This window comes from Streptomyces sp. LN549, assembly GCF_043203805.1.
Classification (GTDB): Bacteria; Actinomycetota; Actinomycetes; order Streptomycetales; family Streptomycetaceae; genus Streptomyces.
Window position 1 is genome coordinate 2,526,357 of the sequence record NZ_JAZHRI010000002.1, and the last position, 115,343, is coordinate 2,641,699.

The following is a 115,343-nucleotide window of genomic DNA, read 5'->3' on the forward strand; positions in this document are numbered from 1 at the left end:
GGGTCTGTCCTGCATCCGGGCGGCGCCCGCGGGGATCCGTGCGCAGGCCGGGGGACCCCTTTTCCGTACGTACGAAGGAGAACCGCCGTGCTCGTGCTGTTGCCGCCCTCCGAAGGAAAGGCCGCCTCGGGGCGCGGAGCACCCCTGAAGCCCGAGTCGCTCTCACTGCCCGGTCTGGCCGGGGCGCGGGCCGCCGTGCTGGACGGGCTGGTTGAGCTGTGCGCGGCGGACGAGGAGAAGGCCCGCGTGGTGCTGGGGCTCAGCGAGGGGCTGCGCGGCGAGGTCGCGAAGAACGTGGAGCTGCGGACCGCGGGTGCGCGTCCGGCCGGGGAGCTCTACACCGGGGTGCTGTACGACGCACTGGACCTGGCGTCCCTGGACGCGGCAGCCCGCCGCCGGGCCGGGAAGTCGCTGCTGGTCTTCTCCGGGCTGTGGGGCGCGGTGCGGGTGGGCGACCGGATTCCGCCGTACCGCTGCTCGATGGGGGTGAAGCTGCCGGGGCTCGGCGCTCTCGGGGCGTTCTGGCGCGACCCGATGGCGGAGGCCATGCCGGAGGCGGCCGGGGACGGGCTGGTGCTGGACCTGCGGTCGTCCGCGTACGCGGCGGCGTGGAAGCCGAAGGGCGCGGTGGCGGAACGCACGGCCAGCGTGCGGGTGCTGCACTCCCAGCTGGTGGACGGGGTGGAGAAGCGGTCGGTGGTCAGCCACTTCAACAAGGCGACCAAGGGCCGGATGGTCCGCGATCTGCTGCTGGCGGGGGCCGGGCCGAAGGATCCGGCGGAGCTGGTGACGGTCCTGCGGGACCTGGGGTACGTGGTGGAGGCCCACGCCCCCGCGCGGTCCGGGCGGACGTGGGAGCTCGATGTGGTGGTGACGGAGATCCACTGACCCGGGCACGGGAGCACCACAGGGCGCGTTGCATCATGTGCAACGTTCGTTGCGTACGGTGCGGTGCAAGGGGCAGGATGAGGGCATGACCTCCTCCGTACTGGACCTTGCCCCCGTCGTGCCCGTCGTCGTGCTGGAGGACGCCGCCGACGCGGTGCCGCTCGCCCGGGCCCTGGTCGCGGGCGGGCTTCCGGCGATCGAGGTGACGCTGCGGACCGCCGCCGCCCTCGACGCGATCAAGGCGATCGCGGCGGAGGTTCCGGACGCGGTGGTGGGCGCCGGCACGGTGATCTCGGCGCGGAACGTCTCCGACACCGTGGCCGCGGGCGCCCGGTTCCTGGTGAGCCCCGGCTGGACGGACGCGCTGCTGGACGCGATGAAGGCGTCGGGGGTGCCGTTCCTGCCGGGTGTCTCGACGACGTCCGAAGTGGTCGCGCTGCTGGAGCGCGGGGTCACCGAGATGAAGTTCTTCCCGGCCGAGGCGGCGGGCGGCACGGCCTATCTGAAGGCCCTGTCCGCCCCGCTCCCCCAGGCCAGGTTCTGCCCGACCGGCGGCATCTCGCTCGCCTCGGCACCCTCCTACCTGGCCCTGCCGAACGTCGGCTGCGTGGGCGGCAGTTGGATGGTCCCCGGCGACGCGGTGGCGGCCCGGGACTGGTCCCGGGTGGAGCGGCTGGCCGCCGAGGCGGCTGCGCTGCGCGGCTGAGCGGAGGGCGCCGCCCCGGAGCCCGGCGCCGGTCGGCGGCAATCCGTCGCGATTCGTATGCATGCTCCCCGGCAGCCGGGGCACGACACCTTGTAGGTACGTGACCCGGACTCCGGGATCCCCGGGCTCCGGCAGGCAATCCCCCGGCCTGCCGGAGCCGCCCCGGCCCCATCGGCCTCCCCCCGGCCGATGGGGCCGAGTGCTGTCCGGGCGGGACCAGGGCGCTGCTAGCGGAGGTGGGACGTGTCGTTCAGCAGCCGTACGGAGGCGTTGCCGTCCGTGTAGTAGGCCACGGCCGACACGGACGCAGCCGAGAGCTCCATCCGGAACAGCGACTCCTGCGGTGCGCCGAGTGCCAGCCGGACGAGGGTCTTGATGGGGGTGACGTGCGTGACCACGAGGACCGTGCGGCCGGCGTAACGGGTGACGAGGCGGTCGCGGGAGGCGGCGACGCGGCGGGCCACCTGGGCGAAGCTCTCGCCACCCCCCGTGGGGGCCGCCTTCGCGGAGGCGAGCCAGGCGTCCAGATCAGCGCCGTACCGCTCCTTGACCTCGCCGAACGTCAGCCCCTCCCAGTCACCGAAGTCCGTCTCGCGCAGCCCTTCCTCGATCCCGACCTCCAGACCAAGCCGGGCCGCCACCGCGGCGGCCGTCTCGCGGCAGCGACGCAGCGGGGAGCTGACGATCTCCTGCACCGTCCCACGGGCGGCGAAGGCGTCGGCGGCCCGCTCGGCCTGCCCGCGGCCGACGGCGGAGAGCTCGGGATCGGTGCCGCCGCTGCCGGAGAACCGCTTCTCGGGGGTGAGGGCGGTCTCGCCGTGGCGGAGCAGCACGAAGGTGGCGGGCGCGCCGAGGTCCGGGGCGACGCCCCAGCCGACCTGCGGGGTCGTCGTGGCGGCGGGAGCGGGCCGGTTCAGCGCCGCCCTGGCCCTCGCCGCACCGGCCGCCGCGTCACCGGGCGGTCCGGAGACCGGCGGCAGGGCGTCGGCCACCGAGGACCTCGGGGTGTCGAGGTCCGCTGTCGAGGACGACGGCTCCCACTGCTTGCCGCGCTTGCCCGCATCCATCGCCTCGTTGGCGAGCCGGTCCGCGTGCTTGTTCTTCTCGCGCGGGATCCACTCGTAGGTGACGAGGGACGCCGGCAGGATGCGCGCCGCCTCGGCCGCGAGCGGCTTCATGTCGGGGTGCTTGATCTTCCAGCGGCCCGACATCTGTTCCACGACCAGTTTGGAGTCCATCCGGACGTGCACCCGCGGCCCGCCCTCGGCCGAAGCGTCCGGCACCAGCGCCTTCGCGGCCCGGAGACCGGCGATGAGGCCCTTGTACTCGGCGACGTTGTTCGTCGCGACGCCGATGTACTCGGCGGCCTCGGCCAGGGTCTCCCCCGTCGCCGGGTCGATGACGACCGCGCCGTAACCGGCGGGCCCCGGGTTGCCCCGGGAGCCGCCGTCGGCCTCGACGACGAACTGGCGCGGCTGCGTCATTACAGGCCCGAGTCCGCGGTGCGGACGAGGATGCGGTGGCAGTTCTCGCAGCGCAGCACCGTGTCGGGGGATGCGGCCTTCACGTCGTTGACCTCGGTGATGTTGAGCTCGAGACGGCAGCCCTCGCAGCGGCGCTGGTAGAGGCGGGCGGCGCCCACCCCGCCCTGCTGGGAGCGGAGCTTGTCGTACAGCTTGAGCAGGTCCGCGGGAACGGAACCGGCGACGACCTCGCGCTCCTTGGTGACCGTCGCGGCCTCCGTGTCGAGCTCCTGGGTCGCGGTGTCCCGGCGGGCGGTGGCGTCGTCGACCTTGGCCTGCACGGCGGCGACCCGGTCGGTCAGCTCGGTGACCCGCTCCTGCGCGGACTCGCGGCGCTCCATGACCTCGAGGACGACGTCCTCCAGGTCGCCCTGGCGCTTGGCGAGCGAGACGATCTCGCGCTGCAGGCTCTCCAGGTCCTTGGGCGAGGTGACCGCGCCGGAGTCCAGGCGCTGCTGGTCGCGGGCGGCGCGCTGGCGCACCTGGTCGACGTCGTGCTCCGCCTTGGTCTGCTCGCGGGCGGTGTCGCTCTCCTCGGTCGTCGAGGCGACGAGGAGGTCACGGAGCTGGGCGAGGTCGGCCGTGAGCGACTCGATCTCGGCGTGCTCGGGCAGGGAGTTGCGCCGGTGCGCAAGCTGGGAGAGACGCTGGTCGAGGGCCTGGACGTCGAGGAGTCGGATCTGGTCGGCGGGCGCGGCGTTCAGTTGGGGGCTCCAGAAGAGTGGTGGGTGGTCCAGGGGTCGGTGACCTGCTTCGAGACATGGACCCGCAGGTCCCATCCGTGGCGGTCGGAAATCGCGTCGAGCTGTGCGGCGGCCTGCTCGCACCACGGCCACTCGGTGGCCCAGTGTGCGGCATCGACCAGGCCGAGCGACGAGTACTGGACGGCCTCGGAGGCCGGGTGGTGGCGCAGGTCCGCGGTGAGGAAGGCGTCCACGCCCGCGGCGCGCACCGCGTCGAAGAGGCTGTCGCCCGATCCGCCGCTCACCGCGACGGTCCGCACGAGGGACTCCGGGTCGCCCGCGAGGCGGATGCCCTGCGCGGTGGCGGGCAGCCGGGCGGCGGCCCGGGCGGCGAACGCGCCGAGGGTCTCGGGGTGGTCGAGCACGCAGATCCGGCCGAGGCCGCGGCGGCCGGCGGGGTCCGTGGGGTCCGGTACGAGGGGCCGCTCGACCCGCAGGTCGAGGGCGCCGGCCAGGGCGTCGGAGACGCCGGGGTCCGCGGAGTCCGCGTTGGTGTGGGCCACGTGCAGCGCGATGTCGTGCTTGATGAGGGTGTGCACGACGCGGCCCTTGAAGGTGCCGGCCGCGACCGTCGTCGTACCGCGCAGATAGAGCGGGTGGTGGGTGACGATCAGCTGGGCGCCGAGCTTCAGCGCCTCGTCGGCGATCTCCTGTACGGGGTCGACGGCGAAGAGCACCCGGTCGACCTCGGCGTCCGGGTCACCGCAGACGGTGCCGACCGCATCCCATCCTTCGGCCCGCCCGGGCGGCCACAGGGCGTCGAGCTCGGCGATGACTTCAGACAGACGGGGCACGAAGGAAAGGCTACCTGGCCTCCGTGCCCCGCATCCCATGGCCGGTCGGACCCGTGGCATCGGGCCACCGGACGGTCATGAATCGTTACGTCCCGGGGCCGCGCAGTGAACAGCTGCGCGGCGCCACGGGCCCTGGGTCGGGTCGTTACTTGACGAGGTCCGCGCGCAGGTCGTCGAGGACCAGGTTCGCGGCTGTGACGCCCAGGCCGAGGTACCAGGTCTCGTCGGAGACGTTCTTCGCCCGGCCCTCCTTGACGGCCTTCAGGTTCTTCCACAGCGGGTTGGCCTGAGTGGTGTCGCGCTTGGTGGCCTTCACGTCGCCGTACACGCCGGTGAAGATCCAGTCGGCGTCCGCCTCGTCGATCTTCTCCGGGCTGATCTCCGCGGCCAGCTCGTTGATCTGCTGGTTCTCGGGCCGCGGCAGGCCGGCGTCGTCGAGGATGGTGCCGATGAAGGAGGCCTTGGCGTAGAGGCGGATCTTGTCCGGCAGGTAGCGGACCATGGAGATGGTCGGCTTCTTCGGGCCGATGTCCTCGCCGAGCTTCTTCGCGTTCGCCTCGTAGGCGCCGAGCGCCGACTTCGCCTTGGCTGTCCTGTCCAGCGCCGCGGCGTTGAGGAGGTAGTTCTCCTTCCAGGTGAAGCCCGGGCGGATGGAGAACACGGTCGGTGCGATCTTGGACAGCTCGTCGTACTTGTCCGCGGCGCGCAGCTGGCTGCCGAGGATGAGGTCGGGCTTGAGTCCGGCGATCGCCTCAAGGTTGAGGTTGTTGATCGTGCCGACGTTCTTGGGGTCGCCCGCGTCCTTCTTCAGGTACGACGGGATCGCCGCGTCGCCCTCGGACGGGGCGTAGCCCACCGGCTTCACACCCAGCGAGACCACGTTGTCGAACTCGCCGACGTCGAGCACGACGACCCGCTTCGGGGCCGCCTTGAGCTCGGTCTTGCCCATGGCGTGCGTGACGGTACGGGGGAACGTGCCCGCCGGGGCGTCGGTGCCGTACTCCGCGGTCTTCTTCGCCGCGTCGCCGAAGTCCTTGCCGCCCGTCGCGACCGCGGCCTTCTTGTCGGCACCGGCCTCGGACTTGCCCGAGGCGCCGGAGCCGCCGCCGTCGCCCCCGCAGGCCGAGAGGGACAGGGCGGCCACTACGGCCAGGCCGACTGCGGCGGTGCCGCGGCGACGAAGGGACATCACTTGCTCCAGTCGAGGGTCACACAGGTAACTCTTAGGAATGCCTAACCTTAGGCACCCCTCACCTCCATGAGCACAACCGCCCCCGCCTTCTCAGGCGAATCCGGGCATCGCCACCCTTATGTGTGAAGTGACGTGGCTCGTGTTGTTCGGCAGGGAGTGCGAAAACTAGCTTCGGTTGCCGGAGGTGATGAGTCGATGACTGTCTGTGCCATCGAGGGCGGGACCGCTGAGGCGGCCGGAACCGGCGAGACGGTGGAGCCGGGGTCCGACGACCCGGAGGGGGCCGACGAGGCGCCGGACCCGGCCGGGAGCACAGCGGCCCTGCCGGAGCCGCTGGAGCCGGTCGGATCGGTCGCGTCGGTTACGTCGGGGGACCCGCCGGCGCCGGTCGCATCGGGCGAGCGGCTGGAGCCGGTCCCCGGCGAAACGGTCCTGCCCGCGTTCACGCTCACTGCCGACGGCGCCTACGCGGCACGGCTCACGGCCGCCCGCGGCGACGCCACCGGGACGGAAACGGGCAGCCAGGCCGCCTGGTACGCGGAGCGCTGGACGCTGGACGGCCCCGAGCCGTATGCCGTGGCGCTCCCGCTGGACCAGCCGGAGGAGGCCGACTCGCAGGTGCTGCCGCTCGCCGACGGCCGGGTGCTGATCCGGCGCCGGGTCGCCGACCGGCACGCCTTCTCGCTGCTCTACCCGACCGGGCCCGGCACCGGCGAACTCCCGCTGGGCGCCGTCGAATGCGCCGAACTGACCCTGCTGCCGCCTTCTCCGGACGGCGTCAGCGCCTACGCCCTGTCGGCCGGCACGTACTCCACCGGGCTCTGGCTGGTGGCGGGCGGCGCGTTCGGACCCGAACACATCGCGGACCTGCCGGGGCGCTGTTCCGGTGGGGTCTGGCTGGACCGGGCGGGCCGACTGCTGGCCCTGGACCGGGAACCGGCGGGCGGCGGTCCGGTGAAGGCGGTCGCGGTGGACCTCGGGCGCGGCGCCGAGATGACCCCGCTGCTCCAGATCGCACCGGACAGCAACGACCGGCTGCTGCTCGCCGATCCCGACAGCGGTCTGCTGCTGATCCGGTCCGACGCGCCGGGGCACGAGCGGCTCGGCTGGGGCGTACTGGGCAGCTGCCTGCCGGTGCGCTTCCCGGAGTGCCTGCGTCTGCCGGATGTCGCCGTGACGCCGTTCGCGGTGCAGCCGGGGCAGATGCTGATGCCGGAGAGCTGCGCGGTGGCCCTGCGGATCGACGGGGCCGCGGGCAGCTGGGCCGGGATCTGGCGCCCGTCGGGCCGTCGGCTGCACCACCTCGCCACGCCCGAGGGCTGGCTGGCCGGCAGCGGGGTCTGGTCGCGCGACGGCGTGCTCAAACTGCCGTACGCGAACGGGGACACGGCCTGCGCGGTGGCGCTCCTGACGGCCCCCGCCGACGTGCAGCCGACCGGGCATACGGCCCCGGCGGCCTGCACGGAAAGCGGTATGCAACCCTCCGCCGCCGTGGCGCCTCCTCCTGTGTGCAGACCCGTTCCACTGGGGCAGGCGCCTCTCGTGGGGCGTACGGCACCTGACTAGAGTTGGGCCGGGGATCTCACTCAATCGCGCACCGCGGTCGCCGACGGTGACCGTTCCCGGGCGGTGGTGCGAGGGCCCCGGAGACCAACACGCAAGCGATCACAACGGGGTGACTTCCCAGATGTCTGAGGCGCGATCCGACACGACCCAGACGCGTCCGCCGGGGGCGGACGCGCAACGGGCCGAAGCCGGTGGCTCCGGAAAGCACCGAGGGGGTGTGGCGACGGACGACACGGCAGCACGACCGCACGGCCGCCACCGCCGCCCCTCCGAAGGTGGCAGCAGGGCGGCCTGACCGCCGCCCAGGAAAACCAACGAGGGATACGAGGGAGGGGAGGGCCCCCGCAGCCGGCCGGCTGCGGGGGCCCTCCTCTGTCCCCGTACGAGGCGGGTTCAGCCGCGCTTGAGGCCGAGTACCTCCGCCGCCGCGAACGTCTCGTTCGGCGGCCGGTCCGCGTAGTACGGGGAGATCAGCTCGTCCAGCTCGTCGAAGGAGAACGTCTCCTTCGACGAGTCGAACTTCGCCGCCACCCTGGGACGTTCGACGATCGCGACCATTCCGCCGTGCACCACGAGCAGTTGCCCGTTGACCCTGGCGGCCGCCGGGGAGGCCAGATAGCCGACGAGCGGGGAGACGTGCTCGGGTGCGAGCGCGTCGAGCCGCCCGTCCTGCGGTTCCTGGAAGCCCGCGAAGACGTCCTCGGTCATCCGGGTCCGGGCGCGCGGGCAGATGGCGTTGGCGGTGACGCCGTACTTGGCGAGGGCCAGCGCGGTGGAGGTGGTCAGCCCGACGATGCCGCCCTTGGCCGCCGCGTAGTTGGGCTGGCCCGCCGAACCGGCCAGGAACGCCTCCGAGGAGGTGTTGACGATCCGGCCGTAGACCGGGCCGCCGGACTCCTTGGACCTCGACCGCCAGTGGGCCGCGGCGAAGTGCGTGGTGTTGAAGTGGCCCTTGAGGTGCACCCGCATGACCGAGTCCCACTCGTCCTCGGTCATCGAGAAGATCATCCGGTCGCGCAGGATGCCGGCGTTGTTGACCAGGATGTCGAGCTTGCCGTAGGTGCTGACGGCGAGCCCGACCAGCGCGCGGGCCTGCTCGTGGTCGGAGACGTCGCCGAGGTGGGCGACCGCCCGGCCGCCGGCCGCGCGGATCTCCTCGGCGACCTCCTCGGCCGGCGTGGCCGACGCCTCGCCCGAGCCGTCGCGGCCGGGCTGCCCGTAGTCGTTGACGACGACGGCCGCGCCGAGCCGCGCCAGTTCCAGCGCTTCGGCCCGTCCCAGGCCGCGGCCTGCACCGGTGACGATCGCGGACAGTCCGTCCAGGGGAAGTGACATCGGTTCTCGGGGTCCTCTCGGGAGGGGGCGGGCGGTGAGGTCGTCAGAGTTCGATGCAGGTGCGCAGCGACTCGCCGGTCCTCATCTGGTCGAGGGCGTCGTTGATGCCGTCGAGCCGCACCCGGTGAGTGATCATCGATTCGAGGTCGATGCGGCCGGCCCGCCAGAGCGCGATGGCCCGCTCGTAGGACCGGAGCACGTCCCCGCCTCCGTACATGGAGGGCAGGATCCGCTTCTCGTCGAAGAACAGCTCGAACATGTTGACCTGGAAGTTGTCGTCCATGGCGCCCGCGCCGACGATGCAGAGGGTGCCGCCGCGCCGGGTGTTCTCGTACGCGGTGCGGGCCGTGGCGGACTTGCCGACGACCTCGAAGACGTAGTCGAAGCCCTCGCCCGCGGTGATCCGCTGCTTGGCGTCGGCGAACTCGTCGGGCGAGACGGCCTCGGTCGCGCCGAACCGCAGCGCCGCCTCGCGCCGGGAGGCCACCGGGTCCACGGCGACGATCTGGGCGGCGCCCTGCACCCGGGCACCCTGGACGGTGGAGATGCCCACACCGCCGCAGCCGATCACGGCGACCGACGAACCGGCCTCCACCTGCGCGGTGTTGATGGCGGCGCCGAGGCCGGTGGTGACCCCGCAGCCGATCAGCGCGGCGATCTCGAACGGCACGTCGTCGGGGATCGGCACCGCGCAACCCGCGCCGACGACGACCTCCTCGGTGAAGGTGCCGGTCCCGGCGAACCCGAACACATCGCCGTCCGGGCGCTTGAAGTTGGGGGTGCCCGCGTTCATGAAACCGGCCAGGCAGAGGTGGGTCTGGCCGCGCTTGCAGGCCGGACAGGTGCCGCAGGCCGGCAGCCAGCAGACCAGCACCCGGTCCCCCGCGCTCAGCCCGGTCACCCCGTCGCCGACGTCGATGACCTCGCCGGCGCCCTCGTGGCCGGGGATGAAGGGGGCGGGCTGCGGCAGTACCCCGCTCATCGCGGAGATGTCGGAATGGCACAGCCCGGTGGCCCGGACGCGAAGCCTGACCTTTCCGGGGCCGAAGCCCACCGCCTCGACGTCGTCGAGTACTTCGAGTTTGTCCTGGCCTATCTCGTGCAGTACGGCTGCGCGCATGGTGCGGCTCCCCTCACGGGCCTGCGGTGCTTGTGGAGTGGGTTCGGATTCGGGTTCAGGAGTGCTCGACGAAGGTGTCGCCGAGGACCGTGGCGTTGTCCCGTTCCACGGCCTTCACCTCGACCCGCACCTCGTTCTGGGTGGTCCACATCTCGATGCGGAGGGTCTCGCCGGGGAAGACGACCCCGGTGAACCGGGTGCGGTAGGAGCGGATACGGGTCGCGTCACCGCCGAGCACCGTGTCGGTGACGGCCTTGAGCGTCATGCCGTAGGTGCACAGCCCGTGCAGGATCGGCCGGTCGAAGCCGGCCTTCGCGGCGAAGTCCGGGTCGGCGTGGAGCGGGTTCCAGTCCCCGGAGAGGCGGTACAGCAGCGCCTGGTCGGGGCGGACCGGCCGTTCCACGACGCGGTCGGGGGCGATGGCGGGACAGGCCGTCCGCTCGGACGGGCCGCGCTCGCCACCGAATCCGCCCTCGCCGCGCACGAAGATCTGGGAGTCGCTGGTCCACAGCGGGCCGTCGTCGTCGGCGGCCTCGGTACGCAGCACCAGCACGGCCGCCTTGACCTTGTCGTACACCGCGGCAACCTTCGACGTCGTCACGGCGCCGCCCTTCGCCGGGACAGGCCGGTGCACCCGGATGCTCTGCCCGCCGTGCAGGACGGCCGCGAGGTCGACGTCGACCCCGGGCGAGGAGAGGCCGCCGGCCATGGCCGTACCCGCGCCCGCGACCGTGGCGAAGGAGGGCAGCACCTGGAGCCGGGACTCCAGCGTGTAGCGCAGCTCGCCGGGGTCGACGGCGGGGTCCGCCAGGTCGGGGCGGGCGCCTGCGCCGATCCCGAGGTGGTAGAGCTGGACGTCCTTGTGGTCCCAGCTGATCCGGCTGGTCCGGGGTTCGGCAGCGAGAGCTTTTTCGGCATCAATGGGCATGGGGAAGCTGCTCCTCGACGGTGAAAGACCTCGGTGCGGCCGTCCGCACCGTCGGCCGCACCGAGGTCGTGCGGGGACCGGAGACCACGCCCGTTCTAGAACGCGTTCTAGCCGGTTGGCCCTATGTATAACGCAGCACACAGCACTTGGGAAGACTGCTGACGTCCCGTCAGATCTACTTTCCCGGAGCCCTTTCCCTCGGCCACGGGCGATGACATTTGTCATCGCCGAGTCCCTACATACCCCTCTGCCGCGACGGGTTCCGGCTCCGTAGCGTCGTATGCATGACGCAGACAACGGGGAACGGAGCCGCGGTGGTCCTCACCGGGGCGGTGAAGACCTTCGGCAGACCCGGACAGCGGGTGCGGGCCGTGGACGGGATCGGACTGACCGTCGAGCGGGGCGAGACCGTCGCCCTGCTCGGGCGCAACGGCGCGGGCAAGTCCACCGCGATCAGCCTGCTGCTCGGGCTGAACGAGCCGGACGCCGGCAGCGTGCGCGTGCTGGGCCGCACCCCCGAACAGGCCGTACGGGCGGGCCTGGTCGGGGCCATGCTCCAGGACGGGCGCCCCATCCAGCGGGTCACCGTCCGCGAACTGATCACGTTCGTCGCCTCCACCTACCCGAGGCCGCTGCCGGTCGCCGAGGCGCTGGACCTGGCGGGTGTCGCCGAGTACGCCAACCGGCGGATCGACAAGCTCTCCGGCGGCCAGATCCAGCGGGTCCGGTTCGCCGTGGCGCTGGCCGGAAATCCGGAACTGATCGTGCTGGACGAGCCGACCGCCGCCCTTGACGTGGAGGGGCGGCACGCGTTCTGGCAGTCCATGCGGGCCTATGCCCGGCGCGGCAACACCGTGCTCTTCTCCACCCACTATCTGGAGGAGGCCGACGAGAACGCCGACCGGATCGTCGTCATCGACCGCGGCCGGATCGTCGCGGACGGCAGCGGCGAGGCCATCAAGGCCGCGGCCGGCCACAGCCAGGTCTCCTTCGACCTGGGGGGCCGGTCCACCGAGGGCCTGGAGCTGCTGCCCGGTGTCGTGACCGTCGAGGTGACCGGCGACCGGGCGGTGCTGCACACCGACGACTCGGACACCACCGTCGTGGAGCTCGCCCGGCTCGGCATGGTCCGGGGCCTCCAGGTGTCCGTGGCCACGCTGGAGGCCGCTTTCCTCTCCCTCACCGCGCCGGCCGCCGGCGCCTCCCGGCCCGCGAAGGAGTCCGTCTGATGTACCAGTACATCGTGCTCGAAATCCGACGCACCCTGCGCGACGGCACCTTCCTGATCTTCGGCACCGGAATGCCGGTGATGATGTACCTGATCTTCACGAACATCGGCGGCGGTGACGGAGTCGACGGCTGGAAGACCGCCTCGATGGTCGGCATGGCCGCGTACGGCGCGCTGGGCTCCGCCATGTCGATCGGCACGGGCGTCGCCTCCGACAAGTCACTGGGCTGGCTCCAGCAGTTGCGGATCACCCCGCTCTCCCCCACGCACGCCGTCGTGGGCCGGGCGATCAGCGGTTCGGTGACCGTGCTGCCGACGATCCTGACGGTGCTGCTGGCCGGCGGTCTGGTCAACGGGGTACGGATGGCGGCCTGGCAGTGGGCCGTGCTGGTGCTGCTGCTGTGGGCCGGCGCCCTTCCCTTCACCCTGCTCGGAATCGGCAACGGCTACCGGCTCACGCCCCAGGGCACCGGAGTCGTCAACGTCGCCTGTCTGATGGCCTTCGGCGTCGTCGGCGGGCTGTGGTTCCCGCTGGAGCTCCTGCCCGGGTGGCTGCGCTCCCTCGGCAGGTTCACCCCCGCCAACCGGTTCGCCGACCTGGGATGGGCCACCACCGAAGGCCACGCACCCGGCGTCACCACCCTCGCCGTGCTCTGTGCGTGGCTGTTGCTGTTCGGTACGTACGCCGTGATCTCGTACCGTCGGTCCGCAAGGACCGTGTGACGGGAGTGAACATGCCAGGAAACGGAAGGCAAGCACGGAAGGAACGGCGCCGGCTCCGGAACGAGGGGCGCCGCCCCGGCCCGCCGGGACCGTACGCCCTGCTGCCCTGGCTGCTGATGGGCCTGGGCTCCTTCTCCAACCTGTTCCAGGGCGAGACCCCCAACCCGTGGATCGGCGGCCTCGGGCTGCTCGCCTTCAACTCCCTCTACATCTCGGTGGTGTTCCGCGGCTTCGTCAAGGAGAAGCGCGAGAGCCCGGTGTCGTACGTCCTGCTGGGCGCGATGGCCGCCATCACCTTCGGACTGGCGATCGGATACGGCGGCAGCTGGCTGCTCTTCTTCCCGCTGCTCTCGCTGGCGTGCGGCACCATCCTGCGCCACCGCTGGCTCGCCGCCGGGCTGCTCGGCCTCGCCGTGGCGGCCTGCCTGATCGCGGTGTGGCGCGACGACAGCACGTCGACACCGTGGACCCTGGGTTACGGGACGTTCATCTCGGGTGCGGTGACGGCCGCGATCCTCACGCTCTCGGAGACGGTGATGGAACTGCGCGCCACCCGGCAGGAACTGGCCCGTACCGCCGTCGAGAAGGAGCGGCTGCGCTTCTCCCGCGACCTGCACGACCTGCTGGGCCACACGCTCTCGGTGATCGTCGTCAAGTCGGAGGCGGCGCGCAGGCTCGCGCCGCATGACGTCGACGCCGCGCTCCTCCAGGTCGCCGACATCGAGTCCGTCGGCCGGCAGGCGCTCACCGAGATCCGCGAGGCGGTCACCGGCTACCGCGAGGGCAGCCTGGCCACCGAGCTCGACCGGGCCAGATCCGCGCTGACCGCCACCGGAATCCAACCGTCCGTCCGCCGCTCGGGCCCTCCGCTCGCACCCCAGACGGAGGCGTTGCTGGGCTGGGTGGTGCGGGAGTCCGTCACCAACATCGTCCGCCACTCCACCGCGACCACCTGCGCGTTCGTCGTCGAGGGCACCCCCGACCGGGTCCGCCTGACAGTCACCGACGACGGCCGGACCCCGGCGGCCCCGCCCACCCCGGGCATCGGCGGCACCGGCCTCAAGGGCCTCACCGAACGCCTCGCCACGGCCGGCGGCTCACTGGAGGCGGGCCCGGCACCGGCCGGCGGCTTCGTGGTCACGGCGGAACTCCCGGCGGACGCGCCACAGGGAACGGACGGCGAAACGGCCGTGGCACCGTAAGGGACCGGCCGGGACGAGTCAGGTCCGGGTGCCGAAGACGATCCTGGACGCGCGCCCAGGCACGGGACCGCCCCGCGGAGCCGACGGCAGGACGTCGACGAGGGCACCGTGGACCGCGGCGATATCACCCGGGCCGTAGTCCCTGATGTCCTGGGTCGCCCGAAGCAGCAACGCACCCCCTGCAACTTCCTCGGCCCGGAAGAATGCCTCCTGGACGCGGGGGTCGTTCGGTCCGCCGAGCTGTCGGCCCACATCCGGCGAACAGACGGTCACCCACGAATAGCCCCGCAGGAGGCGGTCCATCACCGGCAGGGTCTCGTCGTGGAAGAGCCCCGACTGATCCTCCAGCTCCGTACGGAACGTCACACCGTCGCCGTCGTCGGAGAGCGACCCGAACAACGGGGTGGTGCCGGCGTCCAGGCGGCGTCCGAGGAAGTCGAGCCACAACTCCTGTGCAGCCGCACCCGATACCGGATCCGCGAAGACCCGGCTGTCCCGACGGACCGTCATGGTGATCCACTCCGGCACCTCCACCTCACGGCGCAGGCTCACGGTCATCCACCTGTTGCCGGGAAATCCCTGACCGTCCAGGATCGACGCACGGATCTCCACGAAGGCAGGCACCTCGCGCAGGTCATTCAGGAGATCGGCCCATGTCTTCTTCGTCCAGGGCTGCACCTTCATGCGCGATTCGAATTCCACATACTTCGAAATCGTCACCCACAGTTCGCCGGGCTCGCCGTAGCGGACTCCTGCCTGCCGGAGAACACCGGCCCGCCCCTTCAGGTCCAGCCCGCAGGATAGGGGATCCAGTTCCTGCGTGGAAAGCGAAGCAAATGCATCGACGATCCACGCTTCGGCAACGGAACCGAACTCCTCGGAATCTTCCGGTACGCGTGAAGAAAGCATCAGCATGATCGAGTCGTTCAATGCAACACGCATAGCGGAACCGTCTTCCTTCACTGCGTCGAGGCGCCGACGATATCGCCCCGAGTGCGGTGCGTCGACCTAGCCCATGGCGCCGGGCGGGTGGTCAGGGAGTCGCCGCACCTCCGGTCGCCGCAGTCAGGACGAATCCGAAGATTCCGACCACGACATAACCCGTGGCCTTGGAAATGTCATCCGGCTCCAGGCATATGCAGTACGACCCGCCCGAGCTTCCCGAACCATTTCCTGCCGTCTTCCACGAGGTGTCGGGGTGAGCCGGCACCGGCTGGGCGTTCGGAGCCGGCTGAGGCACCCGGTTGGGAACGGGAACGGGCTCCCTGAGCGGCGGCTTCGGCCTGGTCGGTTTCACCTTGGACGCCCGGTACAGCTCGATCCCGTCGTCCTTGAGGGACGAGCGCACCGTAATGAGTTCGGTCGCGTTGGCCTGGTTGAGACCGGACACCGGACTCGGGAGCTTGAAGCCTCTGACCACGACCCGGGTATCGCCCTTCGCCCGGAGCTGCTTCGTCAGCTGCTTGATGTAGTTGGCCAGTTGCTCGCGTCCCTCCTCCTCCGCCTTGCCGCCGCCGTGCTTGACCTCCCAGACGTAGACCTTGTCCTCACCCCACATGATGAGGTCGGCGTATCCGTCGTTCTTCTTCTTCTTGTTCCTCGTCTTGTACGACCCGCCCACGATCCTGTTCCGCTTGGCATCCGTGGTGACCTTGTACTTGTTGCCCGACAGGAACGACCAGACGCGCAGGTAGACGGCCCGCAGCATGACGGCCGTGTCATGCCTGTTCGTCCAGAAGGAACCCCAGTTGAAAGGCGAGCTTCCGCCGCTCAGGGGAGCAAGCTTGAGGCCGCTGGGGTCACTCTTACTGATGGGGCTGTTGTTGCTGTACGCGTACCCGTTGATCTGGAGCGGGTCGGTCAGATCGATGATGGGATCCGCCGAGAGGAAACGGCCGGTGGCCTGGTCGTACTCGCGCGCCCCGAGATGAGTCAGGCCGGTGGCGGTGTCGTCCACGCCCACGCCGAGATAGCCGCGTTTGTTGGGCCACGTCGACGGCTGGGGGCCGCGGGCTTCGCCATACGGCTTGAACGCCCGGCGGGTGACCGTCTGCGTGCCACCGAGTTCGACCACCGTGGTGGCCGTGTTGAGCTGGTCGGTGATGAGCGCGTGAAGCTGGTGGCCCGTGGTGGCTCCACCGGTTGTACTGCGGACCACGGTCGGTGCGCCGGCCTGGGCGTAGGACCGGGAGGACTTGACTATCTTCCCGCTCGCGTCGGTGGTGAGCTCGGTCTCGTCCAGGTAGAGGGTCGAGCCGGAGGGGCCGCGCTCGAGGATGCGGTTGCCCTCGGCGTCGTAGACGTATTCGGTGTTCTGCGCGATGGCCCAGTTCTGGGCGGGGCCGCCGTTGCACTCGGAGGTACGGAGGTCGGTCCCGGCTGCGGCCGAGGAGTCCGGAACGGCCATGCACAGGCCGCTCACCGTGTGCCGCAAGGAGGCGTCGGCCCGGCGCTCCCAGTTCTGGGAGGCATCGGTGGTGCAGGTGGCCATCTTGATGGACGAGCCGTCTGCGCCGGGAACGGCGCATTTGCCTCCCGCAGACCTCAGCCGGTCCCCGTCCAGCTTCCAGCTCTGGCCGTCCCCGTCGAGGCACTTCTCGATCTGGACGATGGCACCGTCCGCCGTACTGCCGCCCTCCACGTCCAGGCACAGGCCGCTGACGGAGCTGGTCACGGCTCCGTACTCGGGTGCGCTGACCTCCGCGACCCTGTTCTCGCCGGTCCAGGTGAGGTGTTGCGTCGTTTCGGAGAGGTCGCGGAGCGTGGTGTTGCCGACCGCGTCGTACTCGTACGAACTGCCCTGGCCCGAGGGGGACGAACTGACGTAGGAGAGTGTGTGCGGCTGGGCAATCGTGGAGGGGGAGGTGCCGTTGCCGGTCACCGTACGGCCGTAGCCGTAGGTGAAGGTCACGTTCTTGGTGGCGTCGGCGACGTTGTACTCCGTCAGCGTCGCCCGGTTGCCGGCCACGTCGAAGGTGAAGGACTGCCGATAGGCGGTGGCCCCCGTGGTGGGGACCGTGCCCGACGCCGGGCCTGCCGCCTTGAGTGACGCGGTCAGGGCCGCGTCGGGGCTGGAGGTGTCGGCCGTGGCGTCCGCTGCGTTGGCCACCGGTCCCGAGGAGGGCAGACCGTCACCGCGGTATCCCCACGACACCTGGTTGTCGGAGCGGCAGCCCGTGCCCGCGCCGTCCGGGACGACACCGGACGACCAGGCGTGGACGAGTTCACCCAGCTTGTCGTAGGTGTAGCACTGGGTGTCCCAGGTGGACGTACCCGCGTCGGTGAGCTTGCGGGCGTTCGATGTGATGGTGCCCGAGGCGTCGTAGGAGTAGTAGCTGTCCGCAATCCGGTTGGAGTTGGCGGTCTCGCGGTCGGCGACCGTGCGCTGGAGTCGACCGGTGTGCTGATCGACGAAGTTGGTGGTCCACAGCCGGTGGGGCTGCGGGCCGCTCACCGTGCGCAGCACCTCACCGAACGGGGAGTACGTGGCGTCGGAGGTGTACCAGGACGCGCCGGACGTGGATTCCGGCAGGCCGTCGGCGTCGTAGCGGGTGACGACCTTCTCGGCGGCCAGACCGCCCTTGGCGGGGAGGGTGACGGAAAGGGGCTTCCCCGTTGGCGTGTAGGTGTAGGCGTAGGCATACGTGCCCGACAGTCCCGCTGTCTTCGTGTTCGACGGGATGACCGTCTCCCGGCCGGTGGGCTGGTAGTCGGCGTTGTATCCGGTGACCCGGTTGATGTAGTCCCCGGAGGGGGTGTGCCGGATCGAGGCGGTCGGCTGGCCGAGCGCCCCGGGCAGGGTGTCGTACGTGAACTCCTTGGTCGGCGCAGCCGTTTGGGAGCCCTCCCTGACCGCGGTGACGCGGTCCAGCGTGTCGTACGAGGTGTAGGTGACGATGCCGCGCGCGTCCTCGTTGCTGATCTTGCGGTCGGCCTCGTCGTATCCGAACGTGGCCTCGCCCACGTCGGGGTCCTTGGAGGACGTGAGCCGGCCACGGGCGTCGTGGGCGTACGACCACTCGTTGCCCGCGGGGTCGGTGACCTTGATGCGGTTGCCGCGTGCGTCGTACTCGTACCGGGTGGCGCGCCATTCCTTTCCGGCGTCGCCCGCATCGGTGTAATGCAGTACCTCGACGACTCGTCCGAACACGTCCATGACGGACTGGGTGGTCGGGGCGGTGTCGCCGGGCGGGTCGGTGTAGACCCAGTCGTCCCCGTAGGACGTGGTGGTTCCGTAGGCGTACTCCGTACCGAAGTGGACGTCGGCCTGGACCGCTCGCTCCGTGCCGTCGAAACGGGTCCGGGTCAGGCTGGGTACGAGCGACTCGCTCTTGCGCTCGAAGAGCTCGGGCGTGGGGTCGCCTTCTGCGAGATAGCCGCCGGTCCTCTCCCAGGGAAGTCCGTGGTCGTTGTACTTGGTGTCGGTGACGATCCGGCCGGCTCCGTGCGCCTCGGACTGTGTCTGCACCTCGCGCATGAGGCCGTCGTAGATCGTGACCTGGTTGCTGTACGACCCGTCGTCCTTCAGGGTCCTCGTCCTGACGGCGGCCGGCCGGGTGGCGTCCGGGGTGGCCAGCGCGGTCTGGTAGACCATCTCCACGTCGGGGCGTGTGGTGCTGCCGGGCTTGAATCCCTTGACCAGCCGTCCGAGGTCGTCGTACTCGCTGCGGGTGACCTGGCCGTTGGCGTCCGTGACGGTCAGGGGAAGTTCACGGGCGGCGTCCAGCACCGTGGTCTCGGTGTGGCCCTTGGGGTTGATGGTCTTCAGCGAGGTGACCGCGCCACCGGAGTCGCCGGGAGTGTAGACGGTCTCGGTGACTCCGACGAGTCGCTCGGTGACCTTTCGCGGGCGCCCGAGCGGGTCGTAGGTCGTGGACACCGTGTTGTAGTGCCCCGTGCCTGCGGCGTCGTTCTCGTACACGGCGGTCACGAGGCCGGCGGTCGGCGTCTCACCGTAGGCAAGGCCGTCATAGGCCGTCCGGACCGAGGTGATGAGCTGGGTCGCGGGGACGGCGGCGTCGTATCCGGAGCACGGCGTCGCGGTGGTGCGCTCCTGCTTGGGCAGGCCGATGAGATGCGCGGCCGTGTGGTGCAGGTACTCGGTCCGTGAGCACTTCTGCTCGCTGAGCGTCTCACCGCCCGTACCGTTCGGCCGGACGACGGACATCTCGGCCTCGTACGTCAGCCCGTAGGTGCTGTCGACCTTGGCGGTCGTCCGCACCGACCTCCAGCCCTGGTCCAGATGCTGTACGGCGTCCGTCCGCGCCACCCACGTACGGTGCGCGAGCAGCGGGTCCATCGCGGTCCCGTCCTCCGCCTCCCGGGCCCGCGAGGCAGTCTGCGTGGACGCCGGGAACGTCAGTGCGCGCTTGAGGGGCTTGCCCTCGGAGTGCTCGTAGGTGATGGTCTCCGCGGTCATCCCGGCGTACTGCTCGGCGTCGTCGGCCACGAGCGTCGCGGTTCCGGTGGAGTCCTTGACCGCACCGCCCGCGCCACGGAAATAGCGCGTCACGGCATAGGACTGGGACTCGGGGTCCCAGCCATTGGCGGCGGCGGTGCTCTTGCTGCCCTTGGTGACGCCGACCTGCTGATAGCCGCGCCAGTCGCTGTACGTCCGCAGGGAGGGCCGGGTGAACTCGTCGTCGGACTTCGACCACGCGGGCGAGGTGTAGGTGTACGAGGTGACGACGGGACGTCCGTGCTTGGTGACCTTGTCGGTCTCGGTCACCGAGTCGACGACGTACTTGTTGAACCATGCTTTGGCCGGGGTCTCCTCGTCCCCGTCCGGGGACCAGCGCACGGGGTAGCAGGTGCCGTTGTTCTTCCCCTTGTCCTCGGCCGGGACCGCACCGCAGCCGCCGGTGTACTCGACCTCGATGTCGCCGCCGTTCTCGGTGGCGACGACGCCGATGCGGGGCCGGGTGAAGCCGGGACGTGGGTCGTTCTTCCCGTCCCGGACCAGGTTGGGGAGCTGTCTGTCCGCCAGGCGGGCCTTGAGCGGAGACCCCTGGCCCACGGTGTACGGCGCGAAGCTGACGCCCGCCTCGGACTGGACGCTGCCGGTGGACAGGGTGTCACCGGGGCCGTAGCCGGTGCGGGTGAGGGAGTTCAGCCACAGGCCGGGAGAGGTGTCGTACCAGTCCTTGGGGAACGACTGGCGCAGGGTGTACCGGTCGACCGGACCGAGACCGGTCTGCCCGGGGCGGGCCCCCTTGGTCGTGACCGTGTCGAGGCGCACCTGGCTCCAGAACGAGGGGAAGCCGGGGCAGAACTTCGAGGTCGACTTGCAGTTCAGGTTGCCGGGGGTGTCCCACCACAGGCGGTACGCCCCCGGGTCGGAGGTCTTGTCGAAGTTCGCCGCCGCGCACGCGGTCTCGGACTCCAGGCAGCGCTGTTTGACACCGAATTCGACCGTGGCGGACGGCTTCGTGAGGTCGGCGGTGCGCAGGCCGTACTCGATGGAGACCGGGTAGGCGAAGCGGTCGTACTGCTCGGGGGTCTTCCGCTTGTCGCGGACCGCGTAGTAGTTCGACTCCTGCTTCCAGTTGACGATCATGGCGTTGCCGTGGATGTCCACGACCTTGTCGAGGCTCCAGCGCCAGGCCTGCTGCTTGCCCGAACCGCAGCGGGAGTCGGCGAACGCCGTGGCGTGGCAGGGCTCGCCGGGATGGTTGCCGAAGACCGGGGCGGTGGAGACCGAGTTGGTGTCGGCGTGTCCTCCGCCGACGGCGTTCAGGCCGAAGTAGTACCGGGTCCCGTCGCGGTGGGTGACGATCCAGTGCTCGCCGTTGTTGTCGTCGTTGGTGGCTCCGGTCTTCAGCTCGACGAGGGAGCCGTCGTCGTGCTTCGGCCGGTAGACGGTGTCACTGACCCTGACCAGTTCGGTGGTGGTCCCGGCCAGGGACATCACCGCGTTGTCGGAGACCCAGCACAGGTCGTTGGTCTTGTCCTTCTTCGCGGTGTTGTTCGGGGTGCCGGAGCTCAGCTTCTTGCGGTCGTCCGCGCAGGTGCGGTACCGGCGCTCGATGTGGCCGGGGTCGTAGTCCCAGCCCTCGCCGATCCAGGACGCCTGCGGCGAGGAGACCGCGGTCCGCCCGTCCACGGACTGGGAGTTGTAGTCGAAGGAGATCTCCGGGGCCGGACCGGCCGGTGCGGGCGGAACGGTCAGGGGGTAGGACCACGTGAAAGCGCCCGAGGAGTTGCCGGCCGCCCATTTGCCGCTGGAGGCAAGGGGGGTCGCCTTGAAGGAACCCGTCGCACTCTCGCCCGAGTCCGTCACGCCCAGGACGGTCGCACTGCCCCCGGCCCCGGCTGCGGCAAGTGCGCGGAGGGCACCCGACTGGGCGGAGAGGCCCGGGACGCCGGTGACCGCGGCTTCGCCGTCCGCCGGGTCGGCGGCCGGGTCAACCGTGGCTGTCACCGTGCCGGTGGCCGGGTCGTTGAGTGTCGGCAGCTCCTCGTACTCCTGGCACTCCTCCAGCTCAGGAGTCGTCAGATAGCACGCGGGGAACTGCACGACCCTGAGCCTGGAGCCCCACTCGGCGCCGTACAGGTTCTTGAACCGGGCGTAGTCGACCTTGACCGATACCGGCGCCGTGCTCCCGGCCGGTGCCTCAAGCGTGAGCAACGCCCCGTCCACGCCCTCCGCGACGGTGGCGGCACGGTCCTTCACGGTGACCTGCCAGGTACCGGCCGGCGCGGTCTCGCCCTCCACCGGGCCGAGGCTCACCGGCACTCCGGCCACCGGCACCTCGGCGGCAACAGCCGCGCGTGCCGTGCCTGAAGGGAACGTGGCCGTCCCCGTCTTGCCCTCGGGTGCCGTCGCGGTCCCGGCCGGCGCCTCCACCAGATCGGCGGGCACATCGGTGCGCAGGCTGTCCAGGTCCTTGGAGTAGACCTTGCCCGGCATCAACTGCTCCTGGGCCAGGGCCTCCAGGGCCAGTTCCTCGCGGCCGTCCCTGGCGGGGTTCGGCGGAATGGCCAGGGCCGCCTGTGCCGACATCAGCGTCATGAGCAACGCAAGGCCGACGGAGGGCAGTCCGGCACGGCGCAGGCGTGCACCGACACGGCGTTGGCGGGTGTGCGACGACGCGGACACGTCTGATCCCCCCGGATCACTCAGAGCGGGACCAGGGTCGGACCGCATGGATGCCATTCACGAACAGCCGGATTCTGTGGGGAAGTTGTGAGAAATGGCCAGACCATTCAGCGATCAAGTGACAAGCATCACGCGATACTTCGGGAGAAACATCCACATGCTGATCAGGAACCCCTTCGCTGCCTTTTATCAGCACGCAACCGCGCGCACAGGACAAAGAAGCGATGCAGGACACTCGCCACCGCCAGGGCAAAATCACTCGCGATATCTGCCTGTTTGTCAGGAGATCTACTGCCCCGATTCCGCGTGGTGGCCCCGTCGGCAGCCGGTGCACCCGTCAGATCCCTCCTTCGTCCCGCATGGGTGCAGAACCTTCGCTTCGGGTTCACAGCGTGACGACAGCCGGTGCATAGGTCATGATCTGGTCGCCCGTCGTCCGTGCTCGATTCGTATGCCGGGTTTTCCAGTACTCCGGTCGGCAGCTCGCCGTTCACCGGTGCCGAGGGGGAGGGGAACCCGTCCATGTCGCAGCGCCGTTATCGAGACAGACTGCCGGGCAGGCGGTCCGTCGTCATGGTCTGCGCGGCAGCTGTCGCCGCGTCGGGCCTGACCTGGGCCGGCTTCGGGCTGAACGACCCCGCCGACGAGGGCGGACGAACAAACCGGGCCGCCGGAAAGTCCGCCCTCACCGAGGAACAGGCACGCGGCCTGGCACGGGACTCCGGCAAGAACGTCGAGATCACCGATCTGCGCACCGCGACGTCCAGCACCTTCGCCCAGCCCGACGGCCTGATGGCCAAGCGGCTGTACGCCACGTCGGTATGGGCGAAGTCCGGCGGTGCATGGAAGGCGATCGACCGGAATCTGCACCGCACGAAGGACGGGTGGGAGCCGAAGGTCACCAACACCCGCATCGTCTTTTCCCCGGGAACGTCCGCGGGCAAAGACCGCGCGTCCAGAACTGCCCCCCGCCGCCTGCCCCTGCTGCCGGCCCACCCGCCCGCCGCCGAGCCCGTCGTCAGCCCGCTGGCAACACTCGTCACCGGTGACCACGAGGTCAGGCTCAGCTGGCCCGGAGCGATCCCCACCCCGGTCGTCGTCGGTAACCAGATCCTGTACCCGGAGATCCTCCCGGGCGCCGACCTGGTGCTGACCGCGGACGACGACGGCTTCGCGCAGCTTCTGGTGGTCAAGGACCGCACTGCCGCAGCCGACCCTCGCGTGAAGCAGCTGTCCTACGGCCTGTCCTCACCCGATCTGACGTTCCGTCTCGATCCGCGGTCGAAGATCGTCACAGCGGAGAACTCTTTCGGCGACGAGGTCGCCGAGTCACCCTCGCCCCTGATGTGGGACAACGCCGGACACCCGGCCGTCACCGACGGGCAGGTCGGCGCGAGTGACCAGCCGACCGCGCCGGTGACGCTCGCGCCGGAACCGACAGCCCCGGAGACCGGCGGTCCCGCGCTGATCGACGACGGCGCGGTCGATTCCGATGAACAGACCGACCCGGAGGGCGAGATCCTGCCGTCCGCCGGCGACGAGGTCCTGCCGGCGGAGTCCGAATCCCCTCTGCCCACGGCACCGGCCGAACCGACCCCCGGTCCGACCCAGCCGGGCAGCGCCGCCACGCTCTCCCTGCCGGGCCTCGCCGGGCCCTCCCCCGATTCCCACGGCGCCCTGGTGGATGCCGACCTCGCCGGGTCGAACTGGGTTCTGACGCCCGACCAGGAGATGCTGGAGGACCCGGCGACCGTCTTCCCGGTCTTCATCGACCCATCGGTCAAGAAGCACGTGCAGAACTGGACCACCGCCTACAAGAAGCACCCCAAATCCACCTTCTACAACGGGAAGGGCTTCAACAAGAGCGGTACCCACGAGGCCCGCGTCGGGTTCGAGTCGGACACCTGGGGCACCTCGCGTTCCTTCTTCAACATCGATTTCGACAAGACCCTCAAAGGCACTCAGATCTCCAGCGCGAAGCTGACGCTGCTGGAGACGTACTCCTGGTCCTGTCAGGCCCGGCCGATGAGCGTGCATCTGACCAGCGAGATCGGCTCGAAGACCAACTGGAACAACGCACCGAAGCTGAACGACGGGAACAAGATCCAGGCACGCAGCTTCGCCCACGGATACAAGTCCGGCTGCCGCGACGCGTACGAGGCGTTCAATGTCCGGTCGGCCGCGCAGAAGGCCGCCGACAAGGGCTGGGACACCATCACGTTCGGTCTCCGGGCCACCGACGAGAACTCCCGGTACTCCTGGAAGAAGTTCACCGCCAACGGTGATCACGCGCCGGTGTTGGAACTCGTCTACAACCGGCGCCCCGAGGCCCCGACCGCCCTCGACCTCAGCCCTGACTCCAAGTGCACCACCACCAAGGAGTACATCCGCATGGGAGCGGGCGAGATCTTCTTCACCGCCACGGCGTCCGACAAGGACAAGAACCTCGATGCCATCGACTTCGACCTCTGGCCCACCGGTAAGTGGGACACCACGGGTGATCTCCTGAAGTCGACCGGAAAGGTATCGGTGGGCGGAGATACAGGTACCGCACGGCGCACGACCGCCGGCTTCCCGACCAGCAAGCTGGTGAACGGCACGCTGTACTCGTGGCGGGCCCGCGCCCTGGACGACAAGGGCGCCACGTCCAGCTACTCCCCCAAGACCACCCCCTGCCGGTTCGTCCTGGACACCGCCGCGCCCAGGCCCCCGGAGATCACCTCGACGGACTTCCCCAACGCCGACGACGGTGAGAACGGCTTCAGCACCCAGGGTGAGGACGCCATCTGGTCCACGAAGAAGTTCGGCACGCCGGGCACATTCACCGTCCGTGCGCTGAGCACCGACGTCGTGAAGTACGAGTACGGGTTCAACTCGGCCAGCTACACCGGCACGTTGGCACGCACCGCAGGGACTGCTGTCACCGTCAAGGGGACGATCAGCAACGCCAAGCCGCCCACCGCCGGTCCGAACGTGCTGTATGTACGGACAGTCGACAGCGCCGGCAACGTCTCGGATCCCACCAAGTACTTCTTCTACGTCACCCCCCGCGACCAGGCCGACAGCCCGGGCGACTTCACCGGTGACAAGCTCCCCGACCTGTTCACCGTCACCGCCGGCGGCTCGCTGGCCCTCTATCCCTCGCAGGCAACCAGCACCGACCTGAACAAGGGCAGTGGCGATCTGGACTACTCCATGGCCGGCGCCTACCGCGAGAACCCGGAGCGGGATCCCAACGGCGGGGACGGCAAGGCGTTCTACTCCGCGGCGGCCCCGAAGCACTTCGACAAGTCCCTGATCACTCACAACGGAGACATCTACGGCGGCGACGGCCTCCAGGACCTGGTCGTCCGCGTCGAGGGGAAGCTCTGGGTGTACCCCGGAGACGGATACGGCGGTGTGAACACCGACAAGCGTCGGGAGATCCTTCTCCCGGCCGGTGCCCCCGATCCTGCGGACATCACCCAGATCGTGTCCGCCGGTGACGCCACCGGCGACGGAAAGGCCGACTTCTTCCTCCGGGTGGGAGACGCGCTCTGGGCGCTGACCGGATACAACGGCGCCACCGTCGCCCAGGCCACACGACTGAGCTCGTCCCCCTGGACGGAGCGTGACATCGTCACCGTCCTCGATGTCACGGGCGACGGCATCACCGATCTGGTGTACCGGACGGATGTGTCCGGCCGCCTGCTCCTGCGTACCGGCATCAAGAGTCCGACGGGCGGTGTGGACCTCACCTCCCTGGCCTCCGCCGCCAATTCCGCAACCGGCGTCGACGCCGTGTACGGCGCTTCCGGCTGGTACAGGGCGAGCATCCCGCACATCATGGGGACCCCTGACGCCAACGGGGACGGTGTGCCGGACATCTGGACCGTGAGGACCGACGGGTCCGTGCGGGTCTACTTCGGGAGCAGGACGACCCTCACCGGCAGCGGAACCGAGGTCATCGGCGCCAACACCAACTGGAAGACGCGACAGACCATCGGCTGAACCGTCCACTGACGACGCGCCGTGCCGGTCCGCGCAAGCGCACCGGCACGGCGCCTTCGCGCGCACGTGGCAACTGATCGCGGCTGTGTGCTGAGCCGCGCCCCGGTCCAACAGCGCACTCGCCATACTCTGTTCCCCGTGAACGAGATGCCGCAGGATCACCGGCCGACCAAGTCCGTACGGGTACTGCTCGCCGAGGACCAGGGCATGATGCGCGGTGCGCTCGCCCTGCTGCTCGGGCTGGAGCCCGATATCGAGGTGGTCGCCCAGGTGGGCGCGGGCGACGAGATCGTGGGCGCCGCGCTGACGTCGCGGCCCGATGTGGCGCTCCTGGACATCGAACTCCCGGGCCGCAGCGGCCTGGACGCGGCCGCCGACCTTCGTGAGGAGGTGCCCGACTGCCGGGTCCTGATCCTCACCACCTTCGGCCGGCCCGGCTATCTGCGGCGCGCGATGGAGGCAGGTGCGGCCGGGTTCCTGGTGAAGGACGGCCCGGTCGAGGAGCTCGCGGAGGCGATCCGCCGGGTGCTGCGCGGCGAGACCGTCATCGACCCCGCCCTGGCCGCCGCCGCGCTGAGCGCGGGGCCGAGTCCGCTGACCGCTCGGGAGCGCGATGCGCTGGTCGCCTCGGTGGACGGGGCGACGGTCGCGGACATCGCGCTGAAGCTGCACCTGTCGGAGTCCACCGTCCGCAACTACCTGTCCGCGGCGATCGGGAAGACAGGCACGCGCAACCGGATGGAGGCGGTCCGGGCGGCCCGGCAGCAGGGGTGGCTCTGAGAGTGTGGCGTACCGGTCTCAGTCCCGGGCCGATCCGTGGCGCGGCAGCCAGAGGATCATCAGCAGCAGCCCGCCGAGCAGTACCGCGCCCGCCGTCCGGAAGGCCAGGGCGTAGCCGGCCGTGAGCTCGACCGGGTTCGTGGATCCTTCCGTGCGGGCCGCTGCGACCGTGGAGAGTACGGCCAGGCCGAGTGCACCGCCCATCGTGCGGGAGGTGTTGACGAGGCCGGACACCAGGCCGGCCTCGCCGGGGGCCGCGCCGGAGATGGCGAGGGTGGCGAGCGGGGTGGCCGCGAGACCGGTGCCGGCCATCATCAGCACGCCGGGCAGGCAGACCGCCGTGAGGTACGAGCCGTCGGCCGTCATCGCGGACTGCCAGCCGAAGCCCGCGGCGGCGACGGCCGTGCCGATCAGCGCCAGGTTCTTCGCCCCGGTGCGTACCATCAGCCGCGGCGCACACTTGGAGCCGATCACGATGGCCACCGAGGTGGGGATCAGGGCGAGTCCGGCCTCCAGCGCGGAGTAGCCCAGCACGTTCTGCGCGTACACGGTCATGAAGTACCACATCGAGAACGTGGCCGAGCCGATCACGAACATCGCCACGTTCGCCGACGCCACCGCCCGCGCCCCGAGCACCCGCAGCGGCATCAGCGGCTTCGCTGTCCGGGCCTCCACCAGGACGAACAGGGCGAGCAGCGCCAGTCCGCCCAGCAGCGGCACCAGGGTCGCGGCCGCGGTCCAGCCCGATTCCTCGGTCTGCACGATGCCGTACGCGACCGAGGCCAGACCCGCCGTGACGAGCAACGCGCCCAGGAGGTCGATGCGGCTTCGCCCACCGGCCCGGCCCTCGGCGAGCCACAGCGCGGCGCCGATCAGGACGAGCACGCCGACGGGCACGTTGATGAGCAGGACCCACCGCCAGGACAGGGCGTCGGTGAGCACCCCGCCGATCAGTCCGCCGGCCGCACCGCCGCCCGCGCCGACGGCCATCCAGGTGCCGATGGCCTTGGTCCTGGCGGGCCCCTCGGGGACGGCCGCAGTGAGCAGGGTGAGGGTCGCCGGGGCGAGCACCGCGGCGCCGAGCCCCTGGGCGGCGCGGGCAGCGAGTAGTTGCCAGCCCTCCTGGGCGAGTCCTCCGGCGAGGGAGGCGGCGGTGAACAGGCCGAGGCCGACGAGGAACATCCGCTTGCGTCCGTAGAGGTCTGCGGCCCGCCCGCCGAGCAGCATGAATCCGGCGAACGCGATCGAGTACGCGTTGAGCACCCATTGCAGTCCCGCGGCACTCAGCCCCAGATCGGTACGCATGGACGGGAGCGCCACATTGACGACGGACACATCGAGCACGACGAGGAACTGACCGGTACAGGCGGCGAGCACGACGGCCCAGGTACGGGTCCGGGTGCCGCCGCTACGGCGTGTGGGCGTCGAGACGTCAACCATGAACGTCATACTCGCAGCCGCCCCGTGCCCCGTACATCGGTTTCCAGGCCGTACCGGCCTCGGTCCAGCGGCGTAGGACCGGGCTCGCCCTGGCGCTCAGCGGCGCAGGAGTGTCACCACCGCCGCTCCGCCGAGCCCGATGTTGTGGGCGAGCCCGGTCCGGGCGTCCGGCACCTGACGGGCCCCCGCCTCGCCCCTGAGCTGCCAGGTGAGTTCGGCGGCCTGGGCGATTCCGGTGGCGCCGAGGGGGTGGCCCTTGGAGATCAGCCCGCCCGACGGGTTGACCACCCAGCGGCCGCCGTAGGTGGTGGCGCCGGACTCGACGAGCGCCCCGGACTCGCCCTCGCCGCACAGTCCGAGCGCCTCGTAGGTGAGGAGTTCGTTGATGGAGAAGCAGTCGTGGAGCTCGATGACGTCGAGGTCGGCGGCCGAGAGCCCGGAGGCCTCGTACACCTGGCGGGCCGCGTCCCGCGACATGGGCAGCCCGACCGCGTCGATGCAGGTCCCGGAGGCGAAGGAGGCCTCGGTGTCGGTCGTCATGGCCTGGGCGGCGATCTCGACGGCCCGGTCACCGAGGCCGTGCTGCTCGACGAAGCGTTCCGAGACGACGACGGCCGCTGCCGCCCCGTCGGAGGTCGGTGAGCACTGGAGGCGGGTCAGGGGGTGGTGGATGGGTTTGGCGGCGAGGACCTCGTCGACCGTGTACGGCTCCTGGAACTGGGCGTACGGATTGCCGGCCGAGTGGCGGTGGTTCTTGGCCGCGACGGCGGCGAGCTGCGCCTCCGTGGTGCCGTACCGCTCCATGTGCTCCCGGGCGGCGTTGCCGAAGATCTGCGCGGTGGGCGGGGTCATCTCGAAGCCGTGCGCGGCGGCCATGATCCCGTAGTGCCGGGCCACCGGGGACGTCTTGAAGTCGCCCGCGCCGCCGTCGGACCCGCCGCCGCCGAGCGATCCGCGCGCCATCTTCTCGAAGCCGAGCGCCAGGACACAGTCGCTGCCGCCGCCCTCGACGAACTGGCGCGCCATCATCAGGGCGGTGGAGCCGGTGGCACAGTTGTTGTTGACGTTGTAGACGGGCACACCGGTCAGTCCGAGCTCGTAGACCGCGCGCTGTCCGGCGGTGGAGGCCTGGAAGCAGTAGCCGACGGCGGCCTGCTGGATGTCCTCGTACGCGACCGAGGCATCCGCGAGCGCCGCGGTCCCGGCCTCCCGGACCATGTCCCAGTACTGCCAGTCGCGGGTCTCGGGCTTCTCGAACTTCGTCATCCCGACGCCGACTATGTATGCCTTCATATCGTGTCCTCTCAGTCCCGGGGGAGGCCGAGGATGCGCTCGGCTACGACATTGAGCTGAACCTGGGTGGTGCCGCCCGCGATGGTGAGGCAGCGGGACATCAGGAAGCCGTGCACCGCCCGCTCCCCCGCTCCTTCGCACACCGCCCCGTCCGGGCCCAGGAGTTCGAGGGCGAGTTCGGCGACCTTCTGCTGGTGGGCGGTCTGGACGAGCTTGCGCACGGAGGCTCCCGCGCCCGGTTCCAGCCCGGAGACCTGCTGGAGCGTGGTGCGCAGTCCGATGCAGGCCAGCGCGTGCGCCTCGGCGGCGAGTGCCCCGATCCGGGCCCGGCAGGCGCCGTCGACTCCTTCGGCACGTTCGATCAGGGCTTCCAGACCGGTGTCGAAGGTCAGCTGGTCGGCCATGTGGACGCGTTCGTTGCCCAGGGTGTTGCGGGCGACCCGCCAGCCGCCGCCGGCCTCGCCGACGAGGGCGTCCTCGGGCAGCAGGACGTCGTCGAAGTACACCTCGTTGAAGAGGGAGTCGCCGGTGATCTCCTTCAGCGGGCGGATGTCGATGCCCTCGGTGTTCTTCATGTCCACGAGGAAGTAGCCGAGCCCCTGGTGCTTGGGGGCGTCCGGGTCGGTCCTGGCGAGCAGGATCCCGTGGTCGGCCCACTGGGCGGCGCTCGTCCACACCTTCTGGCCGTTGATCCGCCAGCCCTCGGGGGTCCGTTCGGCCCGGGTGCGCAGCGAGGCGAGGTCGGAGCCGGCTCCGGGTTCGGAGAACAGCTGGCACCAGAGGAGTTCGCCACGCAGCGTGGGCAGGAGGTAGCGGTCCTGCTGCTCGGGGGTTCCGTGCGCGATGAGGGAGGGCACCACCCAGGTGGCGATCCCCAGATCGCTCAGCTTCACGCCCTGCTCGCGCAACTCCTGTTGCACGGCGAGTTGTTGTACGGGCCCGGCGCCCAGTCCGTAGGGCGCGGGCAGATGGGGGGCCGCGTAGCCGGTGGGGGCGAGGGCGCGGCGGGCGGCTCTCGGGTCGAGGCCGCGGGCGGCGGCGAGGGCGTCGCGGGCCGCCGAGCGGTGCCCTGCCGCGTGCGCCGGGAGTTCGAGGGTGAGTTCGCGGCGCGCACCGCCTCCGGCCAGGCGGACGGCTCGCTGCCGGTGGTCGTCCGCGGCGCCCAGCAGCTGCCGCGCCACCAGGGCGCGGCGCAGATACAGATGGGCGTCGTGCTCCCAGGTGAAGCCGATTCCGCCGAGGATCTGGATGGTGTCCTTGGCGCAGCTGTACGCGGCGTCCAGGGCGGTCGCCGCGGCGAGCGCGGCGGCCAGGCCGCGCACTTCATCGGGCTGACGGGGCTCACCGGCCGCGCGGGCGGCGTCCCAGGCCAGCGCGCGGGCCTGTTCGACGCGTACGAGCATGTCGGCGCACAGGTGCTTGACGCCCTGGAACTGCCCGATGGGGCGGCCGAACTGTTCGCGGACCTTGGCGTGTTCGGTGGCGGTGTCCAGGCAGCGGGCCGCGGTCCCGCAGGCCTCGGCGGCCAGGAGGACGGCTGCGAGGTCGCGGACGAGGCCGACGCCGGTGCGCAGGGCGCGTTCAGCGGAAGCCAGGACCCCGTCGGCGCGGACCGCGGCGGTGGGCCGGGTGGGGTCGGCGCTGCGGTGCGGGCGCACGGTCAGGCCCTGCGCGGCGGTGTCGACGGCGAACCAGCGCAGGCCGGTGGCGGAGGCGGCGGGCAGCAGGAGCAGGTCGGCCTCGGCGCCGGAGAGGACGGGCGGGAGTTCACCGTCGAGGAGGTGGCCGTCCTCTCGCTCGACTGCGGTGAGAGTGCCGGGGGCGAGGGCGACGGCCCCGATGCGCGTGCCGGCCGCCAGTTCGCGCACCAGCTCACCGGCGCCCGCGGCGTGCAGCACGGCGGAGGCGAGGGCGCTCGCCAGGTAGGGGCCCGGCAGTGCGGCGCGGCCGGCCTCTTCGAGGACGACGGCCAGGTCGAGGAGGTCGCCGCCCCCGCCCCCGTACGCCTCGGGCAGATGGATGCCGAGCAGCCCCTGTTCCGCGAGCCCGTCCCAGTACGCGGGGCGTGCGCCGGGGGCGGCGGGGGTGTCCGCGTCGAGCAGTTTGCGGATTTCCCCGGGCGGAACGGCACGTGCCAGCCATCCCCGCACGGCCTGTGCGAGCTCCCTGTGTTCTTCGGTGATTCCGATGCCCATGCGGATCCTCGCCGGTCGCAGCCACTGGAACGGCGCAAGAGTAGAACACGTTCCAATCTGACGGAAGGTCAGACGAGTACACACTTGCGACCGGGCCGGAAACCGGGCAGGCCGGGGCAGGCCGCCTTGACCAGTTCTTGCCCCGTTCACCGGAATACCCCGGGCGTCCGGAAGGTTGCACCCTGCACGCACTTGGCGGTCAGCGCTGTCCGCCGCAGGGACCGCGCTCCCGCCCCACCCCTCCTCTTCCGCTGCCCGGAGGCCGCACGCATGCCACAGACGACGCACGAACAGCCCGCCTCGGAACTTCCTGATCCGCGGACATCGAAGACGGGCCGCGGGATCGTCCCCGTGCTCGCCTTCGCGGGCATCACCGTCGCGGTGATGCAGACCCTGCTCGTCCCCGTCATCAAGGACCTGCCCACCCTCCTGGACACCGACCCGTCCAACGCGACCTGGGTCATGACCGCCACCCTGCTCGCCGGCGCCGTCGCCACCCCGATCATGGGGCGGCTCGGTGACCTCTACGGCAAGCGCAGGATGCTGCTGGCCAGCCTCGCCGTCATGGTGGTCGGTTCGCTGATCTGCGCGTTCACCGACGATCTCGTGATCATGATCGTGGGCCGTGCGCTCCAGGGCTTCGCCATGGGCGCCATCCCCCTGGGCATCGGCATCATGCGGGACGAGCTGCCGCGCGAGAAGCTCGGCTCCGCGATGGCCCTGATGAGTTCCTCGATCGGGGTGGGCGGCGGACTCGCGCTGCCCGCCGCCGCACTGGTCGCCCAGCACGCCGACTGGCACACCCTCTTCTTCGGTTCGGCCGGTCTCGGCGTCCTGGCCATGGGGCTGACCGTGCTCGCGGTGCCGGAGACCTCGCTGCGCGCTCCCGGACGGTTCGACGTCACCGGGGCGCTCGGCCTCTCGCTCGGCCTGGTCCTCCTGCTGCTGCCGATCACCAAGGGCAGCGACTGGGGCTGGACCTCGGGCACCACGCTCGGCCTGATCGCCGCCGCCCTGGTGGTCCTCGTACTGTGGGGCGTCTTCGAGCTGCGGAGCGACGCGCCGCTGGTCGACCTGCGGACCACGGCCCGGCGCGAGGTACTGCTCACCAACCTCGCCTCGATCATGGTCGGGGTCGCCTTCTACGCCGTCTCGCTGGTCCTTCCGCAGCTGCTCCAGCTACCGACGTCCACCGGTTACGGGCTGGGCCAGTCCATGGTGGTCGCCGGACTGTGCGTGGCCCCGCTCGGCCTGACGATGATGTTCGTCGCCCCGCTGTACGCCCGGATCTCCGCCCGGTACGGCCCCAAGATGACGCTGATGCTCGGCATGCTGGTCATCGCGATCGGCTACGGAGCCGGGCTCGGCCTGATGAGCGCCGCCTGGCAGACCATCGTCATCGCGGTGCTGCTCGGGGCCGGCATCGGGCTCGCGTACTCCTCGCTGCCCGCGCTGATCATCGGGGCCGTCGACGCCTCCGAGACGGGTGCGGCCAACGGGCTGAACACCCTGATGCGCTCGATCGGCACCTCGGTGTCGAGCGCGGTGATCGGCATGGTGCTGGCGAACACCTCGGTGCAGATGGGTCCGGTCGCGGTGCCCAGCATGGAGGGGTTCCGGACCTCGTTCATGATCGCGACGGGTGCGGTGCTGGTCGGTCTCGTGCTGGCGGCGTTCCTGCCGTCGCAGCGGAAGGCCGGCGCACCGGTGCTGCTGGCGAGCAGCGCGGGCGACGCCGCCGCGCGCGAGGCCGGTCACCCGCTCCCCGCCGTCCCGCACCCGTTCGCCGGCTCCGACGGCTTCCGCGGCCGCGTGCTGGAGGCGGACGGGACGCCGGTGGCCGGGGCCAATGTGACCCTGATCGACCGGCACGGCCGGCAGGCCGGGCTCACCACGACGGACGCGCAGGGCCGCTACGCGCTCGCCGCCCCCGGCAACGGCAGCTTCGTCCTGGCCGGATCGGCCGCCGGATACGCGCCGCGGGCCCGCCCCGCGTCGTACCCGGCGGACGGGCCGCGGACCGAGACCGACCTGGTGCTGACGCTCAGCGCACCGGCACGTCGAACCGGGGTGCGGTCGTGAGCAGATGAGAGACGTCCGTCCCCACCGGGAGCTCCTGCGGCTGCGCGCCGCGGGTGAACAGCCGGGCGGGGCGGGCGCCCTGGACCCGGGCCTGGCGCCCGTTGACCCGTAGCCACGATCCTTCGCGCAGGCCGAGCACCGGTACGTCGTTCTCCTCCAGGAACTCCGTGAGCCGCTCCTCGCGGGTCTCGCCCTTGTGGGTGCTGTCCGGGTCCGGGTCCAGGTAGTGCGGGTTGATCTGGAACGGGACGAGGCCGAGTGTCTCGAAGGACGGCGGCTGCACGATGGGCATGTCGTTGGTCGTACGGAGGGTGGGCGCCGCCATGTTCGTCCCCGCACTGGCCCCCATGTAGGGGAGCCCCGCGCGCACCGCCTCGGTCACGGCCTCGCGCAGTCCGGTCCGGCAGAGGGCGCTCAGCAGCCGGAAGGAGTTGCCGCCGCCGATGAACACGGCGTCGGATGCGGCGAGTTCGGCGACCGGGTCGGCGTTCTCGTGGACGCCTCGGACGCTGATCCCGGCCGGCTCCAGGGCATCCCGGACGCGCGCGGTGTACGTGGTGTAGTCGGCGAGCGCGTAGGGCACGAAGGCCAGCCGGGCGCCGGAGGGCAGGAAGGCGGCGACCGTGTCGAGGGCGTGTTCCAGGTAACCGCAGCCGTGCTGGGTGGAGTTGGAGAGCAGGAGCAGATTCACGGGGTTCCTCTTGGGTTGTCTTCGGGTCAGGTCGTGCGGGCGTGGGGCCTGGCCCCGGGTCAGGCGGTCCGTGTACGGCGGGCCTTGGGCTTCGGGCGCTGCGGCGGGTGGGTGAGGCGCTTCTCCAGCAGTTCGGCGGCCTGCCGCAGTGCGTCGAGACGGTTCTCCGGCGCCCCCTGGAACCGCTCCTCGGCGCCGCCCAGGCTGAGGCTTCCGTACGGTTCGCGGCCGAGGAAGACCGGTACGGCGACGGTCGCGACGCCGGTGTCGTACTCGCCGACCGTCCAGGCGTACCCCTGGGCGCGGACCTTCAGGAACTCCTGCTCCAGCAGGTCCGGATCGGTGACGGTCCGGTCGGTGAACCGGGCCATCGGGCGCCCCCGGAAGAGCCGGTGGCGCTGCTCGTCCGGCAGATAGGCGTAGAACGACTTGCTGGTCGCCCCGGCGTGCGCCGGGTAGAGCTCACCGACCAGCGGGTAGTAGCGCAGCGGCCCGGTCTCGCCCTCCTCGGCCGCCACGCACCGCATGTGGAAGCTGTCCGGCAGGCAGAAGAGGACGGTGTCGCCGGTGACCCGGCGCAGCTCCTCCAGGACCGGTCCGGCCAGGAGCTCCAGCGAGCCGGAGCGCTCCCAGAGCCGGCCCAGGCGCAGCACGGCGGGGCCGATGCGGTAGCGGCGGGTGGCCGGGTCGGAGACCAGGAAGCCGCGCCCCGCGAGAGTGGCGAGCAGCCTCTGGGCCACCGAGGTGTCCCAGCCGAACTCCTCGGCGACCTCGGTGACGCCCCAGTCGGGTCTGGTCCGCTCGAACGCGAGCAGCACGAGGAGTGCCCGGTCGACGGTTTGCAGGGCTCCGGCGGGGGTGCGCCGGTCCAGATCGAAGTCCGCCATCGTGATCTCACCATTCAGACCTGAGTTGCAAATAACGGGAAATGGTTGCGCTCAACGCTATCCGATCCCGAATCTGCTCTCAGCACCCCGTCCGGCGCCCCACTCCCTGCCGGGTGCCGGACGGGTGTGACGGATGCGCGAGAAAGGCCCCCCATGTTGAAGTACGTACTGGACATCGTCGATCTCCTCGACGATCCCCAGGTGAATGGCAAGACGGTCGTCGAGTACCTCGACTCCGCGGCGGGGGCCGAGGGCTCGTCCGCGGAGGTCACCACGGTCGCCGGCGAGCAGGGTTCGACGGACTTCGTGATGGTCCGCATCCCCGGCTCCCGAGGACGTACGGCCGGGGGCGACGCCCGCACGCTGGGCGTCGTCGGCCGGCTCGGCGGCATCGGCGCCCGGCCCGAGGTGACCGGCCTGGTCTCCGACGCCGACGGCGCGGTCTCGGCCGTCGCCACCGCCGCGAAGCTGCTGGACATGCGCCGCCGCGGCGACGTGCTGCCCGGCGATGTGATCGTCGCCACGCACATCTGCCCGAACGCGCCGACCGAGCCGCACGACCCGGTGCCGTTCATGGGTTCGCCCGTGGACATCGCCACCATGAACCGGCACGAGGTGACCGGCGAGATGGAGGCCGTGCTCTCCATCGACACCACCAAGGGCAACCGGATCATCAACCACAAGGGCCTCGCCCTGTCGCCCACCGTCAAGGAGGGCTGGGTGCTCCGCGTCAGCGAGCAGCTCGGCGAGCTGCTGGCCGTGGTGACCGGTGAGCCCTTGGTTACGTACCCCGTGACCACCCAGGACATCACCCCGTACGGTAATGGGGCACACCACATCAATTCGATCCTTCAGCCCTCCACTGCGACGGCCGCTCCCGTCGTCGGGCTGGCCATCACCTCGGCCGCCGCAGTGCCGGGCTGCGGCACAGGCGCGAGTCACGAGAGCGACATCGCGTCCGCCGCCCGCTACGCCGTGGAGGTCGCCAAGGCCTACGGCGGCGGCCACCTGGACTTCCACGACTCGGTGGAGTTCGACAACCTCGTCAACCGCTACGGGTCGCTGGCTCACCTGCAGACCTTCGGCCGCACCCCCCAGGAGTCCTGATGGCAGCCGCCCCGCAGGCCGGCGCCGTGGTCCACGAGACCAAGAGCATCGGCAGCGACGACTACTCGCTCTCGCGCGTCCCGCGCGACAAGCGGTTCGGCTTCTGGTCCATGCTGCTCCAGTGGCTGGCCCAGTCCGGTTCGATCTCGCAGTTCACGCTCGGCGCCACCATCGGCGTCGGCATGACCTTCGGCGACGCCTTCCTCGCCTTCACGCTCGGCGCGGTGATCCTGGAGGTCGTGATCTTCGCGATCGGCCTGGCCGGCATGCGCGAGGGTCTCGCGACCCCGATGCTGACCCGTTGGGTGGGCTTCGGCCGCAACGGCTCCGCCCTGGTCAGCTTCGTCATCGCGGTCAGCCTGGTCGGCTGGTTCGGCGTCCAGAACACGATCTTCGGCAACAGCGTCTCGGCGCTGGTCGGCGGCCCGTCCTGGATGTGGTGCGTGCTCGCGGGCATCGCCATCACCGCCCTGGTGATCTTCGGCTTCAAGTACATGGCCAACTTCGCGAAGATCGTCACTCCGCTCTTCTTCGCCATGGTCGCCTGGTCCGTCATCACCACGCTGAACGACCACTCCCTCAGCGACCTGATCAACTCGCCGCCGCCCGGCGAAACGATTCCTCTCGCCGTCGCCGCCACCGCCATCGCGGGCGGCTACATGACGGGCGCGATCGTCTCCCCGGAGATGACCCGCTACAACAGGAAGGGCTCGCACGTCTTCCTGCAGAGCGCCTCTTCGATGATCCTCTCCGAGTACATCGTCGGCATGACCGGCGTGCTCCTGGGCCACCTGGTCAAGAGCAACGAGGTCTCGCACATCGTGCTCTCCACCTCCGGCGCCTTCGGCGTGATCGTGGTCCTGATGTCCACCGCCAAGATCAACGACTGGAACCTGTACGGCTCCTCGCTCGGCGTCGTCAACTTCTTCCAGGTCGTCTTCGGCAAGCGCGTCCACCGTGGCGCCGTCACGATCGTCCTCGGCATCGCGGGCACGCTCCTGTCCGCGGTCGGGATCATGACCCACTTCACCGAGTTCCTCACGATCCTCGGCGTCGCCATCCCGCCGATCGGCGGCATCATCGTGGCCGAGTACTGGGTCGTGAAGAAGATGCGCAAGCCGCTGGACGACACCCGGGAGTCCGAGACCCTGCCCAAGTCCTCGCCGACCTGGGTCCCGATGTCGATCGCCATCTGGATCGCGGCGTTCTGTGTCGGCAAGTTCTACGACGGCGGCATCCCGGCCCTGAACTCGCTGGCCACCGCCTTCGTCCTGTACAGCGTCCTCGGCCTGCTGGGCTGGGTGAGGCCGTACGGCACCTCCACCCTGGACGACGACGACGCCGCCCCCGCCGCCCGCACCACCACCTCCGTGGGAGCAGCATGAGCACCACCCCCGACCCCGCCCCCCTGGTCCCGGCCTCCGACGAGGCCCAGGCCGAGGTCATCGACCTCTGCGCCGAACTGATCAGGTTCGACACCTCCAACCCCACCAGCAACGAGCGCGCGAGCGCCGAGTGGGTGGTGGGCCGGCTCGCCGAGGTGGGCATCGCCTCCGAGCTCATCGAGTCCGCCCCGGGCCGGGCCAGCGTCATCGCCCGGATCGCGGGACGCGATCCGGAACGCGGCGCCCTGCTGGTCCACGGCCACCTGGACGTGGTGCCCGCCGACGCCTCCGAGTGGCAGGTGCCGCCGTTCTCCGGCGAGATCCGGGACGGGTACCTCTGGGGCCGCGGTGCGATCGACATGAAGGACACGGTGGCCGTCATGCTGGCCACCGCCCGCCACTTCGCCCGCACCGGCACGCAGCCCTCGCGCGATCTGGTCCTGGCCTTCCTCGCCGACGAGGAGGCGGGCGGCAAGTTCGGCGCCCACTGGCTGGTCGAGCACCGCCCGGAACTGTTCGCCGGGGTGACCGAGGCGATCGGCGAGGGCGGCGGGTTCTCCTTCGCCATCGACGACACCCGTCGCCTCTACCCGATCGAGAACGCCCAGCGCGGCATGGCCTGGATGGAGCTCACCGCGACCGGCCGGGCCGGCCACGGCTCGTCCCCCAACGACGAGAACGCGGTCACCGACCTCGCCGAGTCGCTGACCCGGATCGGCCGCGAGACCTTCCCGATCCGGCTGATCGAACCGGTCCGCGCACTGCTCGAGGAAGCCGCCCGGCTCTACGGTGTCGAGTTCGACGAGAACGACATCGAGGGCACACTCGCCAGGCTGGGGCCGGTCTCCGACTTCATGCAGGTGGTCCTGCGCAACTCGGCGAACCCCACCATGTTCAACGCCGGCTACCAGACCAACGTCATCCCCGGGAAGGCCACCGCCCGCGTCGACGGCCGCTTCCTGCCCGGCCACGAGCAGGAGCTGATCGACACGATCGACAGGCTGCTGCTCCCCTCGGTCACCCGCGATTGGGTCAACCACGACATCGCGATGGAGACGACGTTCGACGGCCCGCTCGTCGACGCCATGTGCGACGCGGTGCGCGCCGAGGACCCGGACGGCCACCCCGTGCCGTACTGCAACCCCGGCGGCACCGATGCCAAGGCCTTCACCCACCTGGGCATCCGCTGCTTCGGCTTCAAGGGGCTGAAGCTCCCGCACGACCTGGACTACGGCCGGCTCTTCCACGGCGTGGACGAGCGCGTCCCGCTGGAGGGACTGCGCTTCGGCGTCCGCGTCATGACCCGGCTCTGGCAGAGCTGCTGAACCGTCCCGTCAGCGCCGTTCCGGGGCCCCGCCCCGAGCCGGACCCACCCCTCCCGTACGCCCCCGCCGGTGCCACCTGCGGGGGCGTACGGCACGATGGCGCCGTCGAACTGCCCGCCGTACATCCCGTCCCACCAGGAGGAACCCCGTGGCCGCCGAGCCCAAGCCGGAGATTCTCGCCGCGTTCCAGGCCGCCAAGGGCTTCATGCCGGTGGTCGAGGGGCTCGCGCTGTACGCAGCCGCCACCGAGGCGGCCGCACTCGGTCTGCCGCTGCTGGAGGTGGGCACGTACTGCGGGCGCTCCACCATCCTGCTCGCCGACGCGGCGCGTGCGGCGGGTGTGACGGCTCTCACCGTCGACCACCACCGGGGCAGCGAGGAGCAGCAGCCCGGCTGGGAGTACCACGACCCGACGGTGGTGGACCCCGAGGTGGGGCGGATGGACACGCTGCCCACGTTCCGCCGGACCCTGCACGCCGCCGGCCTGGAGGAGCACGTGGTGGCGCTCGTGGGGCGTTCGCCGCAGGTGGCGGCCGTCTGGGGCGGGCGGCTCGGCCTCGTCTTCATCGACGGCGGTCACACCGACGAGCACGCGAACGGCGACTACGAGGGCTGGGCACCGCATGTCGCAGAGGGCGGGCTGCTGGTGATCCACGACGTGTTCCCGGACCCGGCCCACGGCGGCCAGGCTCCGTACCGGGTCTATCTGCGGGCGCTGGCTTCCGGGGCGTTCACCGAGATCTCCGTCACGGATTCGCTGCGCGTGCTGCGGCGTACCGGGGCGGGAATCTGAGCGCTCCGGACACCGCGCGGGCGCCCGGATAGCATCGCCGGGTGCGTCACGACGAGAGTGCTCCCCCCACGCCCCGCCGCCCCGCCCTGTCCGCCGCCGCCGCGGCGCTGACCGTACTGTCCCTGGGCGTCGCCGGCTGCGGCGCCGGTGGCGCGGCGCAGGCGCAGCCCGGGGAGGGCGGCGACGCCGCCCCGTCGTCGGCGGCCGCGCCCCCTTCCTCGCCGGCGCCGGCGCGTACGAGCCCGTCCCCGTCCCCGTCGAAGAAGCCCGCCTCCCCCTCGCCGTCGGCTCCGGACGCCCCGGGCTCCCCGGGCGGGCCGCTGTCCGGGAAGACGGTCGTCATCGACCCGGGCCACAACCCGGACAACCACCTGCACACCGCCGAGATCAACCGCCAGGTGGACATCGGGACCACACACAAGGAGTGCGACACCACCGGCACCTCCACCAACTCCGGTTACGCGGAGGCCCGGTTCACGCTCGACGTCTCGCACCGGTTGCGGACGCTGCTCCAGGCACAGGGCGCGAAGGTCATCCTGACGTACGACGGTGACCGGGCGTTCGGGCCCTGCGTCGACGAGCGGGCCCGGATCGGCAACAAGGCCGGGGCCGACGCGGTCGTCTCGGTCCACGCGGACGGCTCTGCGGCCGGGAACCGCGGCTTCCATGTGATTCTTCCCGCATCGGTGCGCGGCGGTGGCGCGGACACCTCGAGGATCGTGGGTCCTTCGCGTGATCTGGGTACCCGGATCGCCGGACTCTTCGTCCGCGCTACCGGAAGTGCGCCTTCCAATTACATCGGCGGCAAAACCGGCTTGGACACCCGCAAGGATCTCGGCGGACTGAATTTGTCGACCGTGCCCAAAGTCTTCATCGAATGCGGCAATATGCGTGATCCGAAGGATGCCGCCCTGCTCACCAGCGCGGGCTGGCGTCAGAAGGCGGCCCAGGGCATCGCGGACGGCATCAGCAGCTACCTCAAGGGGTAGTCAAGAGGTGGTTCTGCGAGGAATTCGGGAGGATGCCTGCCCAAGGACCGGGCAGGGACACAACCCGCCCGGGCAGACGATAGATTCATCCGTACGATGGGGGGCCGCTCCCGAGCTTCGCGCCGTACCCGCCGTACCGGTGGCAGCGACGACCGCCCCGACGAGACGACCGACTAAGGACCTTCACGTGAATATCCGCTCCCTCACTCGAGGCGATGGCGTGGTGATCGGAGCAGCGGTCGTGCTGTTCATCGCCTCTTTCCTGGACTACTTCGACTACGGAAGCACCAGTGTCGACGCGCCGAACTCCTGGGATTCCCTGGGCAACGCGATCGGCGTCTACATGGTCGGGGTGATCGGTGCCGCACTGATCGTGCTGTCCCGTTCGCAGCCCCAGCCGCGCAAGGTCGCCGGTCTCGATCTCGCCCAGTTCGGTGTCGCCGCCACGGTGTTCACCGCGTGGAGCCTGTTCTGGACCATCATCGACCTCGGCCAGATCGACGCCGGGGCCGGCCTGATCCTCGGCCTGATCTCCTCCCTGGCGCTGGCCGCCGGCGCGGTGGCCTCCCCGCTGCTCCCGGCCCTCAAGGCCCCGCTGGCGGGCGCTCCGAAGCCGCAGGCCGTGCAGCCGCCGTACGGTGGCCAGCCGGGCCAGGGCTATGGCTACCCGGGTGCCCAGCAGCCGCCCTACGGTGGTCAGCCGCAGGGCCAGGCACCGTCGTTCGGCGGTCAGCCGCAGCCCGGCCAGCCCGACCCGCAGCAGGGTCAGGCGCCTGCCCAGCAGGCCGCGCCTGCCGGTGACTTCACCCCGTTCTGGTTCGCGGTTCCGGTGGCCCGTCCGCTGTACGGCGAGGACGGTTCGCCGTCCCCGATCGCCGAACTGGCGCCGGGCACCTGGTATCTCGCGGTCGAGCAGAGCGGTCCGGGCCTCATCGCCCAGACGCAGGACGGCCGTCGTGGTGTGCTCCAGGACACCACGGGCATCCAGCGCGGCTGACACAGCGGCGCACGCACCACCGACAGCGGCCCCCCGCCCCTTCCGGGCGGGGGGCCGCTGTCGTACCCTCCGACTACATCTGATGCATCGTCAGAAAGCCTGGGAGGTACCGGAATGCGGCTCGGACTCGCTCTCGGTTACTGGGGCCGCGGCCCGAACCCGGCCCATCTGGACCTGGCCCGCGAGGCGGAGGAGCTGGGATATGCGTCGGTGTGGACGGCGGAGGCCTGGGGTTCGGACGCCTTCACCCCGCTGACCTGGATCGCCGCCCACACCTCCCGGATCCGGCTGGGCACCGCCATCGCGCAGATGGCGGCCCGCACCCCGACCGCGACCGCGATGCACGCCCTGACCCTGGATCACCTCTCCGGCGGCCGGATGATGCTCGGTCTCGGCCTGTCCGGCCCCCAGGTCGTGGAGGGCTGGTACGGCCGCCCGTTCCCCCGCAGCCCGCTCACCGCGACCCGCGAGTACGTCGACGTGGTGCGCCAGGTGCTGCGCCGCGAGGCGCCCGTCGCCCTGGACGGCCGGTTCCACGCGCATCCGTACAACGGCCCGGACGCCACCGGCCTCGGCAAGCCGCTGAAGCCGATCACGCATCCGCTGCGCGCCGGGCTCCCGGTGCTGCTGGGCGCGGAGGGGCCGAAGAACATCGCCCAGACCACCCGGATCGCGGACGGCTGGCTGCCGCTGTACTGGTCGCCGTTGCGCACCGATGTGTACGAGGCCTCGCTGAGCGGCCTCCCCGAAGGGTTCATGATCGCGCCGATGGCCCGCGCGCAGGTCTGTGACGATGTCGCGGAGGGGCTGCTGCCGGTGAAGGCGATGCTCGGCTTCTACATCGGCGGTATGGGCGCCGCGGCCCGCAACTTCCATGCGGACCTGATGGCGCGGATGGGGTACGAGGAAGAGGCGCGGCGAATCCAGCAGCTGTTCCTGGAGGGGCGGAAGGAGGAGGCGGTACTGGCCGTCCCGGACACGTTCGCCGACGAGATCTCACTGGTGGGCCCCCGTGAACGGATCGCGGAGCGCCTGGAGTTGTGGCGCAAGGGCCCGGTGACCGATCTCCTGGTGACCGCGCCGGACCCGCACACCCTGCGGGTGCTGGCGGAGCTCAACCGGTAGGACCGCCACCGCGCCGGACTCCGCCTCGCCCCGCTCACCCCCTACCGCTTTGCAGCCGCGGATCCCCGCTGGTCGACCGGCTGCTCCGCCCGTCGTCCCGGGCGGCCCGGTCGTATGCCCGAGCGGCCCGGTCGGCCCGGTCGTATGCCCGAGTGGTCAGGGAACCGCCCGCAAAGCGGTGCATACCGGAGCGAATCCGGTTGCGGCCTCAGGAATCCCTCCGCTGTGGAGTCATCGCAGGGAATGTCACCCCGGTGAGCTCCTCGGAGACGGTCCACAGGCGCTGTTGGGTGGCCTGGTCGTGGGAGTCGGGGCTGGAGGTGACCAGCTTCGGGTATCCCCGGATCTGCCCCCGGTTGCCGGGGCCGTAGTACTGGGCGCCGGTGACGGCCGGATCGCTGGCTGCGCGCAGGGTGGGCAGGGCGCCCATCGCGGCCTTCTGGGTGAGCAGCGGTGCGAGCCAGGTGACGGGCACGCGAAGCGCGGCGGGTGTGTTGCGGGTGAGTTCGGTGTTGGACACGCCGGGATGGGCGGCCACCGCGGTCGTGGTGCCGTGCGGTGCGAGCCGGCGCTGCAGTTCGTACGTGAACATCAGGTTGGCGAGTTTGGCCTGGCTGTAGGCGCCGATGCGGCTGTACGAGCGCTCCCACTGCAGGTCGTCGAAGTGGATGGCGGCCCGGATGCGGTGGCCGGTGCTGCTGACCGTGACGATGCGGGAGCCGGGGACGGGCAGGAGCCGGTCCAGCAGCAGGCCGGTCAGGGCGAAGTGGCCGAGGTGATTGGTGCCGAACTGCAGCTCGAAGCCGTCGGCGGTGGTCTGCTTCGGGGTGTACATGACGCCCGCGTTGTTGATCAGAAGGTCGATGCGGGGGTGGGCGGCGCGCAGGTCGGCCGCCGCGGACCGGATCGAGTCCAGGGAGGTCAGGTCGAGGGCCTGGACGGTGACGTCGCCGGTGATGCGGGCAGCTGCCTGCTTGCCCTTCTCGACGTCGCGGACGGCCAGAACCACCGCCGCCCCGCGCGCCGCGAGCATCCGGGCGGTCTCGAAGCCCAGCCCGGTGTTGGCGCCGGTCACGATCGCCACCCGGCCGTGCTGATCAGGGATGTGCTGCTCGGTCCAGTTGCCACTCATGACGCACTCCTAAAGAACCATCGGTCTGTTAGGGACTCAACGTAAAAGACCGCCGGTTCCTTGTCAAGGGACCGGCGGTCTTTAAGCTAGGCTGAGGGCGTGACATTCCAGCGGGCGCGAAGCGAGGAGCAGCGGGAGATCCGCCGCCGGGCGATCCTGGACACGGCGGCGGCGATGCTCGACGAGATGCCCGTGGCCGAGGTGAGCCTCAACGAACTCAGCAGGCGGGTGGGCCTGGCCAAGTCGAACGTCCTGCGGTATTTCGAGTCGCGCGAGGCGGTGCTGCTCGAACTGCTGGACGTCTTCCTGGAGAGCTGGCTCGCCGAGCTGGCGGACGAGCTGGCCGCGGGCATCGAGGCGCACGCGGCACCGGAAGTGCGGGCGGGCCAGCTGGCCGAGATCCTCAGCCGGTCACTGTCGGACCGGGTGGTGCTGTGCGACCTCTTCGGCGCGCAGGGCGGCGTCCTTGAGCACAACGTCTCGGTCGAGGTGGTCAAGCGGCACAAGCGTTCCGCCCTCACGCGGCTCGCGGCCATGGTCGATCTCGTGCGCCGCCACGTGCCCGAGCTCGGCGACGGCGCGCAGGTGTTCTGCCTGATGAGCCTGGTCTCGGCGGGTGCCCTGTCGGCGTACGTCCCGCCGCCGCCCAGCCTCCTTGCCGCCTACGCGGAGGAGCCCGCCCTCGGCGTGCTCCACCTGGAGCTGCGTGACGCTCTGCGGGTCTCCTTCACCTCGGCGCTCCTGGGCGTGCTGCCGCGCGCCTGACCCTTTCCGCTCGCTGTGAGGGAACCAGGCCGGACCGCATCAACTGGCCGCGTGGATCCTGGGCCCGGGCAGGTGTCGCACGCACCGCGCGCGGCTCAGGACTCCGCCCCAGGACCGGCCGGAACCCGGCCCTCGCGGGTCCAGCCGAGGAGCTCGTCCGCCGTCCACGTCGTGACGACACGCTCCGCCGGGACCCCGCACTCCTCGGCACGGGCGCAGCCGTGGATCTGCCAGTCGAGCTGTCCGGGCGCGTGCGCGTCGGTGTCGACGGCGAACAGCGTGCCCGCGTCCACGGCTTGACGCAACAGCCGCCGGGGCGGGTCCAGCCGCTCGGGCCTGCTGTTGATCTCCACCGCCGTGCCCGCCTCGGCGCAGGCGGCGAAGACCTCGTCCGCGTCGAACTGCGACTCCGGGCGGCCCCGGCCGGTGATCAGGCGCCCGGTGCAGTGACCGAGGACGTTCGCCTGCGGGTGGCGTACGGCCGCGACCATGCGCCGGGTCATCGGACCGGGGTCCATCCGCAGCTTGGAGTGGACGGACACCACGACGAGGTCCAGCCGCTCCAGCAGCTCCTCCTCCTGGTCGAGGGAGCCGTCGAGATGGATGTCGCACTCGATGCCGGTCAGCAGCCGGAAGGGCGCCCAGTGCTCGTTGAGTTCGGCCACCACGTCGAGCTGTTCTCGCAGCCGCTCGGGCGAGAGCCCGTTCGCGACCGTCAGCCGGGGCGAGTGGTCGGTGAGCACCGCCCAGTCGTGGCCGAGCTCCGCCGCCGCACGGCCCATCTCCTCGATCGGGCTGCCGCCGTCCGACCAGTCGGAGTGCAGGTGGCAGTCGCCGCGCAGCAGCCCGAGCAGCCGTTCACCGCCCTCGGCGAGGGGGCCGCCCTCCTCCGCCTCGGTCTCCAGCCGCTCCAGGTAGGCGGGCGTCTGCCCGGCGACCGCCTCACGGATCACCTGGGCGGTGCGGGGGCCGATGCCCTTGACGCGTTCCAGGGAACCGTTGGCCACCCGCTCCACGGCCTCGCCGTCGGGCATCGCCGCCACCGTGCGGGCGGCGGTACGGAATGCCTGGACGCGGTACGTCTCGCCCCTGCCGCGCTCCAGCAGGAAGGCGATCCGCTCCAGGGCCCGGACCGGTTCCATCGGCACCTCCTGGCGGGACGGGGCGGGCTGCCCGTCCAGCTTCGCCCAGCCGCCCCCGGCCCGCACACCGGATGCGCCCCGCCGACGCTCAGCCGAAGGAGGACCGGGCCAGCCAGAAGTCCAGCAGCTCCGCGTCGCCCAGCAGCTCGACCCGGTCGCTGTCCGGGGCGAGGCGGCGGTTGAAGACCAGCATCAGGTCGGTGAGCGGCCCCCGCAGGGCCACGGTCGCCTTCCCGTGCGCGCGGCGCCATGTGAAGCGGTCCTCGCCGAACTCGATGAGCCACTCGGCGTCCGGTACGTCGGTGGCGTGCAGGTGGATGGAGCGGCCCGCCCCGCGCAGCTCCGCGGCCTCCGGGTCGCCCTCGGCCTGGGCGAAGGCGACGATCTCCAGCCACTCGTCGATCGTGTCGGCGGCCAGCTCGGGCGACATCGTGTACGGCACCTTCGCGGCCAGGGCCGCGTCCGCCAGGTGGACGACGGTCTCTATCGCCATGCGCCGCGCCCAGAAGCCCGCGTCGCGGTCCCGGTACCAGGACCAGACCTCCGTCTCCGGGCCCGCCTCACGCAGCGCCCCTGCGGTCCCGGCCGCCCCGTCCGCCAGCCAGGCGTCAAGCACGGCGGGGTCGTCGCCGTCGGGGGTGAACGCCGGCACCTGCTCGTCCGGGAGCTCCTCGGTGGCCCGGGTGCGGACGATCTCGCCGGCCCAGCGATGGGCGCCGCCGATGTGGACAGCGAGGTCGCGCAGCGTCCACTCCGGACAGGTCGGGACGGTCGCGTCGAGGTCCGCGCCACTGATGGCCGCCCTCAACACGTCGGTCAGCCGCACGATTTCGTCGCAGTAGCGCTCATGCGCGATGGGGGTGGTCATGCCCGCACTCTAGTGCGGGCGCGACCCTCCTCACATGCGGTTATCCGGCGAGCTGCGAGGTGGACGGCACCTTCTCCTTCACCTCGGCGCCCGCGCTCTTCCCGGCGTCCTTGATGCTGTTGATGACACTCTCGAACGCGCCGACGTCCCCGTCGCCCACCTCGCCCTTGCGGAGCTTGGTGGCGAGGCCCTTGAGCGACTCGATGGCCGCGGTCAGCGGGGCGACGGCCTTCGACAGCAGCGGGTCGCCCTTGGCGTTGTCCGACGCGGCCTTGAGCCGGTTGTAGGCGAATCCCCCCGCGAGCCCGGCCTTGACGAGTGCGAAGGTCCGCCCGTCGGCGCCTTTCTTGAACTTCCCGGCGCGGTACGGCTTGACGATCCACTGGTACGTCGCGCCCGCCGCGAGCCCCGCGTTGGCGACGAACCGCGTCTTGGCGAACTTCTGCGCCTCGGCCGACGACGTACCGGTCGGCGATGCCGAGCTGCCCGTACCGCTGTTCTCGTCGTCGCTCCCGCACGCGGTGGTGCTCACCAGCACGGCGCAGGACAGCAGCAGCGCCACGAGGAGTCGGCGGAGCGGTGCGGAACGGGGCACGGCCGGCCTCCCTGACCAGGGCGTCACAGAGGGTGCCGGGGCCCGGCACTCCCCCGTCAGGCTGGCTCCGGCGGCCCGGCCCCGCCACCCCGGGACCGCCGTACGGGTTTCACCGGTCCGAAAACGGCAACCCGCAGTCCATGTCCTACAGCAGAGGCAACGGAAGCAGCACCGCAGCACGTGTCATAGCCGTGGTGGCCGACATCATGGCTTTCATCATCGGCCTGTGGATCCTGATGTACCTGCTCGACGCCAACCGGGGCAACGACCTGGTCGACTTCGTGCAGCACAGCGCCCGGTGGCTCGCAGGCTGGTCGTACGACCTGTTCACCTTCGACGCCGCGTGGGCCAGGGTCGTCGCCGGCTACGGCCTGGCCGCCGTCGTGTACCTCTTCGTCGGTCACGCGGTGGCAGGCCGCATACGGCACTGAGCACAATCGGGAGAAGGCGGCCTCAGGCGCAGCAGTCGGGCTCCAGTCCCTTCGGCAGTCTCTCCCCGCTGAAGACCGCGGTGGTCGCCTCGTCCCCTCCGAGCGCGGCCACCGCGAGCAGGAGCGATCCGGCGGTCCACGCGGTGTGCTCCTCGGGCCAGAACGCCCGGTTGCCCTCGAAGACGTACCCCGTCCAGTACATCCCGCCCGCGGCCCGCAGGTGCTGGATCGACTGGAGGATCTCCAGGGCCCGGTCGGACTCCCCCATCACCCAGAGGGCCAGGGCGAGTTCGCAGCTCTCGCCGCCGGTCACCCACGGGTTGGGCAGCACACAGCGCACTCCGAGGTCCGGGACGACGAAGCGGTCCCAGCCCTCCTCGATCCGCTGCTTGGCGGCCGGTCCGCTGAGCGCGCCGCCGAGGACCGGGTAGTACCAGTCCATCGAGTAGTGGCTCTTGTCGAGGAAGCGCTCCGGATGGCTGCGGATCGCGTGCGCCAGCGCCCCGGTGGCCAACTCCCAGTCGGGCTGCGGCTCTTCGCGGCTCTCGGCGAGGGCGAGCGCGCAGCGCAGGGCCTGGTGGATGGAGGAGGAGCCGGTCAGCAGCGCGTCCGTCACCGGGGTGCCGTCGGCCTCCCGCTTCCAGCCGATCTGCCCGCCGGGCTGCTGGAGCCGCAGGACGAACTCGACGGCGGCGAAGACCGTCGGCCACATCCGGTCGACGAACGCGTCGTCGCCGGTGGCGAGGTAGTGGTGCCAGACGCCGACGGCCACGTAGGCGCAGAAGTTGGTCTCCAGGCCGCGGTCGGTCGGCTGCTGCGGGTCGCCGTCGTGGTAGGCCGCGTACCAGGAGCCGTCCTCGTTCTGGTTGCGGGCCAGCCACTCGTACGCGCGTTCCGCGGCGGCGTGCTCGCCGGCCGCGTCCAGGGCCATGGCGGCCTCGGTGTGGTCCCACGGGTCGAGGTGGTGGCCGCGGAACCACGGAATCGCGCCGTCTTCGCACTGCACGGCGAGCACGGCGGCGACGGTCTCTGCGGCCTGCTCGGCGGTGAGCACTCCGGGCAGGACGAGGTGTTCGGTCCGCTCGGGAAGACTCACGCCTCGGCCTTGACGGAGTCGTCGGCCTGCACGGGCGCCTCGGCGGTCACGGCGGCGGGCAGGTGCGGCTTGGTCGCGTAGGCCACGAAGCTCTTGCCGACGACCGGGTTGAGCAGCTGCTCGGCGACCCGGGTGGCCATCGGCTTCTTCATGATGTCCCAGACGAGCAGCTTGTGGTACGCCCGCACCGGCAGGGCCTTGTCGTTGTCGACGCCGAAGGCGCACTTGAGCCACCAGTAGGGCGAGTGCAGGGCGTGCGCGTGGTGGGTGCCGTACGGCTTGAGGCCGGCGCCGCGGATCTTGCCCAGCAGCTCGTCCGCCTTGTAGATGCGGATGTGGCCGCCCTCGACCTCGTGGTACGCGTCGGAGAGCGTCCAGCAGACCTTCTCGGGGCCGTAACGCGGCACGGTGATCGCGATCCGGCCGCCGGGCTTCAGGACCCGGACCATCTCGGCGAGCACGCCCTTGTCGTCGGGGATGTGCTCCATGACCTCGGAGATGATCACGACGTCGAAGGACTCGTCGGGGAACGGCAGGTTGAGCGCGTCACCCTCCATCGCGGTGGCGGTGGCCCCCTCGGGCGCCTCCCCGGCCTCCTTCATCGCGGCGAACCACTTCGCGACCTCGCGGATCTCCTCGCCGTTCTGGTCGAGGGCCACGACCTGGGCGCCGCGCCGGTAGCACTCGAAGGCGTGGCGTCCGGCGCCGCAGCCCAGGTCGAGCACTCGGTCGCCTGCGGCGAGCGGGAAGCGGGTGAAGTCCACGGTCAGCACGAATGCCTGCTTTCGCGGTCGAGGGAGTCGGGAGGGGGAACGGAGGTCAGGGGCTCGGGAAGCGGGGTGTCACCGTCGGCCGCCGGGGCCGGTGGCGGCGCGGGCCGCGATCGCCTCCCGGTACAGCGCGACGGTGCCGATCGCCGCCTGCTTCCAGGTGAACCGGGCGAGGACCCGTGCGCGCCCCGCGGCCCCGAGCCGCGCGCGCAGCTCCGGGTCGCCGAGCAGCCGGCCGAGCGCGTCGGCCAGGGCCCCGGCGTCGGCGGTCGGGACCGCCAGACAGGTCTCGCCGTCCGGGCCCGCGACCTCGGGGATCGCACCGCCGGTGGTGGCGACGAGCGGGGTCCCGGTGGCCATCGCCTCGGCGGCGGGCAGCGAGAAGCCCTCGTACAGCGAGGGGACGCAGGCGATCTGGGCGCTGCGCACCAGGTCGACGAGTTCGGTGTCGCTGATGCCCTTGACGAACTCGACGGCGTCCGCGAGTCCGTGCCGCTCGATGGCCTGGGCGACCGGCCCGTCCTCGGCGCGGCGGCCGACGACCACGAGGTGTGCCGCGGGGTTCTCGGTACGGAGCTTGGCGAGCGCCTCGACGAGGTGGACGAGCCCCTTGAGCGGGACGTCGGCGCTGGAGGTGGTGACGATCCGGCCGGGCACCTCGGCGACGGCGGGATCGGGTGACCACAGGTCCGTGTCGGCGCCGATGTGCACGACGCGGACGCGGCCGGGGCGCACGCCCAGGTGGTCGACGATCTCCTGCTTGGAGGAGCCGGAGACGGTGAGTACCGACGGCAGCTTGCGCGCGACCCGCTTCTGCATGCGGGTGAAGGCGTACCAGCGGCGCACGGAGGCGCGGCGGCGGCGGGTCGGGGCGGCGTCCAGGTCGAGCTTCCGGTCCACGGTGATGGGGTGGTGGATCGTGGTGACGAGGGGGGCACCGAGGTCGGCGAGGAGCCCGTAGCCGAGTGTCTGGTTGTCGTGGATGACGTCGAACTCGCCGCGCCGGGCGGCGAGGTGGCGCCGGGCACGCAGGCTGAAGGTGAGCGGTTCGGGGAAGCCGCCGGTCCACATGGTGGCGACCTCGGCGGCGTCGATCCAGTCCCGGTACTCGCCGCGCTTCGGGGTGCGGAACGGGTCGGGCTGCCGGTAGAGGTCCAGGCTCGGCAGCTCGGTGAGCGGGACGCCCTCGTCGAGCACGGGGTAGGGCTGGGCGCCGATCACCTCGACGCTGTGGCCGAGGCGGGCGAGCTCCCGGGCGAGGTGGCGTACGTAGACGCCCTGGCCGCCGCAGAAGGGATTGCCCTTGTAGGTGAGGAGCGCGATGCGCAGGGGCCGGTCACCGGCCGCGCCCCTGTCCGACGTATCGACGCCCGTACGGGGGCCCGACTCTATGGCCTCAGCGGTCACACTCGGCCCCCTTCTCACTGCGTGTTCGCCGGAGCGTAACCGCTCGCGCTAATCTAGAACAAGTTACAGACCGACCGGCAGACGGAGGGCGGCGTCGGACTGGATCGTTCAATGAGCTACGAATCTACCGGCAGGTAGCAACGGTGCAACGGCCGGATCAGGTGATTCGCGCCACGGCACACACCCTGGCATGCTGTGCGCCGCCGGACCGGCCGCCGCAGCCCCGCGGTCGCGGACAGGAGCCTCGGGATGGGACACATGACAGCGGAAGCCAGACCGGCATCGCCGCCCCTGACGGAACGCCAGGAGGCCCGCCGCCGCCGCATCCTGCACGCCAGCGCCCAGCTCGCCAGCAGGGGCGGTTTCGAGGCCGTCCAGATGCGCGAGGTGGCGGAGGCCGCCGGGGTGGCCCTGGGCACCCTGTACCGCTACTTCCCCTCCAAGGTCCACCTGCTGGTCGCCACCATGCAGGACCAGCTCCAGCACATGCACGGGACGCTCCGCAAACGGCCCCCGGCCGGGAACGACGCGGCGGAGCGGGTCGCCGACACCCTGATGCGGGCCTTCCGCGCGATGCAGCGCGAACCGCATCTGGCGGACGCGATGGTGCGCGCGCTGACCTTCGCGGACCGCAGCGTGAGCCCCGAGGTGGACACGGTCTCGCGGCTCACTACGGCGATCATCCTGGACGCCATGGAGCTCGACCACCCGACGCCCGAGCAGCTCTCCGCCGTCCGGGTCATCGAGCACACCTGGCACTCGGCACTGATCACCTGGCTGTCGGGCCGGGCCTCGATCGCACAGGTGAAGATAGACATCGAGACGGTCTGCCGGCTGATCGACCTGACCGCGGAGGAACCGGCCGGCTGAGTGTTCGGGGCGCCTGCCCATGTACGGCGCCCACATGCCTCCCGGGTCAGGTGGGGCGCCCTGCACCATATCGACGACGGCACGGTGTTCATACGGTTCGGCGACATCACAGGAACACGCCGAGGAGCCGGTCACCATGCGTCGCAGAGCCAGCAGAGTCAGCAGATCCAGCACAGTCGGCAGCCGCACCGCCCCGCACAGGTCCCTGCCCGCCGTCGCCGTCCTCACCGCAGCCGGCCTCCTGCTGACCGGCTGCACCGCCGCCGGTACGGCAGGCGACTCCGACGGGTCCGGGAAGTCCGCCGGGAACGCGACCGTGAAGGTCGGCCTGGTCTACTCCCGCACCGGACTGCTCGCGGACTACGGCAAGCAGTACCGCGACGGCTTCATGGCCGGCCTGGACTACGCGACGAAGGGCACCGGCAAGGTCGCGGGCCACCGCATCGAGGTCACCGAGCAGGACGACGCGGGCGACCCCGGCAAGGCCGTCTCCGCCGCGAAGAACCTGATCGGCAAGGGCTACAAGGTGCTGGCCGGCACCACCGACTCGGGCGTCGCCCTCCAGATGGCGCCGCTCGCCGCACAGAACAAGGTGCTGTACGTCAGCGGCCCCGCGGCCACCGACGCGGTGACCGGCATCAACCACTACACGTTCCGCTCGGGCCGCCAGTCCTACCAGGACATCCTGACGGCGGGCACGATGCTCGGCGACGCCGAGGGCAAGAAGGTCACGGTCCTCGCCCAGGACTCCACCTTCGGCCAGGCCAACGTCGCCGCCGTGAAGGCGGTCCTCGGCGCGAAGGGCGCGAAGGTGGGCTCCGTGCTGGCGCCGCCGAGCGCGACGGACCTGACGCCGTTCGCCCGGCAGGTCAAGGCGGGCGGGCCGGATCTGGTCTTCGTCGCCTGGGCCGGTTCCACCGCCCCGGCGCTGTGGACCGCGCTGGACCAGCAGGGCGTGCTGGGCGCGGGCAAGGTCGTCACCGGGCTCGCCGGGACCGCCTCGTACCCGGTCTTCGGGGCGGCCGGGTCCAAGGTGTCGTTCCTGGCGCACTACTTCCCGGGCGCGGGCGGCGGCAACGCCGTGGAGAAGGCGATGCTGGACTCGGTGACGAAGGCGGGCGGCACGCCCGACCTCTTCACCCCGGACGGCTTCACCGCGGCCCAGATGATCGTGCGCGCCGTCGCCGAGGGCAGCGCCACCGACCCGGCGGCGATGGTCAAGGCCCTGGAGGGCTGGACCTTCGACGGGGCCAAGGGCAAGCAGCAGGTCCGGGCCGAGGACCACGCGCTGCTGCAGCCCATGTTCGTGGCCCGGCTGACCGGGAAGGGCGCCGCCGCGAAGCCGGAGCTCCTGGACACCGAGGCGATGGACACCGTGACCCCGCCCGTGAAGCCCTCGGCGGGCTGAACCGTGACCGCACCCCGCACCCTCGGGCGTCAGGAAGGCGGCCCGGCGGACTCCGCGGCCCCCGTGCTCCGGCTGGACCGAATCGGCTGGAGCGTCGGCGGCGCGGCCATCGTCCGAGACATCACCCTCAGCGTCCGCGAGGGCGAGTTCCTCGCCTTCATCGGCCCCAACGGGGCAGGCAAGACCTCCCTGTTCAACCTGATCAGCGGACTGACACTGCCCACCGCGGGCACGATCACGCTGGACGGCACGGACCTGACGGACCGGCCCGCGCACGTCCGCGCCCGGCGCGGCATCGGCCGGACGTTCCAGACCTCCAGCCTCTGGCCCGCGATGACCGTCGCCGACCACGTCCGGCTGGCCGCGCAGGCCGCCAGGGGCGGCTCGTACCGCCTCTGGCGCCGCGCCGACCCGTACACCGCCGAGGTGGCCGACGCGCTGGAGCGCACCGGTCTCGGCCACCGGGCCCGGGCGACGGCCGCCGAGCTGTCGCACGGCGAGAAGCGGAAGCTGGAGCTCGCCGTGCTGCTGGTGGGCGAGCCCCGGCTGATGCTGCTCGACGAGCCGATGGCCGGGGTGAGCGCCGAGGAGGTCCCGGCGCTGACCGAACTGATCCGCACCCTGCACCGGGAGGAGGGGCGCACCGTCCTCATGGTCGAGCACCACATGGACGTCCTGCTGGGCCTCGCGGACCGGCTCGCCGTGATGCACCACGGCCGGCTGCTCGCCCTGGACACCCCCGAGGCCGTGACCGCCGATCCGACCGTGCAGCAGGCCTACCTCGGGGAGGGACTGTGACGGAGCGGCCCCTGCTCGCCGTCAGGGATCTGCGGGTCCTGATCGGCGGCCGCCACATCCTGCACGGCGTCGACCTGGACGTCGCCGGCCACGGCGTGACCGCGCTGCTCGGCCGCAACGGAGCCGGCAAGACGACGACCGTACGGGCCGTACTCGGCCTCGTCCCGCGCAGCGGCAGCATCCGTCTCGACGGCGAGGAGACCGTGGCGCTGCCCACGCACGCATTGGTCCGGCGCGGGATCGGCTACGCCCCCGAGGACCGCGGCATCTTCGCAGGGCTGACGGTCGCGGAGAACCTGCGGCTGGCCGAGCGGCGCGGGGCGGGCGAGCCCGCGTACGCACTGGTTCATGAACTCTTTCCCGAACTCAAGCAGCGCGCGCGGCAGTTGGCCGGAACGCTGTCCGGCGGCCAGCAGCAGATGGTCGCCATCGGCCGCACCCTGCTCAACGACAACCGGCTGATCATCGCGGACGAACCCACCAAGGGCCTGGCGCCGAAGGTGGTCACCGAGGTCGCGCAGGTTCTGGAGCGGGCAGCCGAGGCGGTGCCGGTGCTGCTCGTGGAGCAGAACCTCGCCGTCGTACGGCGGCTGGCCGCGCACTGTGCGGTGCTGGCCGACGGCCGGACCGCCCACCGGGGGCCCGCGGCCGACTTGCTCGGCGACGCGGAGGCGGCCCGCAGGCTGCTCGGCGTGGGCCACGGCCCGCTGACCCCACACACCGCGGAGGCGGATTCCTGATGTCCACCCTCGTCCTGCTCACCATGACCGGACTCGGTCTGGGAGCCCTCTACTTCCTCATCGCCTCCGGACTCTCGCTGATCTTCGGCCTGATGGACGTCCTCAACTTCGCGCACGGGGCGCTGCTGTCCATCGGTGCGTACGGCACCTGGTGGGCGGCGTCCGGGAATCTGCCCGGCGCGGGACCCGGCGGCGCCGGCTTCGTCCTCGCGGTCCTCTTCGGTACGGCGGTGGGCACCGCGGCCGCCGTACTCCTGGAACTCGCCGTCGTCCGGCCGCTCTACACCCGGCCGCGCGAGCAGGTGCTCGCCACGGTCGGGGTCGGGCTCGCCGTCCCGGCGCTGCTGTCGGGCATCTGGGGCCCGGACGCCCGGACCTTCCCGGGGCCCGAGGCACTGTCCGGCACCTTCGGGCTGCTGGGCGCGCAGGTCCCCGTCAACCGACTGGTGCTGATCGCGGCCGCGGTCGTGGTCCTGGTGGCGCTGCGGCTCTTCCTGGGCCGGACCCGGCACGGCCTCGTCGTACGGGCCGGCGTCGAGGACCGGGCGATGGTCACCGCCCTCGGCATCGACGTCCGCAAGGCGTTCACGCTCGTCTTCGCGATCGGAGGCTGCGCGGCGGCGCTCGGCGGGGCACTCGGCGGGCTGTACTTCGGTTCGGTCGACCCCCGCCAGGGCACCTCGCTGCTCATCTTCGCGTTCGTCGTCGTGGTCACCGGCGGCATGGGTTCGGTGACCGGCGCCGCCGTGGCGTCCGTCGTCATCGGCCTGGTCCAGCAGTTCGCCAACTACTACACCGCGGCAGGGCTCGGCGATCTGGCGGTCGTCGTCCTGCTCGCCGCACTGCTGCTGATCCGCCCGCGCGGACTGACGGGGAGGCTCGCGTGAGCACCGCCACCGAGACACACGACCGCACCGAAGGCCCTGCGGCCCCGGTACTGCCGGTCAGCACGCCCCGGCTGCTGCGCTGGTGGCCCGCCGCCGTCCTGCTGGTCCTGGCCGTCGCACCGTTCAGCGCCGTGCCGGTGCCGGGCCTGCTGGACGGACCGCTCGGCAGCGCGGGGAGCCTTCAACTCCTCGCCACCTGCCTTCTGTTCGGGGCCCTGGCCACGGGCTACGACCTGCTGCTCGGGCGCACCGGGCTGCTCTCGTTCGGCCACGCCCTGTACTTCGCGGCCGGCAGCTACGCCACCAACATGTTCCTGCTGGAGGCGGGTCTGCCCTTCGCCCTCGCCGCCGTCCTCGGCCTCCTCTTCGGGATCGCGCTGGCCCTGGTCCTGGGGTCGGTGAGCCTGCGCGTCACCGGCATCGGCTTCTCCATGGTGACCCTCGCCTTCGCCCAGGCGGGCTCGATCCTGGTGTCCCGCAACCCCGGCGGCGTCACCGGCGGCGAGGAGGGCCGGGCGGCGCCGGCCGATCTGCTCCCCTCCTGGCTCGTCGGTATCGACAACACCGCGAACCTCTACTGGATCGCGCTCGCCTACCTCGTCCTGACCCTGGCCGTCGTCGCCTGGGCGGTCCGCTCCCCCACCGGGCGCGTCTGGGAGGGCATCAAGGAGAACGAGCGCCGGGTGGAGGTGCTGGGCCTGAAGCCGTACGGGTTCAAGCTGACCGCCTTCGTCGTCGCGGGCGCGCTCGCCGCGCTCGGCGGCATCGTGCACCTGCTCCTGACCGGCGGCTCCACACCCCAGACCACCACGTCCGACTTCACCCTGTCGCTCCTGGTGATGGTGGTGCTGGGTGGCTCGGGCACCCGCTGGGGTCCGATGGTCGGCGGCATCCTCTACACGTGGGCGGACCACCGGCTCGGCGACCTGGCCGGTTCGGGCGCGGTCGCCGACCTGCCGGCGGTGCTCCGGGTCCCGCTCTCGCAACCGCTCTTCCTGCTGGGCGTGCTGTTCGTGGCCGTGGTACATCTGCTGCCGGGCGGCCTGGCCCGGCTGCCGTCCAGGCTGAGGGCTGTCGCCCACCGGAAGGAGACCGGAGACCAGTGATTCCGTACGAGGAGATCAGAGTCCCCGTGAACGGGGGCGAGTTGGCCGCACTGCGCTGGCCGGCCACCGATCCGCAGGCACCGACGGTGGTGGCGCTGCACGGCATCACGGCCAACGCACTCTCCTGGGGCACGGTGGCCCGGTTGCTGGCCGGCCGCGTCACGCTGATCGCCCCGGATCTGCGGGGCAGGGCGGGGAGTTCAGGTCTCCCCGGCCCGTACGGCATCGCCACGCACGCGGACGACACCGCCGCTCTGGCCGAGGCCCTGGGCCTGGGCCGGGTGGTGCTGGCGGGCCACTCGATGGGCGCGTTCGTGGCCGCGCTGGCCGCGGTGCGGCACCCGGACCGCTTCGGTCCGCTGCTGCTCGTCGACGGCGGCATCGGCTTTCCCGCGCCGACGCATCTGACACCCGACGAACTGCTGACCGCGGTGATCGGCCCGGCGATGGACCGGCTGTCGATGACGTTCCCGGACCGGGCCGCCTACCGCGCGTTCTGGCAGGCGCACCCGGCGTTCGGGGCCGCCTGGTCGGACGAGGTGGACGCGTACATCCAGCGCGACCTGACGGGCGAGGAGCCCGCCCTGCACTCGACGTGCCGGATCGAGGCGATCCGCACGGACGGCGTCGGCCTGTTCGACGAGGAGGTGCTCGGGGCGGTACGGAAGCTGCCCGCCGAGGCCACGTTGCTGTGGGCGGCGCGCGGTCTGATGGACGAGGAGCAGGGGCTGTACGACGAGAGCCGGCTGGCGGCGGCGGACCTGGGCGGGACCCGGGTGGAGCCGGTGGCGGTGAATGACGTGAACCACTACACGGTGCTCACGGGCGAGCGGGGCGGGCTGGAGGTGGCCGACCGGCTGGTGGCACTCGCGTACGCCTGAGGGGTGGGCCGGGCCCGGCAGCCGTCTGCCGGGCCCGGCCCGTCGCACGCGTCAGCCGGTGGTGCAGCCGCTGTCCGCGATCACGAAGTACCCGGTGGGTGACTCCTTCAGGGTGTGGGTGACGAAGACGTTGTACAGGCCCATGTTCTGGTTCGAGCCGTTGGCGTAGACGTACCCGCCGGTCGTGTGGGCCCTGCCCGCTGTCACGTGCGCGTAGTTGGTCGCGGTGGAGCACTTGGCGGGCGTGCCGCCGCCGGTGGTGGTGGTCGCCGTCACCTGGACCGAGGCGGTCCCGGCCGTGCCTGCCGCGTCGACCGCCGACACCGTGTAGCGGTAGGCGGTCCCGGCAGTGAGTCCGGTGTCCGTGTACGTCGTGGCGGTGGGCGAGGCGACCTTCGTGCCGTTGCGGTGGACCGCGTACGAGGCCGCGCCCTCGACCGCGTTCCAGGACAGGGCGGCGGTGGTGTCCGTGGTGCCGGTGACGGTCACGCCCGCGGGTGCGGGAAGCTGGTCGCCGCCCCCGCCGGGGGTTCCGCCGTCCAGGCCCCAGAAGACGCCCGTGTAGTACGTCGAGCAGATGGTGTTCAGGAAGTACGCGGCCGTCTTCCCGCACTGCTGGTCGCCCGTCCCGGGGCTCACGGGAAGGCCGTGACCCATGCCGGACACGGAGTACGTCTCCACCGCCGGGTTGCCCGAGGCGTCGTCGTAGACGCTGCGGGTGGTGTTCCCGGGCAGGGTGTCGGTGGACGACGGGGTCTGGCCGATGCCCCAGACGTCCGTCCACTGGTCGCGCAGCGCCGTGGCGTTCGCCGGGTACACGGTGTAGTCCGAGGTGCCCTGCCAGATCGCCACGCGGGGCCACGGGCCGGTGTACCCCGGATAGGCGGCGCGGACCTTGTCCCCCCACTGCGCGGGCGTCAGCTTCTGCGGGCCCGTCTGGCAGCCCGACGCGGCCGCCTGGCTCGTCGCGCACTGGGCGGGCAGGCCCGAGGCCACCGAACCGCCCGCGAACACGTCCGGGTAGGCGGCCAGCAGGTCCGCGGTCATGCCGCCGCCCGCCGAGAGACCGGTGACGTACACCCGGCGGCCGTCGGAGCCGTAGTTCTGCTTCGCGTAGTCGACCATCTGCACGACGGACGCGGCCTCGCCCTTGCCGCGGGTGTCCTCGGCCGGGTCGAACCAGCCGAAGCAGGAGAGCGAGTTGTTCGCGGACGTGGTCTGCGGGAAGACGACGGCGAAGCCCCACTTGTCGGCGAACTCCGGCCAGCCGGAGTTGGTGTAGTACGCGGAGGCCGTCTGGGTGCAGCCGTGCAGGGCGACGACCAGGGGCGCGTTCGCGGGGAGGCCGGCGGGCGTGTAGGCGTACATCTGCAGATTGCCGGGGTTGGAGCCGAAGCCGGTGACCTGCTGGAGGCCGCCGGCGGCAGCGGCGGCCGGCTGTGCGGCGGTGGTGGTGCTCAGCGTCGCGGCGAGCAGGCCGAGGACGGCCGTGGACGCGACGCGGCGGATCAGGCGTCTCAGGATCGGTGGGCGCACGGGTGCCTCCCTGGTCGGTACGTGTGAAGGATCGGGTTGCTGCCGGAACCTACGAGCAGCGCATCGGGACGCCCATGTGGCAGGCGGACACCGGCGGGTGCCGGGTGTGTGCGGCCGGTCCCTTGTGCGGTCCGGGGGCCCTGCGGCGGGGCGGCCCGGCGCGGGGCGGCACCATGTACGCCGCCACCATGCCGGGGCAGGAGGGTGTGTGTACCGGCCCCGTGTGACACGGGCCGCCGCGTACCTACGGTGACGGCCATGGAGACTTCCCGCAGACCGGATCACGATCCCGCCGCCCCCTCCCCCGGCAGCGGATCACCGCAGGTACCCGCTGAACCGCTGCTGGCCGGGCGCACCGCGCTGGTGACCGGTGCGGCGAGCGGCATCGGGCGGGCCTGCGCCCAGGCGCTGGCCGCGGCGGGCGCCCATGTGCACGTCGTGGACAGGTCCGGCGAGGCCGCGAAGAGCCTGGCGGAGGAGATCGGCGGGACGCCCTGGGTGGTCGACCTGTCCGACCCCGCGGTCGTCGACACGCTGCCGGCCGATGTGGACGTCGTGGTCAACAACGCGGGGCTCCAGCACGTCGCGCCCGTCCATGAATTCCCGCCGGACCGGTTCGCCCTGATCCAGCGCGTCATGGTGGAGACCCCGTTCCGCATCTTGCGCCGGACCCTGCCGGGCATGTACGAACGCGGCTGGGGGCGCGTGGTCAACATCTCGTCGGTGCACGGGCTGCGCGCGAGTCCCTACAAGTCGGCCTATGTGACGGCCAAGCACGCACTGGAGGGACTGAGCAAGGTGGTGGCGCTCGAAGCGGCGGAGCACGGGGTGACGAGCAACTGCGTCAGCCCCGGTTACGTACGCACGCCCCTGGTCGAGAACCAGATCGCCGACCAGGCGCGGACGCACGGCATCTCGGAGGAGGACGTGGTGGGGCGGGTGATGCTGGAGCGCAGCGCGATCAAGCGGCTGATCGAGCCGGCGGACGTCGCCGAGGCGGTTCTGTGGCTGTGCGGACCGCGCACCGGGCACATCACGGGCACCTCGCTCTCCATGGACGGCGGCTGGACCGCGAACTGACCGGCCGCTCCCCGATTCCCCCGCCTACGAACGCTGGACGCCATGTCTGAACCGCTCCCCTCCGCCGCACCCCACCTCCGGCATCTGTTCGACCTGCTGGCCGACGACGCGCCCGCCGAGGCGCTGGGGGCGGTCCTGTCGACGGCACGGGCCGACGGTGTGCCCGCCGAGGAGCTCGCCGAGGTGGAGCGGGCCACGGCCACCGCGCTGCGGATCAGGGGCGCCCTGCGTCAGCACCGGCGCCGGGAGCTCCAGCTCACCGCGCTGTTCGACACGGCGGGCGATCTGGCGGCCTCCCGTGATCTGGACGACGTACTGAAGGCGATCGTGCGGCGGGCCAGGATGCTGCTGGGCACGGACACCGCCTACCTCACGCTTCCGGACGAGGAGGCGGGCGACACCTACATGCGGGTGACCGACGGGTCGGTGTCGGTGCTCTTCCAGCGCCTGCGCCTGGAGCTCGGCGAGGGGCTCGGCGGCCTGGTGGCGCAGACGGCGAGCCCGTACGCGACGCCGGACTACCGCACCGACGACCGCTTCCGCCACACCCGCAACATCAACGCCGGGGTCCTGGACGAGGGTCTGGTCGCCATCCTGGGCGTGCCCCTGCTCCTCGGCTCCAGCCGCGGCGGTACGGGAAAGGTGATCGGCGTCCTCTTCGCGGCCGACCGCGCCCCGCGGGTCTTCAGCCCCGACGAGGTGGCCCTCCTCTGCTCACTGGCCGCACACGCCGCGATCGCCATCGACACGGCCCGCGCGCTGGCCGACACCACCGCGGCCCTCGCCGAACTGGCGGAGGCGAACGCGGAGCTGGCCGAGGCCAACGCCTCCGTACGGGCGCACTCGGCCGCCATGCAGCGGGCCGAGGAGTCCCACGACCGGCTGACGGACCTGGTGCTGCGGGGCAGGGACGTCAAGGACGTGGCGGCGGCCGTCGCCGGGCTGCTCGACTCCCCGCTGACCATTCACGACCCGGGCGGCCGTCCGCTGGCCGCCGTACGCCCCGACGGAACGGGCTTCGCCGCCGACAGCATGGACGCCGGGTGGCTGGCGGAGGCGGCCGAGGAATCCCGTACGGGAGCGCGTGCCGTGCACCGGGACGGCAGGGTGGTCTGCGCCGTACTCGCCGGGCAGGAGCTGCTGGCCGGGCTGGTGCTGCACCGCGGCCGGCCGTTGGACGACTCCGACCGCCGGCTGTTCGAACGGGCGGCGGTGGTCACCGGGCTGCTCCTGCTGCTGCGGCGCACGGTGGCCGAGACGGAGAACCGGATACGCGGCGAGCTGATCGCCGACCTGCTGACGGACACCGGCCGCGACCCGGCGGGGCTGGCCGAGCGCGGCCGCCGCCTGGGCATCGACCTGGACCGCCCGCATCTGCTGCTGGTCGCGGAGACGGGGGCGCGGGAGCGGCTGGCACCGGCCGCCATGCGCTATCTGTTCGGCGGGGACATCCACGGGGTGAGCGCCGAACACGCGGGTGCGGTGGTGCTGTTGATCGAGGGCGAGGCGATGGCCGCGGGCCCGGCGGCCCGTTCGGCGGCGGCCCAGCTGAGCCAGCTGGCGCAGACCCCCGTCACCGTGGCCGCCGCCGGCCCCGCCCGGGGCCCCCGGGAGCTGGCCGAGGCATACGCAGAGGCGGCGCGCTGCCTGCGGGCGATGCGGGTGCTGGGGCGTACGGGCGAGGGCGCGTGCGTGGAGGAACTCGGCTTCCTGGGCGTGGTCCTGGGCAACGCGCAGGACGTCGACGGCTTCGTGACGGCGGCGCTCGGTCCCCTGCTGGAGTACGACGCGCAGCGCGGCACCCATCTGGTGCGGACGTTGGGCGCGTACTTCGGCGCGGGCGGCAGCCTGATCCGGGCCAAGGACGAGCTGCACGTGCACGTGAACACGGTGGTGCAGCGGCTGGACCGCATCCAGGTGCTGCTGGGCCGCGACTGGAACGAGCCGGACCGGGCACTGGAGCTGCAACTTGCGCTGCGCCTGCACCTGTTGTCGGGCCACCGCCCCTGACCGGCCGCACGCGCCCCGCTTTGCACCAGCCGCCAGGTGCGGCTGACTCCCGTCGGAGAGTGGCTGCTCCAGCGGCTGCGCAGACCGGCGTCGTCACCTCCCCCTCCACGATGCCCCGCCCGTCCAGTGGGCCCTGATCCGGCGCACGGACCGCGAGACCCCGCTGGTACGCGCACTCGTCGAGGCGGCAGGGGAGCACGGGGAGAAGTAGCTCTCCGCGGCCGGCCTCCGAACGCGTTCGTCATCGCTGCCGGCGGTCGTCATGGGGGCGTCGGAGCGTCGTCGGTCGCTTCCGGGACGAAGCCGCACCCCTGGGCGCCGCATTCGGCCTGATGGTCTCGCCCCAGAGGTGGGTGCCCCGCTCGGTGGAGCGGACGCGGTGGACGAGTCGCACGTCATTCCGTTCCGCCCGCCGGCGAGGACCGGCGCCTCCGCGGACGCGGCAGGCCGGAGTGCGGCCCCCAAAGGACGCGGCAGACGGTGGCGCGCCCCACGGGGGGCGCCACCATCACTTCGGCAGCCGGGCGTCCGGCACAACCGCTGAGTGCTTCCACCCGGCGAGCGTACCGACTGGCCCCCGTCACAGGGAGGCCTCGCGGACCACACCCGCCCCTCTCAGTCCTCCGGGGGAAACACCACCTCTCCCGAGTCGGCCAGCGCGACCGTGATGGCCTCGACCGGGCATCCCTCGGCGGCGGCGAGGATGCGTTCGTTGGCGTCGGTCTCCGGGTCCGCGGGGTGGGACTGCCGGGCGGTGTCCAGCCGGAACCCGTCCGGTGCGTGGTTCACGCACATCCCCGACCCGATGCAGACGCCCCGGTCGACCTCGACGCTCCAGCGGTCCCCCATCAGACCTCGCCTCCGTACCCGGCGGGCAGGTGGATCATCTTGTGCTCGAAGTACTCCCCGTACCCCTCGGGCCCGAACTCGCGGCCGAGACCGGAGTTCTTGTAGCCGCCGAACGGGCCGAGCATGTCGAGACTGAAGGTGTTCACGCTGTACGTACCGGTCCTGACCCGGCGGGCGATGTCGATGCCGCGCTCGGTGTCGGCGGTCCAGACGCTGCCGCTGAGCCCGTACTCGGAGTCGTTGGCGATCTTCACGGCCTCGTCCTCGTCGCCGTACGGCAGCAGGCAGATGACCGGCCCGAAGATCTCCTCGCGGGCGATGCGCATGGAGTTGTCGACGTCACCGAAGAGCGTCGGCTCGACGTACCAGCCGCGCTCCTGGGATGCCGGGCGCCCGCCCCCGGTCAGGACCTTGGCGCCCTCCTCCTGGCCGATCCGGATGTAGTCGAGGGAGCGCTGCTGCTGGCGCTGCGCGACGAGCGGTCCGAGTTCGGTGGCGGGGTCGAGGGGGTCGCCGACCTTGAGCGCACCGGCGGCGGCGGCGAAGGCCTCGGCGGTCTCCTCGTACCGGGATCGCGGTACGAGGATGCGGGTCTGGGCCACGCAGGCCTGCCCGTTGATCATCCAGGCGAAGGGCACGATTCCGGCGACGGCGGCCGCAAGGTCGGCGTCGGGGAGGATCACGGCGGCGGACTTCCCGCCGAGCTCCAGGGTGACGCGGGTGAGGTTGCGCGAGGCGACCTCCATGACGCGCCGGCCGGCGGCGACGGACCCGGTGAACGAGACCTTGTCGACACCGGGATGCCCCACGAGGTACTCACTCACCTCGCGGTCGGCGGGCAGGATCGACAGCACTCCCTCGGGCAGCCCGGCCTCCGCGACGATCTCCGCCAGGATGTAGGCGTCGAGCGGCGATTCGGGCGACACCTTGAGGACGGCCGAGCACCCGGCGAGCAGCGCTGGCGCGAGTTTGGCGGCGGCGGTGAACTGGGGCACGTTCCAGGGCACGACGGCCGCGACGACCCCGACCGGCTCCCGGCGCACGAGCAGCGGCCCGAGAGCCCCGTCGCGTCGTTCCTCGTACGGGAAGGTGCGGGCGACCGTGATGGCCGCGTCCCACACCATCATCGCCGCGAGGGCCTGCACCATGACGCTGGAGGTGTAGGGGGTGCCGTTCTCCGAGCTGATGACCCGGGCGATCTCCTCGTACCGCACGGCGAACGCGTCCTTGATCCGTGTGACGACGGCGATGCGCTCGTCCAGCGTCATCCGCGGCCAGGGCCCGTGGTCGAACGCCTGCCGGGCGGCGGCGACGGCCCGGTCCACGTCCCCCTCGGCGGCATGCGGCACGCGGCCGATGACCTGCTCGGTGTGCGGGGAGATGACCTCGATGACATCCCGCCCGAGCGGATCGACCAACTCCCCGCCGATGAACAGTTTTCCGTGTTCGACAAGCTCGCTCATGGCTGCTGCCTCCCGCGACGCGGCACGTGACCCGACTCGTTGACTGGCTCTGCATCCGGATTCTGCACCCGGCACACATCTGACTGCGTGTCAGAACTGATACCAGTTCCAGTTCCAGGAGTCCACGGCTGGGACAACGACTGCCGAACCTTCCCTGCGCGGCGAAGGAGGCACGCTCCGCGGCCACCCTCCCGCGACACCCCTCCCCGTGAAGCACCCCGGCCCGGGCGGATCGGATAGTCGACCGGGGCTACCACTGGAACAAGTTCTCGTTACAGTGGACGCGGCGCGTCGTGGCCGTACCCCGCACGCCGCCCAGGCCGCTCGGAGATGGGGAGTCCATGACGCAGGTGATCAACCACGGTGGAGGCGTCCACAGCATCAAGGTCCCCATCCCGGACAACCCGTTGGGCCACACACTGGTCCACCTCCTCGACACGGACCGGGGCCCCGTCCTGATCGACACCGGCTGGGACGACCCGGAGGCCTGCGACACCCTCACGGCCGGGCTCACCACCGTGGGCGTGGACATCGCCGACATCCACGGCGTGGTCATCACCCACCACCACCCCGACCACCACGGCCTCTCCGGCCAGGTCCGCGAGGTGTCCGGGGCCTGGATCGCGATGCACGCCGCCGACACGGCGATCGTCCGCCGCACCCGCGCGTCGGAGCCGGGCACCTGGCTGACCTACCTCGCGACGAAGCTGGCGACGGTCGGCGCCCCCGAGGACCACATCGCCCCGCTCCTGGCCGCCCGCGAGAAGGGCGGCCGCATGCGCACCCTGCCCGGCCTGCGAGCCGCGATCCCGGACCGCGAGATCGTGCCGGGCGAAATCCTCGACCTGGCGGGCCGCACCCTGCGCGCGATCTGGACCCCGGGCCACACCCCGGGCCACGTCTGCCTGCACCTGGAGGAGGACCACCCGGCCAACCTCCCCGGCCGCGGCCGCCTCTTCTCCGGCGACCACCTGCTCCCCGGCATCAGCCCGCACGTCGGCCTCTACGAGGACCCGGACGACGCCACGGCCACCGACCCGCTGGGCGACTACCTCGACTCGCTGGAACGCATCGGCCGCCTCGGCGTCGCCGAAGTCCTCCCGGCCCACCAGTACGCGTTCGCGGACGCGGCAGGCCGCGTCCGGGAACTCCTGGACCACCACGAGGAACGCCTGACGGGCCTCCTCGCCCTGCTCGCCGAACCTCTCACGCCGTGGCAGCTGGCCGAACGGATGGAGTGGAACCGCCCCTGGGAGCAGATCCCTTACGGGTCCAGGAACATCGCCGTCTCGGAGGCCGAGTCACACCTGCGCCGGCTGGTGAAGCTGGGACGCGCCGAGGCGGTGACGGGAAGCGAGCCGGTGACGTACGTGGCGGTGTGAGGAAGACGTCGGCCGGCGTCACACGACGGCGCCGGTTTCCTCGCGCGGTCCCGCCGGGGCGGCCTCGGGGGCCCGGCCGGCCGACGGAACGGTGGGGCGGGCGTCCGGCTCACCGGCGGGGCCGGTGGCTGCTGCGCGGCGACGCGCCACGAGGGCGGTCGCGATGAGGGCGAGTGCGACGGTCCCGGAGAGCGCGGGCCAGTACACGTAACGGTAGTTGGACTCGGGAGCCGTGGGCAGGTAGGCGAGGAGGTACAGGAGCGAACTGGCCCCGAGGAGCCGGAGCTCCCGGGTGTACGGGCCGGCCCACCGGCGACGCAGTACCAGCACCAGCGAGACGGCCAGCCAGAACCAGCCCTGGAAGAGCATCGGCAGGTCGCGGGCGAAACCGGTCACGTAGTTCTGCAGAGCGAACCGCAGCGTGTCGTTCAGCGGCTGCTTGCGCACCTCGGGGTGCAGCCGGGCACCGGCATTGACGCGGGTGCCGTTCCAGAAGGTCTGATTGCTCCGGAAGAGCAGCTTGGTGAAGACCCGGGCCCGGTACTCGGCGTAGCCCTTCCAGTGCTTCGGCATCTGCTGCGTCCACATCCGGACGATGACGTCGGCGCGCTGATCCAGATACGTCACATCGAACGGCCGGCGCTGCGGGAAGCACTGCAGGTACCCGTCCGAGGTGATGTGCCGCTTCTGGCAGGTGACGGCGGCGGTGACCATTCGGTCCCGCAAGTCCGCGTCCGCACCCGCCTGTTCGGCGGCGGCGCGCACCTGGTCCGGGGTGAGTACGTGGACGAGGTCGTCCACCGGAATCACCGCGTACACGCGCGTGGCCAACGGGGCGGTGGCCGCGTCCACCGCGGCGCTGCCGCCCATCACGACGGCGACGAAGACACCGGCGGCGGCCAGCCAACGACGCCGGCCCGGGGCCGGCCACGCCGCGAGGACCAGCAGGGCGAAGACCGGGATCGCGGCGGGAACGCCGTTCTTCCGCACGAGGGCGGCGTACGTGAGGAGCAGCAGCCCCAGCACGAGCAGGGCCCAGCGGGTCTTGACCCGCCCCTGTGGCAGGTCACGCACGGTCAGCGCGATCGCGAAGACCGCGAGGAGCGCGTACGCCAGGTGCACGTCCTTCCACACCACCCCCGTGAGGTTCATGATGTGCGGCGCGAAGCCGACGGCCAGCACCGCGAGGGAGAGCCCACGGCTGCCGGTCCGCTTCCACACCAGCCGGGCGAGGACCCACAACGTCCCCCACAGCGCGGCGGCCTGCAGGGCGGCCATGGTGGAGAAGTCCCCCGTGATCCGGATGAGGATCCGCCACGCGAGCGCCATCACCGGCGGATGCCAGTCGTTCACCGGCTCGTCGCCGAGCGCCTGCCCCAGCTGGGTGTTGCTGTCCGAGCTGAGGTATCCGGGGTGAAAGACGGTGGCCACGGCGTAGCCGCAGGCCGCCGCGATGACCGCCAGGCACCACGGCCACGCCGTGCCGTCCTTCCAGGCTCTGCGCAGTGCGGTGGTCCACCGGTCGACGGTTCCGGACATAGGGGCGGGGCCCTCCCAGCCGATGATGACGGGTCGCGTTGTCGCTCAACTGTGAGCTGAGAGAAAACAGTTCGCGGACAGCATGGCGGGAATCTACGGGTAACGGACGACAGAGAACAAACCGGAACGATTATTCACCTGAACGGCCAGGAGGGGTGGGCCGGCATGCCGGGCCGGGCCTGCTCACCAGGGGCGGACGATGGTGTTGGTGTCCAGGGTTACGGAGCCGTCGCGGGCCAGGGTCTGGCCGCTTACGGTCACGCCCGCGTTCACCGTGATCGAGACCGCGGCGAGGATCCTGCCGACGAATGCGGTGTCGGTGCCCAGGGTGGCTGAACTACCCACCTGCCAGATGACGTTGCGGGCCATGGCGCCATTGGAGAGGAGTACGCGGCTTGCGGTCGCCGTCGTCAGGGTCGACCCGATCTGGAAGATCCACTCGGCGTTGCGGTCGCCCTGGGCATCCAGCGTGAGCGTGCCGGTGAGCCCGATGGAAGAGGCCGCGTTGTAGACGCCTGGGGCCAGCGTCAGGCCGCCTAGGTCTCCGGGGACGCCGGCGTCCGGGATCCGGCCTGCCGCGTTGTCGTACGTCGCGACCAGATCGGCGTGGGCCTGGACGGCGGCCGCATCCGAGATGTGAATGGTCCCGTTGACCTGACCGGGCGGGAACCCGGTGACGGACACCCCCGGACTCACTCCCAGGTCTCCGGTGACGCCGGACAGGCCCGTGCTGGTGACCGACTGCCCGCCCAGCACCGCGAAGCGTCCCAGATACGTGTAGGCGCCCGAGGCGGTGGTGGTGCCGCCCAGGGTGGTGATGGAGACATCGGCGGGGCCGAGCGCTCCGGCTGGTACCAGGGCGTCGATCTCGGTGTCCGAGGCGATCCGGTAAGAGATGACGGGTGTGCCGCCGATGGAGACGCTGGTGGCGTAGGAGAACGCGGTCCCGATGATGACGACCAGATTGCCGCCGTCCACCGAGCCCGAGTCCGGGGTGACGGCGGTGATCGAAGGCGGGCCGAGGTAGGTGTAGGTGACTCCGCCGGCGATTCCGCCCCTGGTGCGTACGGTGACCGCCACCGGGCCGACGGAGAGCGCCGCGGGGACGGTCACGGTGAGCCGGCCGTCGGAGTCGACGGTGAATCCGGCGGCCTGGGTGCCGAACCGGATCTCGCTCGTGGTGTAGAGGCCGAGGCCGGCGAGCGTCACCGTGTTGCCGCCCGCCAGGGGCCCCGCAGAGGGCGGAAGAACAAGAAAGGAGGGCGGCGGCAGGTAGTAGAAGGTGCCGACAACTCCCGTTCCTCCCGCGGTCGTCACGGAGACGGGCACGGGGCCGTGGCCCGAGGGGGTGATGGTGGCGGTGGTGGTGTCGCTGACGACCGTGAAGCTCGCAGCCTGGCGGGAGCCGTAGCGCACGCCGACGGTACCGGTGAAGTGACTGCCGCCGAGGGTCACCGCGTCACCGCCACCGGTGGATCCCTGGTCAGGTGAAACCGCCATCGAGGACTCCTTGAATCCATCGGGTGGCACGCAGGGAGCAATTCGGGCCGGTCTCCGTGGACCACCACTGGTGTTCGTTACGCAAAGTAGCCCACTGACGAAAGGCCGCGGCAATGGCCAGGACGCCGTTTCACCCGAACGGGGAGAACCTGGCGGCCGGGGCCTGCGAGGGCGAGTGCCCGGGGCGGATGATTTCCGAGTTCACCGAGCGGCTCGGACGGGAAGCGGGCCGGGCCAACCCCAAATCCCCCAGTAATACGAAATTAATAACAGCTATTCATACATGCGCCGTTGGGTACCGCCCTTCACCCCCCGGAGCGCTCGACCAAATGGCTGGCATCCGGTCAGCGACCTTGTGGTCTTGCCACCCGAATGGGTTACTCAGGGTGTCCGTTTCGGCAGATGTGTGACATTTCGAACGATGCGAGTAGATCGCTGATCCAGCGCCGGCCGGCGCCGGACTCGCGGTGTACCTCGATGGCCCCGCATATCAGGCAGGCGGCCACCACCGCCAAGTACACGCCATTGCAGGGCCACCGGAATTACCACCTGGCCAGTGGACACGAGAGACAGCTCGCATCCGATCGAGGCGTCCGCATATCCGAACACCCCATCACTGCTCAGCAATGTACCGCATTGCGAGCGAGGAGGAATCCCTCATGCCAATCAGCCCGAACCAGGGATCAAGTGGCGGCGGAACACTCGTCACCATCACCGGTACCGGCCTCAGCGGCACCACCGCGGTGCGCTTCGGCACCCGGTCCGCCACCGCCGTCACCAACGTCACACCCACCCAGGTAACCGCCGTCTCCCCCTCGGGTAACGGGGCGGTAGGCGTCACCGTGACCACGCCGGGAGGAACGAGCAACCCCATCCCGTTCTACTACGTCGGGGCGCCGTTCAAGCAGTCCCTGAGCCCGGCCTCCGGGTCGACGGCGGGCGGCGGGACCGTCACCATCAACGGCACCGGCCTGTCCACTGCCAGCAGCGTCGCCTTCGGCGCCAACACAGCGGTGCCGACGATCGTGTCCGACGGCCAGATCACGGTCGCCGCACCGGCCGGCGCCGCGGGATCGGTGGGAGTCAGTGTCACCACGGCGGGCGGCACCAACAACGGGCTCTCGTACACCTACGTCGCCGTCCCGACGGTGACGACGGTCACCCCCGCGTCGGGACCGACGACGGGCGGGACGACGGTGACGGTGGCCGGTACTGGTCTCACCAGCGCGAACGAGGTGACCTTCGACGGAAACCCCGCGCCGTTCACCGTGCTCTCCGACACCTCGGTGTCGGCGGTCACGCCCCCCGGAGCGGCCGGCACCGTCGACGTCGTCGTGACCAATGACGCAGGCAGCGCGACCGCCGTGGACGCGTACACCTACCTCGCGGGTCCCGGCATCTGACCGTGCCTCAAAGCGCCGGTCGCCGCCGCCGGCGGCGGCGACCGGCGTCCCACCCGAAGCGGACGCGCCGACCACACAGGGCGCCGTGCCCGCCTCCCCAGCCCCGGTCCGGGAAGTCATCCCGGGCCGGGCAGCCCGACCCGTCCGGCCAGGCGCCAGGACCCCACCCGGCTGCGAGCGTTCCTCCCGGCCGGTCCGGGCTGAGTGACGGGTCGCGGCGGGGGAATCCGATCAGTAACCTGCCGCCCTCCTCCGGGCGGAGCCACACCCTACGGAGACACCGTGCAAAACAGTGAACCCGCGACGCAAGGAGTACGGCCCAGCGCAGTCGCTGCCGCCGCCGTCCTCAGTTCAGTGGTACCCAACACCGGCCCCGCGGCAGGCGGCAGCACGGTCACGTTGAACGGCAGCAGCTTCACCGGAACCACCGCGGTCACCTTCGGCACCACTTCGGCTCTCAGCTACACGGTCGACACCTCCACGAAGATCACTGCTGTGACACCGTCCGGCACCGGCACCGTCCCGGTCACCGTGAAGACCCCCGGCGGGACGAGCAACTCGGTCACCTACACCTACGCGGCCACTCCGGCCCTCACCACCGTTTCCCCCAGCCAGGGCCCGTCCTCGGGCGCCACCACCGTCACGCTCACCGGCACCGGCCTGACCGGAGCCACCGCGGTCACCTTCGGCGGCAACCCCGCCACCAGCTACACCGTCAACTCCGCCACCCAGATCACCGCCGTCACACCCGCCGGAACAGGAGCAGTACCCGTCACCGTCACCACCATCGGCGGCACCACCGGCCCCGTCTACTTCTTCTACCTGAACGCCCCCGCCCTCCTCCCCGTCTCCCCCAGCCAGGGCCCGTCCTCGGGCGCCACCACCGTCACACTCACCGGCACCGGCCTGACCGGAGCCACCGCGGTCACCTTCGGCGGCAACCCCGCCACCAGCTACACCGTCAACTCCGCCACCCAGATCACCGCCGTCACACCCGCCGGAACAGGAGCAGTACCCGTCACCGTCACCGCTCCGGGCGGTACCAGCAACACCGTCGTCTACACCTACGTGACCGCACCGGTCCTCACCGCCCTCTCCCCCAACCAGGGGCCCACGGACACAGGGGCCGGCATCACCCTCACCGGCACCGCCCTGACCACCACCGGCACCGTCTCCTTCGGTGCCACCCCCGCCGCCTTCACCGTGCTGTCCGACACCACCGTCGTCGCCCAAGCGCCGGCGGGACCGGCAGGGCCCGTCTCCGTCAACGTCACCACCGCAGGCGGCATCAGCAACTCCCGTACCTACACCCGCCTGTCACCCCCGGGGATCTAGGCGAACCCAAAGGTGCCGCAGGGCGGGCCCCGCCCATCCGGAGGAACCATCCCAGCCAAATCACTGATCGTTATGATTTGTCACGTAGTGTCATGTTCGTACTCTAATGTGCGGATCTCGGGGCGGCACATAAGCCTCGGCATGCGACCGATCAAGGAGCCGAAACAATGACACGCTGGCAAGATCGGGCAGCCTGGAAGCTGACCCCCCTCGTCGCCATGGCCGCCGTGGTGGCCCTGGCCTCACCGGCAGCGGCAGCGCAGTCGACGACCACGACCCAGGCCTCGCCCTCAGCCGCGACAATCGGGCAGGTGGTGAATCTGACCGCGACGGTGACCTGCGCAGGCGATCCCAGCGGCGGCCTCGGCATGACGTTCTTCGACGGCGAAGACATTCTGGACACCGTGCCCGTCACCGTCGGCGGGGCCGCTGCCTACTCTGCCACCCTGGCCACCGTAGGCACACACACGATCACCGCCGCGTACAACGGCAACGGCAACTGCAGCGCTTCGAACGCCGAGACGACGGTGGTGATGTCAGCAGCGCCGGTACCCCCGACGCCGCCGACCGGATTCTGCCTCCTGGCCTGCGGCGGCCTGATCAACTTCAACGTCGGCGACATCCACAACGAGGTCACCATTGACCGCGCCTACTCGGCGAGGGCCCGCGAAGCCGCCACCCTGTAACCGTGCGTGACAATCGTGGCGGTGGGCGACTCTCACGCCAGGTCATCGCCGCGGGCAAGGGCAATCAAGGTTCCCCTTTGCGGTTCCAGCCGGTGGTCGCGTAACCGGCCGCCACCAGGGCACGCGCGAGTGCGCTGCCGCTCCCTCTCGTGTCTGCCCTTCGGCCCGGTCCTCGACTCAGCCCGTAGAGTCGACCAGTACGGACTCACTGGCCGGGTACTGACCCGCGGGTAACTGCCTCTTGGAGGGCGGATGGCGACGGCAGCGCGACGTGGGCCCTGTTCCTGTGACATCGACGCGGCGATGGACCTGGTCACCGCCAGGTGGAAGTCGCTCATCCGCCGGGAGCTGAACGATCAGGTCTCCCTGTGATCACAGAGCGCCGCGATGAGCCGGCCGTCCTGGACGCCATGGAGCTGACAGCCGATCCACAACTGGCAGGCGGGTTCGCGAAGTCGGCCCACCGGATCCTGTCGGCCCTCGTCGCCGGCGGTGCCGCGCTGGGCTGGGTCGAGCCGCCCTCGCCGGACGAGGTGGCGGAGCTGCTCGATGACGTCTTCTCCGCGGTACGGGCGGGGGACGCGGCGCTGCGTGCCGCGTACCTCGACCGCGAGCTTGCCGGGTTCGGGTACTGGCGCCGATACGCCCGGCCCACTCATCGGCCGCACGCGGATCTGGAGAAGGTCGCGGTGGACGGGGCCGCTCACGGTCGCGGTGTCGGCAGGGCCCTGACCGCCGCACTGATCGCCGATGCCCGGGCACGGGACATCGAGGTCCTCACCCTGGACGCCCGGGGCGACAACACCCCTGCCCTGCGCCTGTACCGGTCGCTGGGCTTCACCGAGTACGGCCGGCTGCCCGACTTTGTGGCGGTCGGCGAAGCCCGGTACGACAAGGTCTTCTGCATGCTGGACCTCCGTCGACAGGGCTGACCGCCGACGGACGGGGACAGGGGACAGGGGACAATCCTGAGCTGTGACGATCACCGCGCGCGAACTCAACCGGGCGACCCTCAGCCGCCAACTCCTACTGGCACGTGAGCCGCTGAGCGTCCTCGACGGAGTGCGGCGGGTGGTCGCGCTCCAGGCGCAGCACCCGGCGTCCCCGTACGTCGCCCTGTGGAACCGGCTCACCGATTTCGCTCCGGCCGAACTCGACGCCGCCTTCGCCGAGCGTGCGGTGGTGAAGGCCACCTTGATGCGGATCACGCTGCACGCCGTGCACGCCGAGGACTACCCGGCCTTCCGCGCGGCCATGCAGCCGACGCTCTACGCCTCCCGACTCGGCGCCCGTTTCGCCGAGGCGGGGCTGACTCCTGCGGACGCCGAGGAACTGGTTCCGGAACTGCTGGCCTTCGCCCGCCGGCCTCGGACCTCCGCGGAGATGCAGGCATGGGCCGAGGAGCGGCTCGGCGCCGAGAAGAAGGACGGCGGGTGGTGGGGGCTGAAGGCGTACGCGCCGCTGCACCATGCCACGACGGATGCGCCGTGGTCCTTCGGCCACCGGCCGTCCTTCGTCGCGGCGGCCGACAGCGGGCCTGTACCCACGGGCCGGGCGGTGGACGCCCAGGCCCTGCGGACCTTGATCCTGCGCTGTCTGGCGGGGTTCGGGCCCGCGTCGGTCGCGGACGTGGCGCAGTTCGCCATGGTCCAGCGGGCACCTGTCCGCGCGGCGCTCCAGACCATGGGCGACGCGGTCGAGCAGCTCCAAGGACCGGACGGCGGCTCACTGTTCGACCTCCCGGGCGCCTCCCGGCCACCCGCCGACACGCCCGCCCCGCCCCGCCTCATGGCCATGTGGGACAGCATCCTGCTGGCCTACGCCGACCGCGGCCGCGTCATACCCCCGGACTACCGCCCCCTGGTGATCCGGCGCAACGGCGACGTCCTGCCCACCCTGCTGGTGGACGGCTACGTCGCCGGCGTGTGGCGCCCCACGGCCGACGGCATCGAGGCCACGGCGTTCCACCCGCTGTCCCCGGCCGCCTGGGACGGCCTCGCCGCGGAGGCCGAGTCGTTGACCGCCGTCCTCAACGAACGCGAGACACAGGCCTACAGCCGCTACCACCACTGGTGGGCCAGGCTTCCTGATGAGGTCGAGGTGCGAATGCTTCAGCCGGGACGACCCGCGCGCTGACGGCCGGCCCTGTCACCTCTCCGGGCGGGGGATCAGTCCTTGCGCCCTGTCACGGCGATGGAGACACCAAGTCCGACCATGGTGAGCCCACCGACCCCTCCGACCATCGACAGCCGCCGAGGCGAGCGGGCGAACCAGTCACGTCCGGTTGCCGCGATCAGCCCCCACAGGCTGTCGGAGGTCACTGCGATGATGTTGAAAACCAGTCCGAGCACCAGCATCTGAACCACGACATGCCCTTGTCCACGGTCAACGAACTGCGGCAGCACGGCTGCGAAGAAGACAATGGTCTTGGGGTTGGCCACACCGACAGCGAACCCCTCCCACAAGGTGCGCCGACTGCTCTGCGCGGCCGCGTCACCGGTGAACGCGGCCTGCAGCGAGCCCCGCTGACGCCACGCCTTGACACCCAGATACACCAAGTAGGCGGCACCGGCCAGCTTCAGCGCGGTGAACACAAGGACGGAACGCTCCACGACGGAGCCGACCCCGAGAGCCACGGCCACGATGAGCACGTAGGCGCCCAACGAGTTCCCCACGACCGTGGTCAGCGCGGCGCGCCGCCCCTGCGCCAACGCCCGCCCGATCACGAACAGCACACTGGGCCCGGGGATCACAATCAGCAGGAACGACATCACCGCGAAGGCAAGCAAGCGCTCGACAGACACCATGAGGCTCATGCAATCACGGGCCGGGTTCCCCTCTCAGCTCCTTTTTCGGCGCAGGACCCCACAGAGGCCGAGCCGTCTCCCTCTTCCGCACCACAGGTCGACCGCCCAGCCGTTGAGGGACATCGGCATGGCTTCGGCGGCTGCGCATACTTCAGAGAGGCTCTGTCACGGCTGATCGTTCAGCACTCGACGGGATCGCTCGTGGCGCGGTGTACGGCAGCCGGGCCGAGGCCTCCCTGGTCCAAGCACGGCCGTTCCTCACCGTCGGCCGCGGCCTGGATTTGGTCCACGATCCGGCTTCGGCCGCGGTCGCGGCCGACACCGCCGATCCAATGCGCTGCGGGCAATGCTCCGGATACGGATGAAGCCCTGGCCGCTGCAGCCGAGAATGAGAGTGGAGGCTTCGCCTCTTTTCACCGTTCCAGCCCTTAGGTCCATCACGGGCCGCGCCACAACCGGTCGCGATATGCGGTGCGCACGACGACCGGTTGTCTTGCTCACAGGTGCTGCGGATCAGAATTGACCGTCGGCGGGAATCCAGCCGGACCACGCCTCGGGCTGGTAGAACTTTCCGGTATCGCCGTCATAGCGGAGGACACGAAGCTGTACGTCCCCGTCCTCCCAGTAGTCCTTCTTGCACGTGGCCCACGTACCTGCGCCCTGATTGTTGATGCAGACGAAGGAGGCACGCCCGTAGTCGGTGTAGACCCCGACGGCCGCGGACATGCCGTCAGCCACCGTGTCGCCCGACCAGGTGGTGTCACCGTAGTGCTGGAAACAGCCCTGGGCGCCATAGGCGGCCACAGGTCCGAGGCATTCGCTGGACGACGGGGCGGCCGCGAACAGCCCCACCCGGGAAGGCTCCGCCCCCGGCACCGCAGCCGTACCCCGGATGACCTCCGCACCTGCCGGAACCGACACCTCCTGAAGCGCCGGCGCCGACTCGTCAGCCAGTGCCGGCGCCGTGGTCGGGATCGAGAACGCGAGCGCCGCAACCCCGCCCAAAACGGCCCATCTCCCGCGCATGCGTTCGCGCATGATTCACCACTCCCGCCCCCGGCCATCAACTACTGACCATTTACTCGTCAATGTGAACGAGAAGTGATGGTAATGGATCTTCAGTTGCAAAAGAAGGGGTGGCGAGGTGCCGTCACCCACCTCGGGGCGGAACGGCGTTAAGTGCTCGACAGCGCCCTAATCGCCCCGGATCAGTCAGACCATTACGCTCTCAGCCACGTCATACGATCCGGCCGCTGGTCCGTTTCGCCAGGAACCTTATGCCTTACTGTGAATTGAGGGCGCACAAAAGAGGGAATGCGGAAGAAGGTCGGCCAGCCCCCGGTCACTGTGTGATGGAGCCCTCTGTCTGTGACATTGGGCGGATATGCAGGCACCCCCCGACCTCAACGGGATCACGCAGTCGGCAGGGCCACTCTGAACGTCGGCCTGCTCGGGTCGTCGATGTACGACACAGTTCCGCCCCTGCGGCCGACGTGAAGGACGAGGGAGCCCGTCACGGACTGCCCTGGCCTGTACGCGGTGTCGAGGTCGGGGCCTTCCGCGGTGTCGCGCGTGGTTGCGTCCCGCGGGGATGTCAGCCTGTCCTCCCACTTGACGGCTCCGCCCGTCGAAACGGCGCCGACGTTGTGCCCGATGTTCTTGATCGTGAGCGTGAGGACGACGAATTGCCCCTTCTCGCCGTGCTCAATACCCATCTCCCGCGCGGTGACGTACCGCGCCTTGACGACCGTGACCGTCATCGCCGTGGTCACCGAGGGATCGTTCTTGTCGCTGATCTTGAAGTGCGCCGTTCCGCCCACGGCCACAGGCTCCACCTCCGGCACCACGTTCGGAGTGGTCGTCGCCTGCGCGCCTACCTCGATGGCCGTGCCCGTCGGCACCTCGGCCGCCCGCGGCACCACGTTGGGGGTGGTCGTCGCCGGCTCGCCTTCTTCGACGACCATGTCCACCGGCACCTCGGCCACCGCCGGCTTGGCCTGTGACGCCTCGCCCGTCGAGTCCGACGGTGAGGAGCAGCCTGCCACGAAGGCAAGGGACAGGGCGGCGACAACTCCGGCCGCCCGCATCGCAGTACGCATAGCTTCCCCCGAAATGACGGACCCAGCGGACATGACCGCTCATCATAGGGCAGCGGCAAGAGGGCAATTGGGACCTAGAGGCAAGTAAAGGCGTCTGCAGAAAGGGCAGTTCAGGATGATCAGATGATCAGGACGACTTCGGCCACACGTAAAGCGTGCCGCTGACCGATGCCTCGTCCGATCCGTCGTCTATGTGCTCGATGAGCGCCATGGAGACGGCGCCCTGGTCCGTGACGGAGCACAGCGCCGCGCCTTCGACGAAGCCGCGCTTGCCGCGGTCATAGCTGTCGAAGAGCCCGAGGGCTCCGAAGCCGGTCCTCGACGCCGCCTTGCAGGACTCGAAGGACTTCGGCATGTCCGCCTGCAGCAGGCCCACGCGGGTGTTGGGCAGCGCGCGCAGCAGATAGTTGTTCTGGTCGTTGCAGCTGCCGGGCCAGTAGAGGAGTTCGGCCCCGCGGGGATCCTTGCTTGCGCCGTTGTCCTCGCCCATGCCCGACGGTTCCACCCGGCTCATGCCGTCGTCGAGGTCCACGAGTTGCTGTTCGTGCTGGTTACAGGGAGCGGGCGCGAGCCCCCACATCGTCCTGGTCGCCTGCGCGTATCCGGCCGGCGCCGTGAGCTCGGGACCCGAGGAGGCCGAGGCGCCGGGGGAGGCCGAAGCGTCCGGGGTCGGGGTGGGCGACTCGCTTTCCGCCGAAGCATGGTCCGGGCTCGACCGGGCGGAGGGCTCGGACCGTGGGCTGCCGACGGCAGGGGCCGGGGCAGGCGCCGAGACGGGATCGCGGCCGGAGCCGTTGCTGAAGATCACCGTCGCCACGATGCCGACCAGCGGGATGGCGATCCCTCCGACCCACCATGCCCACCGGGGCGGATCCGTGCGCGGCGGCACGGGGGGATGAGGTGGCGGGGTACCGGGTGGCCGGGAAGGAGGCGGAGGGAATCCCCCTGCACCTGTCGTCATGCCCGCTCACCCCTTCAACCCGACTGATTCTTAAGCCGGTTGCAGTTTAACGATCACTCTCCGAAAGAGCCATGGACTATTCCGGACGTTCCGGACGAGCAGCCCCTGCCCCGGCGCCGCCCCCGCCCCCGGCGCCCGGGCAGGGGCCCCGTAGCACCCGCCCGGTAGAGTGGGCGAGTCGTCATCATGCCCGTTCAGGGGGAAGCCGGTGCGAATCCGGCGCTGACCCGCAGCCGTGACCGCCGTCGCAGGCGGAAGCCGGAATGCCCTGTCCGTGTCGTGACCGGCTCGTGCCGTCGGGACCCCCGGTGGCCGGCACCGTCGAGGTATACGGAGCCGGAGCCTGGTGCCTGTGTGTGCCTGTGCCCGGTTCCCCCCAGGAGAGGCCCCGCCCGCCATGACCGTACGCCGCAGCGCAGCTGCGCTCGCCGCCACCGCCACCGTGCTCTGTGCGGCCGCAGCCCCGGCCGCAGTCGCCGCGCCGTCACCCTCCCCGTCCGTGGCCCTGCCCTCGGGGCTGTACGGCCCGAAGGACCCGACGTACGACGGGGTCTGGCGGCAGTCGCTGGCCTTCATCGCACAGCGGACCGTGGGCGTCACGCCCGCCGAGAAGGCCGTCGACTGGCTGATCGGCCAGCAGTGCGACAGCGGTGCGTTCCCCGCGTACCGGCCCGACGCCTCCGTGCCCTGCGACGCCAAGACCATGATCGACACCAACGCGACCGCGGCCGCCGTGCAGGCGCTGCACGAGGTCCGCGGGCACGAGGATCTCGTCGCGACCGGCGTCGACTGGCTGAAGTCCGTACAGAACAAGGACGGCGGCTGGGGCTACACCGCCGGCAGCCCCAGTGACGCGAACTCCACCTCGATCGTCCTCGGCACCCTCGGCCGGGCCGGGGAGAAGCTCGGCGACGTGACGACGGACGGCGGCAAGACCCCGTACGACGCCCTGCTCACCTTCGCCATCCCCTGCGGCGGCGAGGACGGCGGCGCGTTCGCGTACCAGCCCGACAAGGCCGGCAAGCTCGTCGCCAACGGCGACGCCACCGCGGCCGCGGTCCTCGGCTCCCTCGGCAAGGGGTTCGTCATCGGGAACAACGCCGCGGTCAAGGACCCCACCTGCACCAAGGGCGAGGCGCTCAAGCCCGAGCAGGCGGCCCAGAACGGCGCCTACTACCTCGCCGGGGCCCTCGCGAAGACCGGCCACCTGGACTCGCCGCCGATGCCCGGCGCCGAGGACAGCACCCCGCAGCCCGACTTCGGCAACACCGCCGACGCGGTCGTCGCCCTGTCCGCTTCCGGTCACAAGGACAAGGCCGCCGCCTCCGTGAAGTGGCTGGCGGAGAACTCCGCGGACTGGGCGGAGGAGAACGGCCCCGCTGCCTACGCGCAGCTGGTCATGGCCGCCCACTCCACCGGGGCGGACGTCCACGACTTCGGCGGCGCCGACCTCGTCGCCCAGCTGAACGCGACCGGGCCCACGCCCGCCGCCACCCGGAAGCCGACCGCGAGCGCCACCGAGGAAGAGAAGAAGGACAGCGGCGACGGGGACGGGATCGGCGGTGTCTGGTGGTTCGTCGGGATCGGGCTCGCCGTCGGCGCCGGCGCCGGCTTCCTGATCAGCGGCCGCCGCAAGAACCAGCAGCTGTGAGGCGCGCGGGAGCCGGGCGGGCCACCGCGCTGCTGGTGGTCCTGGGCGCCGTCCTTGCCGTGCTCGGCACGGGCACGGCCCAGGCGGCGGGCTATCGTTACTGGTCGTTCTGGGAGGGCTCCGGCAGCGGGTGGGCGTATGCCACCCAGGGGCCGTCGCTGGTCCGCCCGGACGACGGTTCGGTGCAGGGCTTCCGGTTCGCCGTGAGCGCGGACTCGCAGGACGCGGCCAAGCCCCGCCGCTCCCCCGGCTTCGCGACGATCTGCGCGGACACGCCTGCCAAGGGCGGCACCAAACGGGTCGCACTCGTGATCGATCCCGGTACGGCCGCAGACGCCCCGGACGGGGAGACGCCGCCCGCGCTGCGTACCGCGTGCGCTCAGGTCCCCGAGGACGCGAGCAGTGCGGACGCTCTCGCCTCGGTGGCCAAGCCGCTGCGCTACGGCAGTGACGCGCTGCTCTGCGCGATCTCCGGGTATCCGGCCTCCGGCTGCGGTGAGCAGGTGGCCGGAGACGCGGGCGGCAGCAAGACCGCCACGGCCGACGCCTCCGCGCCCATGTCGGCGGGTGTCGCCACCGGTGACGACGGTTCGGACGGCGGCGGGCCGTCCGCCGGCGTCCTCGTCGGGGTCGCCGCAGTCCTGCTCCTCGGCATCGCCGCAGTCGCGCAGGCCCGCCGCCGCCGCCGCGGATGACGGGCACAATGCCTGGCCGCTCGGCCGCCCCGGCGGACCGGATCCGTGCCTGGCGCGCCCCCGCCGCCACCCGGAGCAACGCACTGCCCGCGGGGGCCTGGTGGCTGTGGGCGCTCGGGCTCGCCACCGCCGCGTCCCGGACGACGAATCCGCTGCTGCTCGGCCTGCTGGTCGGCGTGGCGGGGTACGTGGTGGCGGCGCGCCGCACGGATGCGCCGTGGGCCCGGTCGTACGGGGCGTTCATCAAGATCGGGCTGTTCGTCATCGGTGTGCGGCTGCTCTTCTCCGTCTTCCTCGGCTCCCCGATCCCCGGCACGCATGTCGTGTTCACGCTGCCCGAGGTGCCGCTGCCGGACTGGGCGAAGGGTGTCCGGGTCGGTGGCCGGGTCACCGCCGAGCAGTTGCTGTTCGCGCTGTACGACGGGGCGAAGCTGGCCGCTCTTCTGATCTGTGTCGGCGCGGCGAACTCCCTCGCCAACCCGGCCCGGCTGCTGAAGTCGCTGCCCGGTGCGCTGTACGAGGCCGGGGTGGCCGTCGTCGTCGCGATGACGTTCGCGCCGAACATGGTCGCCGACGTGATGCGGCTGCGCACCGCCAGGCGGCTGCGCGGCAGGCCGACCGGCGGGGTGCGGGCCGTGCTCCAGATCGGGCTGCCGGTGCTGGAGGGCGCGCTGGAGCGGTCGGTCGCGGTGGCGGCCTCCATGGACGCACGCGGTTACGGCCGCACCGCGCAGGTACCGTCCGCCGTCCGGCACACCACGAACGTCCTCACGCTCGGCGGGCTGCTGGGCGTCTGCGCCGGTACGTACGGGCTGCTCGCCGCGCAGGGTGCGGTGTACGGGCTGCCGCTGTTGATCGCCGGTCTCGTCGCCGCGATGACGGGGCTGCGGCTCGGCGGGGCGCGTTCGGTACGGACCCGCTACCGGCCCGACCGGTGGGGAGTGCGGGCCTGGCTGGTCGCGGGGTCCGGTGCGGCGGTCGCGGTGGCGATGATCTGGGCGGGCAGTGCGGATCCGGGGGCGCTGCACCCCGGTGTCGTACCGCTGACCGCGCCCGTGCTGCCGCTGTGGCCGGCCGCCGCGGTGCTGATCGGTCTGTTGCCGGCGGTGGTCGCGCCCGTCCCGCCTTCCCTCACAGGTGCGCCCGTCCCTTCCGCCACAGGCGCGCCCGTCCCGCCTTCCGCCACAGGCTTCGAGGAGCAGGTGTGATCCGGTTCGACGATGTTTCGGTGCAGTACGAGGGGGCTCTGCACCCCACCCTGTCGGGGGTCGAACTGACCGTTCCGGAGGGTGAGCTGGTGCTGCTCGTCGGTCCGTCCGGGGTCGGTAAATCGACTTTGCTGGGTGCGGTGTCGGGGCTCGTCCCGCACTTCACCGGCGGCCGGCTGACCGGCCGGGTGACCGTCGACGGGCGTGACACCCGCACCCACAAGCCCCGTGAGCTCGCCGATCTGGTCGGCACCGTGGGCCAGGACCCGCTCTCCCACTTCGTGACCGACACGGTCGAGGACGAGCTGGCGTACGGCATGGAGTCGCTGGGCCTGGCTCCGGACGTGATGCGGCGGCGGGTGGAGGAGACCCTGGATCTGCTGGGGCTCGCCGGGCTGCGCGACCGGCCGATCGCCACCCTGTCCGGCGGCCAGCAGCAGCGGGTCGCGATCGGTTCGGTCCTGACTCCGCACCCCCGCGTGCTGGTGCTGGACGAGCCGACGTCCGCGCTGGACCCCGCGGCGGCCGAGGAGGTCCTCGCGGTGCTGCAGCGACTCGTCCACGACCTCGGCACGACGGTCCTGATGGCGGAGCACCGGCTGGAACGCGTGGTGCAGTACGCGGACCAGGTCGTCCTGCTGCCGTCGCCGGGCGCCGCCCCGGTGATGGGGGCGCCCGCCGATGTGATGGCCGTCTCTCCGGTGCATCCGCCGGTGGTGGCGCTGGGGCGGCTGGCCGGCTGGGAGCCGCTGCCGCTGTCGGTCCGCGATGCCCGGCGGCGGGCCGCGGGGATGCGGGACCGGCTGGAGGGTGTGGCGCCCGGGCCGGTCGGCGGTGGCGGGACACGGAAGCTTCCCCCGTCGGCGCCCGCTCACCACCCCACGCCGCGGCGGGGCGCCCTGGCCCGGCTGTTCGGCCGCACTCCGCACGAGACCCCCGCCCCCGAGCCCGTCACCGACGCCACCACCCGCGTCGAGCGCCTCGGGGTGCGGCGCGGGCGTATCGAGGCGCTGCGCCGGGTGACGCTCACCGTCGCCCCCGGCGAGACCGTCGCTCTGATGGGCCGCAACGGCGCGGGCAAGTCCACCCTGCTCTCCGCCCTCGTCGGCATGGTCGAGCCCACCTCCGGCACCGTGCTCGTCGGCGGCCGTACCCCGCACCGCACGCCGCCCCGCGAGATGGTGCGCCGCGTGGGTCTCGTACCGCAGGAGCCGCGCGATCTGCTGTACGCGGACACCGTCGCCGCCGAGTGCGCGGCGGCCGACGCCGACGCGGGCGCCGCACCCGGCAGCTGCCGGGCACTGGTCTCGGAGCTGCTGCCCGGTGTCGCGGACGTCACCCATCCCCGCGATCTGTCCGAGGGGCAGCGGCTCGCCCTGGCGCTCGCGCTCGTGCTCACCGCCCGGCCCCCGCTGCTGCTCCTGGACGAACCGACCCGCGGTCTCGACTACGCGGCGAAGGCCCGGCTCGTCGGGGTGCTGCGCACACTGGCGGCCGAGGGCCATGCGATCGTGCTGGCCACGCATGACGTGGAGCTGGCCGCCGAGCTGGCCCACCGGGTGGTGATCCTCGCCGACGGGGAGGTCGTCGCGGACGGGCCGACCCCGGAGGTGGTGGTGTCCTCACCCGCGTTCGCCCCGCAGATCGCCAAGATCCTCGCCCCGCAGGAGTGGCTCACCGTGTCGCAGGTCCGCGAGGCCTTGGGGGGTGCCGAGTGACCGGCACGACAGGGCGGGGTGCGCGGCCGGTGCGGCTCGGTCCGCGGGCGATCGCCGCGCTGGTGCTGATCAGCGCGATCGGGGTGGCCGCCTTCGGCTGGCCGCTGCTGGCCGGCCCGGACTCCGGGCTGGCGCACTCCCAGGACGCGCCGTGGCTGTTCGCCGCGCTGCTGCCGCTGCTGGTCGGGGTGGTGGTCGCGATGATCGCGGACGCCGGGCTCGATGCGAAGGCGGTGGCGATGCTGGGGGTGCTGGCCGCGGTCGGCGCGGCGCTGCGCCCGCTGGGGGCGGGCACGGCCGGACTCGAGCCGATGTTCTTCCTGATGGTGCTGAGCGGGCGGGTCCTCGGGCCGGGCTTCGGCTTCGTGCTGGGCTCGGTGACGATGTTCGCCTCCGCACTGCTGACCGGCGGGGTGGGCCCGTGGATGCCGTTCCAGATGCTGTCGATGGGCTGGTTCGCGATGGGCGCCGGGCTGCTGCCGGGCCCTGACCGGCTGCGTGGGCGCGCCGAACTGCTGATGCTCGCCGCGTACGGGGCGGTGGCCTCGTTCGCGTACGGGACGGTCATGAATCTGTACGGGTGGACGATCGTGCCGGGGCTCGGCTCGGGCATCTCCTTCCGGCCCGGAGACGCACTGGGCGACAACCTGGTGCGCTTCCTCGCCTACTGCACGGCCACCTCGCTGGGCTGGGACCTGGGCCGTGCCGTGCTCACCGTCGTACTGACACTGACCGTCGGGACCGCGCTCCTGAAGGCGCTTCGGCGGGCGACTCGGCGTGCGGCCTTCGAGGCCCAGGTCACATTCGGGGTCCCGGAGGAGTGAGGGCACCCACAGGACCTTGGTCCTGTACGAAGCGGGATAGGAGCCGTGGGACACCGGCACCGGGCCTCGTTCCACCCCCTCCGACCTGCTATGAAGCACTTTGAGGTGGTTCGGGACCTTCGGCCCTGGGTGCGAGGCGGGGTCGTACCGGGGGTCGTTGCGGTGGTTGAACGGCGCGGCTAACACTTGAGACGTCGCCGAGCACCGCAGCGTCCACCGGAACGGACAGCGGTCAACGCGCAACGGTTCACGCAGGATTCGGACCGGAGCACGCGACTCCCCCGTACCCGACGTTAGGTTCCCTGTGTCGTTCGCCCGTAACATCCTCGCCCGTCGCAAGTCCGCCGTCGCCGGTGCAGCAGTGCTGCTGGGTGCCTCCGGTGTGGCCCTGGGCGTCTCCCCGGCCATGGCGGCCACCGCCGCGCCGACGTCCGCTGCCGCGAGTGCTCAGGACACGGCGAAGCAGATGATCGGTGACGACGCGCAGTTCCAGTGCTTCAGCAACATCGTCAGCCACGAGAGCGGCTGGAACCCGAGCGCGACCAACGCCTCCTCCGGCGCCTACGGCCTGGTCCAGGCGCTGCCCGGTTCGAAGATGGCGTCCGCCGGCTCCGACTGGCAGACCAACCCCACCACCCAGATCAAGTGGGGCATGGACTACATGAACTCCCGCTACGGCAGCCCGTGTGGCGCCTGGTCGTTCTGGCAGGCCAACAACTGGTACTGAGTCCACCCGGACCGGAGCCAGTAGCGACGAAGACCCCCGACCGCAGTGCGGTCGGGGGTCTTCGTCGTTCCTCCGTCAGCCGCGGGCGGCCAGTGCGTCGAACCAGCGCACGATCTGCGGGCCGGACTTCAGGTGGGTGCCGTTGTGGTCGGCCGCGCCCTGGTCGACGACGGCGGCCTCCGTGCCGTGCCGGGCCAGATCGGCCGCACAGTCGCGGGCGTTGGCGATGGGCACATCCGTGTCGCCCGCGGCGGAGCAGAGGCGCACCGGCACGTCCGGCTTCCGGGCGCAGGTGCCGTCCTGTGCGCGGACCGCGGCCAGCAGGGCGCCGGCCGGCGGCGTGCACCCCCGGCCACCGCCCCGGCCTACAGCCGCTGGATGATCGTCCCGGTCGCCAGCGCGCCGCCCGCGCACATGGTGATCAGCGCGAACTCCTTGTCCCTGCGCTCCAGTTCGTGCAGGGCCGTGGTGATCAGCCGAGCCCCGGTGGCGCCGACCGGGTGGCCGAGCGCGATCGCGCCGCCGTTGACGTTCACCTTCGCCAGGTCCTGGTCGAAGACCTGCGCCCAGCTCAGCACCACGGACGCGAACGCCTCGTTGATCTCCACGATGTCGATGTCCTTGAGCGACATCCCGGCCTTGCCGAGTACCGCACGGGTGGCGTCGACAGGGCCGTCGAGGTGGAAGTGCGGATCGGAGCCGACCAGCGCCTGGGCGACGATCCGGGCCCGCGGCTTGAGCTTGAGGGCCCGCGCCATCCGCTTGGAAGCCCACATGATCGCGCAGGCGCCGTCGGATATCTGCGAGGAGTTGCCCGCCGTGTGGACGGCCGTCGGCATCACGGGCTTGAGCCGGGCGAGCCCCTCCATCGTGGTGTCGCGCAGCCCCTCGTCTCGGTCGACGAGCCGCCACATGCCCTGGCCCGCGGCCTGTTCCGCCTCGGTGGTGGGCACCTGGACCGCGTACGTCTCCCGTTTGAAGCGCTCCTCGGCCCAGGCGACGGCCGCCCTCTCCTGCGAGATGAGGCCGAGCGAGTCGACGTTCTCCCGGGTGAGGCCGCGCTTGCGGGCGATGCGTTCGGCGGCCTCGAACTGGTTGGGCAGGTCGACGTTCCACTCGTCGGGCCACGGCTTGCCCGGCCCGTGCTTGGAGCCGCTGCCCAGCGGCACGCGCGACATCGCCTCGACGCCGCAGCTGATCCCGACGTCGATCACCCCGGCCGCGACCATGTTGGCCACCATGTGGGAGGCCTGCTGCGAGGATCCGCACTGACAGTCCACGGTGGTCGCGGCGGTCTCGTACGGAAGCCCCACGGTGAGCCAGGCATTGCGCGCGGGGTTCATGGACTGTTCGCCGGCGTGGGTGACGGTGCCGCCGACGATCTGTTCGACGCAGTCGGCGTGGATGCCGGTCCGGCCGAGAAGTTCACGGTAGGTCTCACCCAGCAGGTAGGCGGGGTGCAGATTGGCGAGCGCGCCTCCGCGCTTGCCGATGGGGGTGCGTACGGCTTCGACGATGACGGGTTCCGCGGCCATGAGCTCGTCCTCTCCTCGCACTTCCGCAGAGGCGTCCCGGCGCCCACGGAAGGAACTAGTACGCGTTCTAGTTCTGCAAGCAGTCTTATGAGCCTTACCCCCGGTACGCAAGGGTCTTGCACGCACCTTGGCGGGCTTCACGGCCCATACTCGCCACAAACCGACCCGGTTCACCGATGCTTCACGCAACAGATCCGGCCATGCCCCTTGTCAGTTGTAGAACTCGTTACTACCTTGCGGGCAACTTCTGATGGGTCGTCAGACGATGTTCGACGGCTCTCGGACCGACCTGGAGTTCTTGACCTGGAGCTGCCGATGCCCTGCCCCCATCTGCCCGAAGGGTTCGACTTCACCGATCCCGACCTGCTCCACGCCCGCGTCCCGCACCCCGAGTTCGCCCTCATGCGGGAGACGGCACCGGTCTGGTGGTGCACCCAGCCCACCGGCATTTCCGGCTTCGCCGACGCGGGCTACTGGGTCGTCACCCGGCACGCGGACGTCAAGTACGTCTCGACCCATCCCGAACTGTTCTCGTCGAACACCAACACCGCGGTGATCCGTTTCAACGAGTCGATCAGCCGGGACCAGATCGACGTCCAGAAGCTGATCATGCTGAACATGGACCCGCCCGAGCACACCCGGGTCCGCCAGATCGTCCAGCGCGGCTTCACCCCCCGCGCCATCCGTTCGCTGGAGGAGACGCTGCGCAACCGGGCGCGATCCATCGTCGAGACGGCGCTCGCCGGGGCCGACGAGGAAGGGTCCTTCGACTTCGTCACCAACATCGCCGTGGAGCTGCCGCTCCAGGCCATCGCCGAGCTCATCGGCGTACCGCAGGAGGACCGGGCCCGGATCTTCGACTGGTCGAACAAGATGGCCGCGTACGACGATCCGGAGTACGCGATCACGGAGGAGATCGGCGCCGAGGCCGCCATGGAGATCGTCTCCTACTCCATGAACCTCGCGGCGGCGCGCAAGGAGTGCCCGGCCAAGGACATCGTCTCGCAGCTGGTCGCGGCCGAGGGCGAGGGCAACCTCTCCTCCGACGAGTTCGGCTTCTTCGTGATCCTGCTCGCCGTGGCCGGCAACGAGACCACGCGCAACGCCATCAGCCACGGCATGCACGCCTTCCTGACCCACCCCGAGCAGTGGGAGCTCTACAAGCGCGAGCGGCCGGAGACGACCGCCGAGGAGATCGTCCGCTGGGCGACGCCCGTCGTCTCCTTCCAGCGGACCGCCACCCAGGACCTCGAACTGGGCGGGCAGCAGATCAGGAAGGGCGACCGGGTCGGGCTGTTCTACTCCTCGGCCAACAACGACCCCGAGGTGTTCGAGAACCCGGAGCAGTTCGACATCTCCCGCGACCCGAACCCGCACCTCGGCTTCGGCGGCGGCGGTCCGCACTTCTGCCTGGGCAAGTCCCTGGCCGTGATGGAGATCAACCTCATCTTCAACGCGATCGCGGACGTGCTTCCGGACCTGCGGCTGGTCAGCGACCCGCGGCGGCTGCGGTCGGCCTGGCTCAACGGCATCAAGCAGCTCCAGGTGAGCACGTCCGGGAGCGCCACGGACACCTGAACGATCCTCGTACCCCTGCCCGAATAGCGGTCAGGGGTACGAGGATCATGGCGGTCATGCATGCGCTGCTCTCCGGTTTCGCACCCATCTGGATCCTGACCGCCATCGGGTACGCCGCCGGACGCGGCGGACTCCTCGGAGAGCAGGCGGAGTCCGTCCTCGGCCGGTTCGTCTTCCATGTGGCCATGCCCGCCGCGCTGTTCACCATGGTGTCCGGGTCCCGGCCGGCTTCCTTCGCCCATCCGTCGATGGTGGCGTTCGCGGCGGGCACGGCGCTGGTGTCCGGGCTCGGATACGCCGTGGGCCGGAGGTTCTTCGGCCGCAAGAGGGCCGACGGGGCGATCAGCAGCATGGCGTCCGGCTACGTCAACTCCGCCAATCTGGGCATCCCGGTGGCGGTTCAGGTGCTCGGCGACGCCTCGTTCGTCGCGCAGGTCATCCTGTTCCAGGTGCTGCTGGTCTCGCCCGTGATCCTGACCCTGCTGGACTCGGGCACACAGGCGGTCGGGCCTGCCGGTGAGCGTCCCAGCGGCGGGCTGCGGCGCATGCTCACCATGCCGGTCCGCAATCCCGTCATCATGGCGTCGCTGCTCGGCGTGGCCGTCTCCCTGTCCGGGCTGCGGCTGCCGGCCGCGGTCACCCACTCCTGCGACGTGCTCGGCGCCGCCGCGGTCCCGACGGCGCTGATCACGCTGGGTCTGTCCCTGCACGGCGGCCCGGCCGACGGGACCGGCCGGGTCGCGGGGCGAACGGAAGTCGGTGTCGCGGTCGCGCTCAAGACCCTGGTCCAGCCACTGGTCGCCTTCGTCGTCGCCGGTCCGCTCCTGCATCTGCCCGACCACCAAGTACTGGCGGTGGTGCTCTGCTCCGCGCTGCCGACGGCACAGAACGCCTTCATCTACGCCCGCCAGTACGGCCTGGACACCGGCCTCGCCCGCAATTCCGTGGTGGCCTCCACGGTCGTGTCGATGGTCACGCTGTCGTTCGCCACCTGGGCGCTGGGGCCGTCCCGCTGATCCGTTGGAGTGGCGGGGCCCGCCGGACGGGCGGATGCTGGGAGAGCGACGATCCACATGGCCGAAGGGGTGCCGGACGTTTTTGCCGTCCGGCACCCCTTCGGCCATCGCCCGTCGTCAGGCGCTCTCGGTGACCCGCCCGACGGGTTTAGACAGCGTCGTGGCCCGGGTGCCGCCCTGCGGCTCCTCCTCCGGTTCCCGCAGCCTGCGGGGGCCGGACAGCACATACGTAAGACCGAAGCCGAGGGCCACCACCGTCGCCCCGCCCACCGCGTCGAGCACCCAGTGGTTGCCGGTCGCGACGATCGTCGAGACCGTGAGCAGCGGGTGCAGCACCCCCAGCGCCTTCATCCAGGCCTTCGGGGCGAGCATCACGATCACCACACCGCACCACAGGGACCAGCCGAAGTGCAGCGACGGCATCGCCGCGTACTGGTTGGTCACCCCGGTCAGCGTGCCGTAGTCGGGCTTCGCGAAGTCCTGGACGCCGTGGACCGTGTCGATGAAGCCGAGCCCGGGCATCAGCCGCGGCGGGGCCAGCGGGTAGAGCCAGAATCCGACCAGGGCGAGCAGCGTGGCGAAGCCGATGGAGCTGCGGACCCAGCGGTAGTCCGCGGGGCGGCGTACGTACAGCACGCCCAGGATGGTCAGCGGCACGATGAAGTGGAACGTCGAGTAGTAGTAGTCGAAGAAGTCCCGCAGCCAGTCGATCCTGACGACCGAGTGGTTGACCCAGTGCTCGATGTCGATGTGCAGCCACTGTTCGATCGAGTGGATCTGCCGGCCGTGGTGCTCCGCGGTGGCACGGCCAGCCGTCGCGGCCAGCCTGACCTGTTGGTACGCGGAGTAGACGACCCTGATCAGCAGGAGTTCCAGCAGCAGGTTCGGCCGGCTGAGCACCCGCCGCCAGAAGGGCAGCAGCGGCACCCTGCTCCAGCGGGCGGCGACCGGGGACGCGTGGTCGGTGGGGATCGGCTGCTGCCAGTGCGGCGAGGTGCGCGGCAGGAACGGGGCGACGCACGCGGCCGCGAGCGCGGCGATCAGCAGCACGTTGTCCCGGACCGGGAACATCGCCTCGATGTTCGGCAGCAGCATCTTGCCCGGCAGTGTGACGACGAGGATCACGACGGCCGGCCACACCAGCCGGTCGGAGGCCCGCTTGCCGACCCGGCCGACCACGGCGAGCAGCACCCACAGCAGCTGGTGCTGCCAGGCGGTGGGCGCCACGGCGACGGAGACGCAGCCGGTGACGGCCACGGCGAGCAGCAGCTGGCCGTCGCGCGCATACCGTGCGGCACGGCGCAGTCCGAGGAAGCAGACGGCCGCGGCCAGCACCACGAAGAGGGTGATCTCCAGCGGGCCCTCCAGGCCCAGGCGGAGCAGCGCACCGTGCAGCGACTGGTTGGCGAGGCTGTCCGCCTGGTCGCCGAGCCCCGCGCCCGCGACATGGTGCACCCAGTACGTCCACGAGTCGTGCGGCATCGCGGCCCAGGCCAGCGCCGTGCAGGCGGCGAAGGCCGCGCCGCCGGTCAGCGCGGCTCTGCGTCTGCCGGTCAGCCAGAGCAGGGCGGCGAAGAGCAGCACGGTCGGCTGGAGCGCGGCCGCGACCCCGATCAGTACGCCCGAGGCACGTTCGCCGCGGACCACGAAGCAGCCGACGAGGACCAGGAGGACCGGCAGGATGCTGGTCTGGCCCAGGTGGAGGGCGTTGCGCACCGGCAGCGAGAGCATCAGCAGGCTGATGGTGACGGGGGCTGCGAGCAGGGCCGTACGGCGGCTGACGGGGGCGGGCAGGGCGCGGGCCGCGATGACCCCGAGTGCGGCGACGAGCAGCAGCGAACCGAAGGTCCAGGCGACGCCGAGGCTCTGTTCGGCCGTGCGGGTCAGTGGCTTGAGCACCAGGCCGGCGAAGGGGGTGCCGGTGAACCGGTCGGTGTCGTACAGCGAACCCGTCACATGAAGCACACCGTTCTCACCGATCCACGTCTCCAGATCGGTGAGGCGTTCGCCGGGCGGCTGCCGCAGCACCACCGCCATCTGCCGCACGGCCAATGCGGCCACAACCAGCCAGAGCACGGCACGGGCAGCCCCGGTCCTCGCTCCCGTCGCCGCGTCTGTGCGCACACTGTGCTCCGCGTTCGCCACGTTGCGCCGACCCTCCCAACGTTTGGTGCCGGTTTTCTGTCCGGCATGCTGTGAAACCTTCGCATTGCCCTATGAGCTAGACACAATCACCCCCTCTTCACCTGACTGTCATCCCGCTTTTGTCCGAAAGAATGCCCGGCCGGGCATTGCGGACCGGCCGGAACGGCCGGAACCGGTGGGGCCGCCCGCACGTCTGAGCCCCTGATCGGTGACCACGGGGAGGAACACAGGACATGCGGTGTGCGGGGAGAAATCGAAAGGTGCGGCATCGGCCGCGCGAGTGGGCGCTCCGTGCGCTGTCGCTGGTCATGATGGTGTTCTCGCTGCAACTCGGGTCGCTGATCGCGCCGGCGTACGCGTGCGGCTGCGGGGCGATGGTCGTGGACCGTGACACCCGGGTGTCGGTCGACCGGGAGACGTCCGTCGTCGGCTGGGACGGCAGCACCGAGCAGATCGTGATGCGGCTCACCGTGCGCGGGAACGCCCCCGAGGCCGCCTGGATCATGCCCGTGCCGCACCGGGCCACGGTCGAGCTCGGTGACGCCTCGCTCTTCTCCGAACTCCAAACCCTCACCGCTCCGGTGAGCGCCACACGCCACTACTTCTGGCCACGTGCGAAGGACTGGCCGTTCGGTGGTTCGGGCAACACGTCCGGGGACGCCGCCGCTCCCGCGGCCGCGGCACCGGTCGAGGTGGTGGGCCGGGAACGGCTCGGGCCGTTCGACGTGGCCCGGCTGGCCGCGACCGACCCCACCGCGCTGGAGGGCTGGCTGAAGGAGAACGGCTTCGAGCTGCCGGACCGGCTCGCGACGGCCCTGCGCCCCTACGTCGAGCAGAAGTGGGAGTACGTGGCCGTGCGCCTCGCTCCCCAGGAGTCCGGCGGCCCGCTGAGCGGCGAGCTCGACCCGCTGCGGCTGCGTTTCGCCAGCGACCGCCTGGTCTACCCGATGCGCCTGTCCCGGCTCGCCGCGACGCCGCAGTCCCTGGGTCTGTACGTGCTCGCTGCGCACCGCATGGAGCCGCGCGGCGCCATCGGCGGGCGGCCGCCCGAGGTGACGTACGCGGGCCGGGTGGACACCGCCCAGGAGGAAGGTGCCTACGGGGCGCTCGACGCGCTGACGGGCGGGAAGCCGGTGTTCGTCACCGCGATCGACCAGTCGTTCCCGCGGCCTGAGCTGATCGACGGGGACCACGAACTGCGGGCGGCCGCGGCGGACACCCCGTACCGGACCACGTACTACCGGGACGAGCTGCTGACCGTGGGCGGCATCCCGGCGTGGGTGCTGTCGCTGCTCGGTGGAGCGGTGGTGCTGGTCGCGGCCCTGGTGCTGGTGCTGCGGGCCCGGGGGCGACGTCCGGTGACACCGCCGCCGCCGGTCACCGTGCCGCCGCCACTGGGGTGAGAGAAGGCCTTACCGCGGGCCGGTGATGCGGACATGCGTACGCCGGGTGAGACGTGGGACGGCGCTCCTCGCGACGTCCGCGTACGCCGGGGTGCACCGTCGGCACCAAATCGTTTCTCCTTGCGGTCGGGCGCACGCCAGAATGACCCGATGACCTGGACCATGAGCCCCGAACGCTTCGACTCCCCGGATGCCGCCCTGCTGCGCCGGGACTACTACGACGAGGTGGCCAGCCGTTACTGGGGGCGGCCCGCGACCGTGGAGGAGATCGACGAGGGGCTCACCGACGACGGCGCCGAGCTCCTCGTCCCGCCGACCGGCGAGTTCGTCGTCGGCCGCTTCGGGGGCGGTGCGGCGGCCTGCGCCGGGCTGGTCGTGATGGACGCGGACATAGCGGAGCTGACCCGGGTCTACGTACGCCCCGAGGCGCGCGGCACGGGCGGCGGCGGGCTGCTGCTCGCGGCGGTCGAGGAGCTGGCGCGGGCCTTCGGTGTGCGGCAGGTCCGGCTCGACACCCGCAACGACCTCGTCGAGGCGCGCGGACTGTACGCCAAGCACGGCTACCGCGAGGTCCCGGCCTTCCACCGCCGCCAGTACGCGGAGCGCTGGTTCGCCAAGGAACTGTAGGGGCTGCGGGGTTCAGGTGGGCCGCTGGTGCGGGTGCCCGGCCGCGTGGTCCCGTTTGGGCTCCGGGCTGTGCGGGCGCTCCTTGCTCGACCCGCTGGTCTCCGCCGTCAGTTCCGACACCAGGGCGACCAGGTCGGTCGGCCGGTCCGGGCCCCACCAGTCGCCCAGCAGCTCGGCCAGGGAATCCTCGCGGGCCTGCGCGAGCTTCACCACGGCCTCGGCGCCCGGTTCGGTGAGCACCATCTGCACCCCCACCCGGCGGGCCAGGCCGCGCTCCTCCAGCTGGCGGGCGGCGTCGCTGATCACCCGCAGCGGTACGGGGGCGATGTCGGCGAGCCGGGCGGGTTCGACGGTGCCGTGCCGCTTGATGCGCAGCAGCATCCAGCTGGCGGCCGGCAACAGGTCGTATCCGGCCCGCTCGGTGATCTTCTCGTAGACCTCGCGGCGGCCCTCCCGGGTCGCGAGGACCGAGAGGGCGCGTGCGCACTCGTCGTACGAGGACCGCTCCACCGGGTTCGACGCCAGCGTCTCGGTGGGATCGGGGGCGGTCACCGAGCCGCGCAGCTTGTCCTCCTTGAGCAGCCAGGCGAAGAGGAAGGCGATCAGGACCACGGGGGCGGCGTACAGGAAAACATCGGTGATCGACGTCGAGTACGCGTTGAGCACGGGCTGCTGGAGCGCGGGCGGCAGCTGGCCGATGGCGCGCGGGTCGGCGGCCAGCCCCTTGGCGCTGACTCCGGGCGGCAGCGGCCGGCCGGCGAGGGCGGAGCCGAGCTTGTCGGTGAGCCGGTTGGTGAAGATGGTGCCGAAGATCGCGACGCCGAACGAGGCCCCGATGGAGCGGAAGAAGGTCGCACCGGAGGTGGCCACGCCGAGGTCCTGGTACGAGACGGCGTTCTGCACGACCAGGACCAGGACCTGCATCACCAGGCCGAGTCCCGCACCGAAGACGAAGAAGTAGATGCTCATCTCCCAGGTGGGGCTGGTCTCGGTGAGCCGGTGCAGGAGCAGCAGGCCGATCGCGGTGAGACCGGTGCCGACGACCGGGAAAACCTTCCAGCGGCCCGTACGGCTGACGATCTGGCCGGACACGGTCGAGGTGATGAGCAGACCGAAGACCATGGGGAGCATGTGGACGCCGGACATCGTCGGCGTGATGCCGTGCACCACCTGGAGGAACGTCGGCAGATAGGTCATCGCGCCGAACATCGCGAAGCCGACGACGAAGCTGATCACCGCGACGAGGCTGAAGGTCCTGATCCGGAACAGTTTCAGCGGCAGGACGGGCTCGGCCGCGCGCCGTTCCACGTACACGAAGGCGATCAGCAGCACCACGCTGAGGACGGCGAGGCCGATGATCTGCCCCGATCCCCAGGCCCAGGTGGTGCCGCCCAGCGAGGCGACGAGGACCAGGCAGGTGGCGACCGAGGCGATGAGGAAGGTGCCGAGGTAGTCGATGGTGTGTTTCGTCCGGCGGACCGGAATGTGCAGCACGGCGGCGATCACGGCCAGGGCGACGACCCCGATGGGGAGGTTGATGTAGAAGACCCAGCGCCAGCTGAGGTGCTCGGTGAAGAGGCCGCCGAGAAGGGGTCCCAGGACGCTCGTCGCACCGAACACCGCTCCGAACAGACCCTGGTACTTGCCGCGTTCACGCGGGGAGACGATGTCGCCCACGATCGCCATCGACAGCACCATCAGACCGCCGCCGCCCAGCCCCTGGAGGGCGCGGAAGCCGATCAGCTGCGGCATGTTCTGGGCGATGCCGCAGAGCGCCGAGCCGATCAGGAAGATGACGATGGCGGTCTGGAAGAGCTTTTTGCGCCCGTACTGGTCACCGAGCTTGCCCCACAGCGGAGTCGCGGCGGTCGACGCCAGCAGATACGCCGTGACCACCCACGACAGGTGGTCCATACCGCCGAGATCGCTGACGATGGTCGGCAGCGCGGTGGAGACGATGGTCTGGTCGAGTGCGGCGAGGAGCATGCCGAGAAGCAGTGCGCCGATCGCCACCAGGACCGACCGCGTGGACCGGTCGGCACCGGGGGCCGGGGCCGGAGGGCTCAACTGCTGGGCCATAGAACATCTCCTCGGATCCGCTTCACCCCCATCCTGTCCGTTCCGCCCCGTTATGGCCTGCCGAGGAACGTCATGATTGGGCTTCCCGGCGGCGGGCTGCATAATCGCAGGCAGTTCAAGGGGAGGGGACCCACAATGACCGGACATATATGCCCGGAGTGCGGTACGGACAACAGACCGGGCACCGGCCGGCACTGCGCCTGCACCTCACGCGCGGCCCACGGTGACGCCGGACCGCAGCAGAAGACCGGGCAGTACGGCGCGACCGGGCAGGGGCAGGCCGGCCACGACGCCGCCTTCGCACAGCAGGCCGCCGGGCATCCGGGCGACCGGGAGCGGGCCGCCGAGCAGCAGCGCATCACGGAACAGCACCACGCCGGGCGGTCGGCGGAGATGGCGGCGGCGGAGGACTTCGATCCGCTGCGCATCCGGCCGTACGTGACGCTGGGCGGCGAGGAAGCGGACGCGGCCGCCTCCGACCCCTCCCAGGAGCACACGCCGGGCGGGCAGCCGGGGGACGCCGCCACGACGATGCCGCTGTTCCTGGATCCGGCGGCGCCGGGCCCGCCGCCGGACGCGACGGACCCGGGTGGCGCGGCAGGTTTCGCCGCCACCGCACCCCTCACGACCGGCCCGGACCCCGTACAGCCACGCCGTCGCCGGCCCTTCGCGGCACTGGTCGCGGGGGCGGCCGTCGTCACGGTGGTCGGCACGGCGGCCTTCGTGGGCGGGCTGTTCAACGGGGACAGGAGCCAGGAGGCCGACCTGGACCAGGCACTGCCCTCCACCGTGGCCAGCCTCCCCGAGGAAGGCGTCGAGCCGTCGGCCTCCGCGTCGGCGTCCGCATCCCCGCCACCCTCACGGTCGGCGTCCGGCCCGGCGTCCGCGTCGGCCTCCGCGTCCGCCTCCGCATCGCCGTCGGCGTCCGCGTCCGCCTCGGCGTCCCGCTCCCCGTCGGCGTCCGCGTCACGGTCGACCACCGCCTCGCCCCCGGCGGCCACGGCGGGGACCAGCGCCCCCGCGGCCGTGGCGCCGCCCGCCCAGTCGCAGAGCGGCCCGACGCTGCAGCGCGGCGACGACGGCCCGGAGGTGACCGAGCTGCAGCGCCGGCTCCAGGAGGCCTGGGTGCTGAACGGCCCCGTCGACGACGAGTACACGGCCCGGGTCGAGGAGGCCGTGCACCAGTACCAGATATGGAGAAACATCCAGGGCGACCCCGAGGGGGTCTACGGGCCGAACACCCGGAGCGTGCTGGAGGCGGCCACGACAGGGCGGGGGCGCCACTGACCAGCACGGATGGCCACCCCGGGGCCGGGATTCGCTTTCCCGGCCCCGTTTTTGTATCGTGGAGAAACAAAGTGGCCTCCGCGCGCACACCCTGACCGGCGAGCGGGGGCCACTTGTTCTCTTCCCCCGCGCCGCACGTCTCCCCGCGGCGTTCGCTTCCCCCGCTCTGGAGCCCGCCCATGCCGGCCACCGTCCTCACCGCCCACGCACTCCTCCTCGACATGGACGGCACGCTGGTGAACTCCGACGCCGTCGTGGAGCGCTGCTGGCGACGCTGGGCGCTGCGGGAGGGCCTGGACCCGGAGGCGGCCCTCAAGGTGGTCCACGGCCGGCAGGGGTACGCCACCATGGCGGTGCTCCTCCCGGACCGCCCGATGGAGCAGAACTACGCGGACAACCGGGTGATGCTCGCCGAGGAGACCGCCGACACCGACGGCGTCGTCCCGATCGGCGGCGCACCCGCCTTCATGGACGCGATCGCCCCGCTCCCGCACGCCCTGGTGACCTCGGCCGACCTGGCACTGGCCCGGGCCCGGATGACCGCGGCGGGGCTGCGGATGCCGGAGCTCCGGGTCACCGCCGAGAGCGTCGGCGCCAGCAAGCCGGACCCCGAGGGCTTCCTCAAGGGCGCTGCCGGACTCGGTTTCGCACCGGCGGACTGCATCGTCTTCGAGGACTCCGAAGCGGGCATCGCGGCCGGCCGTGCGGCAGGCATGCGCGTCGTGGGCGTCGGCCCGCGCGCCGCGGCGCTCTCCCCCGACGCCCACGTCGACGACCTGACGCAGATCCGGGTGGAAGCGGCGGTGGACGGCTCGGTCGTGCTGCACATCAGCGCGTGACAGCCGTGGCTCCCCGTACAGACACTCGGTAGCCCCAGCTCCCTCCGCACGGCCACCGGCACGGACACACGGACATCAGCGCACGGCGTCCGGCTCCTCCGCCGGGTTCCGGTGCAGCCACCCCCGCGCCACCAGTTCCAGCACGGTCGCGACGGCCGCCGCCTGTACGGCCATCAGGGCCACCAGCACGAACAGCTGTACGGCGCCCGCCTGTACCGGTGAGGCGCCGCCCAGCAGCATGCCCACGAAGGCCCCGGGCAGCGTGACGAGCCCCACCGTGCGCGTCTGGTCGAGCCCCGGCAGCAGCGCGTCCGACGCCGCGGGCCTGGCGATCTCCAGCCGTGCGTCACGGTCCAGGAACCCGAGGGCCATCGCCGCCTCCACCTCCCCCCGCCGCGTGGCCAGTTCGTCGAGCGCCCGCCTGCCGCCGAGCACCGTCGCGGTCAGCGCGCCCCCGATGAGGATGCCCGTCACCGGGATCAGCGCGATGCCCCGGACCGGAACAAGGCCGGTGAGCAGCAGCACGGCGACCACCGGCACGACCCCCGCCCCGATGGGCACGGCCACCCAGCACCACGTGCGGTTTCCCGTGATCCGGCGGCCCGCGGTCCATACGGCCACGGCGTACATCAGCGCGATGAACGCGAACGCCGGTGCAAGGGCGTGGACCACCCAGCCGATCAGCGAGGAGACCGCGGCGAGCTGGACCGCGGCACGCAGCCCGGCCACGACGATCTCGCGCGACCTGCCGAGGGACGCGAACCGGGCGACGGCGGCGGCCGCCGCGAGCAGAAGCGCCAGGACGACGCCGAGCGTGATGTTGACCGGAAGCAGCACGCGGCCACCCTAGGACCACCCGCGTCCGGGCCCCGCCGCGAACCGCAATCCCCCGCGCCGAGTCGGGTCCGCCCCACCCCGGACCGGTCCACGGACCTGCCGCCCCCTCAGTTCCGTACGCCCGCGCACGCACTCCGGTACGCCCCCGCACCCCGAACCTCTTTGTCAGACCCCTTGATGTGACGTGCCCATGTCGCCACTCTGTTACCTGGCGCCCACCCCACAGAAACCTGGCGCCGTCACGATGGCCGGGCCGTTTCGAACGGACCGGCCAATATCCCCCCACATCAAGGGAGTTCGCATGTCAGGTGTCTACGCGCGTCGCATAGCCGTCCTCGCCGCAACCGCCGCCCTCGCCGCAACCACCGGACTGCTCACCGCCCCCAGCGCCCAGGCGGCCATGCCCACACCGGTCTCCGCGTCCACCGCCCGCACGTATCTGAGTGAGCTGACCGTGAAGGCGGAGGGCTCGTCCACCGGATACAGCAGGGACAAGTTCCCGCACTGGATCACCCAGTCAGGCGCCTGCGACACCCGCGAGGTCGTCCTCAAGCGGGACGGCACGAACGTCTCGCAGAACTCCAGCTGCTCCGCCGTCAGCGGCAGTTGGTACTCGCAGTACGACGGCGCCACCTGGACCGCCGCATCCGATCTGGACATCGACCACATGGTCCCGCTCGCCGAAGCCTGGCGTTCGGGCGCCTCCAGCTGGACCACCGCCCAACGACAGGCGCTGGCCAACGACCTGACGCGTCCTCAGCTCATCGCGGTCACGGACAACGTCAACCAGTCCAAGAGCGACCAGGACCCCGCGACCTGGCTCCCCTCGCGCACCGCGTACCAGTGCACGTACGTACGCGCCTGGGTGCACGTGAAGCACTATTACGACCTGAGTGTCGACTCGGCCGAGAAGAGCGCCCTGCAGTCCGTGCTCAACGGCTGCTGACCGCCCCGGCGGCCGGGACAGGTTCGCTCCCGCCCCGGAACCACCCCGCACTCCCCCGTCGTTCCGTACGGTACGAACCCGCCGTACGCATCCGGCGTACGGAACCGCCCACCGGAACCGTCCCGTACGGAACGACGCGAGGAGCACCACATGGCCGGGCTGCGCCTGGGACCACTGCTGCGGTACATCGACTGGGAGACCGCCTGCACCGCGACCGTCTGGGTCGAGGCGGACCGGCCGTGCACGGTCGAAGTCCGGTGCCCGGACGGGGCGTCGGGCTCGTCCCGCACCTTCGCGGTCGCCGGGCACCACTACGCCCTGGTGGTCGTGACCGGACTGACGCCCGACTCCACCACCCCGTACGAGGTACTGCTCGACGACCGCACGGTGTGGCCGCCCGAGCAGTACCCCTTCCCGCCGAGCACGATCACCACCCCGCCCGTACCCACCGCGGCGGACGACGGCGAGGAGGCAGGACCCGGGACGGTCAGGGTCGCGTTCGGCTCCTGCCGCTGGGCGGCGCCGCCCGCCGACGGCCACCTGCCGGGCCGGACGGACCCCGTCGGCCCGGACGCCCTGGACACGCTCGCAGCACGCCTCGCATCCGACCCCGACGCCGTGCGCCCCGACGTCCTGCTGCTCCTGGGCGACCAGGTGTACGCGGACGAGACCTCCGAGGCGACCCGCCGCAGGCTGGCGGCGCGGCGCGATCTGGACGAGCCGCCGGGGGCGGAGGTGGCGGACTACGACGAATACACCTGCCTGTACGACGAGTCGTGGCGCGACCCCGAGGTGCGGTGGCTGCTCTCGACGGTTCCCAGCTGCATGATCTTCGACGATCACGACGTCATCGACGACTGGAACACCAGCGCCGCCTGGCTGGCCGACATCCGGGCCACGTCCTGGTGGCACGAGCGGATCGTCAGCGGGCTGATGTCGTACTGGGTCTACCAGCATCTGGGCAATCTCTCCCCCGCCGAAATCGCCGCGGACCCACTGCACACGGCGGTGCACGCCACCGCGGACGCCACGGATGCGGTGCGTCGATTCGCCGCCGAGGCCGCAGCCGACCCCACCCGCACCCGCTGGAGCTACCGGCGCATTTTCGGCCGAGTACGGCTGCTCATGGTCGACAGCCGTGCAGCCCGGGTGCTCGACGAACAGCAGCGGGCGATGCTCCACCCGCAGGAGGCTCAGTGGCTGCGGGAGGAGGCCCTGTTCGCGCCCGGTTCCTGCGACCACCTTCTGATAGGCACCTCACTGCCGTGGCTGCTGCCGCCCCTGGTCCATGACGCGGAGCAGTGGAGCTCCGCACTGTGCCGGGGCGAGCGGGGCGGGCCGGACGGCCGCTGGGCGCGCGTCGGCGAGTTCCTGCGCCGGCGCTCCGACCTGGAGCATTGGGCGGCCTTCCCCGAGTCGTTCGAGCGGCTGACGGAGCTGATCCGGGAGGTGGCCGAGGGACCCGAGGCCCCGGCGACGGTATGCGTGCTGTCGGGCGATGTGCACCATGCGTACATCGCGGAGCCCGCAGCGTCCGCTCCGGCCCCCGGCGCCGCACCGACGGCCCGCGTTCTGCAGCTGACCTGCTCTCCCGTGCACAACTCCATTCCCGCACCGCTCAGGGGCGGCTTCCGTTTCGCCTGGAGCCGGACGGGACGGCTGCTCGGCCGGCTGCTGGCACGGCACGGGCGCACCGGAACGCCGTCGGTGCGGTGGCACAGGACGGACGGGCCGTGGTTCGGCAATCAGCTGATGACACTGACCTTGAGTGGCCGGAAAGCCGCGTTGTCATTGGTTCAGGCCAAGTCGAGGAGGACGGGGACCGTACTGGAGCTGGTCTTCGACCGCTCACTGACCGACGACGCACCGTCGAGTTTCAGCCAGTCGACAAAACGTTGAACTTGCAAGTATTGGTGAGGTCTACCTAATCTGTGGCGCTCAGTCGGTTCACGTCCCCACCAGACCGAAGGAGCTCTCCCCCCATGTACACACGCCTGAATCAAGCCCAGCCCTACGCCCTCGCGCTCTTCCGCATCGTCGTAGGCCTGCTCTTCGCCTGCCACGGCGCCGCCTCGCTCTTCGGCATCCTCGGCGGCGCCATGGGCGGCGGCTCCATACCTGCCGGCACCTGGCCCGGCTGGTACGCGGCGGTCATCCAGCTCGTCGGCGGCGGCCTCGTGGCACTGGGCCTCGGCACCCGTATCGCCGCCTTCGTCTCGTCCGGCTCCATGGCGTACGCGTACTTCAAGGTTCACCAGCCCGAGGCGCTCTTCCCGCTGGAGAACGGCGGCGAGCCCTCGGCCGTCTACTGCTGGGCCTTCCTGCTGCTCGTCTTCACCGGCCCCGGCGCCCTGGCCCTGGACCGGCTGTTCACGTCCCGCACCACCGCGAGGAGCGACCAGGACCGCGCAGCCGAGCCGAGCTCCCCGGTCGCCGCCTGACGCGATCCGCACGCCCACCGCACGGGTTCGCGCCGACCGGGCCCGCAGCGAGACCTCGTGCACGCCGGGAACCGCTCCCCGGCGTGCACGAGGTACGGGCGCAGGAGGACACCAACTGCGGGCGCGGCAGCGCGATGCGGTGCCCGCGGTACGGCCGTGACTCACGTGAGATGCCCAACATCACGCATATATAGGGATCTCCAGGTGAACGGCAGGCGTACGCTGTACAGCTGTCCCTGCCGCTCCTGCCGCTCCCCTGCGACGTCGCGGCGTTGTCACGAATCGGGGAGTAGAAGGTGCTCGAGAGTGTGGGTGCGCTGACCAGCAGCCCATGGATCTACGCCGTGGTCGCCCTCTCCGTGCTGCTGGACGTCTTCCTTCCCGTACTGCCGAGCGGGGTCCTCGTGATCACGGCCGCCACGGCCGCCGCCGCCGGCACCACCAGCGTGGCCGCCGACGCCGCAGGCGCGGCCCGGAACGTGACCGAGGTCCCCTCGGTCCTGGCCCTGATCCTCTGCGCGGCCACCGCCTCGGTCCTCGGCGACCTCGTCGCGTACCGGCTGGCCTGGCGCGGCGGCGCGCGCCTGGACCGCGCCATCGCCCGCTCGCGCCGTCTCACCTCGGCGCAGGAACGTCTCGGCGCGGCACTCAGCCGCGGCGGCGGGATCCTCGTCGTCATCGCCCGCTTCGCACCGGCCGGCCGCTCGGTCGTCTCGCTGGGCGCCGGCGCCTCGCACCGCAACGTGAAGGAATTCCTGCCGTGGTCGGCCGTGGCAGGCGTGGCCTGGGCGGGCTACAGCGTGGGCCTCGGCTACTTCGGCGCACACTGGCTCGGCGCGACCTGGCTGGGCACGGCCCTGTCGGTCCTGGCCCTGTTCGTCGCGGGGGCGTTCGCCGCACTCCTGATGAAGCGCCCCGCTGCGGCGGCCGCCGCAGCGTCCGCCCCGGTCTCGGTCCCTACGCCGTCCTGACGCCACCCCGCACTTCCAGACCGTCCAGCAGTCTGGCGGTCGCTTCGGCGATCTCGTCGACGGCTTGGTCGAAGACCTCCCTGTTGTGCGCGGCCGGGGCGCGGAAGCCGGACACCTTGCGGACGAACTGCAGGGCGGCGGCGCGGATGTCCTCCTCGGTCGCCTCTTCGGGGAGGGCCGGTGGACGAAGGGTCTTGATACTGCGGCACATGTCTCCAGTGTGGACCGCAGCACTGACAACGTCCCGGGCCAGGGGTGCGCCCCGGCTCACCGGCCACGGCGCACCCCTGGCCCGGCCCGTCAGCCGGCCAGCCCGCTGATCGCGTCCCCGATGTACTTGGCACCGAGCACGACCAGCACCGTCGTCATGATCGCGGCGTTGTGCCGGCCCATCCAGGTCTTCCAGTCCCCCAGCACCTCCGAGGACCGCTCCCCGCCGAAGAGGTAGACGGCCAGCGGCAGCGTGGTGCAGAGCGAAGCGACGACCACCATCAGCACGCCGGCGACGGCCTTCCCGCCCCCGTCCGCCGTGCTGGACGCGATGGAGACCGCACCGCCGACCGCCAGCACCAGGTTCTTCGGGTTGGCTACGGCCAGCGCGGCCGCCAGCCCCGCCGACTTGCCGGGGGTGAACCCGTCGATCGCCTGCATCCACTTGGGCTGCTCGGCATCCTGCCCCTCCCTCGGCCGCTCCTTCCACTGCTTGGCCGCCATCAGCACGAACAGCGCGCCCAGCCCCAGTTTCAGCCACAGGGTCCAGGTGGCGGGGCCCTCGTCGCCCTTGGAGGCGCCGGCCCCCGAGCCCGCGAGCACGACCACCGTGACCAGGACGGCGAGCGAAACCGTCCAGGCGAGCGCGAACGCGATGCCGTTGGACCGGCCGCGCGGGGTGGCGAGCATGAGGATGACGGCGATCAGCGGCACCGGGCTGATGGCGATGCCGACGGCGGACGCCAGCATCTGCCCGATCGCGTCACCCACGGCCACCACCGGCGACCCGCCTGACGACGGGGATCTCGTACCGCCCGTCGAGGACGGCCGGTTGCGGCCTGTAGAGCCTGAGCACGGGCCGGAACTCCCCCTCGGGCGCAGGCAGCCAGTTCGCCGCCGCGTCCGGGTCGGCCGGCCGCTCCCGGCTGATGTGGACGGTCAGCGACCCGTCGTCGGCGCGCACGATCCCGGGTGTACGGTCCCCGATCGAGTGCCGCCCCGCCGGGTTGGCGACGAGGAAGTAGTCCGGGGTGTCGTACATGGTCACGGACCAGAACGCGTCGACCGGCGGCGACTCCTCGAAGCGCAGCTCGTAGCGGTGCGCACCGCTGAGCGGCGCACCGCCGGCGTCGTGGAAGGTCTGCGCGTACACGGCCTCGTAGCCGTGGTTCCCCCACAGCCCGATGCGGGCCGCCACGGCCCTGGCCAGGTAGGAGGCCTCCCGGTCTGCGATCTTCCACTCGGGCGAGTCGATGGTCCCGACGCCGAACCAGTCCAGGTTGTAGTCGAAGAGGTGAGGATTCATCGACCATCCCCCACCGCCCCCGTCCCCCGACCGGCCGGCCGCCTCCACCCGTTCCTTGCCCAGCGCCAGCCCCTCGGTCAGGGCGCGTACGAGAGCGGAACCGGCCGGGACGTACGGCGAAGGCCCCTCCTCCAGGAGCCCCAGCGGCTGGAACCGGTCCTGATAGGCGCGGTCCGCGGCGGACGGCGGGAAGTCGGCCATCCACACCCTGAGCTGCTCGAAGAAGCGGAGCTCCGCCGGCACCCCGGCGTCGGGTGCGGGCAGACCGGTGCGGTGCTCGCCCGGTTCGAGGTGGGTGAGGGTGAGCTGCTCCTGGAGGGCGCGGACCCGCCGCTCCAGGTCCTCGGGACCGTCGCAGGCGTTGCGGCCGACGATGGTGACGACGGCGGTGGGGGCGTCGATCACCCCGCGCACGTCGTCGGGCGCGGTGCCCGCCCAGCCGGGCGGCGCGACGAGCCAGCCGCCCGCCTCCGTCCCTGTGGCCCGGCTGCCGACGTACGCGAAGTTGTTGGACCAGGCGTCGACGAACTGGAGGACGTAGTAAGCCCCGTCGGTGTCCGGGACGTGCAGCCGGACCGGTCCGCCGGACAGGTCGAGGTGGGCGATCGAGTACACGGTGTCGTTGTTGACGGACACGAAGTGCGTGTCGGCGCCGGCGAGCCGGTCGGCGTGGGAGAACTGGTTGAAGGGCGCGGCAGCCAGCGTGCCGAACCCCTTGTGCAGGCACGTCTCGACCATCGACAGGTCGAAGACGAGCGGATACCCGTAGACGTACGCCTCGGCAGCCAGCTCGACGAGCCGGTTCGTGTGCTCCTCGGACATGGAGAACCTCCCCCTTCAGTGGTCGTGCACGGCGAGCGTCGGCATGGACCAGCCGCCGTCCAGAACGGACGGCTCCGGCCCGTACACGCGGACCGCGATGGTGAAGGGCCCGTCGGGCGCGGGCAGCCAGTTGGCGGCCTGCTTCGGTTCCTCGGGCCGGTCCTTCCGTACGTGGAGGGTCAGTCCGCCGTCCTCGTCGTACAGCAGGCCCGGGGTGCGGTCCCCGATCGAGTAGCGGTCGGCGGGGTTGTCGACGAGCAGCCGCTCGGGCAGCCGGTACATGGTGGCGGACCAGAAGAACCGGGCGGGCGGCAGCTGCCCGGCCGGGAAGTGCACGGTGTAGTCGCGGGCGGAGGCGTCCGGCGGCCGGTTCCCGCGGTCGTCCTCCAGCCAGCCGGCGTACCAGGCCTCGGCGGACGGCAGCCCGTAGAGCCCCTTGTCTACGCCGACGGCCCGGGTCAGGTAGTCGTCCCCGTGCTCGGCCCGCGTACCGAACCAGCCGGCCGAGTCGGCGGCGCCGCCCTTGGCCTTCTCCAGCCGCTCCCGTGCGTCGGCGATCCCCAGCCGGACCGCCTCCTGGATCTCCGGCTTCAGGGCTGCGGGCTCGAACTCGCCGCTGCCGTCGACGCCGAGCGCGGCGAGACGTTCACGCAGATCCCGTTCGCTGTCGAGTACGGGGAAGAACTGGAGCAGGAAGTCGAGCAGCGTGAAGAACTCGGCACTGTCCAGGTCCTCCTCGCGCCACACGGGCCAGACGGGTTCACCGACCGGGTGCGGGGCGGCCGTGTCGAGGAACTCCGACAGCGGTCGCAGCCGGTACTGCTCCTGGACCGCCCGCAGCGCCGCCACGTCCTCGGTCCCCGCCAGATACGTACGCCCGAGAATCCCGACGAGGAAGGTGTCCGCACGCAGCACCCCGCTGATCCCGTCGGGCACCTGCCCCCGCCACCCGGGTCCCGCGACGAGGTGGTCCCCGGCTTCCTTCCCGGTCGTACGCGTACCGATGTACCCCACGTACGAGGTGTCGAGGTCGTGGAACGGCAGCACGTAGTAGCGGTCGACCGCGGGCACGGAGACCACCCATGGCTCGTCGCGCAGATCGAGCCACGCCCAGGAGTACGGGGTGTCGTTGTTGGGCGTCACCACATCGGTGTTGGCCGGGGTGAACGGCTGCGAGTAGTGCCGGAACCGCCCGAAGCCACCGACCGAACGGGGGTCGTCCGGATCGACGGCCTGCGGGTACATCGTGCGGTAGTTCTGCAGCAGCGGATACCCCCATATCCAGGCGTCCGCCGCTGTGGAACGCGCCGGGCCGGCGCCGTCGCCGGCGCTCATCCGATGACGGACTTCGAACGGTCCGTGCACAGGGCCCAGATCACGAAGGTGTCGATCGCGAGGGAGACGACGGCCCAGACCGGCTGGTAGGGCAGCCACATGAAGTTGGCGATCATGTTGAGCGCCGCCAGCCCCACACCGGCGCCGCGCGCCCAGACGGAGCCCTTGAGGATGCCCCAGCCGACGACGGCGATGATGACGCCGAGAATGAGGTGGATCCATCCCCAGGTCGTCACGTTGAACTCGAAGACGTAGTTGTTGATCCGTGCGTAGACGTCGTCGGAGGCGATCCCGGAAATGCCCTTGATCGCCCCCAGCACCCCGTCGACCATCAGCAGAACACCGGCGAACATGATCCCGCCGGCCGCCCAGGGGTTGATGCCCCCGGGGTGGGACGGGGGCGAGGGAGAAGTGCCCGGCGTGGGCGCGGTCTGTGCCATGAGTACTCCTGGGCCGGTGGGACTGCACGTCAGACCGACCCTGCTCGGCACGTCCGGGCGCGACCACTCGGACGCGGCCATACGGGTGACAGGGGTGGGGCGCAGCCTCCGGCCTTCCCCGGCTCCCCGGCCGGCTACCGCTTCAGCGGCCCTGTACCGCTTCCCGGGGCGACTGTGACCCTGTGCGGGCCGGAAAATCGCTCCCCCGCGGGGACCCGGACGGCTAACCTTCGACCACCAACTGATCCTTCAGGCAGGAGTGGAGATGCCCGGTCGCCCGAGCGCGCGCTGACGTCGCAGGTCGTGATCGACCCGTCATCGCGTGCTGCCTCTGGTCTGCGGCACAGCGAGCCCTTCTCGCCCGAACCACCGGTGCACTTTCCCGTGCCCCGGCCGGCGAGCGTTGTCCTCCGCAGCTCAAGGAGCCCTCGTGCAACCGGCGCCGCACACCCGAAACTCCCCCACCCCAACTCCCCCTGTATCCGGGCCCGATGGCCCGCGCATCCGGAGCGCGCGATGAAGGCGGCCGACAGCAGCCGGGCCGGAACCCCGCCGAGCCTGTGGCGGGACGCCGACTTCCGCAGGCTGTGGGTGGGCCAGACCACGTCGCAGCTCGGGGCGCAGGCCACGCAGGTGATCCTGCCGCTCGTCGCCGTGATGTCGCTCAATGCGGGTTCCGGTCAACTCGGCGCCCTGCGCGCGGTGGAGCAGGCGCCGATCCTGCTGCTGTCGCTCTTCGCGGGCGCGTGGGTGGACCGTCGGCGCGCCCGTACGGTGATGGTGCTGGCCGACGGCGGACGGGCACTCGCGCTGGCGGTGATCCCCGCAGCCTTTCTACTGGGCTTCCTCGGGCTGCCCGTACTGTTCCTGGTCGCGCTGCTCGTCGGCGTACTGAGCGTGTTCTTCGACGTGGCGTACCAGGCCTCGCTCGTACGACTCGTGGACCGTGACCGGTTGTTGCAGGGCAACAGTGCGCTGGAGGGCAGCAGATCCGCGGCGCAGATCGGCGGCCCGGCACTCGGTGGCACGTTGGTGTCGGTGTTCTCGGGCCCGGTCGCCGTCGTCACCGGCGCGTTCTTCTTCGTGCTCTCGTCCGTGTCGATCTGGCGGATCCGCAGGCGCGAACCGGTACCGCCGCCCGGCGACGGCCGGGCCCGCATCTGGAGGCAGATCCACGAAGGCCTCCGTTTCGTGGCCGGCAACGCGTCACTGCGGGCGGTGGGTGTGGCCTCGGCCCTCTTCCAGTTCTGGTTCGCCGCCCTGATGACCGTCTACCTGCTGTACCTCCCGCGCGGACTGCACCTGTCGGGCACGGCCATCGGCCTGGCGCTCGCCGCGATGGGCCCGGGCGCGGTCGTGGGGTCGCTGGTGGCGGCGAGGCTGCCGGAAAGACTCGGATACGGCAAGGTGCTGGTGTCCTCGGCGGTGATCGCGGACGGCGTGATGCTGTGCGTACCGGCGCTGCACGGCTCGGCGGCCGTCACGCTCCCCGTACTCATCGGCGTCAACTTCGCCTTCGGCACCTTCGGTCAGCTGGTCAACGTCACGATGATGGCCGTGCGGCAGGCCATCACGCCCGTACGGATACAGGGCCGGGTCGTGGCGACCATCAACTTCGCCGGCATGGGCCTGACCCCGGTCGGATCCCTGCTGGGCGGCTTCCTGGCGGGCCACTGGGGACTGCGTACGAGCCTGCTGGTGACCGCCGTCGCCCTCTCGCTGTCCCCGCTGTTCATGGCGTTCTCCCCGCTGGCACGCCTGGGCAGACACCTTCCGTGCGAACAGCTGACGGGACTGACGGGACCGCTGAGCAGCACCCGCACTGTTCCGGAGCCCTCGGTCACCCGTCGTTGATCTCGGGACGGCGCCCGGCCTTGGGCGAAAGCAGACCGCGCAGTGCGGCAGCAACTCTCCCGGGTTCGCTGATGAAGGGCGAATGGCTCGTGTTCCAGGTCAATGTGCTGGAACAGCGCCTGCTCATTTCCCTCTGCACACCGGGGTCGATCGCGCGGTCCTGGCTGCAGACGATGTAGGTGGACGGCGTGCTCCGCCATGACTGGCGTGTCGGCACACCTCGGCCGCACCCGGGCTTCTGTGGCCGCAGCAACGACGCCGCCCAGACCGCTCGCTCCCTCGGGGCGTCGCCGTAGAACACGTCCACGGCCGCCGCCGCATCCACGTGGGTGAGGCCGTCCTCGTCCCGCACGACGGAGGAAACCAGAAGTGCGGTCGAGCCGCCGAGACCGGCCGCGCTCTCCCCCTCCGCAGGCACAAAGGCCGCCAGGTACACCAAGTGGCCGACACCCGTCAGCCCGGTGATGACGGACCCGCCGTAGGAGTGCCCCACCACCAGGGGTGGTTCCTCCATGGCATCAACGACTGCCTGTACGGCTTCGGTATCGGCCTGGAGCGAGCCCCGGTGCAGTTCCGGAACGGCGACGTCGATCCCATCGGCACGCAACTCAGCGACGACCAGGTCGAAGTGGCGTGGATCGTGGTACAGACCGTGCACCAACACGACACCGTTCATGATGGTTCCTCGATTCCGCACAGCCTTCGATTCCGAAGCTGTTCATTGCTTCTGGAGCTGTTCCATGACTCGGTCCTGCAGCTTCGGCTCGACCTGACGCCCACTCATGGCCCTCCGCACGAGAGGGAGATCAGCGCCGTGCACCCGCATGTGCTCGATCAGGGGCGCAATCCGGTCGGGACGTTTCCGGACAAGCTCGGAGACCAACCTCAGCTCCAGGCGGACGACGGGAACGACATGACTGCCGAACCGGACCCGTACACAGTGCTCCCAGGGGCCGCGTCCCGTGCACTCGAACGTATCAGTGTCGGCCGGCCACTCGACCGTACTGATCTCCACATCTGTCCCGTCGACCCTGAACCGCGTGAAGTACTGCCGCGCGTCGGGCAGCCAGGCCGGTGCGTTCAGGCACGGGAACCCGGACAGCCCGGCTGCGAATCCGTCGACGTCGTCCCGGCGGCCGACCAGGACATCCACGTCACCCACAGGCAGCGGGACTCCCTGCGCCAGCGCGGCGCCGGTCCCGACCAACCGGTATTCGAGGCCCAGCGTGTCGGGGTCGACCTGGTCGAGGACGAGCGAGAAGAGTCTTCGCAGCTCGTCCGGGCCCTGCAACGCCCTTGCCCTGCCATGGGGATCCATCACTCGATTGTGCCCTCCGGGCAGTGAGTTGCCGAGGTGCAGCGGCAACGCCGAAGCCCGCGGGGGACGGCGTTCTCATGGTCCAGCCGCACGCGGCTCCCCCGGATCGACCGGCGCCGTGATTGCAGCCCCCGAAGCGCCTCGTAGAGATCGGGGTACGCGCTCCAACAGACGGCGCTGCCGTCGTCGTTCAGGCTGCCCATGTACCAGTCGTCGTCGTTGGCCGGTTTCACCAGACACAGCTTCCCGAACCACGGAGACGTTCCCGCCGGGCGGCACCGGCGACCGGCGGCACTCCTCACACGGTGATCCGAGACTGTGCCGGGCCGAGGTACTGCACGGCCGTCTGCTGGGCGTGCGGGGCAAGCAGCTCCTGGAGTTCCGGTGCTGCGGCCTTCAGGAGGTGGCCGTCGCGGGTGGCGTGGAGCGTTTCGAGAATGAACGCGACGTGGGTGGAGTCCTCGGTGACGCGGGTGCGATGGGCGTCGCGGTGGTTCCAGTGCCGGGTCAGGACGCCGCCCGTGTCCGCGTAGATGATCTCGCCGGGCTTGGGGCTCTCGACGGTGTCGGGTTCGCCGAGCGGGGTGAACTCCTCGCTGCCGTCCGCGTAGCGGATGTCGATGCCGCCCGTGACCTGGTCGAGGTCGAAGGCGCCTGCGGGCAGACCGTGACGAACGGAGACGGCGTTGTAGGAGTCGACGGGCGGGTTGATGCGCGGCAACGCCCCCTTCTTGGCGAAGCGCCTGCCGAGCGCGTCGACGCTGGGGCGGATGCGCCGGGGGTTGGTGCCGAAGGAGCGGTAGGCGGTGTGCCACGCCTCGATGCGGGGGTCGGTCTCGTCGGCGGGCTGCCAGGCGCCGTCGGCGAGTTGCTGCTCCAGTTCCCCCAACGCGGCGGTCGTGTCCGGCCAGTCCTCGCGGCCGCGCAGGCCGGTGGCGGTGACGACGGCGATGAGGGTGTCGGGGAAGGCGTCGGCGACGGCGGGGGCGAGGCGGAATTCGGTCATGATCGAATGCTCTTTCTTTCGTACGTACAACGGTGACGGAAGTCAGGCCTTCCACGGGCCGATACGGTCCAGGCGTCGGCGCTGCTGTTCCGCGGTGGGGGCGTCGAGGCCCTTCGCGCGTCGGGTGAGGCTGTCGGCCACGGCCGTACGGTGCTCGACGGGTTTGTGGTCGTCGTACTTGAACTTGGCCATGACCTCGGTGACCCCGAGGCGAAGCCCGCGGATACCGGGCAGCATCCGGCCGTACGGGGGCTGGTCGACGGCGACGAGGGCGTGGTCGCCGTCGGGCTGGAGGTGGGCGAGCTGGCGGCGCAGCAGCTCTGCCTTGCCCTCGGGGTCGTCGACGACGGTGGCTCGGCATGCGAACTGCACAGCCGCGTAGTAGCTGGTCGGCACGCCGTCGGTGGGCGGGGTGCCGGGCTTGGCGCGCCAGGGTGCGGGGATGAAGGCGTAGTCGCCGATGACGGTGAAGGTGACGTTCGGGTCGTGCTCGATCGCCTCCCAGACCGGGTTGGGCCGGGCGAGGTGGATCAGCAGGTCGCTGCCGTCGATGGTGAAGTGGGTGGGGACGACGGCGGGCGGGCGGCCGGGCAGACCGTTGACGCTCAGCTGTCCGAAGTCGTGGCCGCCGGCGATCCAGGTCTGCCATTCGGCTTCGTCCAGGGCGGCGTCCCAGGGCTGGATGAACATGCTGCTCCTTGTACGTGACAGATGCTGCGGGCGGGAGGCTCAGGTGAGGGCGAGGAGGCTGACGGCAGCGGCGGCGGTGCCGAGCCCGATGAGCTGGCCGCGGTGGATGCGCTCGGCCAGCACGCTGCGGGCGAGGAGGACGGTGCCGGCCGGGTAGAGGGCGGTGATGACGGCGACGACCGCGAGGTCTCCGCTGCGGGCGGCGAGCAGGAAGAGCAGGTTCGCTACCGAGTCCAGCACGCCGGCGGTGGCGGCCATCGCGTAGGCGGGCCGCTCGGATCCCAGCCTGCGGATCATCAGCGCGGCCACGCCCAGGGTGACCGCCGAGGACACCGCCCTGCCGATGATCAGCGGCGCGACCCCACTGTCGGACGGCGCCTGGTGCAGGAAGATCAGCTGGAGGGCGATGGCGGCGCCCGCACCGAGTGCCAGCAGCAGCGCCGTACGCGAGGGCCGCACCGACCCCGAGCCGTGCCCGGCGCTGACCAGCACCACCGCGGCCAGGGCGAGCGGCAGACCCACCAGCCCGGCGACGCCCAGGCGCTCACCCTGCAGCAGGCCGACGCCCACGGGCAGCACGGCGGACACCAGTGCGGTCACAGGTGACAGCACGCTCATTGGGCCGATCGCCAGCGTCTTGTAGAGCAGGGCGAACGCGACGGCCGACGCGACACCGGAGGCGGCGCCCCAGCCCAGGGCCCCGGCACCGAACGAGGCGCCGAGGAACGGCCACAGCAGTAGTTCGACCGCGAGGGAGGCCGGGGCTGCGATCATCACGGTGCGCAGCACATGAGCCTTGCGGGCCCCGAGGCCGCCGAGGAAATCGGCGCATCCGTAGGCGAGTGAGCTACCCAGGGCCAGCAGCAGAGCAATCACGGGCACATCCCTTATCATTCAATGGAACGACCCAAAGGTACAACAAACCGACCGCCCAGTGTCAACCAAACGACCGCACGGTGCATTCCAGTGGTCCTCGCAAGGATGGTGATCGGATGGCCGAGACGGACACGGCGCTGCGGACGCTCGCACACAACGTCAGAGCGGCCCGCACCCGCGCGGGCCTGTCCCTGGACGAGCTCGGCCGGCGCGCACAGGTCAGCAAGGGCGCGCTGGTGGGCCTGGAGAAGGCTCAGGGCAACCCCAACTTCGCCACTCTGGTCCGACTGGCCGACACACTCGGCATCTCGGTGTCCGCACTGATGGAAGGACCGCCGGAAGGCCGCGTCCGCGTAGTGACGGCCGACGCCGTGACCCCTCTGTGGACCGGATCGCAGGGCAGCGAGGCCCGGCTCATGCTGACGACCTCGGGCGCGGCCCCGGTCGAGGTCTGGCGCTGGCGTCTGGAACCGGACGAGGAGTACCCCAGCCATCCGCACCAGGCCGGGGTCGTGGAAACGGTCAGCGTCACCTCCGGCCGGATGACACTGATCGTCGACGGCACCGAACACCACGTGGAGGCCGGCCAGACGGCCACCTTCGACGCCGACGCCCCCCACACCTACCGCGGCGTCGGCCCCCAGACCTGCCACCTGATCATGACGGTCCACCTGCCGCCCGGCCCGGCCTCGGCCGCCTGACGGCACCGCCCGCCGACGCCCGGAACCGGCGGCCCCGGTGGCCGTGGGGGCGGGCTCAGGCCAGGGTGCCGCCGGTGTTCCGGATCAACTGCTGGAGCACTTTCACCGCGGTGACGTAGTCGGCGTCGTCGATGTCCTGGTGAATGCGGGCCCGGATGGCCGGGGCGTGCCGCTTGAGACCGACACGGGCCTCCTCGCCCGACTCGGTGATCCACAGCCGCACTTCGTCGTCGACGGTGAGCCAACCACGCGCCAACAGGACGTCCGCCTCTGCCTTCAGGTCGTCCTCGGGCCTGATGTAGGAGCTCATGGCCTGCTGGAGTTCAGGGATGGTCATGCCACGGCCGTCGGGTGAGATGTCGTTCGCCGACAGATTGCGCAGCAGCCAGAACTGGGGCTGAGTGAAGCCCAGTTCGGCCTGCCGAGCCCGGATGAACGAGATGAGCGCCTCGTAGGCCACCCCGGTCCAGTACGCGGCCGGTTGTGCGGCGAGTTCGGTGTCGGAGGTGTGCTGGGTCGTCATGTGCGATGCCCCCTGATCGATCGCTGATGCAAGCACCGTAAAACCTCAAGCTGAGTCGAGGTCAAGATCGACCCGGGCGCCACCTTGCCGCTACCGGCCCAAGAGGACCAGAGCGGGCCAAGACGCACGCCGAAGTCACGGTCCGGCCCAAGGCGACCGCCCTCGTTGCCGCGCGGCGAATGGCCGCGGCTCTGGCGTGGTTCTTTGCGCCCAGCTCAACCCTGCGTCTGCGCCGGGCTCTTCTCTTGCACCGCATAGCCGGGCACGGACGGCCATCGAACGGTCAGCACCACCGATTCGTCCTCCGCGAACCAGGAGTGGTCGACCCCGCGTCCCCACACGACGTAATCACCCTGCTCTTCCAGAAGGACGCTGCGGCCGGGAAGTTCAACGCGGAAGCGGCCGCTGATCAGAACGAGGAGCGCGGTGCGATCCTCGCCCCTCACCCCACTGAGCACGTTCGTCGCCGCGAGGGTGAACGCCCCATTTGATCTCCACGTCCTCGCTGTGGCGCGGGTCGCCCACGTCCTTGAAGTGCCCGAGGAGCCATCCCCGGTCCAGTGCCGCATCCTTGCCCGCATTGCCCACATACACACTGTTCTTCACGAGGCCGGAGGTTAGCAGTTCGCCTGGATGCCCCACGGGGACAAGGACCGCTTCGTGAACGCGCGAGACCATCGAGACCGATCGAGGACTCCGCCTGACCGCCCCGAGTGGTGCCGGCCGGCCCAGCGTCCTCAGCGAATCCCTCTACGGCGGCGAGAACTTGAGTGTGACCCCACCCGTGTTCTGAAGCGGTCCTCAATCCACCACCCACCCCGACTCCCATGACAACTGGTCCTGTGCACGGCCGTTGATGTCAGCATTGGATGTCAGCGCGGTTCTCGCCGCCCCCACGTCACGCCACTGCCGGTTCGAGCAGCGACAGCGTCCGTTGCTGCGCATCGAGGGCGACGCGGATACCGACCGGCATCGGCAGATTCGGGCCGGAGTGTCCGAAATCCACGTGACCCAGGACCGGGATGTCACGGTCTCCGAGGACGTCGAGGACGATCTCGGACAGC

At 71.1% G+C, this 115,343-nt stretch carries 98 protein-coding genes, 1 tRNA gene, 1 pseudogene and 1 riboswitch (1 of these 101 only partly in view); of the genes and pseudogenes, 52 read left to right on the plus strand and 48 right to left on the minus strand.

What is annotated here, in order from left to right; all coding sequences use genetic code 11:
* The first annotated feature begins 87 nt into the window (after nt 1–87).
* Entirely contained in the window at nt 88–888 is an 801-nt protein-coding gene (gene yaaA / locus SH922_RS11160; RefSeq protein ID WP_393057459.1) for a peroxide stress protein YaaA, read from the plus strand.
* Nucleotides 889–973: 85 nt separating this feature from the next.
* The gene (gene eda / locus SH922_RS11165) at nt 974–1,594 is read left to right on the plus strand and encodes a bifunctional 4-hydroxy-2-oxoglutarate aldolase/2-dehydro-3-deoxy-phosphogluconate aldolase (protein WP_393057461.1); all 621 of its coding nucleotides are present in this window, start codon (nt 974–976) and stop codon (nt 1,592–1,594) included.
* Nucleotides 1,595–1,821: 227 nt separating this feature from the next.
* On the opposite strand, the gene SH922_RS11170 is transcribed toward eda, so the two are convergent.
* The 4 genes from SH922_RS11170 to SH922_RS11185 all read right to left on the minus strand — a co-directional run bounded on the left by SH922_RS11170 (nt 1,822) and on the right by SH922_RS11185 (nt 5,843).
* The gene (locus SH922_RS11170) at nt 1,822–3,078 is read right to left on the minus strand and encodes a bifunctional RNase H/acid phosphatase (RefSeq protein ID WP_393057463.1); all 1,257 of its coding nucleotides are present in this window, start codon (nt 3,076–3,078) and stop codon (nt 1,822–1,824) included.
* On the minus strand, nt 3,078–3,821 hold the full coding sequence (locus tag SH922_RS11175) for a zinc ribbon domain-containing protein (protein ID WP_393063526.1): 744 nt from the start codon (nt 3,819–3,821) through the stop codon (nt 3,078–3,080). Before SH922_RS11175 ends, SH922_RS11170 begins: the two co-directional genes overlap by 1 nt.
* A complete protein-coding gene (locus SH922_RS11180) occupies nt 3,818–4,654 on the minus strand; it encodes a Nif3-like dinuclear metal center hexameric protein (RefSeq protein ID WP_393057465.1) in 837 nt (278 codons plus the stop codon). Before SH922_RS11180 ends, SH922_RS11175 begins: the two co-directional genes overlap by 4 nt.
* A 145-nt stretch (nt 4,655–4,799) precedes the next feature.
* Nucleotides 4,800–5,843, minus strand: coding sequence for an ABC transporter substrate-binding protein (locus SH922_RS11185; protein ID WP_393057467.1), 1,044 nt, complete (start codon nt 5,841–5,843; stop codon nt 4,800–4,802).
* Nucleotides 5,844–6,041: 198 nt separating this feature from the next.
* On the opposite strand from SH922_RS11185, the gene SH922_RS11190 reads away from it, so the two are divergent.
* Nucleotides 6,042–7,412 (plus strand): hypothetical protein, encoded by a 1,371-nt coding sequence (locus tag SH922_RS11190; RefSeq protein WP_393057469.1) that lies wholly within the window; start codon nt 6,042–6,044, stop codon nt 7,410–7,412.
* A gap of 393 nt (nt 7,413–7,805) precedes the next feature.
* Here SH922_RS11190 and SH922_RS11195 read toward each other — a convergent pair whose 3' ends face one another.
* The 3 genes from SH922_RS11195 to SH922_RS11205 are packed head-to-tail and all read right to left on the minus strand — an operon-like array spanning nt 7,806 to nt 10,795.
* Nucleotides 7,806–8,747: a 3-oxoacyl-ACP reductase gene (locus SH922_RS11195; RefSeq protein ID WP_393057471.1), complete on the minus strand. Its 942-nt coding sequence runs from the start codon at nt 8,745–8,747 to the stop codon at nt 7,806–7,808.
* A gap of 43 nt (nt 8,748–8,790) precedes the next feature.
* Nucleotides 8,791–9,867, minus strand: coding sequence for a Zn-dependent alcohol dehydrogenase (locus SH922_RS11200; RefSeq protein WP_393057473.1), 1,077 nt, complete (start codon nt 9,865–9,867; stop codon nt 8,791–8,793).
* Between the two features lie 55 nt (nt 9,868–9,922).
* Nucleotides 9,923–10,795: a MaoC/PaaZ C-terminal domain-containing protein gene (locus SH922_RS11205; protein ID WP_393057475.1), complete on the minus strand. Its 873-nt coding sequence runs from the start codon at nt 10,793–10,795 to the stop codon at nt 9,923–9,925.
* Between the two features lie 284 nt (nt 10,796–11,079).
* Here SH922_RS11205 and SH922_RS11210 point away from each other — a divergent pair, with 284 nt between their 5' ends.
* From SH922_RS11210 to SH922_RS11220, 3 genes are read left to right on the plus strand one after another with little or no spacing between them, the layout of a single operon-like run.
* Nucleotides 11,080–12,024, plus strand: coding sequence for an ABC transporter ATP-binding protein (locus SH922_RS11210; RefSeq protein ID WP_393057477.1), 945 nt, complete (start codon nt 11,080–11,082; stop codon nt 12,022–12,024).
* Nucleotides 12,024–12,746 carry an ABC transporter permease gene (locus SH922_RS11215; RefSeq protein WP_393057479.1) on the plus strand — a complete coding sequence of 241 codons (723 nt, stop codon included), beginning with the start codon at nt 12,024–12,026 and terminating at the stop codon, nt 12,744–12,746. Before SH922_RS11210 ends, SH922_RS11215 begins: the two co-directional genes overlap by 1 nt.
* Before the next feature lie 11 nt (nt 12,747–12,757).
* Complete coding sequence (locus tag SH922_RS11220) at nt 12,758–13,948, plus strand: sensor histidine kinase (RefSeq protein ID WP_393057481.1); 1,191 nt, start codon at nt 12,758–12,760, stop codon at nt 13,946–13,948.
* A gap of 18 nt (nt 13,949–13,966) precedes the next feature.
* Here the strand turns inward: SH922_RS11220 and SH922_RS11225 are convergent, their stop codons facing one another.
* Nucleotides 13,967–14,911, minus strand: a complete 945-nt coding sequence (locus tag SH922_RS11225; protein ID WP_393057483.1) for a hypothetical protein — start codon at nt 14,909–14,911, stop codon at nt 13,967–13,969.
* Nucleotides 14,912–14,981: 70 nt separating this feature from the next.
* The gene (locus SH922_RS11230; protein WP_393063527.1) at nt 14,982–21,959 is read right to left on the minus strand and encodes a ricin-type beta-trefoil lectin domain protein; all 6,978 of its coding nucleotides are present in this window, start codon (nt 21,957–21,959) and stop codon (nt 14,982–14,984) included.
* 609 nt (nt 21,960–22,568) lie between these two features.
* On the opposite strand from SH922_RS11230, the gene SH922_RS11235 reads away from it, so the two are divergent.
* Both SH922_RS11235 and SH922_RS11240 read left to right on the plus strand, forming a co-directional pair.
* On the plus strand, nt 22,569–26,036 hold the full coding sequence (locus tag SH922_RS11235) for a DNRLRE domain-containing protein (RefSeq protein WP_393057486.1): 3,468 nt from the start codon (nt 22,569–22,571) through the stop codon (nt 26,034–26,036).
* Between the two features lie 147 nt (nt 26,037–26,183).
* Entirely contained in the window at nt 26,184–26,816 is a 633-nt protein-coding gene (locus SH922_RS11240; protein WP_393063528.1) for a response regulator, read from the plus strand.
* Between the two features lie 18 nt (nt 26,817–26,834).
* On the opposite strand, the gene SH922_RS11245 is transcribed toward SH922_RS11240, so the two are convergent.
* The 3 genes from SH922_RS11245 to SH922_RS11255 form a co-directional block, all read right to left on the minus strand.
* Nucleotides 26,835–28,265: an MFS transporter gene (locus tag SH922_RS11245; RefSeq protein WP_393057488.1), complete on the minus strand. Its 1,431-nt coding sequence runs from the start codon at nt 28,263–28,265 to the stop codon at nt 26,835–26,837.
* A gap of 87 nt (nt 28,266–28,352) precedes the next feature.
* On the minus strand, nt 28,353–29,549 hold the full coding sequence (locus SH922_RS11250) for a lipid-transfer protein (RefSeq protein WP_393057490.1): 1,197 nt from the start codon (nt 29,547–29,549) through the stop codon (nt 28,353–28,355).
* An 11-nt stretch (nt 29,550–29,560) separates the two neighbouring features.
* The gene (locus SH922_RS11255) at nt 29,561–31,744 is read right to left on the minus strand and encodes an acyl-CoA dehydrogenase (protein WP_393057492.1); all 2,184 of its coding nucleotides are present in this window, start codon (nt 31,742–31,744) and stop codon (nt 29,561–29,563) included.
* A 270-nt stretch (nt 31,745–32,014) separates the two neighbouring features.
* Between SH922_RS11255 and SH922_RS11260 the strand changes: the two genes are divergently transcribed.
* Nucleotides 32,015–33,826: an MFS transporter gene (locus SH922_RS11260; RefSeq protein ID WP_393057494.1), complete on the plus strand. Its 1,812-nt coding sequence runs from the start codon at nt 32,015–32,017 to the stop codon at nt 33,824–33,826.
* On the opposite strand, the gene pepE is transcribed toward SH922_RS11260, so the two are convergent.
* Nucleotides 33,789–34,517, minus strand: a complete 729-nt coding sequence (gene pepE, locus SH922_RS11265; RefSeq protein ID WP_393057496.1) for a dipeptidase PepE — start codon at nt 34,515–34,517, stop codon at nt 33,789–33,791. The genes SH922_RS11260 and pepE overlap by 38 nt on opposite strands.
* A gap of 59 nt (nt 34,518–34,576) precedes the next feature.
* Nucleotides 34,577–35,404 (minus strand): IclR family transcriptional regulator, encoded by an 828-nt coding sequence (locus SH922_RS11270; protein ID WP_393057498.1) that lies wholly within the window; start codon nt 35,402–35,404, stop codon nt 34,577–34,579.
* A 153-nt stretch (nt 35,405–35,557) separates the two neighbouring features.
* Between SH922_RS11270 and SH922_RS11275 the strand changes: the two genes are divergently transcribed.
* The 8 genes from SH922_RS11275 to SH922_RS11310 all read left to right on the plus strand — a co-directional run bounded on the left by SH922_RS11275 (nt 35,558) and on the right by SH922_RS11310 (nt 43,334).
* The gene (locus SH922_RS11275; RefSeq protein WP_393057500.1) at nt 35,558–36,511 is read left to right on the plus strand and encodes a DUF1177 domain-containing protein; all 954 of its coding nucleotides are present in this window, start codon (nt 35,558–35,560) and stop codon (nt 36,509–36,511) included.
* Entirely contained in the window at nt 36,511–37,896 is a 1,386-nt protein-coding gene (locus SH922_RS11280; protein WP_393057502.1) for a cytosine permease, read from the plus strand. Before SH922_RS11275 ends, SH922_RS11280 begins: the two co-directional genes overlap by 1 nt.
* Nucleotides 37,893–39,221, plus strand: a complete 1,329-nt coding sequence (locus SH922_RS11285; protein WP_393057504.1) for a M20/M25/M40 family metallo-hydrolase — start codon at nt 37,893–37,895, stop codon at nt 39,219–39,221. Before SH922_RS11280 ends, SH922_RS11285 begins: the two co-directional genes overlap by 4 nt.
* A gap of 148 nt (nt 39,222–39,369) precedes the next feature.
* Nucleotides 39,370–40,014 (plus strand): class I SAM-dependent methyltransferase, encoded by a 645-nt coding sequence (locus tag SH922_RS11290; RefSeq protein WP_393057506.1) that lies wholly within the window; start codon nt 39,370–39,372, stop codon nt 40,012–40,014.
* Between the two features lie 41 nt (nt 40,015–40,055).
* Nucleotides 40,056–41,003 carry an N-acetylmuramoyl-L-alanine amidase gene (locus tag SH922_RS11295; RefSeq protein WP_393057508.1) on the plus strand — a complete coding sequence of 316 codons (948 nt, stop codon included), beginning with the start codon at nt 40,056–40,058 and terminating at the stop codon, nt 41,001–41,003.
* A 220-nt stretch (nt 41,004–41,223) separates the two neighbouring features.
* Nucleotides 41,224–42,000 carry a hypothetical protein gene (locus SH922_RS11300; RefSeq protein WP_393063529.1) on the plus strand — a complete coding sequence of 259 codons (777 nt, stop codon included), beginning with the start codon at nt 41,224–41,226 and terminating at the stop codon, nt 41,998–42,000.
* 114 nt (nt 42,001–42,114) lie between these two features.
* Nucleotides 42,115–43,125 carry an LLM class F420-dependent oxidoreductase gene (locus SH922_RS11305; protein ID WP_393057510.1) on the plus strand — a complete coding sequence of 337 codons (1,011 nt, stop codon included), beginning with the start codon at nt 42,115–42,117 and terminating at the stop codon, nt 43,123–43,125.
* 138 nt (nt 43,126–43,263) lie between these two features.
* Nucleotides 43,264–43,334: transfer RNA gene (locus SH922_RS11310), tRNA-Cys, on the plus strand.
* Here the strand turns inward: SH922_RS11310 and SH922_RS11315 are convergent.
* The gene (locus tag SH922_RS11315; RefSeq protein WP_393057512.1) at nt 43,334–44,257 is read right to left on the minus strand and encodes an SDR family NAD(P)-dependent oxidoreductase; all 924 of its coding nucleotides are present in this window, start codon (nt 44,255–44,257) and stop codon (nt 43,334–43,336) included. The two genes, SH922_RS11310 and SH922_RS11315, sit on opposite strands and share 1 nt — an antisense overlap.
* Before the next feature lie 99 nt (nt 44,258–44,356).
* On the opposite strand from SH922_RS11315, the gene SH922_RS11320 reads away from it, so the two are divergent.
* Nucleotides 44,357–45,022 (plus strand): TetR/AcrR family transcriptional regulator, encoded by a 666-nt coding sequence (locus SH922_RS11320; RefSeq protein ID WP_393057514.1) that lies wholly within the window; start codon nt 44,357–44,359, stop codon nt 45,020–45,022.
* Between the two features lie 95 nt (nt 45,023–45,117).
* Here SH922_RS11320 and SH922_RS11325 read toward each other — a convergent pair whose 3' ends face one another.
* The 3 genes from SH922_RS11325 to SH922_RS11335 form a co-directional block, all read right to left on the minus strand.
* A complete protein-coding gene (locus tag SH922_RS11325; RefSeq protein ID WP_393057516.1) occupies nt 45,118–46,164 on the minus strand; it encodes a PHP domain-containing protein in 1,047 nt (348 codons plus the stop codon).
* Nucleotides 46,165–46,252: 88 nt separating this feature from the next.
* Nucleotides 46,253–47,032, minus strand: coding sequence for a maleylpyruvate isomerase family mycothiol-dependent enzyme (locus SH922_RS11330; RefSeq protein ID WP_393057518.1), 780 nt, complete (start codon nt 47,030–47,032; stop codon nt 46,253–46,255).
* Nucleotides 47,033–47,072: 40 nt separating this feature from the next.
* The gene (locus SH922_RS11335) at nt 47,073–47,627 is read right to left on the minus strand and encodes a hypothetical protein (protein WP_393057520.1); all 555 of its coding nucleotides are present in this window, start codon (nt 47,625–47,627) and stop codon (nt 47,073–47,075) included.
* Between the two features lie 140 nt (nt 47,628–47,767).
* Between SH922_RS11335 and SH922_RS11340 the strand changes: the two genes are divergently transcribed.
* On the plus strand, nt 47,768–48,058 hold the full coding sequence (locus SH922_RS11340; protein ID WP_393057522.1) for a hypothetical protein: 291 nt from the start codon (nt 47,768–47,770) through the stop codon (nt 48,056–48,058).
* Nucleotides 48,059–48,080: 22 nt separating this feature from the next.
* Here the strand turns inward: SH922_RS11340 and SH922_RS11345 are convergent, their stop codons facing one another.
* From SH922_RS11345 to SH922_RS11355, 3 genes are all read right to left on the minus strand, one after another.
* Nucleotides 48,081–49,154, minus strand: a complete 1,074-nt coding sequence (locus SH922_RS11345; RefSeq protein ID WP_393057524.1) for a prenyltransferase — start codon at nt 49,152–49,154, stop codon at nt 48,081–48,083.
* Nucleotides 49,151–49,927, minus strand: coding sequence for a class I SAM-dependent methyltransferase (locus SH922_RS11350; protein ID WP_393057526.1), 777 nt, complete (start codon nt 49,925–49,927; stop codon nt 49,151–49,153). The genes SH922_RS11345 and SH922_RS11350 overlap by 4 nt, the downstream gene beginning before the upstream one ends.
* Nucleotides 49,928–49,996: 69 nt before the next feature.
* Nucleotides 49,997–51,331, minus strand: coding sequence for a glycosyltransferase family 4 protein (locus SH922_RS11355; protein WP_393057528.1), 1,335 nt, complete (start codon nt 51,329–51,331; stop codon nt 49,997–49,999).
* Between the two features lie 258 nt (nt 51,332–51,589).
* On the opposite strand from SH922_RS11355, the gene SH922_RS11360 reads away from it, so the two are divergent.
* From SH922_RS11360 to SH922_RS11390, 7 genes are all read left to right on the plus strand, one after another.
* Entirely contained in the window at nt 51,590–52,201 is a 612-nt protein-coding gene (locus SH922_RS11360) for a TetR family transcriptional regulator (RefSeq protein WP_393063530.1), read from the plus strand.
* Nucleotides 52,202–52,337: 136 nt separating this feature from the next.
* A complete protein-coding gene (locus SH922_RS11365) occupies nt 52,338–53,609 on the plus strand; it encodes a substrate-binding domain-containing protein (RefSeq protein WP_393057530.1) in 1,272 nt (423 codons plus the stop codon).
* A 3-nt stretch (nt 53,610–53,612) separates the two neighbouring features.
* The gene (locus SH922_RS11370) at nt 53,613–54,407 is read left to right on the plus strand and encodes an ABC transporter ATP-binding protein (protein WP_393057532.1); all 795 of its coding nucleotides are present in this window, start codon (nt 53,613–53,615) and stop codon (nt 54,405–54,407) included.
* The gene (locus tag SH922_RS11375; protein WP_393057534.1) at nt 54,404–55,147 is read left to right on the plus strand and encodes an ABC transporter ATP-binding protein; all 744 of its coding nucleotides are present in this window, start codon (nt 54,404–54,406) and stop codon (nt 55,145–55,147) included. The genes SH922_RS11370 and SH922_RS11375 overlap by 4 nt, the downstream gene beginning before the upstream one ends.
* A complete protein-coding gene (locus SH922_RS11380; RefSeq protein ID WP_393057536.1) occupies nt 55,147–56,034 on the plus strand; it encodes a branched-chain amino acid ABC transporter permease in 888 nt (295 codons plus the stop codon). The genes SH922_RS11375 and SH922_RS11380 overlap by 1 nt, the downstream gene beginning before the upstream one ends.
* Nucleotides 56,031–57,140, plus strand: coding sequence for a branched-chain amino acid ABC transporter permease (locus SH922_RS11385; RefSeq protein WP_393057538.1), 1,110 nt, complete (start codon nt 56,031–56,033; stop codon nt 57,138–57,140). The genes SH922_RS11380 and SH922_RS11385 overlap by 4 nt, the downstream gene beginning before the upstream one ends.
* Nucleotides 57,137–58,021: an alpha/beta hydrolase gene (locus SH922_RS11390; RefSeq protein WP_393057540.1), complete on the plus strand. Its 885-nt coding sequence runs from the start codon at nt 57,137–57,139 to the stop codon at nt 58,019–58,021. The genes SH922_RS11385 and SH922_RS11390 overlap by 4 nt, the downstream gene beginning before the upstream one ends.
* Before the next feature lie 51 nt (nt 58,022–58,072).
* Here the strand turns inward: SH922_RS11390 and SH922_RS11395 are convergent, their stop codons facing one another.
* Entirely contained in the window at nt 58,073–59,557 is a 1,485-nt protein-coding gene (locus tag SH922_RS11395) for a PHB depolymerase family esterase (protein WP_393057542.1), read from the minus strand.
* 258 nt (nt 59,558–59,815) lie between these two features.
* Between SH922_RS11395 and SH922_RS11400 the strand changes: the two genes are divergently transcribed.
* Entirely contained in the window at nt 59,816–60,637 is an 822-nt protein-coding gene (locus SH922_RS11400; protein ID WP_393057544.1) for a 3-hydroxybutyrate dehydrogenase, read from the plus strand.
* Nucleotides 60,638–60,679: 42 nt separating this feature from the next.
* Complete coding sequence (locus SH922_RS11405) at nt 60,680–62,647, plus strand: helix-turn-helix domain-containing protein (RefSeq protein ID WP_393057546.1); 1,968 nt, start codon at nt 60,680–60,682, stop codon at nt 62,645–62,647.
* Between the two features lie 615 nt (nt 62,648–63,262).
* On the opposite strand, the gene SH922_RS11410 is transcribed toward SH922_RS11405, so the two are convergent.
* Nucleotides 63,263–63,496, minus strand: a complete 234-nt coding sequence (locus tag SH922_RS11410) for a ferredoxin (RefSeq protein ID WP_393057548.1) — start codon at nt 63,494–63,496, stop codon at nt 63,263–63,265.
* On the minus strand, nt 63,496–64,959 hold the full coding sequence (locus tag SH922_RS11415; RefSeq protein WP_393057550.1) for an aldehyde dehydrogenase: 1,464 nt from the start codon (nt 64,957–64,959) through the stop codon (nt 63,496–63,498). The genes SH922_RS11410 and SH922_RS11415 overlap by 1 nt, the downstream gene beginning before the upstream one ends.
* A gap of 341 nt (nt 64,960–65,300) precedes the next feature.
* On the opposite strand from SH922_RS11415, the gene SH922_RS11420 reads away from it, so the two are divergent.
* Complete coding sequence (locus SH922_RS11420) at nt 65,301–66,341, plus strand: MBL fold metallo-hydrolase (protein ID WP_393057552.1); 1,041 nt, start codon at nt 65,301–65,303, stop codon at nt 66,339–66,341.
* An 18-nt stretch (nt 66,342–66,359) separates the two neighbouring features.
* Here SH922_RS11420 and SH922_RS11425 read toward each other — a convergent pair whose 3' ends face one another.
* Both SH922_RS11425 and SH922_RS11430 read right to left on the minus strand, forming a co-directional pair.
* Nucleotides 66,360–67,880 carry a hypothetical protein gene (locus SH922_RS11425; RefSeq protein WP_393057554.1) on the minus strand — a complete coding sequence of 507 codons (1,521 nt, stop codon included), beginning with the start codon at nt 67,878–67,880 and terminating at the stop codon, nt 66,360–66,362.
* 183 nt (nt 67,881–68,063) lie between these two features.
* Nucleotides 68,064–69,380: an ice-binding family protein gene (locus SH922_RS11430; RefSeq protein WP_393057556.1), complete on the minus strand. Its 1,317-nt coding sequence runs from the start codon at nt 69,378–69,380 to the stop codon at nt 68,064–68,066.
* Between the two features lie 659 nt (nt 69,381–70,039).
* Here SH922_RS11430 and SH922_RS11435 point away from each other — a divergent pair.
* From SH922_RS11435 to SH922_RS11455, 5 genes are all read left to right on the plus strand, one after another.
* Nucleotides 70,040–70,783, plus strand: a complete 744-nt coding sequence (locus tag SH922_RS11435) for an IPT/TIG domain-containing protein (protein WP_393057558.1) — start codon at nt 70,040–70,042, stop codon at nt 70,781–70,783.
* Nucleotides 70,784–71,137: 354 nt separating this feature from the next.
* Complete coding sequence (locus SH922_RS11440) at nt 71,138–72,118, plus strand: IPT/TIG domain-containing protein (protein WP_393063531.1); 981 nt, start codon at nt 71,138–71,140, stop codon at nt 72,116–72,118.
* Nucleotides 72,119–72,285: 167 nt separating this feature from the next.
* On the plus strand, nt 72,286–72,804 hold the full coding sequence (locus tag SH922_RS11445) for an Ig-like domain-containing protein (RefSeq protein ID WP_393057560.1): 519 nt from the start codon (nt 72,286–72,288) through the stop codon (nt 72,802–72,804).
* Between the two features lie 410 nt (nt 72,805–73,214).
* Nucleotides 73,215–73,736, plus strand: coding sequence for a GNAT family N-acetyltransferase (locus SH922_RS11450; protein ID WP_393063532.1), 522 nt, complete (start codon nt 73,215–73,217; stop codon nt 73,734–73,736).
* A 43-nt stretch (nt 73,737–73,779) separates the two neighbouring features.
* A complete protein-coding gene (locus tag SH922_RS11455; protein ID WP_393057562.1) occupies nt 73,780–74,940 on the plus strand; it encodes a winged helix DNA-binding domain-containing protein in 1,161 nt (386 codons plus the stop codon).
* A 32-nt stretch (nt 74,941–74,972) separates the two neighbouring features.
* On the opposite strand, the gene SH922_RS11460 is transcribed toward SH922_RS11455, so the two are convergent.
* From SH922_RS11460 to SH922_RS11475, 4 genes are all read right to left on the minus strand, one after another.
* Nucleotides 74,973–75,611, minus strand: coding sequence for a LysE family translocator (locus SH922_RS11460; RefSeq protein ID WP_393063533.1), 639 nt, complete (start codon nt 75,609–75,611; stop codon nt 74,973–74,975).
* 513 nt (nt 75,612–76,124) lie between these two features.
* Entirely contained in the window at nt 76,125–76,649 is a 525-nt protein-coding gene (locus tag SH922_RS11465) for a hypothetical protein (protein ID WP_393057564.1), read from the minus strand.
* A 374-nt stretch (nt 76,650–77,023) separates the two neighbouring features.
* Nucleotides 77,024–77,710 carry a hypothetical protein gene (locus tag SH922_RS11470; RefSeq protein WP_393057566.1) on the minus strand — a complete coding sequence of 229 codons (687 nt, stop codon included), beginning with the start codon at nt 77,708–77,710 and terminating at the stop codon, nt 77,024–77,026.
* A gap of 127 nt (nt 77,711–77,837) precedes the next feature.
* Nucleotides 77,838–78,599 (minus strand): hypothetical protein, encoded by a 762-nt coding sequence (locus tag SH922_RS11475; protein ID WP_393057568.1) that lies wholly within the window; start codon nt 78,597–78,599, stop codon nt 77,838–77,840.
* 268 nt (nt 78,600–78,867) lie between these two features.
* A riboswitch (cobalamin riboswitch) is annotated at nt 78,868–78,940 on the plus strand.
* 128 nt (nt 78,941–79,068) lie between these two features.
* Here SH922_RS11475 and SH922_RS11480 point away from each other — a divergent pair.
* The 6 genes from SH922_RS11480 (at nt 79,069) to SH922_RS11505 (ending at nt 85,494) form a co-directional block, all read left to right on the plus strand.
* A complete protein-coding gene (locus tag SH922_RS11480; protein WP_393057570.1) occupies nt 79,069–80,322 on the plus strand; it encodes a prenyltransferase/squalene oxidase repeat-containing protein in 1,254 nt (417 codons plus the stop codon).
* On the plus strand, nt 80,319–81,017 hold the full coding sequence (locus tag SH922_RS11485) for an SCO2322 family protein (RefSeq protein ID WP_393057572.1): 699 nt from the start codon (nt 80,319–80,321) through the stop codon (nt 81,015–81,017). The genes SH922_RS11480 and SH922_RS11485 overlap by 4 nt, the downstream gene beginning before the upstream one ends.
* Before the next feature lie 8 nt (nt 81,018–81,025).
* The gene (locus SH922_RS11490) at nt 81,026–82,225 is read left to right on the plus strand and encodes an energy-coupling factor transporter transmembrane component T (RefSeq protein ID WP_393057574.1); all 1,200 of its coding nucleotides are present in this window, start codon (nt 81,026–81,028) and stop codon (nt 82,223–82,225) included.
* Nucleotides 82,222–83,943, plus strand: coding sequence for an ABC transporter ATP-binding protein (locus tag SH922_RS11495; RefSeq protein ID WP_393057576.1), 1,722 nt, complete (start codon nt 82,222–82,224; stop codon nt 83,941–83,943). The genes SH922_RS11490 and SH922_RS11495 overlap by 4 nt, the downstream gene beginning before the upstream one ends.
* A complete protein-coding gene (locus SH922_RS11500; protein WP_393057578.1) occupies nt 83,940–84,767 on the plus strand; it encodes an ECF transporter S component in 828 nt (275 codons plus the stop codon). The genes SH922_RS11495 and SH922_RS11500 overlap by 4 nt, the downstream gene beginning before the upstream one ends.
* A 304-nt stretch (nt 84,768–85,071) precedes the next feature.
* Complete coding sequence (locus tag SH922_RS11505; RefSeq protein ID WP_393057580.1) at nt 85,072–85,494, plus strand: transglycosylase SLT domain-containing protein; 423 nt, start codon at nt 85,072–85,074, stop codon at nt 85,492–85,494.
* 75 nt (nt 85,495–85,569) lie between these two features.
* On the opposite strand, the gene SH922_RS11510 is transcribed toward SH922_RS11505, so the two are convergent.
* On the minus strand, nt 85,570–85,767 hold the full coding sequence (locus SH922_RS11510) for a hypothetical protein (protein WP_393057582.1): 198 nt from the start codon (nt 85,765–85,767) through the stop codon (nt 85,570–85,572).
* A 92-nt stretch (nt 85,768–85,859) separates the two neighbouring features.
* Entirely contained in the window at nt 85,860–87,029 is a 1,170-nt protein-coding gene (locus SH922_RS11515; RefSeq protein WP_393057584.1) for a steroid 3-ketoacyl-CoA thiolase, read from the minus strand.
* A 315-nt stretch (nt 87,030–87,344) separates the two neighbouring features.
* On the opposite strand from SH922_RS11515, the gene SH922_RS11520 reads away from it, so the two are divergent.
* Nucleotides 87,345–88,607 (plus strand): cytochrome P450, encoded by a 1,263-nt coding sequence (locus SH922_RS11520; protein WP_393057586.1) that lies wholly within the window; start codon nt 87,345–87,347, stop codon nt 88,605–88,607.
* A gap of 47 nt (nt 88,608–88,654) precedes the next feature.
* Nucleotides 88,655–89,623, plus strand: coding sequence for an AEC family transporter (locus SH922_RS11525; RefSeq protein WP_393057588.1), 969 nt, complete (start codon nt 88,655–88,657; stop codon nt 89,621–89,623).
* A gap of 117 nt (nt 89,624–89,740) precedes the next feature.
* Here SH922_RS11525 and SH922_RS11530 read toward each other — a convergent pair whose 3' ends face one another.
* Nucleotides 89,741–91,747, minus strand: a complete 2,007-nt coding sequence (locus SH922_RS11530; protein ID WP_393057590.1) for a bifunctional glycosyltransferase 87/phosphatase PAP2 family protein — start codon at nt 91,745–91,747, stop codon at nt 89,741–89,743.
* Nucleotides 91,748–92,079: 332 nt separating this feature from the next.
* Here SH922_RS11530 and SH922_RS11535 point away from each other — a divergent pair, with 332 nt between their 5' ends.
* Both SH922_RS11535 and SH922_RS11540 read left to right on the plus strand, forming a co-directional pair.
* The gene (locus tag SH922_RS11535) at nt 92,080–93,171 is read left to right on the plus strand and encodes a DUF2330 domain-containing protein (RefSeq protein WP_393063534.1); all 1,092 of its coding nucleotides are present in this window, start codon (nt 92,080–92,082) and stop codon (nt 93,169–93,171) included.
* A gap of 150 nt (nt 93,172–93,321) precedes the next feature.
* On the plus strand, nt 93,322–93,798 hold the full coding sequence (locus SH922_RS11540) for a GNAT family N-acetyltransferase (protein WP_393057592.1): 477 nt from the start codon (nt 93,322–93,324) through the stop codon (nt 93,796–93,798).
* A 12-nt stretch (nt 93,799–93,810) separates the two neighbouring features.
* On the opposite strand, the gene SH922_RS11545 is transcribed toward SH922_RS11540, so the two are convergent.
* Complete coding sequence (locus tag SH922_RS11545) at nt 93,811–95,877, minus strand: DHA2 family efflux MFS transporter permease subunit (protein ID WP_393057594.1); 2,067 nt, start codon at nt 95,875–95,877, stop codon at nt 93,811–93,813.
* A gap of 135 nt (nt 95,878–96,012) precedes the next feature.
* Here SH922_RS11545 and SH922_RS11550 point away from each other — a divergent pair, with 135 nt between their 5' ends.
* Both SH922_RS11550 and SH922_RS11555 read left to right on the plus strand, forming a co-directional pair.
* On the plus strand, nt 96,013–97,164 hold the full coding sequence (locus SH922_RS11550; RefSeq protein ID WP_393057596.1) for a peptidoglycan-binding protein: 1,152 nt from the start codon (nt 96,013–96,015) through the stop codon (nt 97,162–97,164).
* Nucleotides 97,165–97,343: 179 nt separating this feature from the next.
* The gene (locus SH922_RS11555; protein WP_393057599.1) at nt 97,344–98,003 is read left to right on the plus strand and encodes an HAD-IA family hydrolase; all 660 of its coding nucleotides are present in this window, start codon (nt 97,344–97,346) and stop codon (nt 98,001–98,003) included.
* Nucleotides 98,004–98,078: 75 nt separating this feature from the next.
* On the opposite strand, the gene SH922_RS11560 is transcribed toward SH922_RS11555, so the two are convergent.
* Nucleotides 98,079–98,840 carry an ABC transporter permease gene (locus tag SH922_RS11560; RefSeq protein ID WP_393057601.1) on the minus strand — a complete coding sequence of 254 codons (762 nt, stop codon included), beginning with the start codon at nt 98,838–98,840 and terminating at the stop codon, nt 98,079–98,081.
* Nucleotides 98,841–99,141: 301 nt separating this feature from the next.
* Between SH922_RS11560 and SH922_RS11565 the strand changes: the two genes are divergently transcribed.
* The 4 genes from SH922_RS11565 (at nt 99,142) to SH922_RS11580 (ending at nt 103,198) form a co-directional block, all read left to right on the plus strand.
* Complete coding sequence (locus tag SH922_RS11565) at nt 99,142–99,786, plus strand: HNH endonuclease family protein (RefSeq protein WP_393057603.1); 645 nt, start codon at nt 99,142–99,144, stop codon at nt 99,784–99,786.
* 150 nt (nt 99,787–99,936) lie between these two features.
* Nucleotides 99,937–101,685, plus strand: coding sequence for an alkaline phosphatase D family protein (locus SH922_RS11570; protein WP_393057605.1), 1,749 nt, complete (start codon nt 99,937–99,939; stop codon nt 101,683–101,685).
* Between the two features lie 83 nt (nt 101,686–101,768).
* A complete protein-coding gene (locus SH922_RS11575; RefSeq protein ID WP_393057607.1) occupies nt 101,769–102,227 on the plus strand; it encodes a DoxX family protein in 459 nt (152 codons plus the stop codon).
* A gap of 296 nt (nt 102,228–102,523) precedes the next feature.
* Nucleotides 102,524–103,198 carry a DedA family protein gene (locus tag SH922_RS11580; protein WP_393057609.1) on the plus strand — a complete coding sequence of 225 codons (675 nt, stop codon included), beginning with the start codon at nt 102,524–102,526 and terminating at the stop codon, nt 103,196–103,198.
* Here SH922_RS11580 and SH922_RS11585 read toward each other — a convergent pair.
* From SH922_RS11585 to SH922_RS11605, 5 genes are all read right to left on the minus strand, one after another.
* Nucleotides 103,185–103,409 carry a DUF2277 domain-containing protein gene (locus tag SH922_RS11585; RefSeq protein ID WP_393057611.1) on the minus strand — a complete coding sequence of 75 codons (225 nt, stop codon included), beginning with the start codon at nt 103,407–103,409 and terminating at the stop codon, nt 103,185–103,187. The genes SH922_RS11580 and SH922_RS11585 overlap by 14 nt on opposite strands.
* Nucleotides 103,410–103,498: 89 nt before the next feature.
* Nucleotides 103,499–104,179: a GAP family protein gene (locus tag SH922_RS11590; RefSeq protein WP_393057613.1), complete on the minus strand. Its 681-nt coding sequence runs from the start codon at nt 104,177–104,179 to the stop codon at nt 103,499–103,501.
* Nucleotides 104,172–105,536, minus strand: coding sequence for a DUF1254 domain-containing protein (locus tag SH922_RS11595; protein WP_393057615.1), 1,365 nt, complete (start codon nt 105,534–105,536; stop codon nt 104,172–104,174). The genes SH922_RS11590 and SH922_RS11595 overlap by 8 nt, the downstream gene beginning before the upstream one ends.
* A gap of 15 nt (nt 105,537–105,551) precedes the next feature.
* Nucleotides 105,552–106,871 carry a DUF1254 domain-containing protein gene (locus SH922_RS11600; protein ID WP_393057617.1) on the minus strand — a complete coding sequence of 440 codons (1,320 nt, stop codon included), beginning with the start codon at nt 106,869–106,871 and terminating at the stop codon, nt 105,552–105,554.
* Nucleotides 106,868–107,311 (minus strand): hypothetical protein, encoded by a 444-nt coding sequence (locus SH922_RS11605; protein ID WP_393057619.1) that lies wholly within the window; start codon nt 107,309–107,311, stop codon nt 106,868–106,870. The genes SH922_RS11600 and SH922_RS11605 overlap by 4 nt, the downstream gene beginning before the upstream one ends.
* A gap of 516 nt (nt 107,312–107,827) precedes the next feature.
* Between SH922_RS11605 and SH922_RS11610 the strand changes: the two genes are divergently transcribed.
* On the plus strand, nt 107,828–109,165 hold the full coding sequence (locus tag SH922_RS11610) for an MFS transporter (RefSeq protein ID WP_393057621.1): 1,338 nt from the start codon (nt 107,828–107,830) through the stop codon (nt 109,163–109,165).
* Here SH922_RS11610 and SH922_RS11615 read toward each other — a convergent pair.
* From SH922_RS11615 to SH922_RS11635, 5 genes are all read right to left on the minus strand, one after another.
* Nucleotides 109,152–109,841 carry an alpha/beta hydrolase gene (locus SH922_RS11615; protein ID WP_393057623.1) on the minus strand — a complete coding sequence of 230 codons (690 nt, stop codon included), beginning with the start codon at nt 109,839–109,841 and terminating at the stop codon, nt 109,152–109,154. The two genes, SH922_RS11610 and SH922_RS11615, sit on opposite strands and share 14 nt — an antisense overlap.
* Before the next feature lie 42 nt (nt 109,842–109,883).
* Nucleotides 109,884–110,483, minus strand: coding sequence for a hypothetical protein (locus SH922_RS11620; protein ID WP_393057625.1), 600 nt, complete (start codon nt 110,481–110,483; stop codon nt 109,884–109,886).
* A gap of 298 nt (nt 110,484–110,781) precedes the next feature.
* A complete protein-coding gene (locus tag SH922_RS11625) occupies nt 110,782–111,489 on the minus strand; it encodes a B3/4 domain-containing protein (RefSeq protein WP_393057627.1) in 708 nt (235 codons plus the stop codon).
* Between the two features lie 42 nt (nt 111,490–111,531).
* Nucleotides 111,532–112,179: an FMN-binding negative transcriptional regulator gene (locus tag SH922_RS11630; protein ID WP_393057629.1), complete on the minus strand. Its 648-nt coding sequence runs from the start codon at nt 112,177–112,179 to the stop codon at nt 111,532–111,534.
* 39 nt (nt 112,180–112,218) lie between these two features.
* Nucleotides 112,219–113,055 (minus strand): EamA family transporter, encoded by an 837-nt coding sequence (locus tag SH922_RS11635; RefSeq protein WP_393063535.1) that lies wholly within the window; start codon nt 113,053–113,055, stop codon nt 112,219–112,221.
* A 116-nt stretch (nt 113,056–113,171) separates the two neighbouring features.
* Here SH922_RS11635 and SH922_RS11640 point away from each other — a divergent pair, with 116 nt between their 5' ends.
* Nucleotides 113,172–113,756, plus strand: coding sequence for a helix-turn-helix domain-containing protein (locus SH922_RS11640; RefSeq protein WP_393057632.1), 585 nt, complete (start codon nt 113,172–113,174; stop codon nt 113,754–113,756).
* Between the two features lie 55 nt (nt 113,757–113,811).
* On the opposite strand, the gene SH922_RS11645 is transcribed toward SH922_RS11640, so the two are convergent.
* The 3 genes and pseudogenes from SH922_RS11645 to SH922_RS11655 all read right to left on the minus strand — a co-directional run.
* The gene (locus SH922_RS11645) at nt 113,812–114,279 is read right to left on the minus strand and encodes a MarR family transcriptional regulator (protein ID WP_393057634.1); all 468 of its coding nucleotides are present in this window, start codon (nt 114,277–114,279) and stop codon (nt 113,812–113,814) included.
* Between the two features lie 215 nt (nt 114,280–114,494).
* Nucleotides 114,495–114,885, minus strand: a pseudogene (locus SH922_RS11650) (signal peptidase I).
* A gap of 292 nt (nt 114,886–115,177) precedes the next feature.
* A protein-coding gene (locus SH922_RS11655; protein ID WP_393057636.1) for an LD-carboxypeptidase crosses the window boundary here: on the minus strand, nt 115,178–115,343 show its final stretch. It continues 830 nt past the right edge of the window; 166 of the gene's 996 nt are visible here — the last part of the coding sequence; its start codon lies beyond the right edge, outside the window — the gene reads right to left on this strand; the stop codon is at nt 115,178–115,180.

Bases quoted from the DNA above. Each gene is read 5' to 3' on its own strand.
- SH922_RS11550 (WP_393057596.1), top strand. From the start codon at position 96,013: ATGACCGGACATATATGCCCGGAGTGCGGTACGGACAACAGACCGGGC.
- SH922_RS11250 (WP_393057490.1), bottom strand. From the start codon at position 29,549: ATGAAGGCATACATAGTCGGCGTCGGGATGACGAAGTTCGAGAAGCCC.
- SH922_RS11585 (WP_393057611.1), bottom strand. From the start codon at position 103,409: ATGTGCCGCAGTATCAAGACCCTTCGTCCACCGGCCCTCCCCGAAGAG.
- SH922_RS11640 (WP_393057632.1), top strand. From the start codon at position 113,172: ATGGCCGAGACGGACACGGCGCTGCGGACGCTCGCACACAACGTCAGA.
- SH922_RS11330 (WP_393057518.1), bottom strand. From the start codon at position 47,032: ATGACCACCCCCATCGCGCATGAGCGCTACTGCGACGAAATCGTGCGG.
- SH922_RS11185 (WP_393057467.1), bottom strand. From the start codon at position 5,843: ATGTCCCTTCGTCGCCGCGGCACCGCCGCAGTCGGCCTGGCCGTAGTG.
- SH922_RS11445 (WP_393057560.1), top strand. From the start codon at position 72,286: ATGACACGCTGGCAAGATCGGGCAGCCTGGAAGCTGACCCCCCTCGTC.
- SH922_RS11555 (WP_393057599.1), top strand. From the start codon at position 97,344: ATGCCGGCCACCGTCCTCACCGCCCACGCACTCCTCCTCGACATGGAC.
- SH922_RS11245 (WP_393057488.1), bottom strand. From the start codon at position 28,265: ATGACGTTCATGGTTGACGTCTCGACGCCCACACGCCGTAGCGGCGGC.
- SH922_RS11565 (WP_393057603.1), top strand. From the start codon at position 99,142: ATGTCAGGTGTCTACGCGCGTCGCATAGCCGTCCTCGCCGCAACCGCC.
- SH922_RS11450 (WP_393063532.1), top strand. From the start codon at position 73,215: ATGGAGCTGACAGCCGATCCACAACTGGCAGGCGGGTTCGCGAAGTCG.
- SH922_RS11425 (WP_393057554.1), bottom strand. From the start codon at position 67,880: ATGTCCGGAACCGTCGACCGGTGGACCACCGCACTGCGCAGAGCCTGG.
- SH922_RS11220 (WP_393057481.1), top strand. From the start codon at position 12,758: ATGCCAGGAAACGGAAGGCAAGCACGGAAGGAACGGCGCCGGCTCCGG.
- SH922_RS11525 (WP_393057588.1), top strand. From the start codon at position 88,655: ATGGCGGTCATGCATGCGCTGCTCTCCGGTTTCGCACCCATCTGGATC.
- SH922_RS11415 (WP_393057550.1), bottom strand. From the start codon at position 64,959: ATGAGCGAGCTTGTCGAACACGGAAAACTGTTCATCGGCGGGGAGTTG.
- SH922_RS11490 (WP_393057574.1), top strand. From the start codon at position 81,026: ATGCCTGGCCGCTCGGCCGCCCCGGCGGACCGGATCCGTGCCTGGCGC.
- SH922_RS11460 (WP_393063533.1), bottom strand. From the start codon at position 75,611: ATGGTGTCTGTCGAGCGCTTGCTTGCCTTCGCGGTGATGTCGTTCCTG.
- SH922_RS11405 (WP_393057546.1), top strand. From the start codon at position 60,680: ATGTCTGAACCGCTCCCCTCCGCCGCACCCCACCTCCGGCATCTGTTC.
- SH922_RS11205 (WP_393057475.1), bottom strand. From the start codon at position 10,795: ATGCCCATTGATGCCGAAAAAGCTCTCGCTGCCGAACCCCGGACCAGC.
- SH922_RS11260 (WP_393057494.1), top strand. From the start codon at position 32,015: ATGCCACAGACGACGCACGAACAGCCCGCCTCGGAACTTCCTGATCCG.
- SH922_RS11465 (WP_393057564.1), bottom strand. From the start codon at position 76,649: ATGCGCGAACGCATGCGCGGGAGATGGGCCGTTTTGGGCGGGGTTGCG.
- SH922_RS11540 (WP_393057592.1), top strand. From the start codon at position 93,322: ATGACCTGGACCATGAGCCCCGAACGCTTCGACTCCCCGGATGCCGCC.
- eda (WP_393057461.1), top strand. From the start codon at position 974: ATGACCTCCTCCGTACTGGACCTTGCCCCCGTCGTGCCCGTCGTCGTG.
- SH922_RS11255 (WP_393057492.1), bottom strand. From the start codon at position 31,744: ATGGGCATCGGAATCACCGAAGAACACAGGGAGCTCGCACAGGCCGTG.
- SH922_RS11535 (WP_393063534.1), top strand. From the start codon at position 92,080: ATGGTGTTCTCGCTGCAACTCGGGTCGCTGATCGCGCCGGCGTACGCG.
- SH922_RS11280 (WP_393057502.1), top strand. From the start codon at position 36,511: ATGGCAGCCGCCCCGCAGGCCGGCGCCGTGGTCCACGAGACCAAGAGC.
- SH922_RS11430 (WP_393057556.1), bottom strand. From the start codon at position 69,380: ATGGCGGTTTCACCTGACCAGGGATCCACCGGTGGCGGTGACGCGGTG.
- SH922_RS11630 (WP_393057629.1), bottom strand. From the start codon at position 112,179: ATGTTCATCCAGCCCTGGGACGCCGCCCTGGACGAAGCCGAATGGCAG.
- SH922_RS11435 (WP_393057558.1), top strand. From the start codon at position 70,040: ATGCCAATCAGCCCGAACCAGGGATCAAGTGGCGGCGGAACACTCGTC.
- SH922_RS11470 (WP_393057566.1), bottom strand. From the start codon at position 77,710: ATGCGTACTGCGATGCGGGCGGCCGGAGTTGTCGCCGCCCTGTCCCTT.
- SH922_RS11480 (WP_393057570.1), top strand. From the start codon at position 79,069: ATGACCGTACGCCGCAGCGCAGCTGCGCTCGCCGCCACCGCCACCGTG.
- SH922_RS11515 (WP_393057584.1), bottom strand. From the start codon at position 87,029: ATGGCCGCGGAACCCGTCATCGTCGAAGCCGTACGCACCCCCATCGGC.
- SH922_RS11200 (WP_393057473.1), bottom strand. From the start codon at position 9,867: ATGCGCGCAGCCGTACTGCACGAGATAGGCCAGGACAAACTCGAAGTA.
- SH922_RS11400 (WP_393057544.1), top strand. From the start codon at position 59,816: ATGGAGACTTCCCGCAGACCGGATCACGATCCCGCCGCCCCCTCCCCC.
- SH922_RS11325 (WP_393057516.1), bottom strand. From the start codon at position 46,164: ATGGAACCGGTCCGGGCCCTGGAGCGGATCGCCTTCCTGCTGGAGCGC.
- SH922_RS11545 (WP_393057594.1), bottom strand. From the start codon at position 95,877: ATGGCCCAGCAGTTGAGCCCTCCGGCCCCGGCCCCCGGTGCCGACCGG.
- SH922_RS11170 (WP_393057463.1), bottom strand. From the start codon at position 3,078: ATGACGCAGCCGCGCCAGTTCGTCGTCGAGGCCGACGGCGGCTCCCGG.
- SH922_RS11230 (WP_393063527.1), bottom strand. From the start codon at position 21,959: ATGACGCTGATGTCGGCACAGGCGGCCCTGGCCATTCCGCCGAACCCC.
- SH922_RS11275 (WP_393057500.1), top strand. From the start codon at position 35,558: ATGTTGAAGTACGTACTGGACATCGTCGATCTCCTCGACGATCCCCAG.
- SH922_RS11305 (WP_393057510.1), top strand. From the start codon at position 42,115: ATGCGGCTCGGACTCGCTCTCGGTTACTGGGGCCGCGGCCCGAACCCG.
- SH922_RS11215 (WP_393057479.1), top strand. From the start codon at position 12,024: ATGTACCAGTACATCGTGCTCGAAATCCGACGCACCCTGCGCGACGGC.
- SH922_RS11625 (WP_393057627.1), bottom strand. From the start codon at position 111,489: ATGACCGAATTCCGCCTCGCCCCCGCCGTCGCCGACGCCTTCCCCGAC.
- SH922_RS11605 (WP_393057619.1), bottom strand. From the start codon at position 107,311: ATGGCACAGACCGCGCCCACGCCGGGCACTTCTCCCTCGCCCCCGTCC.
- SH922_RS11340 (WP_393057522.1), top strand. From the start codon at position 47,768: ATGTCCTACAGCAGAGGCAACGGAAGCAGCACCGCAGCACGTGTCATA.
- SH922_RS11270 (WP_393057498.1), bottom strand. From the start codon at position 35,404: ATGGCGGACTTCGATCTGGACCGGCGCACCCCCGCCGGAGCCCTGCAA.
- SH922_RS11575 (WP_393057607.1), top strand. From the start codon at position 101,769: ATGTACACACGCCTGAATCAAGCCCAGCCCTACGCCCTCGCGCTCTTC.
- SH922_RS11380 (WP_393057536.1), top strand. From the start codon at position 55,147: ATGTCCACCCTCGTCCTGCTCACCATGACCGGACTCGGTCTGGGAGCC.
- SH922_RS11570 (WP_393057605.1), top strand. From the start codon at position 99,937: ATGGCCGGGCTGCGCCTGGGACCACTGCTGCGGTACATCGACTGGGAG.
- SH922_RS11360 (WP_393063530.1), top strand. From the start codon at position 51,590: ATGACAGCGGAAGCCAGACCGGCATCGCCGCCCCTGACGGAACGCCAG.
- SH922_RS11195 (WP_393057471.1), bottom strand. From the start codon at position 8,747: ATGTCACTTCCCCTGGACGGACTGTCCGCGATCGTCACCGGTGCAGGC.
- SH922_RS11615 (WP_393057623.1), bottom strand. From the start codon at position 109,841: ATGAACGGTGTCGTGTTGGTGCACGGTCTGTACCACGATCCACGCCAC.
- SH922_RS11410 (WP_393057548.1), bottom strand. From the start codon at position 63,496: ATGGGGGACCGCTGGAGCGTCGAGGTCGACCGGGGCGTCTGCATCGGG.
- SH922_RS11240 (WP_393063528.1), top strand. From the start codon at position 26,184: ATGCCGCAGGATCACCGGCCGACCAAGTCCGTACGGGTACTGCTCGCC.
- SH922_RS11420 (WP_393057552.1), top strand. From the start codon at position 65,301: ATGACGCAGGTGATCAACCACGGTGGAGGCGTCCACAGCATCAAGGTC.
- SH922_RS11620 (WP_393057625.1), bottom strand. From the start codon at position 110,483: ATGGATCCCCATGGCAGGGCAAGGGCGTTGCAGGGCCCGGACGAGCTG.
- SH922_RS11235 (WP_393057486.1), top strand. From the start codon at position 22,569: ATGTCGCAGCGCCGTTATCGAGACAGACTGCCGGGCAGGCGGTCCGTC.
- SH922_RS11520 (WP_393057586.1), top strand. From the start codon at position 87,345: ATGCCCTGCCCCCATCTGCCCGAAGGGTTCGACTTCACCGATCCCGAC.
- SH922_RS11315 (WP_393057512.1), bottom strand. From the start codon at position 44,257: ATGAGTGGCAACTGGACCGAGCAGCACATCCCTGATCAGCACGGCCGG.
- SH922_RS11645 (WP_393057634.1), bottom strand. From the start codon at position 114,279: ATGACGACCCAGCACACCTCCGACACCGAACTCGCCGCACAACCGGCC.
- SH922_RS11285 (WP_393057504.1), top strand. From the start codon at position 37,893: ATGAGCACCACCCCCGACCCCGCCCCCCTGGTCCCGGCCTCCGACGAG.
- SH922_RS11600 (WP_393057617.1), bottom strand. From the start codon at position 106,871: ATGAGCGCCGGCGACGGCGCCGGCCCGGCGCGTTCCACAGCGGCGGAC.
- SH922_RS11365 (WP_393057530.1), top strand. From the start codon at position 52,338: ATGCGTCGCAGAGCCAGCAGAGTCAGCAGATCCAGCACAGTCGGCAGC.
- SH922_RS11610 (WP_393057621.1), top strand. From the start codon at position 107,828: ATGAAGGCGGCCGACAGCAGCCGGGCCGGAACCCCGCCGAGCCTGTGG.
- SH922_RS11190 (WP_393057469.1), top strand. From the start codon at position 6,042: ATGACTGTCTGTGCCATCGAGGGCGGGACCGCTGAGGCGGCCGGAACC.
- SH922_RS11210 (WP_393057477.1), top strand. From the start codon at position 11,080: ATGACGCAGACAACGGGGAACGGAGCCGCGGTGGTCCTCACCGGGGCG.
- SH922_RS11595 (WP_393057615.1), bottom strand. From the start codon at position 105,536: ATGTCCGAGGAGCACACGAACCGGCTCGTCGAGCTGGCTGCCGAGGCG.